The 112430-nt window shown below is 68.5% G+C and carries 104 protein-coding genes and 2 pseudogenes (1 of these 106 only partly in view); 47 read left to right on the top strand and 59 right to left on the bottom strand.

What is annotated here, in order from left to right; translation table 11 throughout:
- The 6 genes in view from ACIGII_RS00220 to ACIGII_RS00245 are tightly spaced (at most 49 nt apart) and all read left to right on the top strand, a layout consistent with a single transcriptional unit that may run on beyond the window.
- On the top strand, positions 1-934 hold the 3' portion of the coding sequence (locus ACIGII_RS00220) for an SIS domain-containing protein (protein WP_399637550.1). 224 nt of this gene lie to the left of the window's left edge; only the last 934 of its 1158 coding nucleotides appear in the window; its start codon lies off the left edge, out of view; the stop codon is at positions 932-934.
- Positions 935-947: 13 nt separating this feature from the next.
- The gene (locus tag ACIGII_RS00225; protein ID WP_399637552.1) at positions 948-1874 is read left to right on the top strand and encodes an ROK family protein; all 927 of its coding nucleotides are present in this window, start codon (positions 948-950) and stop codon (positions 1872-1874) included.
- Positions 1875-1910: 36 nt separating this feature from the next.
- On the top strand, positions 1911-3239 hold the full coding sequence (locus tag ACIGII_RS00230) for a D-tagatose-bisphosphate aldolase, class II, non-catalytic subunit (RefSeq protein WP_399637555.1): 1329 nt from the start codon (positions 1911-1913) through the stop codon (positions 3237-3239).
- A gap of 33 nt (positions 3240-3272) precedes the next feature.
- Positions 3273-4049, top strand: coding sequence for a DeoR family transcriptional regulator (locus tag ACIGII_RS00235; RefSeq protein WP_399637558.1), 777 nt, complete (start codon positions 3273-3275; stop codon positions 4047-4049).
- Complete coding sequence (gene nagA / locus ACIGII_RS00240; RefSeq protein WP_399637560.1) at positions 4046-5161, top strand: N-acetylglucosamine-6-phosphate deacetylase; 1116 nt, start codon at positions 4046-4048, stop codon at positions 5159-5161. Before ACIGII_RS00235 ends, nagA begins: the two co-directional genes overlap by 4 nt.
- Positions 5162-5210: 49 nt before the next feature.
- Positions 5211-7022 (top strand): MFS transporter, encoded by a 1812-nt coding sequence (locus ACIGII_RS00245; protein ID WP_399637563.1) that lies wholly within the window; start codon positions 5211-5213, stop codon positions 7020-7022.
- Positions 7023-7041: 19 nt separating this feature from the next.
- On the opposite strand, the gene ACIGII_RS00250 is transcribed toward ACIGII_RS00245, so the two are convergent.
- Positions 7042-7605: an HdeD family acid-resistance protein gene (locus ACIGII_RS00250; RefSeq protein WP_399637565.1), complete on the bottom strand. Its 564-nt coding sequence runs from the start codon at positions 7603-7605 to the stop codon at positions 7042-7044.
- Between the two features lie 275 nt (positions 7606-7880).
- Between ACIGII_RS00250 and ACIGII_RS00255 the strand changes: the two genes are divergently transcribed.
- Positions 7881-8864 carry an Abi family protein gene (locus ACIGII_RS00255; RefSeq protein ID WP_399637567.1) on the top strand — a complete coding sequence of 328 codons (984 nt, stop codon included), beginning with the start codon at positions 7881-7883 and terminating at the stop codon, positions 8862-8864.
- A 44-nt stretch (positions 8865-8908) separates the two neighbouring features.
- On the opposite strand, the gene ACIGII_RS00260 is transcribed toward ACIGII_RS00255, so the two are convergent.
- Positions 8909-9334, bottom strand: a complete 426-nt coding sequence (locus ACIGII_RS00260) for a ComF family protein (RefSeq protein WP_399637570.1) — start codon at positions 9332-9334, stop codon at positions 8909-8911.
- 344 nt (positions 9335-9678) lie between these two features.
- Between ACIGII_RS00260 and bioB the strand changes: the two genes are divergently transcribed.
- The 5 genes from bioB to bioC all read left to right on the top strand — a co-directional run bounded on the left by bioB (position 9679) and on the right by bioC (position 14585).
- Positions 9679-10725, top strand: coding sequence for a biotin synthase BioB (gene bioB / locus ACIGII_RS00265; protein WP_399637573.1), 1047 nt, complete (start codon positions 9679-9681; stop codon positions 10723-10725).
- Between the two features lie 81 nt (positions 10726-10806).
- Complete coding sequence (gene bioF, locus ACIGII_RS00270) at positions 10807-12018, top strand: 8-amino-7-oxononanoate synthase (RefSeq protein ID WP_399637576.1); 1212 nt, start codon at positions 10807-10809, stop codon at positions 12016-12018.
- 22 nt (positions 12019-12040) lie between these two features.
- Positions 12041-12802, top strand: coding sequence for a pimeloyl-ACP methyl ester esterase BioH (gene bioH / locus ACIGII_RS00275; protein WP_399637809.1), 762 nt, complete (start codon positions 12041-12043; stop codon positions 12800-12802).
- Positions 12803-12859: 57 nt separating this feature from the next.
- Entirely contained in the window at positions 12860-13642 is a 783-nt protein-coding gene (locus ACIGII_RS00280) for an SDR family oxidoreductase (RefSeq protein ID WP_399637578.1), read from the top strand.
- A 58-nt stretch (positions 13643-13700) separates the two neighbouring features.
- On the top strand, positions 13701-14585 hold the full coding sequence (gene bioC / locus ACIGII_RS00285) for a malonyl-ACP O-methyltransferase BioC (protein ID WP_399637581.1): 885 nt from the start codon (positions 13701-13703) through the stop codon (positions 14583-14585).
- Between the two features lie 89 nt (positions 14586-14674).
- On the opposite strand, the gene ACIGII_RS00290 is transcribed toward bioC, so the two are convergent.
- Both ACIGII_RS00290 and ACIGII_RS00295 read right to left on the bottom strand, forming a co-directional pair.
- Complete coding sequence (locus ACIGII_RS00290) at positions 14675-15298, bottom strand: YdcF family protein (protein ID WP_399637584.1); 624 nt, start codon at positions 15296-15298, stop codon at positions 14675-14677.
- Positions 15283-16242: a pyridoxal-phosphate dependent enzyme gene (locus ACIGII_RS00295; protein ID WP_399637587.1), complete on the bottom strand. Its 960-nt coding sequence runs from the start codon at positions 16240-16242 to the stop codon at positions 15283-15285. Before ACIGII_RS00295 ends, ACIGII_RS00290 begins: the two co-directional genes overlap by 16 nt.
- Before the next feature lie 147 nt (positions 16243-16389).
- On the opposite strand from ACIGII_RS00295, the gene ACIGII_RS00300 reads away from it, so the two are divergent.
- From ACIGII_RS00300 to ACIGII_RS00340, 9 genes are all read left to right on the top strand, one after another.
- Positions 16390-16926, top strand: coding sequence for a hypothetical protein (locus tag ACIGII_RS00300; protein WP_399637589.1), 537 nt, complete (start codon positions 16390-16392; stop codon positions 16924-16926).
- A gap of 503 nt (positions 16927-17429) precedes the next feature.
- Complete coding sequence (gene mnmG / locus ACIGII_RS00305; protein ID WP_399637591.1) at positions 17430-19319, top strand: tRNA uridine-5-carboxymethylaminomethyl(34) synthesis enzyme MnmG; 1890 nt, start codon at positions 17430-17432, stop codon at positions 19317-19319.
- 41 nt (positions 19320-19360) lie between these two features.
- Positions 19361-19894 (top strand): gamma carbonic anhydrase family protein, encoded by a 534-nt coding sequence (locus ACIGII_RS00310; protein ID WP_399637593.1) that lies wholly within the window; start codon positions 19361-19363, stop codon positions 19892-19894.
- A gap of 85 nt (positions 19895-19979) precedes the next feature.
- Positions 19980-20669 carry an RDD family protein gene (locus tag ACIGII_RS00315; RefSeq protein WP_399637596.1) on the top strand — a complete coding sequence of 230 codons (690 nt, stop codon included), beginning with the start codon at positions 19980-19982 and terminating at the stop codon, positions 20667-20669.
- The gene (locus tag ACIGII_RS00320; protein ID WP_399637598.1) at positions 20666-21658 is read left to right on the top strand and encodes a stage II sporulation protein M; all 993 of its coding nucleotides are present in this window, start codon (positions 20666-20668) and stop codon (positions 21656-21658) included. The genes ACIGII_RS00315 and ACIGII_RS00320 overlap by 4 nt, the downstream gene beginning before the upstream one ends.
- Positions 21648-23261: a DUF4129 domain-containing protein gene (locus ACIGII_RS00325; RefSeq protein WP_399637601.1), complete on the top strand. Its 1614-nt coding sequence runs from the start codon at positions 21648-21650 to the stop codon at positions 23259-23261. Before ACIGII_RS00320 ends, ACIGII_RS00325 begins: the two co-directional genes overlap by 11 nt.
- Entirely contained in the window at positions 23258-24433 is a 1176-nt protein-coding gene (locus ACIGII_RS00330; protein WP_399637604.1) for a DUF4350 domain-containing protein, read from the top strand. Before ACIGII_RS00325 ends, ACIGII_RS00330 begins: the two co-directional genes overlap by 4 nt.
- Entirely contained in the window at positions 24430-25431 is a 1002-nt protein-coding gene (locus tag ACIGII_RS00335; RefSeq protein WP_399637606.1) for an AAA family ATPase, read from the top strand. Before ACIGII_RS00330 ends, ACIGII_RS00335 begins: the two co-directional genes overlap by 4 nt.
- Positions 25428-26726 (top strand): DUF58 domain-containing protein, encoded by a 1299-nt coding sequence (locus ACIGII_RS00340; protein WP_399637609.1) that lies wholly within the window; start codon positions 25428-25430, stop codon positions 26724-26726. The genes ACIGII_RS00335 and ACIGII_RS00340 overlap by 4 nt, the downstream gene beginning before the upstream one ends.
- A 240-nt stretch (positions 26727-26966) precedes the next feature.
- Here ACIGII_RS00340 and ACIGII_RS00345 read toward each other — a convergent pair whose 3' ends face one another.
- Both ACIGII_RS00345 and ACIGII_RS00350 read right to left on the bottom strand, forming a co-directional pair.
- Positions 26967-28145 carry a glutathionylspermidine synthase family protein gene (locus tag ACIGII_RS00345; RefSeq protein ID WP_399637611.1) on the bottom strand — a complete coding sequence of 393 codons (1179 nt, stop codon included), beginning with the start codon at positions 28143-28145 and terminating at the stop codon, positions 26967-26969.
- A gap of 4 nt (positions 28146-28149) precedes the next feature.
- A complete protein-coding gene (locus tag ACIGII_RS00350; protein WP_399637614.1) occupies positions 28150-28713 on the bottom strand; it encodes a DUF1190 domain-containing protein in 564 nt (187 codons plus the stop codon).
- A gap of 192 nt (positions 28714-28905) precedes the next feature.
- Here ACIGII_RS00350 and ilvD point away from each other — a divergent pair, with 192 nt between their 5' ends.
- A complete protein-coding gene (gene ilvD / locus ACIGII_RS00355; protein WP_399637616.1) occupies positions 28906-30738 on the top strand; it encodes a dihydroxy-acid dehydratase in 1833 nt (610 codons plus the stop codon).
- A gap of 271 nt (positions 30739-31009) precedes the next feature.
- Here ilvD and dinG read toward each other — a convergent pair whose 3' ends face one another.
- The 3 genes from dinG to aroE form a co-directional block, all read right to left on the bottom strand.
- A complete protein-coding gene (gene dinG, locus ACIGII_RS00360; RefSeq protein WP_399637618.1) occupies positions 31010-33112 on the bottom strand; it encodes an ATP-dependent DNA helicase DinG in 2103 nt (700 codons plus the stop codon).
- A 107-nt stretch (positions 33113-33219) separates the two neighbouring features.
- The gene (locus ACIGII_RS00365) at positions 33220-33570 is read right to left on the bottom strand and encodes a hypothetical protein (protein WP_399637620.1); all 351 of its coding nucleotides are present in this window, start codon (positions 33568-33570) and stop codon (positions 33220-33222) included.
- Entirely contained in the window at positions 33567-34409 is an 843-nt protein-coding gene (gene aroE / locus ACIGII_RS00370) for a shikimate dehydrogenase (RefSeq protein ID WP_399637622.1), read from the bottom strand. The genes ACIGII_RS00365 and aroE overlap by 4 nt, the downstream gene beginning before the upstream one ends.
- 54 nt (positions 34410-34463) lie before the next feature.
- On the opposite strand from aroE, the gene ACIGII_RS00375 reads away from it, so the two are divergent.
- The gene (locus ACIGII_RS00375) at positions 34464-35330 is read left to right on the top strand and encodes a TolB family protein (protein ID WP_399637625.1); all 867 of its coding nucleotides are present in this window, start codon (positions 34464-34466) and stop codon (positions 35328-35330) included.
- A gap of 40 nt (positions 35331-35370) precedes the next feature.
- Here the strand turns inward: ACIGII_RS00375 and ACIGII_RS00380 are convergent, their stop codons facing one another.
- From ACIGII_RS00380 to ACIGII_RS00395, 4 genes are all read right to left on the bottom strand, one after another.
- On the bottom strand, positions 35371-35640 hold the full coding sequence (locus tag ACIGII_RS00380) for an SHOCT domain-containing protein (RefSeq protein WP_399637627.1): 270 nt from the start codon (positions 35638-35640) through the stop codon (positions 35371-35373).
- A 34-nt stretch (positions 35641-35674) separates the two neighbouring features.
- A complete protein-coding gene (hemB, locus tag ACIGII_RS00385; protein WP_399637629.1) occupies positions 35675-36664 on the bottom strand; it encodes a porphobilinogen synthase in 990 nt (329 codons plus the stop codon).
- 23 nt (positions 36665-36687) lie between these two features.
- Positions 36688-37605: a bestrophin family protein gene (locus tag ACIGII_RS00390; protein ID WP_399637630.1), complete on the bottom strand. Its 918-nt coding sequence runs from the start codon at positions 37603-37605 to the stop codon at positions 36688-36690.
- Positions 37606-37673: 68 nt separating this feature from the next.
- Positions 37674-37922 carry a hypothetical protein gene (locus ACIGII_RS00395; protein WP_145478760.1) on the bottom strand — a complete coding sequence of 83 codons (249 nt, stop codon included), beginning with the start codon at positions 37920-37922 and terminating at the stop codon, positions 37674-37676.
- 200 nt (positions 37923-38122) lie between these two features.
- Here ACIGII_RS00395 and ACIGII_RS00400 point away from each other — a divergent pair, with 200 nt between their 5' ends.
- The gene (locus tag ACIGII_RS00400) at positions 38123-38581 is read left to right on the top strand and encodes a hypothetical protein (protein ID WP_399637633.1); all 459 of its coding nucleotides are present in this window, start codon (positions 38123-38125) and stop codon (positions 38579-38581) included.
- A 135-nt stretch (positions 38582-38716) separates the two neighbouring features.
- On the opposite strand, the gene ACIGII_RS00405 is transcribed toward ACIGII_RS00400, so the two are convergent.
- From ACIGII_RS00405 to ACIGII_RS00415, 3 genes are all read right to left on the bottom strand, one after another.
- Positions 38717-40522, bottom strand: a complete 1806-nt coding sequence (locus tag ACIGII_RS00405; protein ID WP_399637636.1) for a DUF885 domain-containing protein — start codon at positions 40520-40522, stop codon at positions 38717-38719.
- Between the two features lie 147 nt (positions 40523-40669).
- Positions 40670-42898, bottom strand: a complete 2229-nt coding sequence (locus ACIGII_RS00410) for a DPP IV N-terminal domain-containing protein (protein WP_399637639.1) — start codon at positions 42896-42898, stop codon at positions 40670-40672.
- A 220-nt stretch (positions 42899-43118) separates the two neighbouring features.
- Positions 43119-43808 carry a glutathione S-transferase N-terminal domain-containing protein gene (locus tag ACIGII_RS00415; protein ID WP_399637642.1) on the bottom strand — a complete coding sequence of 230 codons (690 nt, stop codon included), beginning with the start codon at positions 43806-43808 and terminating at the stop codon, positions 43119-43121.
- Between the two features lie 107 nt (positions 43809-43915).
- Here ACIGII_RS00415 and ACIGII_RS00420 point away from each other — a divergent pair, with 107 nt between their 5' ends.
- Both ACIGII_RS00420 and ACIGII_RS00425 read left to right on the top strand, forming a co-directional pair.
- Positions 43916-44545, top strand: coding sequence for a TIGR00645 family protein (locus ACIGII_RS00420; protein ID WP_399637645.1), 630 nt, complete (start codon positions 43916-43918; stop codon positions 44543-44545).
- A 182-nt stretch (positions 44546-44727) separates the two neighbouring features.
- Positions 44728-45744 carry an energy transducer TonB gene (locus tag ACIGII_RS00425; RefSeq protein ID WP_399637648.1) on the top strand — a complete coding sequence of 339 codons (1017 nt, stop codon included), beginning with the start codon at positions 44728-44730 and terminating at the stop codon, positions 45742-45744.
- A 133-nt stretch (positions 45745-45877) separates the two neighbouring features.
- Here the strand turns inward: ACIGII_RS00425 and ACIGII_RS00430 are convergent, their stop codons facing one another.
- The 4 genes from ACIGII_RS00430 to ACIGII_RS00445 form a co-directional block, all read right to left on the bottom strand.
- Complete coding sequence (locus ACIGII_RS00430) at positions 45878-47062, bottom strand: ABC transporter permease (protein ID WP_399637650.1); 1185 nt, start codon at positions 47060-47062, stop codon at positions 45878-45880.
- On the bottom strand, positions 47059-47805 hold the full coding sequence (locus ACIGII_RS00435) for an ATP-binding cassette domain-containing protein (protein WP_399637653.1): 747 nt from the start codon (positions 47803-47805) through the stop codon (positions 47059-47061). Before ACIGII_RS00435 ends, ACIGII_RS00430 begins: the two co-directional genes overlap by 4 nt.
- Entirely contained in the window at positions 47802-49313 is a 1512-nt protein-coding gene (locus ACIGII_RS00440) for an alpha/beta hydrolase (RefSeq protein ID WP_399637655.1), read from the bottom strand. Before ACIGII_RS00440 ends, ACIGII_RS00435 begins: the two co-directional genes overlap by 4 nt.
- Positions 49314-49997: 684 nt before the next feature.
- Positions 49998-50747, bottom strand: a complete 750-nt coding sequence (locus ACIGII_RS00445) for a ferredoxin--NADP reductase (RefSeq protein WP_399637656.1) — start codon at positions 50745-50747, stop codon at positions 49998-50000.
- Positions 50748-50852: 105 nt separating this feature from the next.
- On the opposite strand from ACIGII_RS00445, the gene ACIGII_RS00450 reads away from it, so the two are divergent.
- The 5 genes from ACIGII_RS00450 to ACIGII_RS00470 all read left to right on the top strand — a co-directional run bounded on the left by ACIGII_RS00450 (position 50853) and on the right by ACIGII_RS00470 (position 55347).
- Positions 50853-51812 (top strand): ABC transporter ATP-binding protein, encoded by a 960-nt coding sequence (locus tag ACIGII_RS00450; RefSeq protein ID WP_399637659.1) that lies wholly within the window; start codon positions 50853-50855, stop codon positions 51810-51812.
- Positions 51809-52609 carry an ABC transporter permease gene (locus tag ACIGII_RS00455; protein ID WP_399637661.1) on the top strand — a complete coding sequence of 267 codons (801 nt, stop codon included), beginning with the start codon at positions 51809-51811 and terminating at the stop codon, positions 52607-52609. Before ACIGII_RS00450 ends, ACIGII_RS00455 begins: the two co-directional genes overlap by 4 nt.
- A 5-nt stretch (positions 52610-52614) precedes the next feature.
- Entirely contained in the window at positions 52615-53367 is a 753-nt protein-coding gene (locus ACIGII_RS00460) for a DUF3800 domain-containing protein (protein WP_399637664.1), read from the top strand.
- 142 nt (positions 53368-53509) lie between these two features.
- On the top strand, positions 53510-54448 hold the full coding sequence (gene panE, locus ACIGII_RS00465; RefSeq protein ID WP_399637665.1) for a 2-dehydropantoate 2-reductase: 939 nt from the start codon (positions 53510-53512) through the stop codon (positions 54446-54448).
- Between the two features lie 5 nt (positions 54449-54453).
- Positions 54454-55347 (top strand): epimerase, encoded by an 894-nt coding sequence (locus tag ACIGII_RS00470; protein WP_399637667.1) that lies wholly within the window; start codon positions 54454-54456, stop codon positions 55345-55347.
- 82 nt (positions 55348-55429) lie between these two features.
- Here ACIGII_RS00470 and ACIGII_RS00475 read toward each other — a convergent pair whose 3' ends face one another.
- Positions 55430-56242: a TatD family hydrolase gene (locus tag ACIGII_RS00475; protein ID WP_399637669.1), complete on the bottom strand. Its 813-nt coding sequence runs from the start codon at positions 56240-56242 to the stop codon at positions 55430-55432.
- A 93-nt stretch (positions 56243-56335) separates the two neighbouring features.
- Between ACIGII_RS00475 and hrpB the strand changes: the two genes are divergently transcribed.
- Positions 56336-58840 carry an ATP-dependent helicase HrpB gene (gene hrpB / locus ACIGII_RS00480; RefSeq protein WP_399637672.1) on the top strand — a complete coding sequence of 835 codons (2505 nt, stop codon included), beginning with the start codon at positions 56336-56338 and terminating at the stop codon, positions 58838-58840.
- A gap of 111 nt (positions 58841-58951) precedes the next feature.
- A complete protein-coding gene (locus ACIGII_RS00485) occupies positions 58952-59341 on the top strand; it encodes a hypothetical protein (RefSeq protein WP_399637675.1) in 390 nt (129 codons plus the stop codon).
- A 134-nt stretch (positions 59342-59475) separates the two neighbouring features.
- Here the strand turns inward: ACIGII_RS00485 and ACIGII_RS00490 are convergent, their stop codons facing one another.
- Positions 59476-60012: a pseudouridine synthase gene (locus ACIGII_RS00490; RefSeq protein ID WP_399637677.1), complete on the bottom strand. Its 537-nt coding sequence runs from the start codon at positions 60010-60012 to the stop codon at positions 59476-59478.
- A 192-nt stretch (positions 60013-60204) separates the two neighbouring features.
- Positions 60205-61056: a class I SAM-dependent methyltransferase gene (locus ACIGII_RS00495; protein ID WP_399637679.1), complete on the bottom strand. Its 852-nt coding sequence runs from the start codon at positions 61054-61056 to the stop codon at positions 60205-60207.
- A gap of 173 nt (positions 61057-61229) precedes the next feature.
- Here ACIGII_RS00495 and ACIGII_RS00500 point away from each other — a divergent pair, with 173 nt between their 5' ends.
- Positions 61230-62183 carry an aldo/keto reductase gene (locus ACIGII_RS00500; RefSeq protein WP_399637681.1) on the top strand — a complete coding sequence of 318 codons (954 nt, stop codon included), beginning with the start codon at positions 61230-61232 and terminating at the stop codon, positions 62181-62183.
- Between the two features lie 100 nt (positions 62184-62283).
- On the opposite strand, the gene ACIGII_RS00505 is transcribed toward ACIGII_RS00500, so the two are convergent.
- The 3 genes from ACIGII_RS00505 to ACIGII_RS00515 form a co-directional block, all read right to left on the bottom strand.
- Positions 62284-63180 carry an NAD(P)/FAD-dependent oxidoreductase gene (locus tag ACIGII_RS00505; RefSeq protein WP_399637684.1) on the bottom strand — a complete coding sequence of 299 codons (897 nt, stop codon included), beginning with the start codon at positions 63178-63180 and terminating at the stop codon, positions 62284-62286.
- Positions 63170-63622 carry an Rrf2 family transcriptional regulator gene (locus ACIGII_RS00510; RefSeq protein WP_399637686.1) on the bottom strand — a complete coding sequence of 151 codons (453 nt, stop codon included), beginning with the start codon at positions 63620-63622 and terminating at the stop codon, positions 63170-63172. The genes ACIGII_RS00505 and ACIGII_RS00510 overlap by 11 nt, the downstream gene beginning before the upstream one ends.
- A gap of 101 nt (positions 63623-63723) precedes the next feature.
- A complete protein-coding gene (locus ACIGII_RS00515; RefSeq protein WP_399637689.1) occupies positions 63724-64626 on the bottom strand; it encodes a LysR substrate-binding domain-containing protein in 903 nt (300 codons plus the stop codon).
- Between the two features lie 106 nt (positions 64627-64732).
- On the opposite strand from ACIGII_RS00515, the gene ACIGII_RS00520 reads away from it, so the two are divergent.
- The 3 genes and pseudogenes from ACIGII_RS00520 to ACIGII_RS00530 all read left to right on the top strand — a co-directional run.
- Positions 64733-65947 (top strand): MFS transporter, encoded by a 1215-nt coding sequence (locus ACIGII_RS00520; RefSeq protein ID WP_399637691.1) that lies wholly within the window; start codon positions 64733-64735, stop codon positions 65945-65947.
- A gap of 91 nt (positions 65948-66038) precedes the next feature.
- Positions 66039-66842, top strand: a complete 804-nt coding sequence (dkgB, locus tag ACIGII_RS00525; RefSeq protein WP_399637694.1) for a 2,5-didehydrogluconate reductase DkgB — start codon at positions 66039-66041, stop codon at positions 66840-66842.
- 110 nt (positions 66843-66952) lie between these two features.
- Positions 66953-67060 (top strand): annotated as a pseudogene (locus tag ACIGII_RS00530) (HipA domain-containing protein); the annotation flags it as partial.
- A gap of 59 nt (positions 67061-67119) precedes the next feature.
- Here the strand turns inward: ACIGII_RS00530 and ACIGII_RS00535 are convergent.
- Entirely contained in the window at positions 67120-67818 is a 699-nt protein-coding gene (locus ACIGII_RS00535; protein ID WP_399637698.1) for an alpha/beta fold hydrolase, read from the bottom strand.
- Positions 67819-67994: 176 nt separating this feature from the next.
- On the opposite strand from ACIGII_RS00535, the gene ACIGII_RS00540 reads away from it, so the two are divergent.
- Positions 67995-68528, top strand: a complete 534-nt coding sequence (locus tag ACIGII_RS00540; RefSeq protein ID WP_399637701.1) for a hypothetical protein — start codon at positions 67995-67997, stop codon at positions 68526-68528.
- Between the two features lie 10 nt (positions 68529-68538).
- On the opposite strand, the gene ACIGII_RS00545 is transcribed toward ACIGII_RS00540, so the two are convergent.
- Together ACIGII_RS00545 and mgtE are read right to left on the bottom strand one after the other, a co-directional pair.
- The gene (locus ACIGII_RS00545; RefSeq protein WP_399637704.1) at positions 68539-71268 is read right to left on the bottom strand and encodes a bifunctional acetate--CoA ligase family protein/GNAT family N-acetyltransferase; all 2730 of its coding nucleotides are present in this window, start codon (positions 71266-71268) and stop codon (positions 68539-68541) included.
- Between the two features lie 81 nt (positions 71269-71349).
- Positions 71350-72717: a magnesium transporter gene (mgtE, locus tag ACIGII_RS00550; protein WP_399637706.1), complete on the bottom strand. Its 1368-nt coding sequence runs from the start codon at positions 72715-72717 to the stop codon at positions 71350-71352.
- 309 nt (positions 72718-73026) lie between these two features.
- Here mgtE and ACIGII_RS00555 point away from each other — a divergent pair, with 309 nt between their 5' ends.
- Entirely contained in the window at positions 73027-74829 is a 1803-nt protein-coding gene (locus ACIGII_RS00555) for a monovalent cation:proton antiporter-2 (CPA2) family protein (RefSeq protein WP_399637709.1), read from the top strand.
- Positions 74830-75723: 894 nt separating this feature from the next.
- Here ACIGII_RS00555 and ACIGII_RS00560 read toward each other — a convergent pair.
- The 24 genes from ACIGII_RS00560 to ACIGII_RS00675 form a co-directional block, all read right to left on the bottom strand.
- On the bottom strand, positions 75724-76215 hold the full coding sequence (locus tag ACIGII_RS00560) for a DUF2247 family protein (protein ID WP_399637710.1): 492 nt from the start codon (positions 76213-76215) through the stop codon (positions 75724-75726).
- A gap of 162 nt (positions 76216-76377) precedes the next feature.
- A complete protein-coding gene (locus ACIGII_RS00565; protein WP_399637713.1) occupies positions 76378-76593 on the bottom strand; it encodes a hypothetical protein in 216 nt (71 codons plus the stop codon).
- Between the two features lie 38 nt (positions 76594-76631).
- Positions 76632-76895, bottom strand: coding sequence for a hypothetical protein (locus ACIGII_RS00570; RefSeq protein WP_399637715.1), 264 nt, complete (start codon positions 76893-76895; stop codon positions 76632-76634).
- A gap of 396 nt (positions 76896-77291) precedes the next feature.
- Positions 77292-80633, bottom strand: coding sequence for an ankyrin repeat domain-containing protein (locus ACIGII_RS00575; protein WP_399637718.1), 3342 nt, complete (start codon positions 80631-80633; stop codon positions 77292-77294).
- Positions 80630-80902, bottom strand: coding sequence for a YcgL domain-containing protein (locus ACIGII_RS00580; RefSeq protein ID WP_399637811.1), 273 nt, complete (start codon positions 80900-80902; stop codon positions 80630-80632). Before ACIGII_RS00580 ends, ACIGII_RS00575 begins: the two co-directional genes overlap by 4 nt.
- 228 nt (positions 80903-81130) lie before the next feature.
- The gene (locus ACIGII_RS00585) at positions 81131-81568 is read right to left on the bottom strand and encodes an excinuclease ATPase subunit (protein ID WP_399637720.1); all 438 of its coding nucleotides are present in this window, start codon (positions 81566-81568) and stop codon (positions 81131-81133) included.
- 82 nt (positions 81569-81650) lie between these two features.
- The gene (locus tag ACIGII_RS00590; RefSeq protein ID WP_399637722.1) at positions 81651-82892 is read right to left on the bottom strand and encodes a beta-ketoacyl-ACP synthase; all 1242 of its coding nucleotides are present in this window, start codon (positions 82890-82892) and stop codon (positions 81651-81653) included.
- Positions 82892-83623, bottom strand: coding sequence for a 3-oxoacyl-ACP reductase FabG (gene fabG / locus ACIGII_RS00595; RefSeq protein WP_399637724.1), 732 nt, complete (start codon positions 83621-83623; stop codon positions 82892-82894). The genes ACIGII_RS00590 and fabG overlap by 1 nt, the downstream gene beginning before the upstream one ends.
- A complete protein-coding gene (locus ACIGII_RS00600) occupies positions 83620-84075 on the bottom strand; it encodes a hypothetical protein (RefSeq protein ID WP_399637727.1) in 456 nt (151 codons plus the stop codon). The genes fabG and ACIGII_RS00600 overlap by 4 nt, the downstream gene beginning before the upstream one ends.
- Positions 84076-84077: 2 nt before the next feature.
- Positions 84078-85265: a beta-ketoacyl-[acyl-carrier-protein] synthase family protein gene (locus ACIGII_RS00605; RefSeq protein WP_399637729.1), complete on the bottom strand. Its 1188-nt coding sequence runs from the start codon at positions 85263-85265 to the stop codon at positions 84078-84080.
- Positions 85262-85813: a DUF3261 domain-containing protein gene (locus tag ACIGII_RS00610; protein ID WP_399637732.1), complete on the bottom strand. Its 552-nt coding sequence runs from the start codon at positions 85811-85813 to the stop codon at positions 85262-85264. Before ACIGII_RS00610 ends, ACIGII_RS00605 begins: the two co-directional genes overlap by 4 nt.
- The gene (locus ACIGII_RS00615) at positions 85801-87042 is read right to left on the bottom strand and encodes an NAD(P)/FAD-dependent oxidoreductase (protein WP_399637735.1); all 1242 of its coding nucleotides are present in this window, start codon (positions 87040-87042) and stop codon (positions 85801-85803) included. Before ACIGII_RS00615 ends, ACIGII_RS00610 begins: the two co-directional genes overlap by 13 nt.
- A 41-nt stretch (positions 87043-87083) precedes the next feature.
- A complete protein-coding gene (locus tag ACIGII_RS00620; RefSeq protein WP_399637738.1) occupies positions 87084-89498 on the bottom strand; it encodes an MMPL family transporter in 2415 nt (804 codons plus the stop codon).
- Positions 89491-90117, bottom strand: a complete 627-nt coding sequence (locus tag ACIGII_RS00625) for an outer membrane lipoprotein carrier protein LolA (protein WP_399637739.1) — start codon at positions 90115-90117, stop codon at positions 89491-89493. Before ACIGII_RS00625 ends, ACIGII_RS00620 begins: the two co-directional genes overlap by 8 nt.
- Positions 90114-90536 carry an acyl-CoA thioesterase gene (locus ACIGII_RS00630; protein ID WP_399637741.1) on the bottom strand — a complete coding sequence of 141 codons (423 nt, stop codon included), beginning with the start codon at positions 90534-90536 and terminating at the stop codon, positions 90114-90116. Before ACIGII_RS00630 ends, ACIGII_RS00625 begins: the two co-directional genes overlap by 4 nt.
- Positions 90523-92085, bottom strand: a complete 1563-nt coding sequence (gene hutH / locus ACIGII_RS00635; RefSeq protein WP_399637743.1) for a histidine ammonia-lyase — start codon at positions 92083-92085, stop codon at positions 90523-90525. Before hutH ends, ACIGII_RS00630 begins: the two co-directional genes overlap by 14 nt.
- Positions 92075-93022 (bottom strand): acyltransferase, encoded by a 948-nt coding sequence (locus ACIGII_RS00640; protein WP_399637746.1) that lies wholly within the window; start codon positions 93020-93022, stop codon positions 92075-92077. The genes hutH and ACIGII_RS00640 overlap by 11 nt, the downstream gene beginning before the upstream one ends.
- Positions 93019-93795 carry a glycosyltransferase family 2 protein gene (locus ACIGII_RS00645; protein ID WP_399637748.1) on the bottom strand — a complete coding sequence of 259 codons (777 nt, stop codon included), beginning with the start codon at positions 93793-93795 and terminating at the stop codon, positions 93019-93021. The genes ACIGII_RS00640 and ACIGII_RS00645 overlap by 4 nt, the downstream gene beginning before the upstream one ends.
- The gene (locus ACIGII_RS00650; RefSeq protein WP_399637750.1) at positions 93788-95476 is read right to left on the bottom strand and encodes an AMP-binding protein; all 1689 of its coding nucleotides are present in this window, start codon (positions 95474-95476) and stop codon (positions 93788-93790) included. Before ACIGII_RS00650 ends, ACIGII_RS00645 begins: the two co-directional genes overlap by 8 nt.
- Entirely contained in the window at positions 95469-96020 is a 552-nt protein-coding gene (locus tag ACIGII_RS00655) for a hypothetical protein (RefSeq protein WP_399637753.1), read from the bottom strand. The genes ACIGII_RS00650 and ACIGII_RS00655 overlap by 8 nt, the downstream gene beginning before the upstream one ends.
- 22 nt (positions 96021-96042) lie before the next feature.
- On the bottom strand, positions 96043-96300 hold the full coding sequence (locus ACIGII_RS00660) for an acyl carrier protein (protein ID WP_102946213.1): 258 nt from the start codon (positions 96298-96300) through the stop codon (positions 96043-96045).
- A gap of 17 nt (positions 96301-96317) precedes the next feature.
- Positions 96318-96578, bottom strand: coding sequence for a phosphopantetheine-binding protein (locus tag ACIGII_RS00665; protein WP_399637755.1), 261 nt, complete (start codon positions 96576-96578; stop codon positions 96318-96320).
- Positions 96565-97368 carry a lysophospholipid acyltransferase family protein gene (locus tag ACIGII_RS00670; protein WP_399637757.1) on the bottom strand — a complete coding sequence of 268 codons (804 nt, stop codon included), beginning with the start codon at positions 97366-97368 and terminating at the stop codon, positions 96565-96567. Before ACIGII_RS00670 ends, ACIGII_RS00665 begins: the two co-directional genes overlap by 14 nt.
- Positions 97361-98095 carry a beta-ketoacyl synthase chain length factor gene (locus ACIGII_RS00675; RefSeq protein ID WP_399637760.1) on the bottom strand — a complete coding sequence of 245 codons (735 nt, stop codon included), beginning with the start codon at positions 98093-98095 and terminating at the stop codon, positions 97361-97363. Before ACIGII_RS00675 ends, ACIGII_RS00670 begins: the two co-directional genes overlap by 8 nt.
- 179 nt (positions 98096-98274) lie before the next feature.
- Here ACIGII_RS00675 and ACIGII_RS00680 point away from each other — a divergent pair, with 179 nt between their 5' ends.
- Positions 98275-99297 carry a pteridine-dependent deoxygenase gene (locus ACIGII_RS00680; RefSeq protein ID WP_399637763.1) on the top strand — a complete coding sequence of 341 codons (1023 nt, stop codon included), beginning with the start codon at positions 98275-98277 and terminating at the stop codon, positions 99295-99297.
- Positions 99298-99423: 126 nt separating this feature from the next.
- Positions 99424-99774, top strand: a pseudogene (locus tag ACIGII_RS00685) (DUF4573 domain-containing protein); the annotation flags it as partial.
- Positions 99775-99801: 27 nt separating this feature from the next.
- Here the strand turns inward: ACIGII_RS00685 and cydB are convergent.
- Positions 99802-100815 (bottom strand): cytochrome d ubiquinol oxidase subunit II, encoded by a 1014-nt coding sequence (gene cydB / locus ACIGII_RS00690; protein ID WP_399637765.1) that lies wholly within the window; start codon positions 100813-100815, stop codon positions 99802-99804.
- 1 nt (position 100816) lies between these two features.
- The gene (locus ACIGII_RS00695; RefSeq protein WP_399637767.1) at positions 100817-102214 is read right to left on the bottom strand and encodes a cytochrome ubiquinol oxidase subunit I; all 1398 of its coding nucleotides are present in this window, start codon (positions 102212-102214) and stop codon (positions 100817-100819) included.
- A 295-nt stretch (positions 102215-102509) separates the two neighbouring features.
- Here ACIGII_RS00695 and ACIGII_RS00700 point away from each other — a divergent pair, with 295 nt between their 5' ends.
- Genes ACIGII_RS00700 through hemF form a run of 4 tightly spaced genes read left to right on the top strand, consistent with a single transcriptional unit; the run spans position 102510 to position 106866 of the window.
- A complete protein-coding gene (locus ACIGII_RS00700) occupies positions 102510-104876 on the top strand; it encodes a S9 family peptidase (RefSeq protein ID WP_399637770.1) in 2367 nt (788 codons plus the stop codon).
- A complete protein-coding gene (locus tag ACIGII_RS00705) occupies positions 104873-105292 on the top strand; it encodes an NUDIX domain-containing protein (protein WP_399637772.1) in 420 nt (139 codons plus the stop codon). Before ACIGII_RS00700 ends, ACIGII_RS00705 begins: the two co-directional genes overlap by 4 nt.
- A 31-nt stretch (positions 105293-105323) precedes the next feature.
- Entirely contained in the window at positions 105324-105923 is a 600-nt protein-coding gene (locus tag ACIGII_RS00710; protein WP_399637775.1) for a hypothetical protein, read from the top strand.
- 37 nt (positions 105924-105960) lie between these two features.
- Positions 105961-106866 (top strand): oxygen-dependent coproporphyrinogen oxidase, encoded by a 906-nt coding sequence (hemF, locus tag ACIGII_RS00715; protein ID WP_399637776.1) that lies wholly within the window; start codon positions 105961-105963, stop codon positions 106864-106866.
- A 42-nt stretch (positions 106867-106908) separates the two neighbouring features.
- Here hemF and ACIGII_RS00720 read toward each other — a convergent pair whose 3' ends face one another.
- From ACIGII_RS00720 to polA, 3 genes are all read right to left on the bottom strand, one after another.
- Entirely contained in the window at positions 106909-107370 is a 462-nt protein-coding gene (locus tag ACIGII_RS00720; protein ID WP_399637779.1) for a hypothetical protein, read from the bottom strand.
- A gap of 268 nt (positions 107371-107638) precedes the next feature.
- Complete coding sequence (locus tag ACIGII_RS00725) at positions 107639-108115, bottom strand: DUF421 domain-containing protein (RefSeq protein ID WP_399637781.1); 477 nt, start codon at positions 108113-108115, stop codon at positions 107639-107641.
- 382 nt (positions 108116-108497) lie between these two features.
- Positions 108498-111269, bottom strand: coding sequence for a DNA polymerase I (gene polA / locus ACIGII_RS00730; RefSeq protein ID WP_399637783.1), 2772 nt, complete (start codon positions 111267-111269; stop codon positions 108498-108500).
- 97 nt (positions 111270-111366) lie between these two features.
- Here polA and ACIGII_RS00735 point away from each other — a divergent pair, with 97 nt between their 5' ends.
- Complete coding sequence (locus ACIGII_RS00735; RefSeq protein WP_399637786.1) at positions 111367-111651, top strand: DUF2782 domain-containing protein; 285 nt, start codon at positions 111367-111369, stop codon at positions 111649-111651.
- Between the two features lie 25 nt (positions 111652-111676).
- The gene (locus ACIGII_RS00740; RefSeq protein WP_399637789.1) at positions 111677-111916 is read left to right on the top strand and encodes a hypothetical protein; all 240 of its coding nucleotides are present in this window, start codon (positions 111677-111679) and stop codon (positions 111914-111916) included.
- 46 nt (positions 111917-111962) lie between these two features.
- Here the strand turns inward: ACIGII_RS00740 and ACIGII_RS00745 are convergent, their stop codons facing one another.
- On the bottom strand, positions 111963-112409 hold the full coding sequence (locus ACIGII_RS00745; protein ID WP_399637791.1) for a universal stress protein: 447 nt from the start codon (positions 112407-112409) through the stop codon (positions 111963-111965).
- Between the last annotated feature and the right edge of the window lie 21 nt (positions 112410-112430).

Below are 112430 nucleotides of genomic sequence, written 5' to 3' on the forward strand. Positions count from 1 at the left end.
CGCCGACCAGATCAATGCACAGTGGCCGGCCGACGTACGCGCGGTCCACACCACCAGCCTGCTGACCCACCCGGCGCTGTACCTGCAGCGCGACCGTCCGACCCTGCTGGTGTCGTTCGGGCGCAGCGGCTCCAGTCCGGAAAGCGTGGCGGCGGTCGATCTGGTACGCGCGCAGGTGGACGACGCGCGCTTCCTGGACATCACCTGCAATGCCGAGGGCGCGTTGGCCCAGCGTGGCCAGGGCCGCAGCGACACCCTGTCGCTGCTGATGCCGCCGGCCAGCTGCGACCGCGCCTTTGCCATGACCAGCAGCCTGAGCTGCATGCTGCTGGCCGCCCTGTGCGTGTTCGAGAAGGCGCCCTGGGCTGCGCGTGTCGAGCGCATGCGCCGCCTTGCCGACAGCGGCACGCGCGCAGTGCAGGCGTGGGATGCGCCGGTCGCCGCACTGGCGCAGGCCGACATCAGCCGCGTCATCTACCTGGGCAGCGGGCCGCTGGAAGCCACCGCACGCGAAGCCGCGCTGAAGGTGCTGGAGCTCACCGCCGGTCGCGTGCTCGCCCTGGCCAACACGCCGCTCGGTTTCCGCCACGGGCCCAAGTCCACGCTCAACGGCACCACCCTGGTGGTGATGCTGCGCAGCGCGCAGCCGCTGGCACGCCGCTACGAACAGGACCTGCTGGACGAGCTGCGCCGCGACGGCATCGCCAACCGGATCCTGTCGGTGGGGCCGGCCGGCGCAGACAGTGCCGAAGGCGACTTTGTGCTGGACATTCCCGACCTGCCCGATGCATGGCTGTCGCCGCTGTGGCTGCTGGTGGCGCAGTGCTTCGCGCTGCAGCGATCGGCGGCACTGGGCCTGACCCCGGACAACCCCTTCCCCGACGGCACGGTCAACCGCGTGGTACAGGGTGTGACCATCCACGACCATGGCTGAGCCGGGTACGCCCATGCAGAGCTGGTACGGCATCGACATCGGTGGCACCAAGATCGAACTGGTGGCCTGCGACGCGACGCTGGCGGTGCATCACCGCCAGCGCGTCGCCACGCCCAGCCTGGATTACGCAGCCTTCATCGACGCCATCGGCCAGCTGGTGGACGCCGCCGATGCGGCGCTGGGCACGCGCGCCAGTGCCGTGGGCATCGGCCTGCCCGGCGTGCGCGACCGCGACAGCGGCCGCCAGCTCAGCGCCAACGTGCCCGCGCTCAGCGGGCGCCAGGTGGGGCAGGACCTGGAAGCCAGGCTGCAACGCCCGCTCGCGCTCGGCAACGACCTGCAATGCTTCGCCCTGTCCGAAGCGCACGACGGTGCGGCCGCCGGCTACCCCAGCATGTTCGGGGTGATCCTGGGCACCGGTGCCGGCGGCGGCTACTGTCTGCATGGCCAGCTGGTGGCCGGCAACAACGGCATTGCCGGCGAGTGGGGCCACTGGAGCCTGCCGGCCGCCCTGCAGCTGCGCCACGACCTGCCGCTGCTGGACTGCGGCTGCGGCCTGCGGGGTTGCCTGGAGCGCTACGTGTCCGGTAGTGGCCTGGCCATGATCCATGAACGCCACGGCGGCCAGGCCCGCGACGGCAGCGCCGTGGTGGAGCAGGCGCACGCCGGCGACCCCATCGCGCTGCGGGCGCTGGCCATCCACCGCGACCTGCTCGGCTACAGCTTCGCCAGCCTGATCCTGGCCCTGGACCCGCACGTGATCGTGCTGGGGGGCGGGCTGTCCAAGCTGGAGCAGCTGTACCGCGACCTGCCCGCTGCGATTGCCCCGTATCTGTTCCATGGCGTGCGCGTGCCGCCGATCCTGCCGCCGGCGTTCGGCGATGCCGGCGGCGCACGCGGCGCGGCGTTGCTGGCGCGCCAGCTGCACCGCGCGCCCTGATCCCGCCTTTCGTTCCGCTGCACCTGGAGTGTTGCCATGTCTGCCGTTCAGTCCGTAATCGCCGCCCATCGCCAAGGCCAGCCCGTAGGCCTGTACAGCGTGTGCTGCAGCAATGAACAGGTGCTGCTGGCGGCGATGCAGGTGGCGCGCACGTACGACACCGTGCTGCTGGTCGAGGCCACCTCCAACCAGGTCGACCAGTTCGGCGGCTACACCGGCATGACCCCGCCGCAGTACCGCGATTACGTGCTGCAGCTTGCGCGCCGCCAGGCGTTCCCGGTCGAACGGCTGATCCTGGGCGGCGACCACCTGGGTCCCAATGCCTGGCAGAAGGGCCCGGCTGCGGTCGCCATGGCCAATGCGCGTACCCTGATCGCCGCGTACGTGGCCGCCGGGTTCCACAAGATCCACCTGGACTGCAGCATGTCCTGCGCCGACGACCCTACGCCGCTGCCGGATGCGATCGTGGCCGAGCGCTCGGCCGAACTGGCGCGTATCGCCGAACGCACCGCCGCCGAGCATGGGCTGCCGGCACCGGTATACGTGATCGGTACCGAGGTGCCGGTACCCGGTGGCGAAGCCTCGCTGGAAGGTGGGCTGGCAGTGACCACGCCCGACGCCGCGGCGCTGACCCTGGCGATCCACCGTGAAGCGTTCTCCGCCCCGGACCTGCTGCCGGCGTGGTCACGGGTGATCGCCATGGTGGTGCAGCCCGGCGTGGATTTCGACCACAGCAGCGTGCACTACTACGACCCGGCCGCCGCGCAGGCGCTGTCCGCGTTCGTGGACACCCAGCCCGGCATCGTCTTCGAGGCGCATTCCACCGATTACCAGACCGAAGCCGGGCTGCACGCACTGGTGCGCGACCACTTCGCCATCCTCAAGGTCGGCCCGGCCGCCACCCTGGCCTTTCGCGAAGCGGTGTTCGCGCTGGCGATGATCGAGCGCGAACTGCTGCCGGCGCCGCAGTGCTCACAGCTGATCGAGGTGCTGGAGCGCTGCATGCTGGAAAAGCCAGGCAACTGGGCCAGCTATTACCAGGGGACGCCGCACCAGCAGCGCCTGCTGCGTGCGTATTCGCTCAGCGACCGCAGTCGCTATTACTGGGGCGAGCCGCCGGTGCAGGCCGCGCTGGCCACGCTGGTGGACAACCTCACCCGGCAGCCGCCGCCGTTGATGCTGCTCAGCCAGTACCTGCCCGAACAGCTGCGCGCGGTGCAGGCCGGCGAGCTGGCCGCCGAACCGCTGGCCCTGATTCGGCACAAGGTGGGCCTGCGCCTGGCCGAGTACGGCCGCGCTTGCGCTCGCAACCGCTTTGATAACGCGAACGAAAGTTTTCCTGCTGCGGAGGTTTCGGAACGGTAAGCTTCGGCTTTACTTCCGAACGGAATCGCCTCCATGCGAAACACACGGCAACGCCGCCAGCAGATCCTGCAGTTGCTGGTCGACCACGGCAACGTGCAGGTCAGCGAACTGGTGGAACGCTTTGGCGTCTCTGCGGTGACCATTCGTGCCGACCTCAGCCACATCGAGGCGCAGGGCCTGGCCACGCGCACCCATGGCGGCGCCACGCTGGTGCGCACGCCGCCGCTGGAACAGGACATCCACCAGAAGGACACCCTGAACCTGCCGCTGAAGGACAGCATCGGCGCGCATGCCGCGCGGCTGGTCCGGGCCGGCGACAACATCATCATCGATTCCGGCTCCACCACGATGACCCTGGCCCGCCACCTGCGCGAGCACCGCGATGTGACGGTGATGACCAACGGGCTGAACATCGCCTGGGAACTGGCCAATGCGCCGGGCGTGGAGCTGCTGCTCACCGGTGGCCTGCTGCGCAAGCAGTCGCTGTCGCTGCAGGGCAGCCAGGCCGAGGCCAGCCTCAACACCTACAGCTTCGACACGCTGTTCCTGGGCGTGGACGGGCTGGACCTGCAGTTCGGGCTCACCACCCACCATGAAGCCGAAGCCAGCCTCAACCACCGCATGGTGGAGCGCGCACGCCGCGTGGTGGTGCTGACCGACGCCTCCAAGTTCGGCCACGTCAGCCTGCACCGCATCGCCCGCCTGGACCAGGTCCACACCATCATCACCGACGCCAGCATCGACCCCCAGTATCTGGAGGGGCTGCAGAAGCGCGGCATCGAAGTGATCATTGCCGAGTCGCCGCCTTGAACCCCGTTTCCACCCTGCATGGCCGCATCCTGACCCCGTTCGGGTGGGTGCGCGGTGACATCGCCTTTGACCAGCGCATCGTGTCGATCAACAGCGACCACGCTGACCCGCGTGGCGATGACGAGGTGCCGCTGATCCTGCCCGGTTTCATCGACCTGCATGTGCATGGCGGTGCCGGGGTGGACATCATGCAGGGCGGAAATACCGCGCAGACGGTGGCGCGCGCGCACGCGCTGCATGGCACCACCGCGCTGCTGGGCACCACCATGACCGCTGAGGCGGACGACATCGTGCGTGCGCTGCAGGGCCTGTCCACTGCGATCGCACAGCGCGCGCCGGGCACGGCCAGAGTGCTGGGCGTGCACCTGGAGGGTCCGTTCATCAGCGCCGAGCGGCTGGGCGCGCAGCCGCCGCTGGTGGTGGAAGCCACGCTTCGGGACGTGCAGCGCCTGCATGCCATCGCGCCGATCAAGGTGCTCACCCTGGCGCCGGAGGTCGGCCAGCACCTGGCCCTGATTCCCGCATTGAACGCGCTCGGCATCCGCGTGCAGCTCGGCCACAGCGCCGGCAGCTATGAGGACGGCGTGGCCGCGCTGCAGGCGGGTGCGGCCGGCTTCACCCACCTGTTCAACGGGATGACCGGCGTGGACCATTACCACCCGGGCATCGCCACGGCGGCGCTGGCGCATGCCCGATACGCCGAGCTGATCCCCGACCTGCAGCACGTGCACCCCGGCGCGATCCGCACCGCACTGCGCGCGATTCCGCGCCTGTACTGCGTGACCGACGCCACCGCCGCCACCGGCATGCCCGACGGCGAGTACGCGCTGGGTGTGCAGCGGGTGCACAAGTGCCTGGGCTGCGTGCGCCTGGAAAGCGGTTCGCTGGCCGGCAGTGCGCTGACCATGGACCAGGCGCTGCGCAACCTGGTGGCGCTGGGGCTGGCACTGGATGACGCATCCGACCGGGTTTCACGCTTCCCTGCCGACTATCTGGGGCTCGACGACCGTGGCCGCCTGCAGCCGGGCGCCTGGGCCGACCTGGTGGTGCTCGACCACGACCTGCGCGTGCAGCAGGTCGTGGTGGAAGGCGAACACATCGCGCTCGACTGACTGATTCCGCGCCGCGTGCGGCGCGTTCCCGCGTAGACAGGACCGCACCATGAACGACGTTTCCGCCGCCATGCCCGCCGCCGCCAATGCACCGCGCTGGCCCGTGCGCTATCTGTTGTTCATCGGTGGCATGGGCGGCCTGCTCTACGGCATCGACATCGGCATCATCGCCGGCGCCCTGCCCTACCTGGAGGCCACGGCCACGGCCAGCTGGCACCTCACCACCCAGCAGCTGGGCTTCGTGGTGGCGGCGGTGCTGCTGGGCAGCGTGTTGTCCTCGCTGTTTGCCGGCGCCATTGCCGACCTGATCGGTCGGCGCGGCGCGATGGTGCTGGCCGGCCTGCTGTTCACCGCCAGCATTCCGGTGATGGCACTGTCCGAAGGCTATGGGCCACTGTTGATGGGTCGGCTGCTGCAGGGCATCAGCGGCGGCCTGATCGGCGTGGTGGTGCCGCTGTACCTGGCCGAGGTGCTCAGTCCGGAGCGCCGTGGACGCGGCGCGGCGATGTTCCATCTGCTGCTCACCATCGGGCTGGTGCTGGCCGCCGTGATCGGGTTGTACCAGGCGCACAGCGTGGACACCGCTGCGGCGGCGGTGGCCCATCTGCCGGGCGAGGAACAGCAGCGCCTGCTGTTCGCAGTGAAGGACCACGCGTGGCGCACGATTTTCTGGAGCTGCCTGCTGCCGGGCCTGGTGTTCACCGGCGGCGCGCTGCTGATCAGCGAATCGCCGCGCTGGCTGGTGCGGCGCGGGCGCATCGCACAGGCACGCAGCGCGCTGCAGCGCACCGTGGCGGCGGCCGAAGTGGAACCCACGCTTGCCCGCATGCAGGCCCCGGACGCGCCCACCGCCGATGGCACCCCGGCCCCGCGCGACCCGCTGCTCAGCCGCCGCTATGTCTGGCCGTTCGTTCTGGCCTGTCTGGTGCTGGCCTTCACCCAGGCCACCGGCATCAACTCGGTGCTGGCGTATGCGGTAAACATCCTGCACCAGGCCGGCCTGCCGGGCGCGGTGGCCAACTGGGCCGATGTCGCGATCAAACTGCTCAACGCGCTGATGACCGTGGTGGCGCTGGTGCTGGTGGATCGCAAGGGCCGCAAATTCCTGTTGATGCTGGGCACCGGCGGCATCACCATCGCCCTGCTCGGGGCGGCGCTGCTGTTCCTGCGCAGCGAGCACGGCCGCAGCGATGTCCACCCCCTGCTGCAACAGCAGTTGATCGGTGACACCCTGTCGCTGCCGATGGATGCGGCGCAGTGGCGCCGCCTGGATGCCAGTGCCGGCGAACAGCCGCTGCAGCTGACCGTGTCCTATGCCTACGGCGGCTTCAGCAACGTGCGCGCGCTGCGCAGCGACAACCCGATCGACACCTCGCTGCAGATCCGCCGCGAAGACGCGGTGTCTGCCGACAGTGTCATCGGTGCATTCTTCCGCCGTCTCCACCTCAACCCGTTCCCGGACCCGGCCGACGCCGCGAGTGCGCCGCTGGTGATAGAACGCGCTGCGATCGGACCGGTGCCCTCCCCCACCCATGGCTGGATGGTGGCGGGCTGCATCCTGCTGTTCGTGGCCTTCTTCGCAGTGGGCCCGGGAGTGTGCGTGTGGTTGGCGTTGTCCGAGCTGATGCCCACCCGCATCCGCTCCAACGGGATGAGCATCGCGCTGTTGATCAACCAGTTCGTGTCGACCGTGATCGCCGCGATCTTCCTGCCCACGGTGGGCCACCACGGCTACGCCAGCATGTTCTTCTTCTGGGCCGGCTGCACCCTGCTGTACTTCCTGGTCGCCGCGTTCTGGCTGCCCGAAACCAAGGGCAGGACGCTGGAGGAGATCGAAGCGCGGTTCCAGCGCCACGGGTGACGTGGCGCCGGAGGCGGTTTCAGCGCATCGTTCGCAGCCGGAACGCCACCACGATCTGCAGGATGCCGTAGAGCAGGCTGCCGATCCCGATCCACAGCGTGGTTACCGCTACCCCGCCCAGCGGGTTGGCGAACATCATCACGCCCAGCACGATGGCCAGCAGGCCGCTGACGATGAGCAGCCATTCGCCTTCGATCTGCCTGCGCACGCGGATCGCGAACACGATACGGTAGACGCCGGCCAGGATCAGCCAGATCGACAGCAACAGCACCAGCACCTTGGCAGTGGCCAGCGGGTTGATCACTGCCAGCGCGCCGAAGGCGATCGAGGCCAGCGCATAGACCAGCGCCCACCCACGTGGGGCACCGCTGCTGCCACCGAACACCGCGAACAGGCTGATCAGGCCCTCGACCAGCGCCATTACGCCGATGGCCCACGCCAGCCCGGCGGCGGCCGACAACGGCCGCAGCACCGCGATCAGGCCGAAGCCGATGGCCACCAGGCCATACAACAGAAGTACCCACCAGCTACGCCCCACCAGCGACAACAGCGAGGTACCACGTAGATCCGAGGCCTGGCTCATGACGCTGCTCCTGTGAGGAAGGTCAAGCGCGATGCTAGGCGCGGAGCCCCTTCTCGACAAGGCCCGCTTACCGACGCCGAACCGGTGAGGCACGCACCGAGTTCACGTAAGTGAACGAACCGGCGCACCCATCAAGCCGTTGCCGACACCATTCCTTGCGGCTCGGATACCCCTTCACTAAACTGCACCCAACACACCCGCCACGCCTCTGACGCGAGATTCGCGCCACGCTCAAATTGGCGGGTTTTTTTTTGTCCGCTTTCTGGTATCCCAGGATGACCCGGTACTGCAAACCACCCCTTTCCATTCCTGGCCAACTGGCTCAGCTCCAGGCACGGGGTCTGGCGGTGGGTAACGCAGGAGAAGCGGAGCACTACCTGCAACGCGTGGGCTACTACAGGCTGATGGGGTATCTATATCCGCAACGCGTGGCTGGCAGCGACTACTTCGAGAGCGGAGCGACCTTCGAGGAAGCAGTAAGCCTCTACGAATTCGACCGCCTGCTGAGGGATCTGGTCATGGAAGCCGTTGGCCACATTGAAGTCGCCACGCGGACGCTGCTCACCTATCACTTCTCGCACGCCCATGGCGCGTTTGGTCACCTGGATCCATGCAACATGGCGTTCTCTGAGTCACAGCATCGCGATTGGCTTGACGCGGTCTGCAAGGAAGTGGAGCGCTCCAGGGAAACCTTCATTCGTCACTACAGGGAGAAGTACACCAGCCCTGCATTCCCGAATGTGCCGATCTGGATGGCTACCGAAGTAATGTCGATGGGTTCCCTTTCGCGGTTCTACAAAGCACTTCGGGGCCCTGAAAAGAAGGCAATTTCCCGCGAGATCGGGTTGGCTCCGCCGATTTTCGAGAACTGGCTTCACGTTACCAGCGTTGCACGCAATGTGGTGGCCCACCACGGCCGCCTCTGGAACAAGGAGCTGGGTGTCACCGCCGTCCGTCCACGGATTGCGGGGTGGTCCGAGAGTGAGGCGCCATTTCCCGCAAACAGGTCGTTCTACCTTGTCCTCATGCTTCGCAGACTGCTCTCGATAAGCACGGCGGATGTGGGCAACTGGCGTGATCGGGTTGACGGCCATCTACACGAAGGCATGATCAGCTCATCGCGCGTCGTTGGCCTCGGGGCAACTGAAGGATGGCGCTCGCACAGCCTGTGGCGCGCCGCCCCCCTTGCACGGCAGGTAGGTGTTGCCGAGCGACGCGACTCCATCGTGGCGAGTCTGGCGCCAGGAGACATTGCGTAGGACACCTGACAGCCTGTTGGCGCTGCACGCAAGCCGGTGACGATTCACGGCGCCCGTGCACACACCCACAGCGTGGCCTGCTGCAGTCCCGACCGGCGCAGCGCGCGCACCGCTGCGTCCAGCGTGGCACCGGTCGTCATCACATCGTCCACCAGGGTCAGCCGCGGCGGTGGGATCGCCCGCACCGCGAAGGCACCCCGCAGGTTCTGGCGGCGTGCCTCGGCGTCCAGCGTGGACTGCGCCACGGTGGCCCGGCTGCGGCACAGACCCGTCCACAGCGGCACCCCGAGTTCCTTAGCCAGCGGCCGGGCCAGTTCCCGGGCCTGGTCGTAACCGCGCTCGCGCAGCCGTCGGCCATGCAGCGGCATGGGCAGCAGGGGGGCCTGCGCGACGTCCGGCACTGCCTGCAGCATCAACTGCGACAACAGCCGGCCGGCGGCCAGGTCCTGGTGGAATTTGAAGCGCAGCAACAGCCGATCAATCGGCGGCGCGTATACGAACGTGGCTGCCGCCCCCGCTTGACGCGGTGGATGACGCAGGCATGCACCGCAGGCAGCGGCGGGCTCGTCGGGTGGCAGGGGCAGCGCACACAGCGGGCAGGCGTGGTCGTTCCAGGGCAACGCGGCATGGCAGGCCGCACACAGGTCCAGCCCATCGTCCAGGATCGTCGCAGACCAGGCAGCGCAACGGCAGGCACTGCTGCCCCAACCAGCGCAGCCCTTCGTAAACTTTTGCTAATACCATGTGGTTGACAGCCTCCCTCAACCTCCCCAGACTGCCGCCCCTCGGTTACCTAATCTGTCAGGACACTCCCATGGCTACTGTCATCCGCCACGACTGGCACGCCGAGGAACTGCTGGCGCTGTTCGACCTGCCCTTCCCGGAACTGCTGCACCGGGCGGCAGGCGTGCACCGGGAGCACTTCGACCCCAGCGAGGTCCAGGTGTCCACACTGCTCTCGGTCAAGACCGGGGGCTGTCCGGAGGACTGCGCGTACTGCCCCCAGGCGCAGCGCTATGACACCGGGGTGAGCGCGCAGAAACTGATGGGCACCGACGAGGTGGTCGCCAAGGCCCGCCAGGCCAAGGCGGCCGGTGCGTCCCGGTTCTGCATGGGCGCGGCCTGGCGCTCGCCCAAGGACCGCGACATTCCCAAGGTGGCGGCCATGATCCGCGAGGTGAAAGCACTGGGCCTGGAAACCTGCGCCACCCTGGGCATGCTCGACGGCACGCAGGCCGCAGCGCTGCGCGAGGCCGGGCTGGATTACTACAACCACAACCTGGACACCGCGCCGGACTACTACGACGCCATCATCCACACCCGCCAGTACCAGGACCGCCTGGATACGCTGGAACACGTTCGCCAGGCCGGGCTGAAAACCTGCTGCGGCGGCATCGTGGGCATGGGCGAAACGCGCGCCCACCGCGCCGGACTGCTGCGGGCGCTGGCCAACCTGCCGGCGCACCCCGATTCGGTGCCGATCAACCAGCTGGTGCAGGTGCCCGGCACCCCCCTGCACGGCAGCGCCGCGCTGGACCCGTTCGAGTTCGTGCGCATGATCGCGGTGGCGCGCATCTGCATGCCCAAGGCGATGGTGCGGCTGTCGGCCGGACGCGAGGCGATGAGCGATGAGCTGCAGGCGCTGTGCTTCCTGGCCGGCGCCAACTCCATCTTCTATGGAGAGAAGCTGCTGACTACCGGCAACCCGGACACCGAGCGCGACCTGGCCCTGTTCAGCCGCCTGGGCCTGCGCCCGATGGCGGTGCAGGTCGACGCGCCCGGGCATGACCATCCCGGCACCGTGCATGCCGCGATCACCCGCGACGACCAACGGTCGCCTACCGGCGGACTAGCGGCCTGAGCGCTGCGCCGGGCGGTACAGCGCAGCGCCCGGCAACCGGGTACGCTAGCTCCCCTGTCCGCCCATGAGACATTGACGACCATGGCCCGTCCTGACCTGCACGACCGCATCCACTCCCAGCGCAAGCTCCGCGACGCGCAAGGGCGGATCCGCGTGCGCCGCACCGTGACCCGCCGGGATGGCGTGCGTCTGGAACTCAACGGCCAGTGGCTCACTGGCTTCTGCAGCAACGACTACCTGGGCCTGTCCCAGCAGTTCGGTGTGGTCAGCGCCCTGCAGGACGCCGCCGCACGCGAAGGCGCCGGGGCCACCGGCTCGCACCTGATCTGTGGCCACCATGCGCTGCATGACGCGCTGGAACAGGAAGTGGCCGATTGGCTGGGGTACCCGCGCGCGCTGCTGTTCGGCAGCGGCTTTGCCGCCAACCTGGCGGTGCAGCAGGCGCTGCTCAGCGAAGAAGACGATGTGTGCGTGCAGGACCGGCTCAACCACGCCAGCCTGCTCGATGCCACCCGCCTGGCCGGCTGCCGCCTGCGCCGCTATCCGCACCTGGACACCGAAGGCGCGCTGCGCCAGCTCAAGCATGCCGCCGAAGGCGCGGCGATGCTGGCCACCGACGGGGTCTTCAGCATGGACGGCGACATTGCCCCGCTGCGCTCGCTGTCGCTGGTGGCGCGCATGCAGGAAGCGCTGCTGTATGTGGACGACGCGCATGGCGTGGGGGTGATTGGCGAGCATGGCCGTGGCTGCGTGGCCGAGGCCGGGCTGGGCGTGGCCGATGTGCCGCTGCAGCTGGTCACGCTGGGCAAGGCCCTGGGCGGCACCGGTGCGGTGGTGGTTGGCGATGAAGCGCTGATCCAGCACCTGGCTGAAACCGCGCGCCCGTACATCTACACCACGGCCCTGCCACCGGCACAGGCCGCCGCGGCCCTGGCGGCAGTGAAGCTGGCCCGCCGCGACGATTGGCGCCGTGAAAAGCTGGCCGAACTGGTGGGGGTGTTCCGTGCCGGTGCGCGCGGGCATGGGCTGGAGCTGATGCCGTCGGATACGCCGATCCAGCCCCTGTTGTGCGGCACCGAATCGACCGTGATGGCGCTGTCGGCCGCCCTGGAAGCGGCCGGCTTCCTGGTCAGTGCGATCCGCCCACCGACCGTACCCGAAGGCAAGGCGCGCCTGCGCGTGACCCTGTCGGCCCTGCATACGGTGCCCGAAGTGCGCGCACTGACCGACGCGATCGCGCACGCGCGTGACCAGGTGGCGCGGCAGCAGAGCCTGGATGCGCTGAGCGCGTGATTGCCGGGCGCTGCGGGTGAGCATGCATATCGAGGTGATCGGCCGCGGCCCGGCGCTGGTCCTGATCCACGGCTGGGCCCTGCATGGCGGCGTGTTCGCGCCGCTGGTGGACCGCCTGGCCGGGCACGTCGAGCTGCACCTGGTGGACCTGCCGGGGCATGGCCACAGCCGCGACGATGCCACGCCATTGCGCCTGCCGTTCGTGGTCAACGCGATTGCCGCTGCTACCCCACCCGCGGTCTGGTGCGGCTGGTCGCTGGGCGGCCTGTTCGCGCTGCATGCGGCCGCCACGCTGCCCAAGGTGCGCGGGCTGGCGATGATCGCGGCCACGCCGCGCTTCGTGCGCGGGGAGGACTGGCCGCACGCAGTGGAGCCGTCGGTGTTCGCGCAGTTCGGCCAGGACCTGGCGCTGGACTACCGGGGCACCCTGGAGCGATTCCTGGCGCTGGATGCAATGGGCTCGGAGCACGCGCGGCAGGAACTGCGCAGCCTGCGCGCGACGCTGGTGGAACGCGGCGAACCGGCAGCGCGCGCACTGCAGGAAGGCCTTGGCCTGCTGGAAAGCACCGACCTGCGCGGCGCCCTGCCGCACCTGCCCATCCCCAGCCTGTGGCTGGCCGGGCAGCGCGACCGGCTGGTGTCGGCGCGTGGCATGCAGGCCGCTGCCGCGCTGGCTCCCCGTTCCATGGTGCATGTGGTTGCCCACGGCGGACACGCCCCGTTCCTGGGCCATACCGACGAGGTGGCGGCGCAGCTGCAACAGTTTGTTGCCGCCCTGCCTTGACCCGTCACGCCCGTCCTTCGCCGATCATGTACGCCTGCATCTCACGGAACTGACCCCATGGACCTTGGAATCGCCGGCCGCTGGGCCCTTGTCTGCGCTGCCAGCAAAGGGCTGGGGCTGGGATGCGCCCGCGCGCTGGCGCGCGAGGGCGTGAACGTGGTGATCGCCGCGCGTGGCGAACAGGCGCTGGCCCAGGCCGGGCGGGACCTGCAGGCGCTGCCCGGCGCGGGCAAGGTGGTCACCGTGGTGGCCGACGTCACCACCGACGCCGGCCGCGCCGCCGCGCTGGCCGCCTGCCCGCAGGTGGACATCCTGGTCAACAACGCGGGCGGCCCGCCGGCCGGCGACTTCCGCCAGTTCGAGCGCGAGGACTGGATCGCCGCGCTGGACGCGAACATGCTGGCGCCGATCGCGCTGATCCGCGCCACCGTGGACGGCATGATCGGGCGCGGCTTCGGCCGCGTGGTCAACATCACCTCCTCGTCGGTGAAGGCGCCCATCGACATCCTCGGCCTGTCCAATGGCGCGCGCTCGGGACTGACCGGCTTCGTGGCCGGGCTGGCGCGCCGCACCGTGGCCAGCAACGTCACCATCAACAACCTGCTGCCCGGACAGTTCGATACCGACCGCCTGCGTGGCAATTTCGCCTACATGGCCCAGCAGCAGGGCGTGGACGCCGGGCAGATCGCCGAACGCAAACGCACGCATATTCCCGCCGGTCGCTTCGGCACGGCCGATGAGTTCGGCGCGGCCTGCGCGTTCCTGTGCAGCGCGCACGCCGGCTACATCACCGGGCAGAACCTGCTGATCGATGGCGGGGCCTATCCGGGCACCTTCTGAGTTCCGCCGCACGACCCACGGTCGTGCGCTACCGTTTGTTGGACGTAGTGAGCCCTGCATGACCACCGATTTCGATCCCCAGCATGTCCGTCGCGCGTTCTCGCGTGCCGCCCGCAGTTACGACGCCGCCGCGGCCCTGCAGCGCGAGGTAGAAAAGCGCCTGCTTGAATCGCTGGATTACCTGGAGGCGCGGCAGCCGGAGGTGGTGCTGGACGTGGGCAGCGGCACCGGGCATGCCAGCGCGGCGATGAAGAAGCGCTGGCCGAAGGCGCAGGTGATTGCGCTGGACATGGCCGAACCGATGCTGCGGGAGTCGAAGAAGCAGGCCGGCTGGTGGAAGCCGTTCGCGCGCGTGTGTGGCGATGCGCGCGCGCTGCCGCTGCTGGACCAGAGCGTGGACGTGATCTACAGCAACCTGTGCCTGCAATGGGTGGACGACCTGCCGGCGGTGTTCGCCGGCTTCCGCCGCGCGCTCAGGCCGGGCGGGCTGCTGGTCTGCTCCACGTTCGGGCCGGAGACGCTGATCGAACTGCGCGATGCCTTCGCCAGTGCCGACGACACGCCGCATGTGAGCCGCTTCCCGCCCATCGCCCAGTTCGGCGACGCGCTGATGATGTCCGGCTTCCGCGATCCGGTGCTGGACCGCGACCTGTTCACCCTGACCTACCGCGACATGGATGCGCTGATGCGCGAGCTGCGCGCGATCGGCGCCACCAATGCACGCCAGGACCGCCGCCACACCCTCACCGGGCGTGGGCGGTTTGCCGCCGCGCGCGCGGCCTATGAGCCGTTGCGCCGCGAGGACGGCACCCTGCCCAGCAGCTGGGAAGTGATCTACGCGCACGCCTGGGCACCGGAGGCCGGTGCGCCGGTGCGCGAACACGGCCACGACGTGGCCACGGTGCCGGTGTCGGCGATTCCGATCCGACGCAGGACCCCCTGACAGGCTGACGTCCTGGCAGGGTTTCCGTGGGACACGCATGGCGTGTCGCTACGATGGCGCAGGGCCACGCCCTGCGTGGCTGCGCCGGATCAGGAACCGTTCGCGGACGGGAACATGTCCCGGTGGAAGAAATAGATTTCCTGCGCCAGGAATTTCCAGCTGGTGTGGAAGCTGCGGAAGCGCGTACTCGGCGTTGACGATGCCAGCGCATCGATGCCCAGTTCGCGCGACAGGCGCAGCGCGCGCGCCATGTGCAGCGGGTCGCTGACGATGATCACCCGGTGCAGCTTGCGCTGGTCCATCAGCCGGCGCGCTTCCACCAGGTTCTGGCGCGTGGTGCGCGAGGCGGTTTCGATCAGGATCGCGCTTTCCGGCACGCCCTGCTTCACCGCATAGCGGCGCGCCACCTGGGATTCCGAGAAACGTGCGCCGCTGCCGCCATAGCCACCGGTGAAGATCAGCAGCGGTGCGTAGCCCCGGTGGTACAGGTCCAAGCCATGGCGGATGCGCTCTTCGAACACCGGCGACGGCTTGGCGTCGTAGGCAGCCGCACCGAGCACGATGATCGCGTCGGCCTGCGCCGCCTGGTCACGTTCGCCAACCCAGACGATCCACGCGGTCACGCACAGCAACCACGCCGCCAGCAGCAGGCACAGCCGCCACAACCACCCCGCCAGCCCGACCCGGTGGCGCGCGCTCATGCCACCGCCCAAGGCAGCGCGTCCAGGTCCACGTTGCCCCCCGACAGCAGTACCCCGACCCGCTGCCCGGCGAACCGCGCCGGCTGCGCCAGGATCGCGGCCAGCGCGATGGCCGAGGACGGCTCCACCACCTGCTTGAGCACCTGCCAGAGCAGGCGCATGGCCGCCATGGTGGCGGCATCATCCACCACGATCACTTCGGCCGCGCCGTGCAGCAAGGCGAAGTTGGGCGCGCCCAGTGTGCCGCGCAGGCCGTCGCAGATCGTGTCCGGGGTGAAATCCAGGCGCAGCGCGCCGGCCGCCAGCGAACGCGCGGTATCGGCCGCGCCCGCCGGTTCGGCCAGCACCAGCGCGGTGTCCGGGGCGGCCGCCTGCAAGGCCAGCCGGGTCCCGGCCGCCAGCCCGCCACCGCCCACCGGCACCACCAGGGTGTCGAAGCGGCCGTGGCTGCCGATCAGCTCAAGCGCAGCGGTACCCTGGCCGGCGATGACCCGCGCATCGGCATACGGATGCACCAGGGCAGCGCCGGTGTCCGCCTCGACCTGGGCGCACATCGCCTCACGCGCGGCAATGGTCGGCGCACAGCGCCACAGGGTGGCCCCGTGACGCTGGATGTTGGCCAGCTTGGCCGCCACCGCGCCATCGGGCACCACCACATGGCAGGCAATGCCGCGGGTACGCGCGGCCAGCGCCAGCGCGGCGCCGTGGTTGCCGGAGGAATGGGTGACCACACCGCGTGCGGCCACCGCTTCGGGCAGTGCCCAGACCGCGTTGCAGGCACCGCGGAACTTGAAGGCGCCCCCGCGCTGCAGGTGCTCGGCCTTGAAGGCAAGTCGAGCCCCGCTGACTGCATCCAGGGTGCCGGACTGCAGCACCGGGGTCACGCTTGCATGCGGCGCGATCCGCGCAGCCGCGGCCAGCAGGTCATCGACGCAGGGCAAGGATGAATCGGTCATGACACAAGATTAACGTAAGCCTCCAATGTGTACCGCCGGCAACGTAGTGCACACGACGGCAACCGTTCATCCGGATGGCGCGGAGTTAAGGGCCGATTCAATGCGTCGGCCTGAAGCTGGCATCCTACCCTTGGGGGGACCCTGACCATGAAAACGCGCCTGATCTTCGCCAGTGGGCTGCTGTTGGCCCTGTCTGGCTGCGCGACTTACGACTACGTCGGCGGTGGCGGCGGTGGCAGCGGCTACTACCACGGTGCGCCGTCGGTGGAGTATCGCTACCCGGCTGGCTACCCCTACGGCTACGGCAGCGGCTATTACGGTGGCGGCTATTACGGTTACGGCGGTTACGGCGGCTATCCGGTCTATCGCCCGTATCCCAACTATCGCCCGTACCCGAACCACCGCCCGCCGCACAACCATCGCCCACCGCCGCGCCCCGGCAATGGCAACGGTGGGCAGGTGCGTCCGCCGGACCGTCCGCGCCCGCCGTACAACGGCGGCTCGCCGTGGCGGAACATGGACTCGCTGGGTCGTCCGCCGCGTGCGGACCGCCCGCCGCAGCAGGCCCGGCCGCCCCGGCCGGCCAGTGCGCCGCAGTCCCGGCCCAGTCCGCCCCCGCAGCGCACCACCGGTTCGCCCTGGCGGAACATGAATAAGTTGAACCAGCGCACAAATGAGAATTGAGACCGCTTGATTTTCACCCGCTCGCCGGTTCAATCTACGCAGGCAGTGACGGCCTCGGTCGAAAAGTGACAAAAACGACAACGGGCGTCACATTGAGCTCTACGTCGATATCCGACAGGAACATCTGGATCCCCCCTGTTCCGGCCCTGTCGGATGTCGGCACCTCTGAAGCAGAAGGCCCCGCCAATGGCGGGGCCTTTTGTTTGCGGGCGCAGGCGCGGCCAAAAAAACAGGGCCGGCAGTCCCCCGACTGCCGGCCCCTCTGCTTCCCCGGGATGCACATGGATCGGCCCCTGTTCCAATTCCGATCCGTAGCGCCTGACGGCGCCTGCCATCCTGGGTGCTATTGGGTTATCTGCAGATAACGTGCCAACTTGAGGGTTCGTTGCACTTTTTTTTTGCAGGCCCCCATTCAGGGAATCGGGGCGAACAGCGCTAAAATTATCCCCCGCGCCCTGCCCCAGGGCGGATCCGGGCCGCCGCGGCCCTGCCCAGAGCCCTCCATGACCGATTCTTTCTACGGCTACGACGTCATCGTGATCGGCGGCGGCCATGCCGGTACCGAAGCCGCGCTGGCGGCCGCCCGCAGTGGGGTGCGCACCCTGCTGCTGACCCACAACGTGGAAACCATTGGCGCGATGAGCTGCAACCCGGCCATCGGCGGGATCGGCAAGGGCCACCTGGTCAAGGAGATCGACGCGCTGGGCGGTGCCATGGCGCATGCCGCCGACCGCGCCGGCATCCAATGGCGCACGCTCAATGCCTCCAAGGGTCCGGCGGTGCGCGCGACCCGCTGCCAGGCCGACCGCAACCTGTACCGGATGGCGATCCGCGGCATGGTCGAAGCGCAGCCGAACCTGACCGTGTTCCAGGCCGCCGTGGATGATCTGGTCATCGAAGGTGACGCCGTGCGTGGCGTGATCACCCAGACCGGGCTGCAGTTCAACGCCCCGGCCGTGGTGCTTACCGCCGGCACCTTCCTGGCCGGCAAGATCCACGTCGGCCAGACCCAGTACGCCGCCGGCCGCATGGGCGACCCGCCGGCCACCACGCTGGCCGCGCGCCTGCGCGAACGCCCGTTCGCGATCGACCGGCTCAAGACCGGCACCCCGCCGCGCATCGACGGCCGTTCGCTGGATTACAGCGTGATGGAGGAGCAGCCCGGCGACGACCCGCGCCCGGTGATGTCCTTCCTGGGCAGCGTGGACGAGCACCCGCAGCAGGTGAGCTGCTGGATCACCCACACCAGCGAACACACCCACGAGATCATCCGCAGCGCCCTGCACCGCTCGCCGCTGTACAGCGGCCAGATCGAAGGCATTGGTCCGCGTTACTGCCCGTCCATCGAAGACAAGGTCGTGCGCTTCGCCGAGAAGGCCAGCCACCAGATCTTCGTCGAGCCCGAAGGGCTGGACGTGGTGGAGATCTACCCCAACGGCATTTCCACCTCGCTGCCGTTCGATGTGCAGCTGGCGCTGGTGCGCAGCATCCGGGGTTTCGAGAACGCGCATATCACCCGGCCGGGCTACGCCATCGAATACGACTTCTTCGACCCGCGCGGCCTGAACAACACGTTGGAAACCAAGGCCGTATCGGGTCTGTTCTTCGCCGGGCAGATCAATGGCACCACCGGCTATGAAGAGGCCGCCGCGCAGGGCCTGCTGGCCGGCCTCAACGCCGCCCGCCGCGTGCGCGACGAGGCGGGCTGGTGCCCGCGCCGCGACGAGGCCTACCTGGGCGTGCTGGTGGACGACCTGATCACCCACGGCACCACCGAGCCGTACCGCATGTTCACCAGCCGCGCCGAGTACCGGCTGCAGCTGCGCGAAGACAATGCCGACGTGCGCCTGACCGCCGTCGGCCGCACGCTGGGCGTGGTCGACGACCGCCGCTGGGCCGCGTTCCAGGCCAAGCAGGAGGCGGTGGCGCAGGAGTCGGCGCGCCTGCGTGCGCTGTGGGCCACCCCGGCCAATGCGCTGGGCCGCGAAGTGGACGCCACGCTGGGCGTGGCGGTCAGCCGCGAAACCAACGTGCTGGACCTGATCAAGCGCCCGGAGCTGGACTACGCCAAGCTCATGCAGGTGCCGTCGCTGGGCCCGGGCGTGGCGGATGCGAAGGTGGCCGAGCAGGTCGAGATCGGGGTGAAGTACGCCGGCTACCTGGACCGCCAGCGCGAGGAGATCGAACGCCAGCAGCGCCATGAGAACACCGCCATCGATGCGGCGTTCGATTACGCCAGCGTGCGCGGGCTGTCGGCCGAAGTGCAGCAGAAGCTGGAGCGGGTGCGCCCGCAGACCATCGGCCAGGCCCAGCGCATTCCGGGCATGACCCCGGCGGCGATCTCGCTGCTGCTGGTGCACCTGGAACGCGCCCGGCGCAGCCGGGTGGCGTAACCACGGCGGTATCATGGTGGCCTGCCTTGTGGAGCGCCACCATGTCCCCCCTTCGTCCTTTCCTCGATACCTTTCCCGTCGTTGGCGAGCGCGCCTGGATCGACCCGGCCTGCACCATCATCGGTGACGTGGTGCTGGGCGATGACGTCTCGGTGTGGCCCGGCACGGTGATCCGTGGCGACGTCAACCATGTGCGGATCGGTGCGCGGAGCAACATCCAGGACGGCACCATCATCCATGTCAGCCACCACAGCCCCTACAACAAGGGCGGCTACCCGACCCTGATCGGCGAAGGCGTCACCGTGGGCCACGGCACCATCATCCATGCCTGCGCGATCGGCGAGTACAGCCTGATCGGCATGGGGGCCTGCATCCTGGACGGCGCCACCGTCAGCCGGAACAGCTTCGTCGGGGCCGGTGCGGTGGTCGGGCCGGGCAAGGTGGTCGGCGAGGGCGAACTGTGGGTGGGCAACCCCGCGCGACCGGTGCGCAGCCTGAGCGCACAGGAGATCGAATCGCTGCACTATTCGGCCGACCACTATGTGCGGTTGAAGGACAAGTATTTGGGAATGTGATCGGCACGCGGTACAGTCGACACCCGACCCAGGAAGCAGTCGAGAACCGCATGCCGTTGGCAGCCGTCCGGAGCGACGTGCGCGCATGAGCGCACCCATGCTGGATACCTACCGTGAAGTGATCACGCCCGAAGGCGTGCCACTGCACCTGCCCGCCGCCGGGCCGGTGCCACGGGCACTGGCCTGGGTGATCGATTTCGTCATCCGCGTGGCGGCCCTGATGCTGCTCAGCATTCCTCTGGCCGTGCTGGGCCAGTTCGGCCAGGGCCTGTACCTGGGTCTGATGTTCCTGTCGATGTGGGCCTACACCATCGTGCAGGAAGCGTGCTGGGGACGCACCTTGGGCAAGCGCGCGCTGGGCCTGCGCGTGGTGGCCCAGGACGGCGCGCCGATCGGGTGGATGGCGGCCATCACCCGCAACCTGCTGCGCACCGTGGACATGTTGCCGTTCGCCTATGCGCTGGGCCTGCTCTCGAGCCTGTTCGACCGCAACGGCCGCCGCCTGGGCGATCTGGTGGCCGGCACCGTGGTGGTCCACGACCGGGCGCGTCCGCACGCGGCCAGCGTGGCCATCGACACCGTGCTGGCCCCGCCGCAGCCGCTGCAGCCAGCCGAACAGGCGGCCATCATCGCCTTCGCCGAACGCGCACCGCGCCTGTCCGGCCCGCGCCAGCAGGAGCTGGCCGCGGTGGCCGCGCCGATCAGCGGCGGCCACGGCCAGGTCGGGGTGCTGCGCTTGTATGCCATGGCCAACTGGCTGCTGGGACGTCGATGAGGCAGGAGCAGTTCGTCGCCCGCTACCAGGCGGAATGGCAGGCACTGGAGCGCTGGTTCGCGCTGCGCGGCGACCGTGCGCGGCAGGCACGGCAGCGCCCGGACCCGGACACGCTCAACGATGAGGATTTTCCGCAGCGCTACCGGCGGCTGTGCCAGCAGCTGGCGCTGGCGCGCAGGCGCGGCTACAGCCCGCAGCTGGTGGCGCACCTGCAACAGCTGATGCAGCGGGGCCATGGCCTGCTGTACCGCACCGCGCCGCCGCGCTGGCGCCGCGCACTGGAATTCCTGCTGGCCGACTTTCCGTCGCTGGTGCGTGGCCAGGCGCGCAGCATGTGGGTGGCGACTGCCCTGTTCGTCATTCCGCTGGTGGGCAGCTTCGCGCTGATCCAGTGGCGGCCGGAGCTGGTCCACCTGCTGATGGACAACGCGCAGATCGCGTCGATGGAGCGCATGTACGACCCGGCCGCGCCCCACCTCGGACGCGACAGCGGCACCGACTGGATGATGTTCGGCTACTACATCATGAACAACATCAGCATCGGCCTGCGCACCTTCGCCAGCGGCCTGCTGGCCGGGCTGGGCACCGTGCTGGTGCTGTTGTTCAACGGGCTCACCATCGGCGCGGCGGCCGGACACCTGCAGCACATCGGCCACGGCGACCCGTTCTGGCGCTTCGTGGCCGGGCATGGCGCGTTCGAGCTGACCGCGATCGTCATCGCCGGTGGCGCCGGGTTGCAACTGGGGATGAAACTGCTGGCGCCCGGCCGGCGGCGGCGCATCGATGCGCTGGTCGAAGGCGGGGTGATCGGCGCAAAGCTCTGCGTGGGCATTGCCGCCATGCTGCTGATCGCCGCCTTCATTGAAGCCTTCTGGTCCTCCATCGCCGCCGTGCCGGCCTGGGGCAAATACAGCGTGGCTGCGGTGCTGTGGACAACGGTATTCGTGTGGCTGTGGCGCGGCGGGCGCGGGAGCGGTCATGCGGATTGACCAGCTCAACGTCACCCTGCGCGCCCGCTCGGAATGGGAAGCCATGGAACTGGGCACCGCCCTGGTGCGCCGCCATGCGCGCGCCATCTGGCTGCCGGTCATCGCCGTGTCGCTGCCGCTGTTCGTGGTCATCAATGCGGCCGCGTGGTGGGCCGATGCGTTCGGCTGGGCCTGGCTGCTGATGTGGTGGCTCAAGCCGGTCAGCGACCGGATCGCGCTGTATGTGATATCGCGCGGCGTGTTCGGCGACGAACCGCGCCCGCTGCATACCCTGCGCGCACAGCGTCAGTGGGGCTGGAGCGGCTTCTGGGGTTACCTGGGCTGGCGCCGCTTCAGTCCCTTCCGCTCGCTGCTGCTGCCGGTGAACCTGCTTGAGGGCAGCGATGCCGCGCAACGCAGCGTGCGCCGCCGCGCCGTGCTCGGTGGCACGTTCGGCCACGCAGTGCTGCTGACGTTCACGTGCCTGATGTTCGAACTGGTGATCGTCAGCGGGTGCATCGCCGCGGTCTTCCTGTTCTTGCCGCTGGAACTGCTCTCCGATTCCTGGCGCGCGGCGTGGGAGATGGTGCGCCAGGACATGCCGGCGTGGGCACGGCTGGGCGTCAATGCGCTGTTCTGGCTGGCCGCGACGCTGATCGGACCGTTCCATGCCGGTGCCGGGTTCGCGCTGTACCTCAACCGCCGCACCGAGATGGAAGCCTGGGACGTGGAGATCGCCTTCCGTCGCCTGCGCGACCGCCTGCAGCAGGCGGCACCGCTGCTGGTGATGGCGCTGGTGCTGTGCTGGCCGATGGGCACCGTGCACGCGCAGGCACCGGCCGCGGCGCCGCAGTCCGTGGCACCGGACGACGTGGATGCAGACACCAGCGACGCAGACGAGGACGAGGACGACGGCGAGGACGTGGTACCGGCCGACGATCCGTCCAACACCGGCGCCGTGATCTTTGGCGGAACACCGGACACCGCAGGTTTCCGCCAGGCCGTGCAGCGCGCCTATGAGGATCCGCTGGTGACGCCCACGCGCCAGGTGAGTCGTTGGGAGCGTACGCAGGACGAGGCGGAAAAAAAACGGAAGGAGCGCGCCAGGGACGACGACGCCACCCCGTTCGCGAAGGGGCCGCGGCTGCCCGCGCAGATCGCCGAGTGGCTGCTGTGGGGCCTGGTCGGCCTGTTGGTGCTGCTGTTGGCGGTGACCGCGCCGTGGTGGCTGCGCTGGCTGCGTGGCGGCGGCACCCGCAGGCGCGAGACGCCCGGAACGGTGCTGGAAGAGACCGTCACGCTGCCCGAGGTGATCCCGCCGGACCCGGCCGCGCGCGCGCGTGCACTGTGGCAGGAGGGTCGGCCGCGACAGGCGCTGGCCCTGCTGTACCGCGCCAGCGTGGAGTCGATGAGCGAGCGCGCCGAGGTGGTGCTGCCCCCGGGCGCGACCGAGGCGCAGTGCCTGCGCGCGTCGCGGCGCATGCCCGAGGAGGCCGACCGCCGCCTGTTCGCGCGCGTGGTGCAGGTCTGGCAGTACGCGGCCTACGCCGGCCGACTGCCCGAACCGGCGGACTTCGAGGCGCTGGCGAGTACGTTGCAGTCGCAGTTCCGGTGGCGCGCATGAGCGCCCGGCTGCGCTGGCTGCTGGTGCTGGGCGTGATCCTGTTGCTCGGCGTGCCCGTGTCGATCATGTTCCTGCGCACGCACGAGAAAATCACCCGCACCGAACACCTCCCGGCGCAGGGCGAGGCCAGCTACAACCCGCTGTACGTACTGGGCCAGGCGCTGCGCGCCGATGGCATCACCGTGCATTCCAGCCCGCGCATCGACCTGCCGCGCATGCAGCTCACGCCACGCGACACCGTGGTGCTGCTGCAGGACAGCGCCGACGTACCCGCGCCCAGCGCGCGGGCCCTGCTCGAGTGGGTGGGCCAGGGTGGCCACCTGCTGGTGCGCACCCCGCCGGTGTCGCAGGACGAGGACGCGCCGCAGGGCCCGCTGCTGGACGCCCTGGGCGTGGACAGCGCGTACTACGACAGCGGCTGCAAGGGCTTCCACGTGGTCGATGACCCGGGCCACGTCGAGTTCTGCCGCAGCCGCCGCTTCGGCGTGGACGTGCCCGAGGGCGTCGTGCTGGCGCGCGAATGGGGCGATGACGATGGCCTGGTGTGGGCGAGGCTGCGCAAGGGCGACGGCAGCGTGGATGTGCTGGCGGACATGGAGTTCCTCAAAGGCACCCCGCGCGCGTTCGATGCCAGCGACCCCGAGGGCAGCCTGGCCGATGGCCTGCACGACATCGCCCACCGCGACCTCGCCCGCTACGTACTCGACCCGAACTACGGCGAGGGCGCCGTGTGGCTGGTCTACGGCTCGCGCCCGCCCACGCTGTGGTCGCGCATCTTCTACCAGGGCTGGCCGGTCTGGGTGCCGCTGCTGCTGGCGCTGCTGGGCTGGCTGTGGCTGCGCGCGCAGCGCCTGGGCAGCCTGCTGCCGGCGCCGGCGGTCGAGCGCCGCTCGCTGCTGGAACACGTGCGCGCCAGTGGCGAGCACCTGCTGCGCTTCGGCAAAGCGCCCCTGCTGTACGACGCCGTGCGCCGCGCGTTCCTGGCGCGCCTGCGGCGTCGTGCACCCACGGCCGCCGCACTCAGCGGCGACGCCCAGGTGCACGCCATCGCCACCTTGCTGCACTGGCCGCATTCGCGCGTCCAGACCGCCCTGCAGGTGCCGGCATCGAAGGATGTCGCGGCCCTGCGTGACCGCATCCGACTGCTGATCCAGATGAGAAACCTGCTATGACCGAGCCCACCGCTCCGCCGCCGTTGTCCCCGCCCGCGCTGACCGGCCAGCGCCTGGTCGAACGCGTCGATGCCGTGCGCGACGCAGTGGGACGCGCCTTCATCGGCCAGCCCGAGGTGCTGGACCAGATCCTGATCGCGCTGCTGGCCGGTGGCCATGTGCTGATCGAAGGCGTTCCCGGGCTGGGCAAGACCCTGCTGGTGCGCGCATTGGCACAGGCACTGGAGCTGGACTACGGGCGCGTGCAGTTCACCCCCGACCTGATGCCCAGCGACGTTAGCGGCCATGCGGTATACGACCCGAAATCGGAAAGCTTCAAGATCCGCAGGGGACCGGTCTTCACCAACCTGCTGTTGGCCGACGAAATCAACCGCGCCCCGGCCAAGACCCAATCGGCGCTGCTGGAAGTGATGCAGGAAGGCCAGGTCACCATCGAGGGCAAGGCCTTCGTGCTCAACCCGCCGTTCCTGGCCCTGGCCACGCAGAACCCGGTGGAACAGGAAGGCACCTACCCGTTGCCCGAAGCGCAGCTGGACCGCTTCCTGCTCAAGGTGATCATCGATTACCCGGCGCTGGAAGACGAGAAGCGCATGGTGGATGCGATCACCACCGGGCGCAGCGCGTCCGATTTCGACCTGTCGCAGGTGCCGCGCGTACTCAACGCCGCCGAGGTGATCGCGCTGCAGCAGGCCACCGCCGCGATTACGGTGGACCCGGAAGTGGTGGACTACGCGGTACGCATCGTCGCCGCCACACGTCATTTCCCCGGCATCGCGCTGGGCGCCGGGCCACGCGGCAGCATCGCGCTGGTGCGGGCCGCGCGCGCGCAGGCGGTGCTGGCCGGGCGCGACTTCGTCACGCCCGATGACGTGCGCGAGATCGCCCGCCCGGCATTGCGCCACCGCATCGCGCTGGCCCCGGAACTGCAGATCGAAGGCCAGTCGGCCGACGATGCATTGACGGCATTGCTGGCCAAGGTGGAGGCACCGCGCAAGTGAGGCCTGCCCCGCTGCTGCTGGCGTTGCTGGTCGGCTGGGGACTGCTGGGCCTGCCGGTGGCATTCGGCCTGCTGCCGCTGTGGGCCTGGCAGGCCACGGCGGCGTCCATTGCACTGCTGGCGCTGGTGGACCTGCTGCGGCTGCGCGCGCAGCCCTCGCCTACCGTGCAGCGCGAGCTGCCTGAAGCGCTGGCATTGAACGTGGAGCGGCGCACGACGCTGCGGCTGGAATCCAGCCGCCGCCAGCGCGTGGACGTGTTCGATCTCGTTCCGGGCGCCTGGGCGATGCAGGGCCTGCCGCGGGCGTTGACGCTCAAGCCGCTGGTGGCCAGCAGCATCGAGTACACGCTGACACCCACCGCGCGCGGGCGCTTTGCATTCGACGGCGTGCACCTGCGCGTGCACGCGCCGTGGCGGTTGTGGCGGCAGCGACGGCTGCTGCCGCCGGCGTTGACGGTGCGGGTGTATCCCAACTTCGCGCCGCTCACCCGCTTCGCGCTGTTCAGTGCCGAACAGGCCTCGCGCCTGGTCGGCGCTCACCTCAAGCGCCGCCGTGGCGAGGGCACCGATTTCCACCAGATGCGCGAATACCGTATCGGCGACAGCCTGCGCCAGATCGACTGGAAGGCCACCTCGCGCGCGCGCAAGCTGATCTCGCGTGAGTACCAGGATGAAAAGAACCAGCAGCTGGTGCTGATGATCGATACCGGCCGGCGCATGATGGCCAGCGAAGGCGGGCTGTCGCACTTCGACCACGTGCTCAATGCGGCGCTGGTGGTGTCCTACCTGGCGTTGCGCCAGGGCGACGGCGTCGGCCTGTTCGCCACCGGTGGCGAGAGCCGCTGGGTGGCGCCGCAGCGCGGCATGGGGACCATCGATGCGCTGCTGCGCACCAGCTACGACCTGCAGGCGCAACCGGTGGCTACCGATTACCTGGCCGCCGCCACCGAGCTGAGCCTGCGCCAGCGCCGGCGTTCGCTGGTGATGCTGGTCACCAACGTACGCGATGAGGATATCGAGGACCTGCTGGTGGCGGTGCGCCTGCTGCAGCGCCAGCATCTGGTGTGCGTGGCCAGCCTGCGCGAGCGGGAGCTGGACGTGGCATTGCAGCAGGAGGTGGAAACGCTGCAGGATGCGACCCAGGCCGGTGCCATCGCGCGCTACCTGCAGCAGCGCAATGACGCGCATGACGCGCTGCGCAGCCATCGGGTGATGGTGCTGGACGTGACGGCGGACGCGTTGCCCGGGGCGCTGGTGGAGCGTTACCTCGCCGTCAAGCGTGACGGGTTGCTGTAGGAACGTATCGACCAACGGTCGATACCTACCGGCCGGCAGACAGCCATGGCGGCCGCAGCCCCGGTCCGGTCGCCACACCGCCGATCCGGTCACCGCATCGCCGGTCCGGTCACCGCTTCGTCGGTCCGGTCACCGCATCGCCGGTCCGGTCGCCGCTTCGTCGGTCCGGTCACCGCTTCGTCGGTGCGGTCGCCGCTTCGCCGGTAGGTCACGACCGTTGGTCGTGACGCCGGTAACCCATCAGACGTAGATGCGCGTGGGCGCTTCGTCGATGATCGCGTGCGGCACGAAGCGGGCGCTGTCGCGGGTGATGCGGCTGTTGTCTTCGCGGATGCCCATGCCGCAGGCCTGGTCGCCCACCACCCAGCTGCCGATCAGCGGGTAGCCGCCATCGAACGCGGTGAGCGGGTGCGCGGCCTGGCGGATCGCCGGGCCGGTGTACGGGCCTTCGCTTTCCTGCCAGCTGCCATCGGCCAGGTGCATGGCCACGTTGGCGCCTTCGCGCGAGAACAGTGGCTTGCGCACCCAACCGGCCGGCAGCGCGCTGCCGTCATCGAACTCGGCCGCCAGCAGGTTCGGGTGCCCACGGTGGCGCTGCCACAGCAGCGGCAGCACGCCTTTGTTGCTCAGGATAGCCTTCCACGCCGGTTCCAGCAGCTGCACGCCCGAGCCGGGCAGCGCCTGCCCGAACGATTCGGTCATCAGGTCTTCCAGCGGGTAAAGCTTGAACAGGCTGCCGATCACCGTATCGTCCAGCGCGGTGAACCGCCCGTCCTCGGACAGACCGATGTCTTCGATCGCGATCGCTTCGCCCCGCAGCCCGGCCTGTGCCGCGCAGTCGCGCAGATAGTCCACGGTGCCCTGGTCTTCTTCCGAGGCGCCCACGGCGCTGAAATACATCGGCGGGGGCAATTGCGCGCTCAACGCCGCGAACCGCTCCACCAGCGCCTCGTGGATGGCGTTGAACTGGTCGGCGTGCGGCGGCAGGCGGTTCTGGTTGCGCTGGTCTTCCAGCCACTGCCATTGGAAGAACGACGCCTCGAACAACGACGTCGGGGTGTCGTAATTGAGCTCGTAAAGCTTGGCCGGACCCGTACCGTCATAAGCGAAATCCAGGCGGCCATACAAGTGCGGCTCGCGCCGGCGCCAGCTGTCGGCGATCCAGTCGCGGAACGCCGGCGGAATGGCCAGCTGGTCCATCAGCTGCTCGCTGCGCACCACCTCGTCAACCAGGTCCATGGCCATCGCATGCAGCTGCGCGCTGGGATCTTCGATGTCGTTTTCGATCTGGCGCAGAGTGAACGCGTAGTACGCGGTTTCATCCCAGTACGGCAGGCCGTCGATGGTGTGGAAGCGGAAGCCGGATGCGGCCGCACGAGCGCGCCATTGGCTGCGCTCGTCGATACGCACACGCTTCATTCGATCAGCCGCCGTAGCTGCTGCGGCTGCTGCTGGTGTTGCCGAAGCCGCCGCGGCTGGCGGTGACGGCGCGGTTCGGGGTGGCATTGACCGGGGCGAGGCCGGCCTTGCCGGCGCCGATGCCGCTGGCGGTGTTCAGGCCGCCGCTGCCGCCCGGGGCCGGGCGCGCCCATCCCTTGGCCTTGTCCTGGTAGGCCGGGCTGGCCGCCGGGGCCTGCGCCAGACCGGCGCCACGGTTGCCGAGCATCTGCGACATGAAGAAGCCCATCATCATCGGACCGATGAACGAATGGCCGGTAGAGGTCTTCTGTTCCACGCACTGCTCGGCGTTGTAGTCAGCTTCGCATTCGGCACGCGAGGCGTACTTCGGGGCCGCGTCGGCGGACTGCTTCTGCGCCTCGGCAAAGGCGGTACGGCAGCTGGAAGGGTCGCCGGTGGCTTCGGTACAGGCTTCCACCGAGGTGTACAGCCCCTCCTGCGTCTGTACGCCTTCCTGCTTCGAGCAGGCAGTAAACAGCAGCGGCGCAGCGCTCATCAGCAGCAGTGCGGTGGTCCTGGAACGTTTCATGGCGGCATGCCCCCCGTGTACGGTTATCGCCTCAATCATGCCTGATCCCCGCCAACAACCAAAACCGGCAACGTGAAAAAGATGAACGGCGTTTCAGGAACGTCGATCCCGACGGTTGCAACAGCAACCGGAATTTTTGGGCAGAATCGAGTGGCAACGCGCCCCCACGGCCCGCCAGATCCTGCCAGCCCCATGCCTGAATACCGCTCCCGTACCTCCACCGCCGGCCGCAACATGGCCGGCGCCCGCGCCCTGTGGCGCGCCACCGGCATGACCGATGCGGACTTCCACAAGCCGATCATCGCCATCGCCAATTCATTTACCCAGTTCGTGCCCGGCCACGTGCACCTCAAGGACCTGGGCCAACTGGTGGCGCGCGAGATCGAACAGGTCGGCGGGGTGGCCAAGGAGTTCAACACCATCGCGGTGGACGACGGCATCGCCATGGGCCACGACGGCATGCTGTATTCGCTGCCCAGCCGCGAGATCATCGCCGACTCGGTGGAGTACATGGTCAACGCGCACTGCGCCGATGCGCTGGTGTGCATTTCCAACTGCGACAAGATCACCCCCGGCATGCTGATGGCCGCGCTGCGGCTGAACATCCCGGTGGTATTCGTCTCCGGTGGACCGATGGAGGCGGGCAAGACCCGGCTGGCCGAGCACAAGCTGGACCTGGTGGATGCGATGGTGATCGCCGCCGATGCCAGCGCGTCCGATGAGAAGGTCGCCGAATACGAACGCAGTGCGTGCCCGACCTGCGGCTCGTGCTCGGGCATGTTCACCGCCAACTCGATGAACTGCCTGACCGAGGCGCTGGGGCTGTCGCTGCCGGGCAACGGGTCGACCCTGGCCACGCACGCCGACCGCGAGCAGCTGTTCCGCCGCGCCGGTCGGCTGGTGGTGGAGCTGTGCCACCGCTGGTACGGCGGCGAAGATGCCAGCGCGCTGCCGCGCGGGATCGCCACGCGTGCGGCATTCGAGAATGCGATGACGCTGGATATCGCCATGGGCGGTTCCACCAACACCATCCTGCATCTGCTGGCGGCCGCGCAGGAAGCGGAGGTGGACTTCGACCTGCATGCCATCGACGCACTGTCGCGACGGGTGCCGCAGCTGTGCAAGGTGGCGCCGAATACGCCGAAGTACCACATGGAGGATGTGCACCGCGCCGGTGGCGTGTTCGCGATCCTGGGATCGCTGGCACGCGGCGGGCTGCTGCATGTCGATGTGCCGACCGTGCACAGCCGAACCCTGGCCGATGCCATTGCGCGCTGGGATGTGGCGGTGACGGATGATGCGGGCGTGCATGAATTCTTCAGTGCCGGCCCGGCCGGCATTCCCACCCAGATAGCTTTCAGCCAGGCGACGCGTTGGCCCTCGTTGGACCTGGACCGGGCTGAAGGGTGCATCCGCGATGTAGCGAACGCGTACTCGGCCGAAGGTGGGCTGGCGGTGCTGCGCGGCAACCTGGCCGAGGATGGCTGTGTGGTGAAGACCGCCGGCGTGGATGAGTCCATCCATGTTTTCGAGGGCACCGCGCGGGTGTTCGAGAGCCAGGATGCGGCGGTGCAGGGCATCCTGGCCGATGAGGTGCGGGCCGGCGACGTGGTGGTGATCCGCTATGAAGGCCCACGCGGCGGGCCAGGCATGCAGGAGATGCTGTACCCGACCAGTTACCTGAAATCGAAGGGACTGGGCAAACAGTGTGCCCTGCTGACCGACGGGCGGTTCTCGGGTGGTACGTCCGGGCTGTCGATCGGGCATGCGTCACCGGAAGCGGCGGCGGGCGGCACGATTGGATTGGTGCGCGATGGGGACCGGATCCGGATCGACATTCCGGCGCGGCGGATCGATGTGCTGGTGGATGCCGCTACCTTGGCGACGCGGCGTGCGGAGCAGGATGCGTTGGGGTGGACGCCACGGGAGGCGCGTCCGCGCAAGGTGACCGGGGCGCTCAAGGCCTATGCGTTGTTGGCGACCAGTGCGGACAAGGGTGCGGTGCGGGATCTGGGCAAGCTGTAGCTGGACAGCCGGGCTGGGCCCGGCTCTACTGGGGCCTGTTGATACGCAGCCACGCATGGCGTGGCGCTACGCCATGGGGCCACCCCGCCATCGTTGGTCGATGCCCCGCCGCGTCCCCCCGCGCCAACCGCTGATCGATGCGCTGCCGAGTGCCGCGCTGGATCATGCGGTGCGCACCGGGAAGGGTGGCTGGTGGATATGAAGGCGGTGACGATCTTCTCGCTGCTGTTCGGCATGGGCTTTGCCATGCGTCGCGCGTCGAGCGTGCTCGTCAGCCGATGACCCGCTTGAAGGGCGGCAATGCATCGATGATGCGCTTGCCGTAACGGCGGCTGATCAGGCGCGAGTCGAGGATGATGACGCGGCCAGTGTCGGTGGAGGTGCGGATCAGGCGGCCAGCGAACTGGGTCAGCGTGCGCAGCGCGTGCGGGATGGCGATCAGGTTGAAGGCGTTCAACCCACGGCTTTCGAACCATTCGCTCAAGGTGGAGGTCTGCGGATCGGTCGGCACCGCGAACGGTACCTGGGTGATCACCACCGTGGTGCAGGCTTCACCGGGCAGGTCCAGGCCTTCACCGAACGAGTTCAGCCCGAACAACACCGAGCCCTCGCCTGCCGAGGTGCGCCGCAGGTGCTCGTCGATCATCTTCTGCTTGGCGGTCTCGCCCTGCACCAGCACCTGCTTGCGCTGCGCGGCCGGCATCAGCTCGGCCACCTTCTCCATCTTCCAGCGCGAGGTGAACAGCACGATGCTGCCCTTGCTCCAGTCCAGTTCCTTGACCAGATACTTGGCCACTTCCTTGGGATGCCGGTCGCGGTCGTCCGGGGTAACCGGGAAGTTGGGCACGATCAGCTCGGCCTGGTTGGGCAGGTCGAACGGGGACGCCAGCGAGACCATCTCGGCGTCGTTGGGAATGCCGTTGTCGATCGCCAGCGCCTGGAAATCGCCACCGCCGGTGAGCGTGGCCGAGGTCATCACCACCGAATCCACCTCGTCCCACAGCAGCTTGCGCAGCACGTTGGCGGCCGACACCGGCGAGCCATGCAGGATCAGGTCGCCATCGCGCGACAGGGTGACCCAGCGCGCGAACGGCGGCTGGCCTTCCTTGTCTTCGCGGCGCCAGGCGGTCCACAGGTTGTGCTGCTGTTCGATCATTTCCAGCGCCATGCCCAGCGTGCGCTGCAGCCGTTCGCGCGCGGCGTCTTCAGGCTTGCCCTTGGCCACCTGCGACAGTGCGGCGTGGGCCCAGTTGAACAGCGCGCGGGTGTCATCGGCCAAGGCCTCGATGTCGGCCATCCAGATGTCCGGCAGGCGGCCGTTCGGCGCGCGCCACATCGGCTCCTGCGCGGTCGGGTCCGGTTGCCAGCTGCGGTCGATCACGTCGCGGAACGCGCGCAGTTGCTTGCTGACCCGCGCGGCTACGTCGATGGCTTCGTTCGGCAGCAGGTTGCCCAGCTTGTCCTTGTCCACCGCGCGGTAGGCGGCGGCGATCAGGATCTGCAGGCGGCCGGTGCGCTTGGCCATCTCATCCAGGGCCAGGCTGGCCGCGCCCTGGTCGATGGCCACGTTGCCGATGTGGTGGCCTTCGTCGAGCACCAGCAGCATGTCCGAGGGCGGGGCGATCAGCGGCTGGCCGTTGTCGCTTTCGCCAATGGACAGGGCCGACAGCAGCAACGCGTGATTGGTGACCACGATCTGGGCGTCGCGCACGGTGTTGCGCGCGCGCAGCACGGCGCACTGGGCGGAGTAGGCGCACTTGCGCCCGGCACAGCCGGAGGCCGGGGTGGTGATGCGCGAGCGCAGCGAGGGGCTGATGGTGTCCGGCGCGTTGTCCAGGTCGCCGTTCCAGCGGCCTTCGACGAAGTCCTTGCTCAGCTTCTGCGCCAGGTCCATCTCGATCGGCGCCAGCGGGCGGTCGAACAGCGGCTGTTCGTCCTCGAACATGCCTTCCTGCGCGCCGTCGCCATGCGCCTCGGCGGCATTGCGCGTGCACAGGTAGCGGGTGCGGCCCTTGGCCAGCGCCACGGTCGCCTCCAGGCCGGTGGCCTTGAGGAAGTTCGGGATGTCGCGCTCGACCAGCTGCGACTGCAGCGCCACCGTGCCGGTGCTGATCACCAGCTTTTTCTTGGTGGCCAGCGCAATCGGCACGCCGGCGGTGAGGTAGCCCAGGCTCTTACCCACGCCGGTGGGCGCCTCGACCACCCCTACCCCGCCGCTCTGCGACAGCGCACGCGAGACCACGCCGATCATCTGGCTCTGCGAACGCCGCGTGCTGAAGCCGGGGGTGTTGGCCTGCAGCTTGGCGTAGGCATCGCGGATGACGGTCTTGAGCTCGTCGTTCAGCGCGCGCGGGGCTTCAACTTTTTCGGTCACGCCGGGGAGGTCCTGCCTGGATCAGGCGGGTATTTTCTCATGCCCGGGGCCTGCGGCCGGCGCGGATTTTGCCGCGCCGGTTCAGTTCCGTGACCGGGGTCGCCTGGTCAGGCCGCCGGGGCGGTGCGGTTGCGCAGCGCGCGGGTCATCGCCCAGACCAGCAGCACCGTGCCCAGCGCATCGACCAGGCCGATGAGGAAGTGGCCGCCGCGCAGCAGCCACGACAGCATCTGCACGTTGCCGTACTCGCCACGCTGGACCAGCCAGGTCGGCACGATGTTGAGCGCCAGCCCCGCCAGGCTGGCCAGCAGCAACAGCGCCAGCGACCACAGCGCCACGCTGCGGATGGTGCCGCGCGGGGCATCCACCACCCAGACCAGCGACACGGCCAGTGCGATCAGCACCGGCAGGCGCAGCGCGGCCATGCCCAGCAGGCTGAGCAGCAGGTCCGGGCTCACTCTTCACCCGCCAGCGCGTTCTTCGCGCGTAGCTCGGCGTAGACCGGATCGGTGTCCGGGCGCACTTCATGCCACTGCTGGAAGCTGGTGGCAGCCTGCTCGACCAGCATGCCCAGGCCGTCGACCATGTTGCGGCACTGTGCGGCGCGGGCCCAGGCCAGGAAGGCGATGGCGGCCTCGCCGTAGTTCAGGTCCACGGCGGTGGTCATGCTGTTGACCAGCGACAGTGGCAGTTCGAATTCCACGCTGCGGTCACGGCCGGCCGAGGTGGCGTTGACGATCAGTTCGAAGTCGCCCAGCTCGTGCATGTCTTCCCAGTAGCGGGTGAGCACGCGGCCGGGCTCGCCGATCGCGTCGCTCAGCTGGTCGGCACGCTCGGGGGTACGGTTGACCACCACCAGTTCGCGGATGCCGGCATCCAGCAACGCCGGGCCCACGCTGCGCGCCGAGCCGCCCGCGCCGAGCAGCAGCACGCGGCGGCCGCGCAGGTCCAGGCCGTGGCGGTCGGTAAGGTCACGCACCAGTCCCACGCCGTCGGTGGTGTCGCCGTGCCAGTAGTCGCCCTTGCGCAGCAGCGTGTTGACAGAGCCGGCCAGCTTGGCGCGCGAGGTGAACGTTCTGCACAAGCCGAAGGCGATTTCCTTCAGCGGCGCGGTGACGTTGGCGCCGACGCCACCGTCGGCGGCGAACGCCTCCAGCGCCGCCGGAAAATCGGCCGGCGCCGCTTCAATGGCGCGGTAGTCCAGCGCGATGCCCTCCTGGCGGGCGAACGCGGCATGGATGTGCGGCGACTGCGAGTGGGCGATGGGCTGGCCGAATACGGCGTAACGGGCGGTCATGGGTGTCTTAAACTCCGGGCCTGGATAGAAACGCAAACCCCAATGGAAGCGACTATGCGCACTCCCTTGTCTCTGCTCGCGCTGAGCCTGAGTTTACTCTCCGCACCGGGCGCGATGGCGCTTTCCGAGTTCGGCATCGAAGGCATGGGGGTGGTGTCGACCAGGGCCAATGACGCCCAGGCCACCCTTTCGCCGGACGGCCAGCGGATCGTGTGGGCCAGCGACCGGACCGGCGGCGCGGGCGGTTGGGACCTGTGGCAGGCCCGGCTGCGCGATGGGCGCTGGCAGGATCCGGCACCGCTGGCGCTCAACGGCGCCAGCGATGAAGTCGATCCGTTCTTCAGCCACGACGGTGCCTGGCTGTACTTTGCCTCCAACCGGGACGGCGGGCGCGGTGGGTACGACCTGTACCGGGTGATGGTCCAGGGGGATGGCAGCGTCGGTCCGGTGCAGGCACTGCCGGCGACGGTCAACACGGCGGCCGATGAGCGACGCCCGGCGCTGCGGCCGGATGGGCAGGTGCTGTTGTTCGCCCGCGATGGCAAGGGTACCCAGGGCGGGTTCGACCTGTTCGTGTCGACCGCAGAGGGACGAGGCTTCGCTACCGCTACGCCTCTGCCGGCGCCGCTCAACAGCGCCATGGATGAGCTGGGCGGCGACTGGCTGGGCAATCAGGGGGCGCTGGTACTGACCCGGGTGTCAGGCGGCCATTCGCAGGTGTGGGTCGTGGGCTGCGATTACCGCACGCCGGCCGAACCGCTGGGGTTGAGCTTCAATACCGCCGACGGACAAACCGGAGCGCCGGTGGTGGATGCGTCCAAGCCCAGCGAGCTGGTGGTGGCCGGGCAGGCAACGTCGCCGAAGGCCGGCGGGTTGGATCTGTACAGGTTGCGCACACCCGCGGTGGCTGGCTGCCGGTAAGGATGGCAGGTACCGACCGTTGGTCGGTACGCTTTTCCCTTCAGTGCGCGCGCAGCAGCGCGGCGCGCTGCTGTTCGTACTCGGCTTCGCTGATCTCGCCATTGTCCTTGCGCTGGTTCAGCGCGGCCAGTTGGGCCTGCACCGCAGGCGACAGGTTGGCTTCGCGGGCCAGACGCGCGGCGGCCGACGGCTGTTCCGGCGCGCGCCGGGCGGCGCGCACCGCGCTGCGGATGATCAGGCCGATCACCACCGCGAATACGGTGACCCCGGTGCCCCAGGTCAGCCACTGCACCCATCCCATCGTCTGCATCGTCTTTGCCCTGTCTGCGTGTTGACGCGTATTGTCAGCGTTCGCGCAGCCAACGCGCCACCTGCGGTGCGAAATAGGTCAGCACGCCATCGGCACCGGCCCGCTTGAAGCCGATCAGCGACTCCAGCACGCAGGCGCGTTCGTCCAGCCAGCCATTGGCGAAGGCCGCCTTCATCATCGCGTACTCGCCACTGACCTGATAGGCGAAGGTCGGCACGCCGAACTGCTGCTTCACCCGCCGCACCAGGTCCAGATAGGGCATGCCCGGCTTGACCATGACCATGTCCGCGCCCTCTTCCAGGTCCAGCGCGATCTCGCGCATGGCCTCGTCGCCGTTGGCCGGGTCCATCTGGTAGGTCTTCTTGTCGGCCTTGCCGAGGCTGGCCGAGCTGCCTACCGCGTCGCGGAACGGGCCGTAGAACGCCGAGGCGTACTTGGCCGAATAGGCCATGATGCGCACGTTGACGTGGTTCTGGGCGTCCAGCGCGCGGCGGATCGCGCCGATGCGGCCGTCCATCATGTCCGACGGCGAAATGATGTCCACGCCGGCTTCGGCGTGCGAGAGCGACTGCTTGACCAGCGCGGCCACGGTGATGTCGTTGAGCACGTAGCCCTTCTCGTCGATGATCCCGTCCTGGCCGTGGGTGGTGTACGGATCCAGCGCCACGTCGGTCATCACCCCCAGCTCGGGGAAGCGCGACTTCAGCGCGCGGATGGCCCGCTGCGCCAGGCCGTCCTCGTCCCACGCGGCGGCCGCATCCAGGCTCTTGCCGGCCGGGTCGATTACCGGGAACAGGTCGATCACCGGAATGCCCAGCTCCAGCGCTTCTTCGGCCACTTTCAGCAGTTCATCGATGGACAGGCGCTCCACGCCCGGCATCGAAGCGACCGGCGCGCGCCCGGCCAGGTCGTGCACGAACACCGGGTAGATCAGGTCGTCGGTGGTCAGCGTGTTCTCGCGCATCAGGCGACGCGAGAACTCGTCGTGGCGCATGCGGCGGGGGCGGTAGTCGGGGTGGGCCATGGGATGCTCCAGACGGTATTCGGTTACTGCAGCAGGTAGCGCTGCGGTTGCAGGGGTTCCGGCAGCGGGCGCACGCCCAGGCTGTCGAGCAGGTCGATTTCGATGGTGCGCACCATCGCATCCAGCGGCAGGTCGTTGGGCTCCAGCCCGAACGGTTCTTCCATTTCCTCGCCCAGCTGGTCCAGGCCGAAGAAGGCATAGGCCAGCACCGCCGACACCACAGGCGTGGCCCAGCCCAGCGAACTGGCCAGGCCGAACGGCAGCAGCACGCAGAACATCCACGCGCAGCGGTGCAGCAGCAGGGTGTAGGCAAACGGCAGCGGGGTCAGCAGGATGCGTTCGCAGCCGGCCTGGATGCTGGACAGCGCATGCAGGCGGGTCTCGAACTGGGCATACAGGATGCTGTCGATCTCGCCGGCGTGCAGCGCGGCGGTGGTTTCCACCGCGATCATCGCCAGCAGCTGGTCCGGCACGTTCTGGCGTTGCGCGTAGCGCGCGCGGTCGGTCTCGGGCACCCAGGGCAGTCCGGCCAGCGCGGCGTCCTGCCCGCGCAGCCGCGCAGCCAGTGCATGCGCGAAGGCGATGGCCAGGCGGCAGATGCGGTCGGCGCGCGCCGGCTGTCCGGCCAGCAGCGTGCTGCACAGCCGCGCCAGGCTGCGCGACTCATAGATGAGCTGGCCCCACAGCTTGCGCCCTTCCCACCAGCGGTCGAAGCAGGCGTTGTTGCGGAAGCTCAGGAAGATCGACAGCACCAGGCCCAGCAGCGTGAACGGCGCGACCGACACCCGTTCGATCCCCGGCGGGTGGGCCAGTTCGGTGAAGGCCGCCACGGCAAGGGCCAGCACGAAGATGGCGGCCACCTTGGGCGCGATGGCGGGCACGATGGAGCCGCGCAGGATGTACAGCAGCTGCCAGCCGTGGGGGCGGGGACGAATGATCATCGGGCGGCCATTCTACGCCCTTGGCTTCCCCCCCTCCGCCCCTGCGACCCTGCGTCGCACCGGGCCCGTCAGATGACCCCGCCGCCCAGCGACAGGCGCACGATCCCCACTACGACCACCACGGCGTTGAGCAGCAGCCCGGTCCAGGCGCGGCCGCGCTTGGTGGGGTGGGTGAACAGGATGCCCAGGGCGCCGATCACCGCGCCAACGGCAGCGAACGGGATCAGGAACCAGTTGCCCCAGCCCAGCAGCGGTATCAGCGCCAGGATCATCCACAACAGTGCCAGCACGCCCCATAGCAGACTGATCAATCCCATGCCCCGTTCCCCTTGCCTGAAAATGCTGGCCGCAGGGTAGCGACAGCGCCGCCTGCGGCGCGTGATGGTGGTGGCAAGAACGCGATGCGGCGGGCTCACCCCCCCGGTGTTACCGTGCGCCGGAACAGGTTGGCACCGATTCAGCGGCCAGCCCGGATGATCCAGGCGCAGGCCGACCAGGCCGTACAAGGGGTGGACCCATGAACATTCGAATCCTTCCGCTGCTCGGCGTGCTGCTGGTGATGACCGGCTGCGCGAACACGTCCCGGGTGATGCTGGGCCAGACCCGCCCGCCTACCGACCCGGCACTGGTGCAGATCTATTCGACCCCGCCGCCGGGCTCGATTGAAATCGCCCAGCTCGAATCGTCCAGCGCGGTGGGCTTTGGCACCCAGGGCCAGACCGATGCAGCCGTGGCGCGGTTGAAGAAGGAAGCGGCCGCACTGGGCGCCAACGGCGTGATCCTGATGGGCGTGGCCTCGAGCAGTTCCGGTGGCGGCCTGTCGGTGGGCGGCGGCAGTTACGGCTCGCACAGCGGCGGCGGCGTGGGGATCGGCATCCCGACCACGCAGCGGCGTGCGGCGGGGGTGGCAATCTGGGTTCCCAACCCGCCACCGGCGGACCGCCTGCCGGTGCAGACGATCACGCCGACCCGGTGAAAGCGGGTCACGACCAACGGTCGTGACCTACCAAAGCGTCCATGTTCCGCCGGAACGTACATGTGATTCGCCGGGGCGTACATACGACCACGGTCGGTAGGCCACGACCGTTGGTCGTGGCCCACGCGGAGGTGATTACTTTGCCTTGTACCGCGGAATGAAGACCTCGTTGACCGCCTTGGCCAGCTGGTCCGGCGGCAGCAGGCCCTGGTCGAGCAGGAAGTTGTTGAACGCCAGGCGGTCAAACTTCTCGCCGAGGGCCAGCTCGGTCTGCATGCGCAGTTCCAGGATCCGGGTGTAGCCGTAGAAGTAGCTGCCCGCCTGGCCCGGCGACCGCACCATGTAACGGTCCAGTTCCTGGGTGGCCATCGCCTGCGACAGGCCCACTTCGTCGATCAGCACGCGCTCGGCCTTGGCCCGGTCGATCAGGCCCAGGTTGAGCATCGGATCAAGCATCGCGCGCGCGGCGCGCAGCAGGCGGAACTGCAGGGCGATCAGCTGCCCGTCCAGCGGCTCATACGGCACCATTTCCGCTTCGGCATACAGCGCCCAGCCTTCCACGTTGACCGAATTGAACGCGAACATGGTGCGCGCCAGCGACACGCCGCGCTCCACCATCGCGGTGAACTGCAGCTCATGGCCCGGGCGGCCCTCGTGCGCGCTCAGCGTCCACGCGGCCGAACCGAAATTGAAGTCGTCGTACTGCGCGGCCGTGTCGCCGGCGGCCGGGTTGCCCAGCGGCAGCACGAAGGTGCCCTGCTGGCCGGTGTTGCCCACCAGCGGCGCCGGCAGGAAGTGCGGGGCCGGCGAGGCCGCGCTTTCGGCGGCCGAGCCCAGCCGCATCTGCATCGGGCGCTGTGGCACGTCCACGATCTTCTGGGCACGGATGATCGGGTCGATCGCATCGATCACGCCGCGGTAGTGGTGCTCCAGCTGGTCGTTGGCGATCTTGTCGCCCTTCAGCGCGCGGATCACCGCCACCGGGTCGGTCGGGTCGGCCACCTTCAGGCCCTTGGCCTTCACCACCAGCGGCGCCAGCTGGCGCATCGCCGAGCGGGTTTCCATGAATTCCAGCTGCGCCCGCTGCATCAGCAGCTTGGGGTCGATGTCGATGCCCACGCGCTTGAGCTGGAACGCATACAGCGGTTCGGGCAGGCGCGCATCGGCACGTGCCTTGGGCAGCACCTCGCTCTTCGTCCAGTCGCGGTACTCGCGCAGCTGGGTGGCGATGGCCTTCAGCGCTTCGTCGGCGCCGGCGACCTTGTACTTGTCGAACAGCTTTTCGATGCCGGTGATGTAGGTATCGACGTTGGCCAGCGACTGCTCGACTTCGATCTTCGTCGGCTGCAGCAGGGTCTTGTCGGCCAGGCGCTCTTCATAGCGCTGGCGCGACAGCGTGGTGATGGCGGTGCTGCCCGGGGCCAGGCCGGCATAGGCCTTCAGGCGATCCAGCGCCTTGGCGCGGCGCTCGGCCGGCACCTGGTCGGACAGCAGCAGATTGATGCCGCTGAACACCGTCTGCGGGGTATCGCTCCACGGCAGCAGGTACTTCTCGTTGAGTTCGCTGCCTTCGATGTTCTCGTCGGCGGCGGCGATCATGATCGCCAGGTCCTGGCGCACGTTCGGGTCGCGCTCGGTGGCCAGCTTGGCCTTGAGCTGGTCGCGCGCCTTGGCCATCGCGGCGCGGTAGCGCTTGGCGTTGTCCGGCCCGAAATCGGCCACCTTGTCGTCGTAGCCGGGCACGCCGAAGAAGCCGGTCTCTTCCGGCTGGAACGGGCCCTGCGCGTCGAGCAGGATCTGCGCCAGTTCGTTGCTGCGGGTCACCCAGGCCGCACTGGCCGGGGCCTTGGTGGCAGCAGGAGCGGCAGCGAAGGCCGGCGGCGCACTGAGCGCGGCGGGAACGGAAAGGGCCAACGCGACGGCAAGGGCAAGCGGCTTCATGCAGGACTCCAGTGGGCGGGTGCCTGCGACCCTACGCACTCGGGGAGGCAGCGGCAATCGGCCGGAGGTCATGGCCGCTGCCCGGTGGGGCCCCGCCCGCGCCCCACCGGCACGTACAGCGCCAGGTGGGGCTCCCGGAGGCGTGCGTTACGGCTTGAGGCAGCGGCCCAGGAAATCCTCGGCCAGGCGGTAGCGGTGCAGTGCGTTGCTGCCCGACAGGCCATGCTTGGCGCCCGGATAGGTCATCAGCTCAAAGGGCTGGCCGCGCTTCTGCAGCGCACTCATCAACTCGGTGGAATTGGTGAACAGCACGTTGTCGTCGGCCATGCCGTGGATCAGCAGCAGGCGCGAGCGCAGGCCGTCGATGTGGGCCAGCACCCGCGCTTCTTCATAGCCCTTGGCGTTGCGCGCCGGCAGGTCCATGTAGCGCTCGGTGTAATGGGTGTCGTACAGGCCCCAGTCGGTCACCGGCGCGCCGGCCACGCCGCAGGCGTACTGATCCGAGGCCTTGGCCAGCAGCATCAGGGTCATGTACCCCCCGTTGGACCAGCCCTGCACGCCGATGCGCGCCGGGTCCACCCACGGCTGCTGCTTGAGCCATGCCACGCCCTTGAGCTGGTCGGCCACTTCCACCGTACCCTGCACGCCGTACAGCGCGCCGCCGAAATCGCGGCCGCGGCGCGGGGTGCCGCGGTTATCCAGCGAGAACACCACATAGCCCTGCTGGGCCAGGTACTGGTTGAACAGGTGGTCGCCACGGCCGGGCCAGCTGTCGGTGACGGTCTGGCTGGCCGGGCCGCCATACACGTACACCGCTACCGGGTAGCGCTTGGCCGGGTCGAAGCCGGCGGGCTTGATCAGGCTGTAGTTCAGCGCGGTCCGGCCGTCGGCCGCGGTGAGGGTGCCGAACTCCACCGGACGCTGCGCATCCAGGTAGCGCGCGTACGGGTGGCTGGGATCGTCCAGGTTGTTTTCCACCAGCGTGGCGATCTTTTCGCCATTGGCACGGTGCAGCGCGATCTGCGGCGGCGTGGTGGTGTTGGACCAGCTGTCCACGTACACGCTGGCGTTCTTCGCGAAGCTGGCGCTGTGCATGCCCGGTGCCTGCGACAGCCGCTGCAGCGGCCCGCCCTGCAGCGGCACGGCGTAGATCTGGCTTTCGCGCGAAGACTCCACACCGGCACGGAAGTAGACCTTGCCGGCGGCTTCGTCCACCGCCAGCAGTTCGTCCACCGGCCAGTTGCCGCTGGTCAGCGCGGTCACGGTCTTGCCGTCATCGGACACGCGGTACAGGTGCTGGAAGCCGCTGCGCTCGGACGACCACAGGAAGCCGCCCTGGGTGAGGAAATGCAGGCTGTTGTGCAGCGGCACCCAGGTCGGCGAGGTTTCCGTCACCAGCGTGCGCTGTGTGCCGCTCTGCAGGTCGGCCTGGATGAGGTCCAGGGTTTTCTGGTCGCGCGACTGGCGCTGGAAGGTCAGCTGCCGCGGGTCGCGCCAGTCCACGCGGGCCAGGTAGATGTCCGGATTGCGGCCCAGATCGACCCAGCGCGGTGCGGCATCGGCACGCGGCGCGATCACCCCGAGCTTGACGGTGACGTTGTGGTCGCCGGCGGCCGGGTAGCGCTGCTCGATCATCTCGGTGCGGTCGGCGTACATCTCATAGCGCTTCTGCACCGGCACCGGCGACTCGTCGATGCGGGCGAAGGCGATGGCCGAATCGTCCGGCGCCCACCAGTAACCGGTGTGGCGGTCCATTTCCTCATCGGCGACGAATTCGGCCACGCCATTGCCGATGGTGTCGCTGCCGTCGCGGGTGAGCTGGACCTGCTTGCCGCTGGCCAGGTCGATCACCCACAGGTTGCGTTCGCGCACGAAGCTGACGAACCCGCCCTTCGGCGACAGCTTCGCGTCGGTGGCGAAGCCTTCGCCGTGGGTGAGCTGGCGCACGGCGGCCTTGCCCTGCTTGCCCAGGTCGTACAGGTACAGTTCGCCGCCCAGCGGGAACAGCAGGGTGTGGGCACCGGGCGACCACTGGTAATCGACGATGCCGGTCATGGCGGCAATGCGCTGGCGTTCACGGCGCGCCTTTTCGGCATCGCTCAGGGTTTCGTCGCCCGGCAGCACTACCTTGGAATCCACCAGCAGGCGGGTCTGGCCGCTGGCGATGTCATAGGCCCACAGGTCGAGCTGGTTGCGGTCGGCGTCCTTGCCGCGCAGGAAGCTCACGCGCGAGCCGTCCGGCGCCACCTTGGGCTTCATCAGGGTCGGGCCGGACAGCGGCAGCGGGCCGGTGATGGCATCCAGGGTGAGCTTTTCGGCGTGGGCGAGGGTGGTCGAGGCGAGCATGAGGGCGAGCGAGGCTACGAGGTGGCGCATGGAATCTTCCGGCGGCGGCTGGGCGTTCTCCCCCCGCTGGAAGCGGAGGGGAGCGGACCATCGTAACCAAAACCCGCGGATGGCGCGGATGGCCCGTGGTAGAGCCGACTGTCAGTCGGCTGCCGTTGGCGCGGGCGCTGCCGTTGTACGTGCTTCGGTGGGAAGCCGACTGACAGTCGGCTCTACCGTCGGGGAAGCCGACTGACAGTCGGCTCTACCGTCAACGCTGGCCGAACAGGTGCTTGCGCTCTTCGTCGCTCAGGGGCTTGCCGGCGTCCGGGTTCACTTTGTGCTTGAGGGCGTAGGCGCGCTGGGTCGCCGGGCGCGCGGCAATGGCGTCATGCCAGCGCTTCAGGTTGGGGAACGCGGCGAAATCGGGCGGCAGCTTGTCGTACGCGCCGATCCACGGGTAGCTGGCCATGTCGGCAATGCTGTAATCATCGCCGCCCAGATAGGCGCTGCTGGCCAGGCGCTTGTCCATCACCCCGTGCAGGCGGCGCACTTCATTGCCGTAGCGCTCGATGGCGTACGGAATCTGCTCCGGCGCATACACATTGAAATGGCCCATCTGGCCGCTCATCGGGCCCAGGCCGGCCATCTGCCAGAACAGCCATTCCAGCACCGCGACCCGGCCGCGGGTGTCGGCCGGCAGGAATTTCCCCGTCTTCTCGGCCAGGTACAGCAGGATCGCGCCGGATTCGAACACGCTCTGCGGCGCGCCCCCGTCGGTGGGCTGGTGGTCGACCAGCGCGGGCATCTTGTTGTTGGGGGAAATGGCGAGGAATTCAGGCTTGAACTGGTCGCCGCTGCCGATGTTCACCGGTTTGATGGTGTACGGCAGGCCCAGCTCTTCCAGCAACAGGGTGACTTTGTGGCCGTTCGGGGTAGGCCAGTAATACAGATCGATCATGACAGGACCCAGCGGGTCAGGAATCCCGAGTCTAGTGCGTCAGCTGGCTTGGCAGGGTCATGCCGGCCCGCTACTCTGCGGCGTCCCCCGCAACGCAGCATCCCAGCATGAGCTCGACCGAAAAGCCCATCAGCCCCCTGTCGTCCCTGATCTTCGCCTCGCGCTGGCTGCAGCTGCCGCTGTACCTGGGCCTGATCCTGGCCCAGTGCGTCTACGTGTTCCTGTTCGGCAAGGAGCTGTGGCACCTGCTGCACAAGGCCAACAGCATGGGCGAGCAGGAAATCATGCTGCTGGTGCTGGGCCTGATCGACGTGGTGATGATCTCCAACCTGCTGGTGATGGTCATCGTGGGCGGCTACGAAACCTTCGTTTCGCGCCTGCGCCTGGAAAACCACCCGGACCAGCCGGAGTGGCTGAGCCACGTCAATGCCAGCGTACTGAAGGTGAAGCTGGCCCTGTCGATCATCGGCATCTCCTCGATCCACCTGCTCAAGACCTTCATCGGCGCGGGCAACCTGGACGGCGTGCCGCTGTGCAGGACCGAGGCCTACTACGCCGCTGCTGCGGACATGGTGGCCAAGTACGGTCCGGACGCCACCCTGGTGTGCACCACCATGACCGGCACCGGCGTGATGTGGCAGACCATCATCCATGGCGCCTTCATCCTGTCGGCGATCGGCATCGCCTACACCGACAAGCTGATGTCCCACACCCCGAGCAAAGCCCTGGCCCACTGACCGGCCCGCGGGGCGGCGCCGCGGCTGGCGCCCCCCCTGCCCCACCGGCCGCCCCCAGCGGCGCGCGGGGATGCTAGATTTAGCACCTGCTGCACGGCCCGGACGCTGGGAATCGTCCCGGGCCCTCGGTCGGCCTGACCGCATCAGGCCTTACGTATCGTCGTTCTTCAAAGGGGAGTTGGATGTCGCACGTCAACACGAACGCCAAGGCGCGCCTGCTGGTGCCGCTGACCCTGGTGGTGGCTCTGGCCGCCTGCTCGGGCAAGGATGAATCCGCACCGGCCACGACCACGCCGGCCGCACCAACCGCTGCTGCGCCCGCTGCCACGCCGCCGGCCCCGGCCGTTTCGGCCGAGGTCCAGTCGAAGGGTCCGGAAGAACTGCGTGACCTGGCCAGCAAGGCGCTGCGCGAGAACCGCATGTACGCCCCGGCTGGCGACAACGCCATGGAGTACTACCTGGCGCTGCGCGAGAAGACCCCTGACGACGCCTCGATCAAGAGCGCGCTGACCGACCTGCAGCCGTACACCCTGATCGCCGCCGAACAGAGCCTGGCCCGCGAGGACTTCGCCGAAGGCCAGCGCCTGGTGGCGCTGATCGAGAAGGTGGACCCCACCGCACCGGCCCTGCCGCGCCTGAAGAGCGGCATCACCAAGGGCATGGAAACCGCGCTGACGCGGACCGAGGAAGAGACCGACAAGGTCAAGAAGGACGCCGAGAACAAGGCCAAGCAGCTGGCAGACCAGCAGCGCCAGCAGCAGGCCAGCGAGGCCGAAGCGGCCAAGCAGATCGCCGCGCAGCAGGATGCCGCACGCCGCGAAAGCGAGCGCCAGGACGGCGAACGCCAGGCCGCGGCGCGCCGCGAAGCCGAACAGCGCCAGCAGGCCGCTGCCGCCGCCCAGGCCGCCGCTGCCCGCCAGCCGGCCGCTGCGGCGACGGCCGCCGCCACCCTGCGCCCGATCAGCACCCCGGCCCCGCGCTACCCTCCTGACGCCCTGCGCGCCGGCACCTCGGGCGAAGTGCTGGTGGAAATCACCGTGGGCACCGACGGTTCGGTCACCAATGCGCGCGTGCTGCGCGCTACCCCGGCCCGCATCTTCGACCGCGAAGCACTGGGCGCGGTGAAGAAGTGGAAGTTCGAGCCGGTAGCGGCGCCGACCACCACCCGCCGCACGCTGGCGTTCGCGCCGGGCGGTTGATCGGTTTGCGTTGAAAAAAACCCCCGGAGCGATCCGGGGGTTTTTTTTTGCGTGCGTATCGACCAACGGTCGATACCTACCGGTTTGCGGCGGTAGGTACCGACCGTGGGTCGGTACATCGCCCCCGGGAACATCAGCCCGAAATCGCCAGCCGCTCCTGGTGGTACCGGCGTACGGCCGCGAACCACAACAGTGCCGCCAGGCCGAACCCCGCCCCCAGGTACACCGCCCACATCTGCGCGCTGATCGGTTCGTGGCGGATGATCTTCAGCAGCATCTGGTTCTGGGCCAGGAACGGCACCGCCAGCTGCCACAGCGCACTCTTCACCGGGTACACCATCAGGGCGTACCCGGGCAGCATCGGCAGCAGCATCAGCCAGGTCATGTGGCTCTGCGCCTCCTTCATGCTTTTGGCCGCTGCTGACAGGAAGGTCAGCAGCGAGGTGCCGATGAACAGGATCGGCGTCATCACGAACAGCATCTGCAGCATCGACAACAGCCCCATGTTGAGCTGCCGCGCCGCTGCGCCGGTGGAGAGCTGCGCACTGAGCTTGAACGCCAGCAGGGTCAGCAGCAGCGACACCACGCCCACCACGCAGGCAGCGGCGATCTTGCCGCTGACAATGGCGCTGCGCCTGGCCGGGGTGGCCAGCAACGGCTCCAGCGACTGCCGCTCACGTTCGCCAGCGGTGGTGTCCATCACCAGGTAGGCACCGCCCAGGAAGGACGTGATGGTGAGCAGCACCGGCAGCAGCAGCGACAGCATCACCCCGCGCTTGGCTTCGGCCGTGGCCAGGTCCTGGGTGGCCACGTCCAGCGGGCGCGCCACCTGCGCGTCGATGCCGCGCGCCAGCAGTCGCAGTGACCCGACCTGCTGGCTGTAACCGCCCAGTGCCGCCTTCAGGCGTGCGGTGGGAATGTCGGCATCGCGGCGGGTGCTGTCCTGCACGATCTCCACCAGGGCGGGCCGCCCTTCGGCCCAGTCCTTGCCGAAGTCCGGGCTGATGCGCAGGGCGATGTCGATCTTCTGGTCACGGATCTCCGCGGTCAGGTCCTCCGGCGGGTCCACCGCGTTGAGTCCCTGCGAGGCCAGGAAGCGCACCAAGTTGGGGGCGTGCTCGCGGCCGATGGTGGGAATCTCCAGCGGCTTGTCGATCTGGGTCTTGAACCGGCTTTCGGACAGCTTGCCCATGCCCAGGATCAGGATCGGGTACAGCAACGGCCCGAGCAGCAGGGTGAGCGCCAGGGTACGGCGGTCACGCGAGAGATCGCGCAGTTCCTTGCGCAACACGGTCAACATCGTGGCAAACGCGCTCATGCGTGCAGTCCTTCTTCATCGCCGATCGCTTTCACGAAGGCATCTTCCAGGTTTGCTTCGCCGGTCTGCGCACGCAGCTCATCGGCCGTTCCCGCCGCCATCACCGTGCCCTTGGCGATGACCACGATGCTGTCGCACAGCGCCGCCACCTCCTGCATGATGTGGCTGGAGAAGATCACGCAGCGGCCCTCGTTGCGCAGCTCGCGCAGGAAGCCGCGCAGCGCACGGGTGGTCATCACGTCCAGGCCGTTGGTGGGCTCGTCCAGGATCACGTTGCGCGGGTCGTGCACCAGCGCCCGCGCGATGGCGGTCTTGGTGCGCTGGCCCTGCGAGAAACCGTCGGTCTGGCGGTCCAGGATGTCGTCCATGTCCAGCGCCCTGGACAGCACCTTGGTGCGTTCGCGGATCTGCGCGGCCTTCATGCCGTGCAGTTCGCCGAAGTAGGCGATGTTCTCGCGCGCGGTCAGCCGCTTGTACACACCACGCGCGTCGGGCAGCACCGCCAGGCGGCGGCGCACGTCCACCGCGTGGGTGGCGGCGTCCAGGCGATCCACCAGCACCCGGCCCTGGTCCGGCGTCATCAGCGTGTAGAGCATCCGCATGGTGGTGGTCTTGCCGGCACCGTTGGGGCCCAGCAGGCCGGTGATGCGACCGTCGTCAGCCTGGAAGCTGACGTTGTCCACCGCCTTGATCAGGCCGGCCTTGGTCTTGAACGCTTTATGCAGGTTCTCGGCGACGATCATGGTGCCCATCCGTTGAACGAGGTGAAGGCCGGCACCGGGGCGAGGGTATCCAGGCAGGTGGCGTCGAGCGCCTTGGCATCGGTGCTGTCCATGAACTGCGCCAGCAGGCGCGGCATGCAGCCGGCGCCGAGGGTGCCATGGCCTTGGCCCCTCGCCACGATGTGGCGGCCATTGGGCAGGTGCTTGAGCACCTGTTCGGCGTAGCGCGGCGGGGTGACCGGGTCGAACTCGCCCGACAGCAGCAGCACCGGCACGTTGGTGCTCAACGGCGCGGTGAAGTTCTTCGGGCGCGAGCCCACGTTCCACACCGGGCACGCGGCGAAGAACATGCGTGCCACTTCCGGGCCGAGCAGGCGGTCGCCGGCCGGGGCTTCCTGGTAGCGGTCGGCGTCTTCGGCGCAGATTACCGACCACTGCATGCCCTGGTTCATCTGCCCGGCCATGTTGCGGGTGGCCAGGCTGTTGAGCGACATCAGCGGCGCATAACGGCCCTGCGCGGCTTCGTCCAGCACCACCGGCAGCAGCGAGGACAGTTCCGGCATGTACGAGAACATGAAGGCCAGGCTGGTCACCGTGTTGGCGCTGATCGGGTCGCGGCGCACCGCAGCGGTGCCCGGGTCACGGTACTCCACCTCCACCGGGGCCTTGGCCAGGGTGGTCATGACGTTGCGCAGCTGGGTGCGGGTATCGACCGGGAAGCGCTTGGCGCAGGCCGGGTCCTTGCGGCACTGGGCGGATTGCAGCTCGATCGCCGATTCGAAGGTGTTGGCGAAATCGCCGCCCACCGCCAGGTCGTTCGGCGCCACCCCGTCGATCACCACCGTACGGGTGTGCTCCGGGAAGCGCGCAGCGTACTGCTGGGCCACCCGGGTACCGTAGGAACCGCCGACCAGGTTGATCTTGTCCACGCCCAGCGCAGCACGCACCGCGTCCAGGTCACCAATGGCCTGGGTGGTGGTGTAGAAGCGGGTGTCGGCAGGGTCAGCCAGCGCAGCAGCGCAGCGGGTGGCGAACTCTGCGATCACCTCGGGCGTGGCCGCCGCGTTCTCGTCGAACGAAAGCTCCTTGCCGTCGGCATCCACGCAGCTGAGTGGGTTGGATTTTCCGGTGCCGCGCTGGTCCACCAGGATGATGTCGCGCTTCTTGCGTACGTCGCGCAGCGACTGGTTGATGATGGCCGCCACCTGCGTGGCCGACTGGCCCGGCCCGCCGGCCAGGAAGAACACCGGGTCGCGCTTGCCTTCGCCCTCGTTGACGGTATCCAGCAGCGCGATGTTCAGGCCGATCGTGCGTCCGCCGGGAGCGTCCGGGTTCTCCGGCACCTGCAACGTGGTGCATTCGGCTTCCACGTTGCTGCTGGCCTGGGCGCTGGTGAGGGTGCAGGGCTTGAAGGTCAGCTGGCCGTACTGGCGCTGCGCGCCCTCGGGCGGCGCTTCCGGGGTGGGCTGGCAGGCCGCCAGCAGCAGCAGGGCTGCGCCGGTGGCGATGGGTCGGATCGCACGTTGCATGCTCGGTCACGTCCTTGAGTGAAGGGTCTCAGCATGCCATGACGGACGGGCATGCTGGATGTGACCGAAGGGGGCCTGGGCAATCAGCTGTCGGATGCCACGAAGCTTGCAGGATTCAATCCTGATCATATTTACCGATGGGATGTGAGGCCTGGTGACCCGCGTGTGTTCTGCCCATTCCGTTGGGAACTGGGCAAGTCACTGCCTGAGCCCCTCCTCCATCTCGATGAACGCAGCTGCTATACAACCAGGCGCAGGAACCATTTCGCGGTGAGGAGGAGTCACCCCTCGGGCCACTACGTGATGTACTTTCGCGTTGAGCGAAAGGTCACGGGCGGTGCAGACGTCAGGCTTTTCGTGGAAAGCGCGTATCGCCGTGACAATGTTGAGGGGATCCTCGCAACAGCTGAGAGAACAAGCCTGCTGAGTCTTCTGCTGAAGGTGTGAAAAGCAAAATGCCCGCTTTTGGCGGGCATCTGCTGAAGCGTGAAGCGGGCCGGACTCTCTTGACCACTCTTGGTGGGACCACTTCCGTGGCGGCCAATGCCCCTTTAACCGGGTCGGGACATCCGTAGTGCAAAGTTTACACGCGCCCAGTATCGCGGCAAAAGATGGCCTTCACAGTTCCGGCGCTTGTGGGAACCGGACAGGTCGGGTCGGTCGGTTACCGGGCAAAGCCCTTCACTATTTGCTGCTGACGTACTTCTCGCGGCGCACCTGGGGGGTCGGCAGGCCGGCCTCCTTCAGCGCCTCGAAGGTGGCGTCGACCATGTCCGGGTTGCCGCACAGGTAGGCGATGTCGGTAGCCGGGTTCGGGGCGAATTCGGCCAGGTGCTGCTGCACGTAGCCGTGGCGGACGTCCGGGTGCGGGTTGGCGGGCAGCTCGCGGGACAGGCACGGCACGTAGCGGAAGCCCGGGTGGGCCGCGGCGAAGGCGTAGAAGTCGTCGCTGTAGAGCAGCTCGTCCGGGGTCCGGGCGCCCTGCAGCAGCACCACGTCCACCCCGCGCCCGGCCATGGCGGTGGCCAGCAGCGGCAGCATGGAGCGGTACGGGGTGACCCCGGTGCCGGTGGCGATGAGCAGGTAGCGGGCGTTGTGGTCGCCCGGCATCAGGCAGAACCGGCCGAACGGGCCGCTGGCGGTCACGTGGCCGCCGATGTCCAGACCCTCGAACAGGGCGGTGGCGGCCCCGCCGGGCACGAAACTGACTGCAATATCAACGGCTTCGCCGGGGGCCATGGCGTGGTCGTGGATCGTGGCCAGGGAGTAGCTGCGCTTGGTGGCAGTGCCGTCGGCGTACTCGAAATGGACCTGGATGAACTGTCCGGGCTGGAAATCCAGCGGTTGGCCGTCATCACGCAGGAACTGGTAGTGGCCGACGGTGGGGGCCAGCATGCGCCGGTCGATCAGCTTGAGGGGGAATTGAACAGGCACGAATTTGGGAAACAGTGTGTAGCCGGGGCAAACCCTCGGGGCCTTCTATAATAGCCGCTCCCCCGCCCCTATCCAGCGCCGACCCTTGGGCGCGAAGGCAAGAGCTTGGCATCCCAGAACACTCCCGCGACCAGTACCGCCCCCGCCCTGCGGGTGCGCGACCTCCGCAAGACCTATGACAACGGCACCCAGGCCCTGAAAGGGGTTTCGCTGGACGTTGCCCCGGGCGACTTCTTCGCGCTGCTGGGCCCCAACGGGGCCGGCAAGTCCACCCTGATCGGCATCATCAGCTCGCTGGTGAACCTGAGCGAGGGCCAGGTGGAGGTGTTCGGCAGCGACCTGGTGCGCAGCCGCAGCGCCACCATGCGCCTGATCGGCCTGGTTCCCCAGGAGATCAACTTCAACCTGTTCGAGAAGCCCTTCGACATCCTGGTGAACTACGCCGGCTTCTATGGCGTGGCGCGCGAGGAGGCCGAAAAGATGGCCGAAGTGGAGCTCAAGCGCGCCCACCTGTGGGAAAAGGCGCAGGTGATGAGCCGCACGCTGTCCGGCGGCATGAAGCGCCGGCTGATGATCGCCCGGGCGATGATGACCCGCCCGCGCCTGCTGATCCTGGACGAGCCCACCGCCGGCGTGGACATCGAGATCCGCCGCGACATGTGGCGGGTACTCAAGGAGATCAACGCGGCCGGCACCACGATCATCCTGACCACGCACTACCTGGAAGAGGCCGAGCACCTGTGCCGGAACCTGGCCATCATCAACCACGGCCAGATCGTGACCCAGGGGCCGATGCGCGAGCTGCTGGCCAAGCTGGACGTGGAGGGCTTCCTGTTCGATATCGACGGTGAGCTGCCGGCGCAGCTGCCGGTGATCGAAGGCACCACCATCACCGCCATCGACGGGCACACGCTGGACGTGGACATGCCGCGCGCGATGGACCTCAACCGGGTGTTCGCGGCGCTGAACGCGGCCGGGATCCGGGTGCGTTCGATGCGGACCAAGAGCAACCGCCTGGAGGAGCTGTTCGTGCGCCTCACCGGCAACCAGGAGAATGCGGCATGAGCAGCACCCCGACCCCGGTCATCACCGACGGCCAACGCAACCGGATCGCGCTGATGACCATCGTGCGCCGCGAAGTGGCGCGCATCCTGCGCATCTGGGGCCAGACGCTGGTGCCGCCGGCGATCACGATGACGCTGTACTTCCTGATCTTCGGCGGGCTGATCGGCTCGCGCGTGGGCGAGATGGGCGGCTACAGCTACATGCAGTTCATCGTGCCCGGCCTGGTGATGATGAGCGTGATCCAGAACAGCTACGGCAACATCAGTTCCTCGTTCTTCGGCGCGAAGTTTGGCCGCCATGTGGAAGAGCTGCTGGTGAGCCCGATGCCGAACTGGGTGATCCTGTGGGGCTACGTGGCCGGTGCGGTGCTGCGCGGGCTGATGGTGGGCATCATCGTGCTGATCATCGCGATGTTCTTCACCCCGGTGCGCATTCCGCACCCGCTGGTGACGCTGACCACGGTGCTGCTGGGCGCGACGATCTTCTCGCTGGCCGGTTTCATCAATGCGGTGTACGCCAAGAAGTTCGACGACGTGGCGATCGTGCCGACCTTCATCCTGACCCCGCTGACCTACCTGGGCGGCGTGTTCTATTCGGTGAAGCTGCTGCCGACCTGGGCCGAAGCGGCCACGCACGCGAACCCGATCTTCTACATGGTCAACGCCTTCCGCTACGGCCTGCTGGGCACCAGCGACGTGCCGCTGTGGGTAGCGTATGCGCTGATGATCGGCTTCGTGGTGGTACTGACCGCGCTGGCGCTGTGGCTGCTCAAGCGTGGCGTTGGAATGCGGAGCTGAGTCCGATGCGGTTCAGCGACTACATCGTCTTTGTAGACGAGAGTGGCGACCATGGCATGGACAGCATTGACGACGGGTATCCGTTGTTCGTGCTGTCCTGCTGTCTGATCAGCAAGCGGGACTACATGAGCACTGTAGTGCCAGCGATGCAGCAGCTCAAATTCTCAACGTTTGGCCATGATGCGGTCATCCTGCATGAGCGCGAGATCCGCAAGGATCTTGGTCCTTGCTCGGTTCTGCGTGATCGCATTCGTAAACAGGCGTTTCTCCAGGCTTTGACTGACGTGCTGGAGCGGACACCCATGACAATCTTCTCGGCTGTTATCGACAAGCGCAGACTGGCAGAGCATCGTCGCCGCAATGAGAGCCCGTATGAGCTTTCGCTTCGTTTCTGCCTTGAGAGGGTCTTCCACTCACTTCGCCGACTCGGTCAGACGTCGGACGATGCTGGTCCGCTGTTGACCCACGTTCTTTGCGAATCACGCGGTCGTAACGAAGATGCGGACCTGGAGCTGGCTTTCAGGAGAATTTGTGGCGGTGACAACTTCGGCAACATCCAGCTGCCGTTCGAACCAGTTCTCACCGACAAGAAGAACAACTCCATCGGCCTGCAATTGGCCGACCTGATCGCCCGGCCGATTGGTTTGCAGCAGTTGCGTCCAGAACAGGCAAACCGAGCCTGGGACGTCATCGAGGCCAAACTCGATCGCGATGGTTCGGGTCGCTACCTGGGCTACGGCCTCAAACGCTTTCCCTAGAAAACAAAAGGCCCCGGCGAATCCGCCGAGGCCCTATGCCGACCGGGAATCCCCGATCCAGCCTGAATGATAGCAGGGTTTTACGCCCAAGTACTTAAAAATCCCCCTTGCCTGTTCAGCGTGAAATGACCTGGAGCTTGAAATGCGCATTCTGATCCTCGGCGCCGGTGGCACCGGCGGTTACTTCGGCGGCCGCCTGGCCCAGGCGGGCGTGGACGTCACCTTCCTGGTCCGCCCTGCCCGCGCCGCGCAGCTGGATCGCGATGGGCTGGTCATCCGCAGCCCGTTGGGCGATGCAACCTTCCCGGCAGCCCACGTCACCGCCGATGCGCTGCCGGCGCTGGCGGCGGAGCAGCCGTTCGACCTGGTGATCCTCAGCTGCAAGGCGTACGACCTGGACAGCTCGATCGAGGCGATTGCGCCGGCGGTGTCGTCACGCACGACCGTGCTGCCGATCCTCAACGGCCTGCACCATTACGCGGCGCTGGACGCGCGCTTCGGCCGCGATGCGGTGCTGGGCGGGCTGTGCTTCATCAGTGCCACCAAGGCCGATGACGGTGCGGTACTGCACCTGGCGCCTGCCGCCAAGCTGACCTTCGGCGAGCGCGACACGCCCGGCAACAGCGCGCGGGTGCTGGCATTGGCGGCGGCGTGCGTGCAGGCCGGGGTCGACCATGTGGCCAGCGATGCGATCGGGCAGGAGCAGTGGATCAAGTACACGTTCCTGACCGCACTGGCCGCCGCGACCTGCCTGATGCGCGCTGATGTGGGCACGATCGTGGCCACCGATGAGGGGGCAGCGGTGGTGCGCGGGCTGTACGACGAATGCCTGGCGGTGGCCGAGGCCGCGGGTGAGCCGATTCCAGAAAAGGCACGCGGGATTGCGCTGGGCGCCCTCACCCAGGAAGGTTCGGCGCTGAAAGCCTCGATGCTTCGCGATCTGGAAGCCGGCCAGCAGGTGGAGGCCGAGCAGATCGTCGGCGACATGCTGGCAAGGGCGCGGGCGGCGGGCCAGGCGGCGCCGCTGCTGGCGGTGGCATACGCGCACCTGCAGGCTTACCAGCGCCAGCGCGCGGGATGAGCGGGATGACCGGCGCGCTTCCGGCACGCGTGCTCGTCTTGGGATTGGGATACAGCGGCCGGCACGTTGCCCGGTTGCTGCAGTCGCACGGCGTAGCGTGCAGCGGGACGGTTCGCGATCCTGCGGCAGCGCCGGAGGATGGGGTGATCCGCCATCGGTGGGTGGCGGGTGCGGCGCAGGGCGGTGAGGGGCTTTGCCAAGTAGAGCCCGGCACCATGCTGCGGGACGCGATTGTTGGCGCGGAGGCGGTGCTGTGTACGATCCCGCCCGATGATGCCGGTGATCCTGCGCTGCGGCTGCTGGGCACGGCGCTGCGCGAGAGCCCTGCCCTGCGCTGGGTCGGCTATCTCTCTTCCACCGCCGTGTACGCCGACCGCGATGGCGGCTGGATCGACGAGACATCGGTGCCCGATGCGGTGGATGACACGGCCCGGCGGCGCTTGCTGGCCGAGGCGCAGTGGCGTGGGCTCGCGCGTGACAAGGGCGTGGCGTCTGCCGTGTTCCGGCTGCCCGCGATCTATGGGCCCGGGCGCAATGCGCTGGTCCAGCTGGCGGAAGGGCGGGCGCGGCATGTGGTGAGGCCGGGGTTGGTGTTCAACCGCCTGCACGTGGAGGACCTGGCGGCGGTGGTTGTCGCGGCGATGGGTCATCGGGGCGAGGCGTTGTATCTGCCCGCCGATGATGAGCCGGCCCCGCCGCAGGAGGTACTGGCGTTCGCGGCGAAGCTGGGCGGGTTTGCGATGCCGCCGGCGGTGGCGTGGGACGATCCGTCGGTAAGCCCGGCGCTGCGGCGGTTCTACGCCAGCAACAAGCGCATCGACAGCCGCGGCACGCGCGATGCGTTGGGGTGGACGCCGACGTTCGCCACATACCGCGAAGGGCTGCAGGACGCGTCGTAGAGCCACGCCCGGCGTGGCTGGGAACGCCGGCGAAAGCCGGATGGGTCGGCGGTCCGGACACGCATGGCGTGCCCCTACGCGATCAGGCCGGCGGCAGGCGGAAGAACGTGCGCGTCGCTGCGGTGGCGTTCGCTGCAGTCAGCTCCACATCCTCGCCGCGATCCCGCGCCAGCTCTTCCACGATATGGGCCAGGAACATCGGTTCATTGCGCCGATCCTTCGGCATCGGCTTCAAACTGCGCGGCAGCAGGTAGGGGGCATCGGTTTCGATCATCAACCGCTCGGCCGGAATGTGCTTCACCAGCTCGCGCAGGTGGGCGCCACGGCGCTCGTCGCACAGCCAGCCGGTGATGCCGATGTACCAGTCCTGGTCCAGGTAATCGAACAACTCCTGGCGCTCACCGGTAAAGCAATGCACGACGGCTGCGCCGATGCGGCCGTCGAAGTTCTTCATCTGCGCCATGAAATCGGCATGCGCGTCGCGCTGGTGCAGGAACAGCGGCTTGCGCTGGCCATCGGCGGCGCGCACCTCGCTGGCCAGCTGCAGCTGGCGCTCGAAGGCGCGGTGCTGGGCCGGGCGCGGAGCGAAGTCGCGGAAGTAATCCAGCCCGCACTCGCCCACCGCCACCACTTCGGCGTGGGCGTGCAGCGCGCGCATTTCGGCGTCGCATTCGTCGGTGTATTCCACCGCGTGGTGCGGATGCACGCCGGCGGTGGCGTACAGGAAACCCGGATGCTGGCGCGCCAGTTCCAGTGCCAGCGGCGAATGCTCGCGGCTGGCGCCGGTCAGCACCATCTGCACCACGCCGGCGTCGCGCGCGCGCGCGAGCACGGCGTCGCGGTCGCGGTCGAAGGAGTCGTGGGTGAGGTTGGCGCCGATATCGATCAGATGCATGGGGCAGCTAAAGGGCAGTTAACCCGTCCATTGTAACGTGCCGCCCGCGCGCGGCCGCTCGCTGCGGCTGGCCGTGGCCCGTATCCTTGCCGCATGAGCACGCCGAGTTTCCCCATTTCCCCACTGCTGCCGCAGATCGCCGCACACCTGGCCACGCATCCGCGGCTGGTGCTGGAAGCACCGCCCGGCGCCGGCAAGACCACCCAGGTGCCGCTGGCGCTGCTGGACGCGCCATGGCTGCAGGGCCGAAAGATCCTGATGCTGGAACCGCGTCGCGTGGCCGCACGCAGCGCCGCGCAGTTCATGGCCCGGCAGCTGGGCGAGGACGTTGGTGACACGGTCGGCTACCGGATCCGCTTCGAAAACAAGGTATCCGCGCGGACCCGGGTGGAGGTGGTGACCGAAGGCATCCTGACCCGGATGCTGCAGGACGACCCGATGCTGGAAGGGGTGGGCGCGCTGCTGTTCGACGAGTTCCACGAACGCCACCTGTCCGCCGACCTGGGCCTGGCGCTGGCGCTGGACGTGCAGGCGCAGCTGCGCGAGGACCTGCGTATCGTGGTGATGTCGGCCACGCTGGACGGGGAGCGGCTGGCGCAGTTCCTGGACGCGCCACGGCTGAGCAGCGAAGGCCGCGGTTTCCCGGTGACCATCAGCCACTTCCCGGCGCGCCGCGAGGAGTCGCTGGAAGCGCAGGCGCGGCGCGCGGTGGAGCAGGCCCTGGCCGAGCACCCGGGCGATATCCTGATATTCCTGCCCGGCCAGCGTGAAATCAACCGCACCCAGGCGGCGCTGGAACAGGCGCTGCCGGCCGATGTGCAGGTGCTGCCGCTGCACGGCGAACTGCCGGTGGAGCAGCAGTCGCGCGTGCTGCAGCCCGACCCGCAGGGCAAGCGCCGGGTGGTGCTGGCCACCAACGTGGCCGAGTCCTCGGTCACCCTGCCCGGCGTGCGCGTGGTGATCGACGCGGGGCTGGCGCGCGAACCGCGTTACGACCCCAACAGCGGCTTTGCGCGGCTGGACGTAGTGAGCATCGCGCAGGCCTCGGCCGACCAGCGTGCCGGCCGTGCCGGGCGCGTGGCCGACGGCTGGGCGTGGCGGCTGTGGCCGCAGTCGCAGCGGCTGGAGGCGCAGCGCCGGCCGGAGATGGCGCAGGTGGAGCTGGCCTCGCTGGCGCTGGAACTGGCGGCCTGGGGCAGCGACGACCTGCGCTTCGTGGACGCGCCGCCGGTGGGCGCGCTGGCCGCGGCGCGCGAGCTGCTGCAGCGGCTGGGCGCGCTGAGCGACAGCGGTGCCTTGACTGCGCTGGGCCGACGCATGCTCACCCTGGGCACGCATCCACGCCTGGCGGCCATGCTGCTGGCCGCACAGGGCGGCACCGAGCAGGCGTTGGCCTGCGACCTGGCAGCCCTGGTGGAGGCCCGTGACCCCCTGCGCCACGGCGGCGATGCACTGGCCGCGCGCTGGCGTGCGTTGGCGGCGTTCCGGCAGGGCCGCGCCCCGCACGATGCCAATCGTGGGGCACTGGCGGCCATCGATGCAGCCAGCAAGCAGTGGCGGCGGCGCCTGCGCTGCGACGCGACGCCGCCGTCGTCGGTGGACGCGCACCAGCTGGGCGACCTGCTGGCACATGCCTTCCCCGACCGGATCGCCGCGCGCCATCCCAGCGATCCGCTGCGCTACCTGCTGGCCAATGGCCGCAGCGCGCGGTTGTTCGACCCCAGCGATCTGCGCGGCGAGCCGTGGCTGGTAGCGGTTGAACTGCGCTACGAAGCGCGCGACGCGTTGCTGCTGCGCGCTGCGCCGGTCGACGAGGACCGGCTGCGGCGCGATTTCCCGCAGCGTTTCCAGCAGCAGGACGTGGTGCGCTGGGATGCGGACAAACGCGCGCTGGTGGCGCGCCGCGAGAGCCGGTTTGACCGCATCGTGCTGGACAGCCGCTCCGCCGGCCGGGTGGATCCCGCACACGCCGCGCAGGCACTGACCGAGGCCGTGCGCGAACTGGGACTGGAGGCCTTGCCGTGGACCGACGGGCTGCGCCAGTGGCAGGCGCGGGCACTGGCCGTGCGCGCGTGGATGCCGGAGCTGGAACTGCCGGACGTGTCCGATGCGGCGCTGATGGCGTCATTGTCGACCTGGCTGACCCCGGCGTTCAGCGGCAGGACCCGGTTGGATGCGCTGGACGAGTCGGCGCTGGGCGAGGCGCTGAAGTCTCCGCTGCCATGGGCGCAGCGACAGCTGATCGACCGTCATGCGCCGGTGCGGATGGCGGTGCCGTCCGGCATGGAGCGGGCGATCCACTATGCGATCGATGCCGACGGCAGCACGCCGCAGCCACCGGTGCTGGCGGTGAAGCTGCAGGAACTGTTCGGGCTGGCCGATACGCCGCGCATCGCCGATGGCCGGGTACCGCTCACCCTGCACCTGCTGTCACCCGGCGGTCGCCCACTGCAGGTCACCCAGGACCTGCGCAACTTCTGGGCCAGCACCTATGCAGAGGTCAAAAAGGAAATGAAGGGACGCTACCCCAGGCACCCATGGCCGGACGATCCATGGACGGCCAACGCCACGCACCGCGCCAAGCCCCGCGGTACCTGAATCAATCCTGCAGACGGGTCAGGTGCATGAGCTGCACGTGGCCGCTGGATAACACGCCCTACACGGCCCCCGCGCGACACTGACCATCGAACCGAGGCAAAGGATCCCCCAATGAGCAGACTGACCGTGATTACCGACCGCGCCCTGGAGCGTGCACTGGACCTGGCAAGCAGCGCGGGCGATGGCCTGAAGCATGCGGGCAGCAACCTGCGCCATCTGGGCCCGCAGGCGACGGACTGGATCAAGACCGGTGCGGCGCTCGGTGCGGTGAAGACCGGCAGCAAGGTGGCGGCCAAGGCCGTGCGCCGCAATCCGGCGGCCACCATCGCGGTGGCGGCGGTGGGCGTGGGCCTGCTGGGCTACGCGCTGTACCGCAAGCAGCAGAAGAAGAAGCTGGCCAACGGCAGCGTGGTGAATGGGCAGGCCGAGCGCATCAGCGCGCGCAATCGCCGCACCAGCACGGTGGTGGATGAGCATAGCGACATCGGCAGCGATGCCTGATCCATCTTGTGTTCGTTGGAACGAAGCCGCCGGCAAGCCCGGCGGTTTTTCGTTGGGCGCGCAGACCGTAGCGCCACGCCATGCGCGGCTGAGCCTGCCATCAGGCGGTGTGGGCAGACGCCCATGGGGTGTCTCTACGGGATCTGGCGCCACTCGCCCGGCTGCAACCGCTCCAGGGTATGCGGGCCCATCGCCACGCGGACCAGCCGCAGCGTAGGCAGACCCACTGCCGCCGTCATCCGCCGCACCTGGCGGTTGCGCCCTTCGCGCAGGGTGATCGCCAGCCATGCATCGGGCACGGTCTTGCGGAAGCGCACCGGCGGCGTACGCTCCCACAACGTTGGGGGTTCCAGGTACTCCACGCGTGCGGGCAGGGTGGGGCCGTCGTTCAACTGCACCCCCCTGCGCAACGCCTGTACCTGCTCGTCGGTCGGCGTGCCTTCCACCTGCACCCAGTAGGTCTTGTCTTCCTTGTGGCGCGGGTCGGTCAGCCGGTGCGCCAGCCTGCCATCGTCGGTAAGCAGCAGCAGGCCTTCGCTGTCGTAGTCCAGCCGTCCGGCCGCGTACACGTCGGGCGGCAGGCCGAACCCGGCCAGGGTCGCGCGCGGCGGCTGGCTGCTGTCGGTGAACTGGCACAGGACGTTGAAGGGCTTGTTGAACGCGATGAGCATGGGCGGGACGTGGGTGGCGAGGTGGCATTGTCCCATTCCGTGGCGTCGGTTGCGTTGGTACCGACCAACGGTCGGTACCTACCAGGCTCGCGCCACCGGACCCGCGACCCCCGCCGGTAGCGCACGACCGTTGGTCGTGCGCCGGCGTCACCGTTGCCGGGCAGAGCCCGGCACTACGTCATGGACGCGGTATTACTTCACGAAGCGCAGGGTCATGCGGTCGCTTTCGCCAATGTCCTTGTACTTGGCGGCATCGGCGGGGTCGTGATTGTTGGTCGGCGGCAGGGTCCACACGCCGTTCGGGTAGTCCTTGGTGTCACGCGGGTTGGCGTTGATCTCGCTGCTGCCCGCCAGCTTGAAACCGGCCGCTTCGGCCATCGCGATCACCTGCGCCTGGCCGACGTAGCCGCTCTTGTCATCGGCCGCCACGTCGGCCTTGGCACGGTGTTCGACCACGCCGAGCACGCCACCGGGCTTGAGGACCTTGTAGAAGCCCTTGAACATGCCTTCGGCCTGGTTGGCACTGCGCCAGTTGTGCACGTTGCGGAAGGTCAACACCACATCGGCGGAATTGTCGGCGCCGAAGGTCGGGGCCTTGGGGTCGTAGCCCACGATCTTGGCCTTGTCGTAGAGCGCCGGGGCGGCGGCGAACTTCTTCTCCAGCCCATCGCGTCCGCGCTGCTGGTAATCGCGCGCCTTGCCTTCAGCCACCGCCATCGGGTCGACCACCGCGGCGACATAGGTGCCCTTGTCGCGCAGCAGCGGGGCGAGGATTTCCGAGTACCAGCCGCCGCCGGGGGTAATTTCCACCACGGTCTTGCCGGGTTCCACGCCGAAGAACGACAGCGTCTGCGCCGGGTGGCGGTAGGCGTCGCGCTTCACGTTGTCCGGGGTGCGGCCCTTGCCGTCGACGGCAGCCTGCACCGCGGCAGTGATGGCCGGCTGGGCATTGGGTCCTGCCGGCTTGATCGCCATGGCAGGGGCGGCAAGCAGCAGCGTGGAAACGGTGAACAGGCAGGCACAGCTGAGCGAACGGGCTTTCATCGGATCACCTACGGTGGCGGGATGCGGCGAGACTAGCAGTCGCGATGTCAAAGGTGTTCACAAAGCGTTAGTGCAGTGCAGCGAAGCAGAACACTGTTTTGTGGTCGGTGCCGCAGCGATGTCATGGGCAGGCACTTATGCTGTGGCATTGGATTGTGATTGGAGGATTGCCCATGACTGCACCGCGCGAACTCGGCCGTTCCGGCCTGAACGTGCTTCCCATCGCGTTCGGTGGCAACGTGTTCGGCTGGGGCGCGGACGAGAAGACCTCGTTCGCCCTGCTCGATGCGTTTGTCGATGCCGGCTACAACCTGGTCGATACCGCCGATGTGTATTCGGCCTGGGTGCCGGGCAACCAGGGCGGGGAATCGGAAGCGATCCTGGGCCGCTGGTTCCAGCGCAGTGGCAAGCGCGACAAGGTGGTGCTGGCCACCAAGGTCGCCAAATGGGCCGAGCGCCCGGGGCTGTCGGCCGACAACATCAGTGCGGCGGTGGAAGATTCGCTGCGTCGCCTGCAGACCGATGTGATCGATCTGTACCAGGCCCATGAGGATGACGAGTCCACGCCGCTGGAGACCACGCTGGCGGCGTTCGGGCGGCTGATTGAACAGGGCAAGGTGCGTGCGATTGGTGCGTCCAATTACAGCGCCGAACGCCTGCGCGATGCACTGAAGGTATCGGCTGATTACAAACTGCCCCGCTACGAGACGCTGCAGCCGGAGTACAACCTGTACGACCGTGCGGGGTACGAGAGCGGGCTGGAGGCGGTGGCGCGCGAGCACGGGCTCGGCGTGATCAGCTACTACTCCCTGGCCAGTGGCTTCCTCAGCGGCAAGTACCGCAGTGCGGAGGATGCGGCCAAGAGCCGTTCGCGCGGCAGCAGCGTGGTGGCGAAATACGTCAACCCGCGTGGCCTGCGCATCCTGCAGGCACTGGATGACGTGGCGGGCAGCCACAACGCCACTGCCGCGCAGGTTGCGATCGCGTGGTTGATCGCGCGGCCGGGGATCACCGCCCCCATCGTCAGCGCGACCAGTGTGGCGCAGCTGCAGGATGTGTTGGCCGCAGCGCAGGTGGCGCTGTCGGCCAAGGACATCGCGCAGCTGGACGCCGCCAGCGCCGAGTGACATCGCCCGGCCTGTAGCGCCGCGCCCTGCGTGGCTGCGCAGTGCCGGACACCACAGCCGGGCACAGCCCGGCTCTACGGTGGGTGGGGTTCCGGATGGGTCAGGCGTCTTCTGCTACCAGCGCGTGGTGGATGCTGACTCCAGCGCGCACGCCTTCGGCGCTGGCCAGGGTGATGTTGCCCATGGCGGTGGCATCGCCCGCGGCGTACACGCCGGGCACGGTGGTCTGCTTCTGCGCGTCCACGCGCACCAGCACGCCCACCGGGCTTTCGTCCAAGGCGCATCCCAGCTGTTCGACCAGGGGTGAGCCCATCTCCTGGCGTGCGGTGACGAACAGTGCGCGCAGGTCGATGTGGCGACCGTCGGCCAGGCGTGCACCGCTCAGTTGCGGTGCCTCACCGTCAAGCGCCACCACCGCTTCGGATTCGATCTGCACACCGCGCCGTTGCAGGGTGGCGATCTCGTCGGGCTCCAGCGTCATGCCATGCGCAAACAGCGTCACCTGGCCCCAATCGGCCAGCAGGCCGGCCATGAACGCGGACATCGCGTGGCCGCCCAGCAGACCGATCGCGCCGCCGCCGATTTCGTAACCGTGGCAGTACGGGCAGTGCAGCACGCTCTGGCCCCAGCGCGCGGCGAGCCCGGGCAGGTCCGGCAGTGCATCGCGTATCCCGGTGGCCAGCAGCAGCTTGCGCGCGGACCAGGTCTCGCCGCTGGCGGTGGTCACGGCGAAGCCATCCACCGTTGCCTGGGCATCCACCGCGGTGTCGGTGGCCCAGCGCACGCTGGGGTACTCCAGCAGCTGCGCCTTGGCCTGGCGCAGCAGGTCGCTGCCGCTGATGCCGTCCAGCCCCAGCACGCCGTGCGAATGCGCCGCGTACCGGTTGCGCGGCAGTCCGCTGTCGATGACCAGCACGCTGCGGCGGCCACGCGCCAGCATCGTGGCGGCGGAGAGGCCAGCGAAACTGCCTCCGACGATTACGGCATCAACGGTCATGCGGAACTCCCTTGCTGTGCTGGGCCAGGTGCTGGGCAAAAGCGTCGCCCAGGGTCGCCAGCGTGGTGGCATGCAGGCGCTGTTCGAGCAGCGCCTGCGCCTGTTGGTAGCTCTCATCCAGCGCGGCATTCACCACCTGCTGCACCGGGCAGCCGCGACCGGTTTCGCGCGCGCCGGTGTGCAGCAGGGCGGGCGACCCGATGGCGAGATACACGTCGTGCAGGGTGATCGTCGCCGGGTCGCGCGCCAGGTGGCTGCCGCCACCGTGCCCGCGCGCGGTATGCACCAGGCCCCCCTTGTGCAGGGCGGCCAGCAGCCGGCGGATCACCACCGGATGGGTGGGCAGGCAGGCGGCGAGCTGCTCGGAGGTGCGCGGGCCGGCCTGCCCGACCAGGTGGGCCATGATGTGGAGTGCGTCGGAAAACTGGTTGCTGGATTTCATGTAACGTCAATAGTTACATATTTAGCGTCGATCCGGTAGCGCCGGCCGTTGGCCGGCCCCATGAACGGTGAACCCCTGTGTAGGCCGGCCAACGGCCGGCGCTACCGCAGAAAGGCCTGGCCGGTCATCGCGTCGGCGAGGTAATCCAGGAAGCTGCTGATCCGCGCCGAGACGGCAGTGTTGCGGTAGTACACGGCGTGGATGGGCTGGCGTACTTCCACGGTCAACGTCGGCAAGAGCTGCACCAGCGTGCCGGCGTCGCGGTCACGGTGGGTCATGAAGTCGGACAGACAGACCACGCCGGCGCCTTCGAGGGCCAAGCGGCGCAGGGTTTCGCCGCTGGAAACCGCCACCGCCGGGCGGATGTGCAGCAGCGCGTCGGTACGCCCGGGCAGCGGCCAGTGGTTGAGCGAATCCGGTTCGTTGAAGCCGAGCAGCGCGTGGGCGTCCAGGTCTTCCACGGTCGTGGGCGTGCCGTGCGCGGCCAGATACGCCGGGCTGGCCAGCACGCGCAGGCGGCTGTGGGCGAGCGGTCGCGCATGCAGGGTGGAGTCGGCCAGCGGGCCGATCCGGATGGCGACATCGGTGCGGCGTTCCAGCAGGTCGATGTAGCGCTCGCTGCTGTTGAGCTCCAGCTGCACGTCCGGGTACAGCGCCCGGTACCCGGCCACCACCGGCGCGATCACGTGGAGCACGAACGGGGTGGCCGCATCCACGCGCAGGCGGCCGGCCGGGCGCTGTCGCCGCGCCGTCATCTGCTCCTCGGCGGCTTCCACTGATGCCACGATGGCGCGGGCCTGGGCCAGGAACGCATCGCCTTCCTCGGTGAGCTGCAGCCGGCGGGTGGTGCGGGTCAGCAGGGTGGTGCCCAGCTTTTCCTCCAGCCGGCCCAGCGCGCGGCTGACCCCGGAGGTGGTCTGCCCCAGTGCCTCGGCGGCGGCGGTGATGGAGCCGCTGTCGATGACGGCGATGAATGCCTGCATTTCGTCCAGAGTGGTCTTCATGGACCCATTATTGACCATGAAGCAAGAGTCATTGGCGTGAAGGCCGGTTTTTCCGCAAGAGTCCCGCGCGCAGACTGCGCAGCCTCTCCTTCCACCGGTAACCCTCATGTCCCGTGGCATTCCCTTGGCCTTGTTGGCGTTGACGCTGGGTGCGTACGCCATCGGCACCACTGAATTCGTCATCGTCGGGCTGATCCCGACCATCGCCGCCGATCTCGGCGTCTCCCTGCCCTCGGCCGGCCTGCTGGTCTCGCTGTACGCCCTGGGCGTGGCGGTCGGCGCACCGGTGCTGACCGCGCTGACCGGCCGGGTGCCACGAAAGACCCTGCTGGTGGCCCTGATGGTGCTGTTCACCGTGGGCAACGTGATCGCCTGGATGGCGCCCAGCTACGGCTCGCTGATCGTGGCGCGGGTGCTGACCGGGTTGGCGCACGGGGTGTTCTTCTCGATCGGGTCGATCATCGCCACCTCGGTGGTGCCGAAGGAAAAGGCGGCCAGCGCGATTGCGATCATGTTCACCGGCCTGACCGTGGCACTGGTCACCGGCGTGCCGCTGGGCACCTTCATCGGCCAGCACCTGGGCTGGCGCGCGACCTTCCTGGCGGTGGCCGCGCTGGGCGTAGTGGCGCTGCTGGGCAGCCTGCTGTTCGTGCCGCGCAACCTGCAGCGCAGCGAGCCGGCCACGTTCGGCCAGCAGCTGGCGGTGCTGGCGCAGCCGCGCCTGCTGCTGGTGTATGCGATCACCGCGCTGGGCTATGGCGGCACGTTCCTGTCGTTCACTTATCTGGCGTCGATCCTGCAGGACGTCACCGGCTTCTCGGCCAATGCGGTCAGCGGCGTCCTGCTGGTGTACGGCGTGTCGGTGGCCATCGGCAACCTGTGGGGCGGCCGCCTGGCCGACCGCCGTGGGCCGATTCCGGCGTTGAAGCTGATCTTCGGGCTGCTGGCGCTGGTGCTGTTCGCCCTGACCTTCACCGCCTACAACACGTGGCTGGTGCTGCTGACGGTGCTGGCGCTGGGCGCGGTGGCGTTCGGCAACGTGCCGGGCCTGCAGGTCTACGTGGTGAAGCAGGCGCAGCGTTTCGCACCGCAGGCGGCGGACGTGGCGTCCGGGTTGAACATCGCCGCGTTCAACGTCGGCATCGCGATGGGCGCGTCGCTGGGCGGCCTGGTAGTGGACCACCTGGGCCTGATGCACACGCCGTGGCTGGGCGCGCTGGTGGTGCTGGGCGCGCTGGGGCTGACCGTGCTGAGCGGTCGGCTGGACCGTCGCGACGGTGTTGAAGACCGCGCCGACGGCGTGGTGGTCGCCGCGCATTGAGGTGAGAGCAGCCGACCCACGGTCGGCTCTACATCGGGTTGGCTGTGCCAGGCGTAGTCTTTGTTGTTTCCCCCATTGAAGGAGTTTCTCCATGAGCATTCCCGCATTCGGCCTGGGCACGTTCCGCCTGAAGGGCCAGACCGTCATCGATTCGGTCCGCAACGCATTGGACGTGGGTTACCGCGCCATCGATACCGCGCAGATCTACGGCAACGAGGCCGAGGTCGGGCAGGCCATTGCCGAGTCCGGCGTTGCCCGCGATGAGCTGTTCATCACCACCAAGGTGTGGATTGCCAGCTTCGAACACGATGCTCTGCGTGAGAGCCTGCGCGAAAGCCTGCGCAAGCTGCGTACCGACCATGTCGACCTGACCCTGATTCATTGGCCGTCGCCGAACGACGCGGTGCCGATGGCCGAATACCTGGGCGCGCTGGCGCAGGCCAAGGCCGAAGGCCTGACCCGGCAGATCGGCATTTCCAATTTCACCATCGACCTCACCCGCCAGGCGATCGCGATCCTCGGTGCCGATGCGATCGCGACCAACCAGATCGAGGTGCATCCGTACCTGCAGAACCGGGCGCTGATTGCGTTCCTGCGCGAGCAGGGCATCCATGTGACGGCCTACATGAGCCTGGCCTATGGCGAAGTGTTGAAGGATCCGGTGATCCAGGCCATTGCCGAACGCCACGACGCCACCCCGGCGCAGGTCGCACTGGCCTGGGCCCTGCAGCAGGGCTTTGCGGTGATTCCGTCCTCGACCAAGCGTGAGAACCTGGCCAGCAACCTGCTCGCTGCGGACCTGCGGTTGAGCGATGAGGACATGGCGCAGATTGCCACGCTGGATCGCGGGCAGCGGCTGGCCAATCCGGAAGGCATTGCGCCAGCGTGGGATTAACGGGGGTTTTGTTCAGCATTCGATACGTAACGCCGCATACCGTATCGGATCCTGAACATTCCTGCCGCTGTGCACGCAGACAAACACCGGAGGGGTGTCGGCAGATTGGCGTGCCCGACGCCGGTCCCGTTCTTTACCGGAACATGCTGCTGAATGTTCTGATCGGCAATAGCGACGACCATCTGCGTAACCACGGACTGCTGTTCGATGGTCGCTGGCGTCACGCGCCCAGTGATGTGGGCGGGGGCGTTGCAGCGCATGCGCCTGCCTGGCTGGATCAGCGCTGCAGCCATTCCCGCATGGCGGCGTTGACAGCGTCGGGCTGTTCCATCGGCGCGAGGTGGCCGCAGTCGGGAATGACCACCAGCGTCGAGCCCGGCACCAGTGCGTGCATCTCCTCGCTGATCGGCAGCGGGGTGATGCGGTCGTTGGCACCGCAGATGATCAGCAGCGGGTCGCGGTAGCCGGCCAGCACGTCATGGCCATCGATGCGGTCCAGCGCGCTCTGCCGCAGGAACACCTCGGCACCGAGCCGGGCGGTCATGTCGCGTACGCGCTGCACCAGGACGTAGTCGTCCAGGCGCGAGGCATGGATGTAGCTGCGCATGAGCTTGTCGCCGAAACCGTGGAAGGTGCCGGGTAGGCGCACGCTGGCACGCTGCGACTGGCGCTGCGCGGCGCGTTCCGGAGAGTCGGCGTGGAGGGAGGTGTCGATCAGCGCCAGCCGCAGCACGCGTTCGGGGGCCACGCGCAGGATCTGCTGGGCGACGAAGCCGCCGAGCGAGAAACCGGCCAGCGCAAACCGGTCCGGCGCCTGCGCCAGCACATCGTCCACCACCGCCTGCAGGGTCTCGCCACGGGTCTGGTCCCCCACGCGGCAGTCGGCGATGTCGGACAGGGCGGCGATCTGCCCGCGCCAGAGTTCGGCATCGTTGAGCAGGCCGGGTAGCAAGAGCACGGGAATGCGTTCGGTCATGCCGGTATTGTCGGCGATCCCGACCTCGCCGGCGTGTCGTCTGCGGCCCGGTGTGTTGCATGGAGCGGCTGCAGCCAGGCTTTGGAAACAGGCACTTGCCGTTGCCGCGTGATGCAGTACCAACGGCTGAAGCTGCGCTGCCTAGGCTGATGCGCCGTCCACTCCAGGAACCCTGCATGCACTCCATTCCAGCCAACAACGCCGCCACGCCGCCCGCCAACGCGCGCGTTCCTGTCCCCCCTGCCTCTCCTGGTTCTGCTGGCACGGTGCAACGTGCGGGCAGTGGGGAGTTGGCCGTCGCACCTCCGCCCGCGCCCGCGCGCCAGCTGCGGCTGGAGTCGATCCGGCAGGAAATGGCGTACTTCGGCGCCATTGCCGAGCCCCTGAAAAATGCGCTGACCGACGCGGAGCTGCAGACCAGCGAGGGCCGGGCCGCCGCATTGGGCCGGCAGCTGATGTTCATCACCAATCCCTGCAGGGTTGGCGCGCAGACGTTGTCGGCCTTCCGTTCGCAGTTCGTGGATGCCGAGGAGCGCGGCTATGCACTGGTCGATGCCCTGCCCGCGCCGGGCGCGCCGCTGTTCGGGGTGGGCTCGCTGGCCTACCAGACGCTGTTGAGCAATCACTGCGCGCCCGGCAACGATGGCATGGCGCAGCTGCCGTTGCTGCACGCCGCCCGCTTCCTGACCCTCGCCACCGAGCCGAAGTAACCTGCCAGGCTCAGTGGGCCAGACCCTCCGGCGGCTCGGGCACCTGCACGCTCTGCACCGGCAGGGTCACCACCATCACGGTGGGGTCGTCGGGGTCCAGCCGGGTCTTGAAGCCCAGGCTCTGGCACATCGCCAGCATGGTGCTGTTCTCGCGCAGCACCTGGCCTTCGACGATGTTCAGCCCGAGCCACTGGGCGTATTCGATCATGATGGTCATCAGCCGCCAGCCGATGCCGTGGCCCTTGAGATCGGAACGGATCAGGATGCCGTATTCGCCGCGATCGTAATCGGCATCGGCATGCAGGCGCACCGCGCCGAGCATGTCGCCGCTGCGCGGGTCGATCGCGACCAGGGCAATGGAGCGGGCGTAGTCGAGCTGGGTCAGGCGGGCGATGAACTCGTGGCTGAAATGCTTGACCGACTGGAAGAAGCGCAGGCGCAGGTCGTCGTCGGTCACCCGGGCGAAGAAGGCGCGGAACAACGCGTCGTCCTCCGGTCGCACCGGGCGCACGAATGCCGGCGCGCCATCGGACAGGGTCAGGGTGCGCTCCCACTCCTTCGGGTACGGGAACACGGCGAAACGCGGATGACCGCGGCCTTTGTGCAGCTTGCGCGAGGGCGCGATCGCCACGCGCGCATCCAGCGCGATGACCCCATCGCGGTCGGCCAGCAACGGGTTGATGTCCAGCGTCCGTACTTCGGGAATGTCGGCAGCCAGCTGGGCCAGCTTGACCAGGATCAGTGCAACGGCGCGCTCATCGGCGGCCGGCACGTCGCGGTAGGCTTTGAGGATGCGTGAGACGCGGGTGCGACCGATCAGCTCATGGGCCAGGCGCAGGTCCAGCGGCGGCAGCGCCAATGCCTTGTCGTCGATCACTTCGACGGCGGTGCCGCCGCGGCCGAACACCACCACCGGACCGAAGGTCGGGTCGTCGGCGATGCCGGCGATCAGTTCGCGCGCCTTGGGCCGCACGATGGTGGGCTGCACCAGAACCCCATCGATGCGCGCGTGCGGGCGCAGCTCATGGGCGCGCGCAAGGATGGAGCTGGCCGCAGCCTGCACCGACTGCAGGGTGCCCAGGTTCAGGCGCACGCCGTCCACGTCGGACTTGTGCGGGATGTCGGCGGAAAACACCTTCACCGCGACGGTGGCGCCCCGTTCCAGCAGCGGCTGGGCCAGGTCCATGGCCTCATGCGCGTCGCGCGCCTGCATCACCGGCGCCGACGGAATGCCGTAGGCCGACAGGAGCTGGTGGATGGCGATCGGATCCAGCCACTGCTGGCCCGCCGCGAGCGCGGCCTCGACAATGGCGCGCGCCGCGGCCGTGTCCACGACGAAGTCTTCCGGCAGGCTGGGCGGGGTTTCCATCAGCGCGGCCTGCGCGTCGCGGTAGCGCACCAGGTGCTGGAAGCCGCGTACCGCTTCGGCCTCGGTCGGATAGGTCGGCACGCGCGCGGCGTTGAGGGTGGCGGTGGCGCGGTCGTCGTTGCCCAGCCAGACCGCGAACACCGGTTTGTCGCGGTGGTGGCGCGGGCGCAGGCCCAGCGTGCGGGTCAGCGCCTGCGCGGCATCGGCCGAGGAAGTGAACGCGGTGGGGACGTTGACCACCAGCACGGCGTCATTGCCGGTGTCGGACATGAGTGCGTCGATGGCGGCTGCGTAGCGGTCACCATCGGCGTCGACGACGATGTCGACCGGGTTGCTGCGCGACCAGCCTTCCGGCAGCACGGCGTCCAGCGCGGCAATGGTGCCGGGCGAAAGTTCGGCCAGGGTGCCGCGCAGGGCCAGCAGCTGGTCGACCGCCAGCCGCCCTACCCCGCCGCCGTTGCTGAGGATGGCCAGGCGCCGGCCCGGGAAGGTGCCCAGCCGCCCGAGTGTTTCGGCGGCGGTGAACAGTTCGTCCAGCGCGCTCACGCGCAGCAGGCCGGCGCGGTTGAACGCGGCACCGTACACGGCATCGGAACTGGCCAGCGCCTGCACGTGGGTGTCGCCATCGGGCTCGATACGGAGGTGGCGACCGGACTTGACCACCACCACCGGCTTGGCGCGGGCGGCGGCGCGGGCCGCGGACATGAACTTGCGCGCGTCGCCGATGTGCTCGACGTAGAGCAGGATGGCGCGGGTGCGGTAATCGGTGGCGAAGTAGTCCAGCAGGTCGCCGAAGTCGACATCCAGTGCGTCGCCGAGCGAAACCACGGCGGAGAAGCCGACCGAACGGGCCACGCCCCACTCCACCAGCGCTGCGGCAATCGCACTGGATTCGGAAATCAGCGCGAGGTCGCCGGCCTGCGGGACATGCGCGGCGATGCTGGCGTTGAGGCGCGCATGCGGGGCGATCACGCCCAGGCAGTGCGGGCCAAGGATGCGCAGGCCCTTCGGGCGCGCGGCGGCTTCAACCTGCTCGGTAAGCGAACCCGGGCCGTGGCCCAGGTTGGCGGTGAGGATGATGGCGGCGGCCACGCCGCGTTCGGCGGCGGTGGCCACCACCTGCGGCACGATGCTGGCCGGGGCCGTGATGACCACCAGCTCCGGCACCCAGTCCAGGTCCTTGAGCCGCTTCACCGTGCGGATGCCGTCAATCTCGCTGTAGCGGGGGTTGATCCACGCGACCTTGCCGGGGAAGCCGGCCGCGCGCAGATTGCGCATCACCGCGCGGCCGGCGGAACGCTCGCGCGGACTGCCGCCGACGACGGCCACCGATTGCGGGCGGAACACGGATTGCAGGTGGTAGGTGCTCATGGGGTCGAACAGGTACCGGGACACGTAGTGACACGGTACACGGGTGCGGGCGGTGGTGGGATGATCGCAGGCGGGGTCGGGTTACAGCAGGGTGCCGCGCAGGATCATCGCGGCGATGCTGAAATAGATCACCAGCCCGGTCACGTCCACCAGGGTGGCCACGAACGGCGCCGAGGCACTGGCCGGGTCGAAGCCCAGGCGCTTGAGGATGAAGGGCAGCATCGACCCGGACAACGAGCCGAAGGTGACGATGCCCACCAGCGCCGCACCGATGGTCAGCGCCAGCAGCTGCCAGTGCTCGCCATAGTCGTGCAGGCCCAGCAGCTGCCAGGACACGATGCGGATGATGGCCAGCACACCGAGGATGGCGCCGAGGGTGATGCCGGTGGGCACTTCGCGCAGGGCGACGCGCCACCAGTCACGCAGGCGCAGCTCGCGCAGGGCCAGGCTGCGGATCAACAGCGAGGTGGCCTGCGAACCGGAATTGCCGCCGGAACTCATGATCAGCGGGATGAACAGGGTCAGCACCACGGCGCGGGCCAGTTCGTCTTCGTAATGCTGCATGGCGCTGGCAGTGAGCATTTCGCCGAGGAACAGCACGCTGAGCCAGCCGGCGCGCTTGCGCAGCATCTCGAAGAAACCGATCTGCATGTACGGCTTTTCCAGCGCTTCCATGCCGCCGAACTTGTGCGCGTCTTCGGTGGATTCTTCGATCAGCGCGTCCAGGATGTCATCCACGGTGACGATGCCGAGCACCTGCTGGCGCGCGTCCACCACCGGAATGGCCAGCAGGTCGTGGCGGCGGATCAGCTGCGCCACTTCTTCCTGGTCGAGCAGGGCGTCGACGGTGACCGGCGGATTGACCTGGGCGACCTCCAGGATCGGCTCGTCGGGCAGGCCGGTGATCAGGCGGCGCATGGTCACCACCTGCTGCAGGGCCTGGCTGTGCGGGTCGAGCACGTAGATGGCGTACACGGTTTCGCGGGTGCGTTCGACCTCGCGGATGTGCTGCAGGGTGCGGCCCACGGTCCAGTCGGCCGGCACGCTGACGAACTCGGTGGTCATCAACGCGCCGGCGGTGTGCGCGGGGTAGCTGAGCAGCTGCTGGATGGCCTGGCGCGATTCGGCGCTGAGCAGCGGGATCAACCGGGCGCGCTCGTCTTCGTCCAGCTCATGGACGATGTCGGTGGCGCGGTCGTCGGCCATCAGGCCAAGCAGTGCGGCCGCCTTGGTTTCCGGCAGCGCGGCCACCAGGTCGCCACTGCGGGTCAGCTCGGGCTGTTCGAGCATTTTCACCGCACGCGGCAGCGGCAGCGCGGCCAGCGTGGCGGCGGCGCGCGCGAGCTCGAGCGTGTTGAGGTACTCCACCGCGTCGGCGGTGTTGAAGTCCTGCAGGGGTGCGCCCAGGGCGGCATCGGCTGCCGGGCGCAAAAGGTCTTTCTGGTTCATCGGGTTCGCCTTGTGGATCGCGTATGCGCGACGCCAACGCCTGGCGAACCGTCCCGTGTCAGGCGGTGGCCATCGCTGGCGTCGAGCAAGGTCGACTTCTACTGTCGCTGGACATGGGTGTGGACTCCGGAAGGGTTTCGCTGGGCGCGCCGAGGCGGCGCGGTCAGCGGGCGGCAGTCTGGACCCGCGCGCGGACCGGGTCAACCCCTTGCGGGCCCACCGTTCGTCCCCGGTTGAAGGTCGTTGACGCGGCGGGCCGCATAATGGGCCGCCGGCGACGGGCCGGTGATGCAATGCGCAGGTTTCCCCATGCATAGCGGTGCGCTGGTCCTGGCCCTGGTGTTGCTGCTGGCCGCGGTGATCGCGGTGCCGGTGTTCAAGAAGCTCGGGTTGGGTGCCGTGCTCGGCTACCTGGCCGCGGGGGTGGTGCTGGGTCCGGACGGGCTGGGGTTCGTGCAGGACGCCGACCGGATCCTTGGCGCGGCCGAGATCGGCGTGGTGATGCTGTTGTTCGTGATCGGCCTGGAGCTGTCGCCCACCCGGCTGAAGGTGATGCGGCGCTCGGTGTTCGGTGCCGGTACCGCGCAGGTGGCGGTGAGCGCACTGGTGCTGGGCAGCCTGCTCATGCTCGACCACTTCCACTGGAAGGGGGCGCTGATCGTGGGCATCGCGCTGGCGCTGTCGTCCACCGCCGTCGGCCTGCAGCTGCTGTCCGAGCACAAGGGACTCAACACCGATTACGGCCGGCTGGGCTTTGCCATCCTGCTGTTCCAGGACCTGATCGCGATTCCGCTGCTGGCGGCGATTCCGTTGCTGGGCGGCGCCCGCAACGACACCCTGCAGTGGAACGATGTGGCAGTGGCGCTGGGGGCGCTGGCGGTGGTGATCCTGTGCGGACGCCCGGTGCTGCGCTGGCTGTTCAACACCGTGGCGCGCACGCGCAGCCCGGAAGTATTCACTGCAATGGCCCTGCTGGTGGTGCTGGGCACGGCGTGGTTCATGCAGGAGGTGGGCCTGAGCCCCAGCCTGGGCGCGTTCCTGGCCGGGGTATTGCTGTCCGATTCGGAGTTCCGGCATGAGTTGGAATCCCAGATCGAACCGTTCAAGGGCCTGCTGCTGGGCCTGTTCTTCATCGCCGTGGGCATGGGCATCGACCTGGACCGGATCATCGCCGAGCCATGGGCGATCGCCATGGGCGTGGCGGTGCTGCTGGTGGTGAAGTTCAGCCTGCTGTTCGGCATCGGCAAGCTGGCCCGGCTGAGCACGCGGCACGCGCTGCTGCTGGGCAGCGTGCTGTGGCTGGGCGGTGAGTTCGCGTTCGTGGTGTTCAACGAAGCGCAGCGCGCGAACCTGCTGGGCAACGCCAACCACGACCGGCTGGTGGCGATCGTCGGCCTGTCGATGGCGCTCACGCCGCTGCTGCTGATCGCCCTCCTACGCCTGCTGGGTCGCGAACACGAGGTGGCCGGCGACAGGCCGGCCGCCGACACCATCGACCCGGGCGGCACGCAGCCCAGCGTGATGATTGCCGGCATGGGCCGCTTCGGCCAGGTGGTGGCGCGCCTGCTGACCGCGCAGAAGATTCCGTTCATTGCACTGGAAGCGAACCCGGACACGGTGTCGGACCTGCGCCGCTTCGGCAACAAGCTGTACTACGGCGACCCGACCCGCCCGGAGATGTTGCGCGCGGCCGGCGGCGAGAACGTGCGGGTGTTCGTGATCACGCTGGACGATCCGGACGCGAACATGCACGCGACGCGGTTGATCCGGCGCATGTATCCGAATGCGGTGGTGCTGGCCCGGGCGCGCAACCGCCAGCATGCCTGGCGGTTGATGGACATGTCGGCCGAACCGTTCCGTGAGGTGTTCGGCTCCAGCCTGGACATGAGCGAGCGGGTGCTGACGGCGCTGGGCTTTTCCACGGAGACGGCGCGCAACCACGTGGAGCGCTTCCGCGAGCACGATGAAAAACTGCTGCGCGACCAGTACCTGGTCTACGACGACGAGGCCGCGGTGATGCAGACCTCGCGCGACGCGAGAGCGGACCTGATGCGCCTGTTCGAAGCCGATGCGGAACGCGATGAAAAGGCAGGCAACCAACGCGACAATTGAACGGCCCGGCCGGACGTGTCCAATTACCCCAACGTTCGAAATTCGTAGCGCCGACTGTCAGTCGGCGACCGCGCGCAGCGCGGCCGGAAAATCCGCAGACACGCACCCAACGTCTGCGACGCACCGACCGCGGTTGAAAACCGTCCGAAGCCGCGTGTCACGGTTCATGGCGTCGGAACGTAGAGCAGCCGACTGACAGTCGGCTCTACCTATCGGGATTGCCTGTCGGTGTTGCTCGTTGTCCCGGATGCAACGGCCCACTAATTTCCTGAAATTGATACAACGAGCGTCCAAGCATGCTGCTCGACGATCTCCACCTCGAGGCGGAAGCTTGCGTTGGCTGCGTAGTTCAACCTATCAGCGACTACCAAGGGCAGGGATTGCCGATACGGATCGTCCTCGACTAAGTCTCTACGTACATCAATGTCGGAACGAAACGCGTGAGAACTTCAATACAGACATCATCCGAGATGACTGCGTAGTGCGCCGTCTGATCCAACGCATGAACTCCACCGCTCGAATTTTCCAACCAGATGGCCTTTCTCCATATCTGAACTCGTCAGTCGCTCGACCATCCTGACGCTGAATCTCCAGCGTTGACCTTCCGTCTTTCGAGTAGCTTCTATCAATCACTCGACTTTCGTCCTCCAACTGACCCACGCGGGTTCCGTCAGCCTTTGTGTCTACGTCTTTGGGTCCAACGGCGTCAAAATCTTTTGCTTTCTGATCTGCTTCAGCTCCTCGACGCCACACCCAGGCATTTGGATGGTGACACTTTCAATGGTCTACTGGTGTTCCGCCCGACCCCTCTCCTCCCTCAAGTTAAAAAAGCTCCGACAGCCTCATGCGAACTTCCAAATCGCGAGAGGAAACCCCTTTCGAGATTTGCAAACCCTACAGCACTCGCCTCGCTTCCGAAACAAATGCCTGCCAATTCGTAAACAGTCTCGCGATATTCTGATCATGGGAATGACTCTCGGGAACATACCCATCGGCAGGAGGCATATACCTGACAAAGGATTCCATGCACTCAGGGTAATCAAAATCGGCGTAGATCCTCTCAACCTCGCCAAGAGGATCTGCGAGCGTATCGCGCTTCTCATAAAGATTCCCGAGCATAGCGACCAACCATTTTCTGGCCACCGCCTCCTCGTCGACACCTTCTACAAGGCGTACAAGCTGCTTTGCCAAGACCGCCTGTTCGTACGAGTCAGCGCCATCCAGCTGCCTAAGTAGATCTTCTATATCGGGATCGCCCGCTTGATCTTCTCTCTCCTCGGCGTAGTCTTTCAGTACATTGATGTCAATCAAATTTCGTTCCATTGCCCAAGCCAACTCCCCCCAGCTCCAGGGACCGTAGCGCCGAATGCAATCGTAAGTAGTCATATTGCGGATCAGTTCTTGTTAGGGAGCCCATTGATGCTGCCTCCCTCAACAAACCGTTGGTGCGTGAGGTCGCCAGTCTTCTCCACAATGTACTCGAATCGTTCGGCCTTTCCGTTGAGCTGGCCCGGCACTTGAGTCGGCGTTCCAGCGCCAAGTAGAACATCAGCCGGTCACCCTAACCCGGAAGATGCAGGTAGTTTCCTGCCATATTTCGTCGATCTCGTAGTAGTTGGAAATTTTCGGGCACCAGGGCTCGCTGCACCTCCCTACCGAACCATTGCCGGCTTCGTTCCACTTCCACGTTGCGGTGAACACTCCGTACAGATAGGGGACCTCAATGTCCCACTCGCCAAACCCGCCGAAGTACTCCATCTCCATCTTCGACCCCACCCGCAGACGCCGGCGCAGCTGGACGGTTAGCTGCTGTTCCCTGGAAGGTCTACGTCAACCACAAAGAATTCGGCACTATTGTCGTAGAGACTGATCTGGTCGCCGAACAGTTCGGACTTCAAAGGCGCAACGAGTTCGGTAGCCCTGATGCGCTCGTTGTATTCCTGCCAAGGGTAGCGACCGCCGGCACTTTGCGCCGAAACGTCGCCGCAACTCAGAAGAACAGCCAGAAGGACAAACGCAAGGCGCGCCCGCGACACACGGCGTGCGGGCACTGGATGATGATCCACGCTGTAACTCCATTTACGTATTGAGATGCGCATATACGTTGATACGCTCGGCGCCGGGACTGCCTTGCATCAGCGTCATTGCGATGGAACAGCGGTGGATTCTGCACGATCGCAGAGAGATGGCAATCGGACAATTCTTACGTCGGTCAGAAGCGTCTACATGTAGCGGCCCGAAATTCTGCGGACACGCGATCCGCGTTCGTGACTCACCCGTCGCGGTTGGTGAGCGTCCGAAGCGGCGCGTCGAGGGTTCATGGCGTCGGAACGGAGAGCAGCCGACTGACAGTCGGCTCTACCGGTCGGTCACACCGGTCGGTCACACCGGTCGGTTATGCCGGTCGGTTATGCCGATCGGTTATGCCGGTCAGTTATGCCGGTCGAGATAGCGCGCCGCGGTTACCCGTTATCGCGCAGGAATCTTGCCATCGACGACACGCCCGGTACGCGCGGCTCGAACTCGCCGGCGACGTCGATGAAGCCGCGCATCACCGCGATCTCGCGCGGGCTGCGGTTGAGCGCATCGCGCACGTCGGGGTCGGCGCCGGCACGCAGCAGGCGCTGTACCAGCAGCGGCAGCCCGTGCAGCGCCGCCAGGTGCAGCGGGCCGAAGCCGCGCGGGTCGCGCGCGTCCAGCGATACGTCTTCGTCCAGCAGGCGCTCCACCGCCGCCAGCACCACCTGTTCGTCGCAGGCGGTACCCGGTTCGGCGCGCGCCCCCAGCAACAGCAGCAGCGGGGTGACCGACCCGGCCGCGGCCTGGTCGGGCTCGGCGCCGGCCAGCAGCAGCGTGTCCAGCAGCGCCAGCAGGCGCGAACGGTCGCGCGCACCGAAGCCGTACAGCGCGGCACAGTGCAGCGGCCCCAGTTGCTGCGCATCACCGGCGTGGACGTTGGCGCCGGCGGTAAGCAGGCGCGCGGCGATGTCGGGCAGTCCCAGCGCCGAGGCCAGCATCAGTACGGTTACCCCGCCCGGCAGGCGGTATTCCAGTTCGGCGCCGGCATCGAGCAGGGCCGAGACAATGTCGATCTGGCGCATGCTGACGGCCGCCGACAACGGCGTGGCCCCGCTGGCGGCCGCATGTTGCGGGTTGGCACCCCGGGCCAGCAGCAGGTCGACCACGGCCAGGTGACCGCCACCGGCGGCACGCAGCAAGGCGGTGCAGCCCTGCGCGTCGACCACGTCGATGGCAAAGCCCAGGTCATTCAAACGGCGCACCGCGTCGGCGTCGCCGGCCATGGCCGCGGCCGGCAGGTCGGAGGCACGCAGCGCGCGGCGCGGCAACGGCCACACCCGCCAGTCCAGCCAGTCGGCCAGGTCGCGGCGGCCGATCGACAGCGCCACGCCCAGCGGGGTCTGGCCGTCGGCGGCACGCGCTTCGGGCGAGGCACCCTGCTGCACCAGCAGTTTCAGCGAGCCCTCGCGGGCCAGTGCGGTCGCTAGGTGCAGCGCCGTCATGCCGTGGCTGTCGCGGGCTTCGCGATCCACGCCCAGGGTGAGCAGGGCCTGCTGCAGGCGCAGCCAGCCCAGGCGCACGGCCAGCGACAGCGGCGGGTCGCCCGCCGGCGAGGCGGCGAACGGGTCGGCGCCGCGCTCAAGCAGTTCCAGCGCCAGCTGTTCCAGCCCGCGCGCGGCCTGGTCATGCTGCGCGCAGGCGGCCAGCAGGCGCGCCAGGCCGCCGGCACCGGCGGGCGACACGCCACGGCGCAGCAGCACCTGCAACGCCGGGACGGCGTCGATCCCGCGCGCCAGCAGCGCGAACATCGGGGTGTCGCCGCAGGCATCCAGGACTTCCGGCGCGGCGCCGTGCGCGAGCAGCCAGTCCACCGCGTGCGGATCCAGCGCGAGTTCGGCGTCGTGCAGCAGCCCGCCCAGCTCGTCCGGGCTGCACAGGCGGGCCAGCGTGGCCAGGCCATCGACGTTGCCGAACCCCAAAGCTTCGCGCAGCAGGTCCAGCGGCGGGCGGTCCGGCAGGGTGGGCGTGCCCGGTTCGCTCTCGGCATCGCCGGCACCGGTCAGGCCGTCGGTCACCGCGACCGGCAGCGGGTAACTGCGGTCCAGCAACGAGACAATGGTCCAGCGCCCGGCGGCGGCGGCGATGTCCACGGCGCGGCGACCCTGCGGGTCGGGCACGTCGGCGGCAATGCCCAGGTCGAGCAGGCGACGCACCAGCAGCGGCGACACGCTGTCGGCCATGCATGCCAGCAGCACCGCATTGCGCCCTTCCACGTCCACCGCATGCAGGTCGGGCTTGTGCGGCAACAGGTGTTCGACCACGGCGGCGCGACCGGCGCGGGCCGCTTCCAGCCACGGCGTGCGCGACAGCGCGTCGCGCGCTTCCAGGTTGGCGCCGGCGGCCAGCAGCACGTCGATGATGTCCACGTGCCCGGCCAGGGCGGCTTCGTGCAGGGCGCTGCGCCGCTGGCGGTCGCGCGCGTCGGCGCGGGCCTTGTGCTTGAGCAGCAGCTGCACGCCGGCGGGATCGTCTTCTTCGGTGCCGGCCGCCGCCAGCAGCACGGGGGTGCCCTCGGCCGGTTCGGTGCGCGCGCCACGCTCGAGCAGGAACCGGGCCAGGCGCCAGTTGCCGACCTGGCAGGCCACCGCCAGCGGCGACCAGCCGTCCTGGTTCAGGGCGTCCACTTCAGCGGCGGCGTCGCGCAGCAATGCCGCCACGCCCGGGTCGGAACTGCGGGCGGCGTGGTGCAGCGGCGTATTGCCGTCGCTGTCGACGGCACGCGAGTCGGCGCCGTTGGCGAGCAGGGTCATCACCGCTTCCGGGCGGCCATGCCAGCTGTCGCGGGTGGCCGCCAGCAGCGGGGTCATGCCGCGGTGCGGGGTATTCACGCCCACGCCGCGCGCGATGAGTTCGCGCAGCAGGCGCAGGTCCGGCAGCACCGCCGCCAGCACGACCAGGCTGCGCTGGTCGCGCCAACCGGGATCGGGCAGGCCATGCGGATCGGCACCGGCCGCCAGCAGCTGCAGTGCCCGATCGACCCGGCCACTGCGGGCGGCCTCGTACAGGGCAGGCAGGCGTTCGTGCTGGCCGAGCGGCTCCAGCGGCTGCGCCACATCGTCGGGGTGGGTGGCGGCGTCGAACAGGGCGCTGGGCGGCGCCAGGACGCTGCGTGCGGGCAGCGGGTCGGCGGGCGCGATGCGCTGCAGGGCGAGGTGGGCCAGCGGCGAACCGATCAGCACCAGCAGGGCGAACGGCCAGCGCAGGCTGTCCGGGAGCAGCCCCGGCCAGGCCGGCACCACCACCAGCGCGCACACCGCCACCACCAGCGCCGCGACGATCAGGCCACGCCATGCGCTGAGGTCGCGCGTGGCCAGGCTGCGCCAATGCCGCACCAGACTGCCGTCGCCGCGTTCGATCTCGTTCCACAGCGGCCAGGTGCGCCACACCCCGAGCAGGCCGGCGCTCACCGCCACGCTCAGCCCGAGTGCCGCGGCCAGGCTGCCGCTGTCGTGCAGCGCGCCCAACGGCCAGGACACCAGCAGGGCGAACGCGGCCGGGCCCAATGACCACAGCGCGGCCAGCGCGGGCAGGTCCTGCCGGCCAAGCTGGGCCAGCGCGGGTACCGCGCGGCTGCGCCGCCACCACGACACGCCCAGCGCGAAGGCCGGTTGCGCCAGCGCCACGCCCAGTGCCGCAGGCACTCCGCCCAGCACCACGGCCAGCGACAGCAGGCCGCCGAGGGCGACGGCACCGGTGGCGGCGCGGGTGCGCGGCAGCTCAGTCATCGCGGGTCATCGCGGCGCGGTACCCGCACCGGCGCCACCGGCGGGGGCGGCATCTGCAGGTGGAAACCGCGTTCGGCGAGATTGGCGCGCACCTGATCGACGTCGGCCAGGGCGAGGCGACGGTCGGGGGTCAGAGCGACTTCCAGCACGAATGCGAACGGCGCCAGGGTGGCTTTCAATGCATCGGGGATGGCATCGAAGGCGTCGCGGGCGGCGAGGTAGACGTAGGTGTCCTGCTTGCGTTGGCTTTTGTAGACGTAGGCTTGCATTGCCCGCGGGGCGACAGCCCTGGGAATAGATACGTCGATTGTGTCGGAAACCACGCGTGTCCGATAGCCATCTGCCGGGGAAGGCGCCGGTTTCATGGCGCGAGGCAGATTCAGGTTCATCAATGTGGTGGGGTTGTTCAGGTAGAGCGGGGGCCGTCGTTCCGGGGAACGACGGCGGGAAGCCAGCCGACCAACGGTCGGCTGCTACCGGCGAAATCACGCTGCGCGTTATTTCACCTTGGCGTAGGTGCCCTTCAGGGCAACGCCGGCGAGGATGGCGCCTGCGTAGCATTCGTAGTTGGTGGTGCTCTTGAACTCGTTCTTCTTGTAGTAGCTGACGATGTCGACCACCGCGTTGGCGCCGCGCGACTTGGCGCCATCCTGCAGCGCCTTCAGCGCCGACAGGGCGACCCAGTTGCAGGCCACGGCATCGCTCTTGTTGGCGGCGTTGGTCTTCTTGTTGGTGACGTCTTCGCTAAACCGCTGCTGGACGTTGACCTTTTCACCGGCCAGGAAGAAGCGGACGCTGCCGTCGATGCCGGCCGCCTTGGCTTCCGGGGAATTGATCAGGTCGTGGAGCGACTGCTCGACACGGGTTTCACGGGCGTGGGCGGTGCTGGCGACGGCGAGCAGTGCGGCAGCGGCAATCAGGGCAAAACGACGCATTCAACTTTCTCCTTGTTGGTAAGCAGGGGTGTTGCACGGGGGAAGCCGGCCCTGCGAGGGGCCGGGTGTCGGACGGTATGGCTCAATCCTGCCAGCGGCGGAAGATCAACGAGGTGTTGATGCCGCCAAAGGCGAAGTTGTTGCTCATCACGTAGTCGGGCTGCATCTGGCGGCCTTGGCCGCGGATGAAGTCGAGTTCGCCGCAGCGGGGGTCGACCCGGTGCAGGTTCAGGGTGGGCGCGAACCAGCCTTCGCGCATCATTTCGATGGTCACCCACGCTTCGAATGCGCCGCACGCGCCCAGCATGTGGCCGACATAGCTTTTCAGCGAGCTGATTGGCATGCCGGCGCCGAACACCTGCGCGGTGGCCTGGGTCTCGGCGATGTCGCCATGTTCGGTGGCGGTACCGTGCGCGTTGACGTAACCGATCTGGCCCGGTTCCAGGCCGGCATCTTCCAGCGCCAGGCGCATGGCCTGGGCCATGGTCTCGGCGGTGGGCTGGGTGACGTGCTGGCCATCGCTGTTGGTGCCGTAGCCGACCACTTCGGCCAGGATGGTGGCGCCGCGCGCCTGGGCGTGTTCCAGTTCTTCCAGGATCAGCGTACCGGCACCCTCGCCCAGCACCAGGCCGTCGCGGTTGGCGTCGAACGGGCTGGGGGTGGTCTGCGGTGCGTCGTTGCGCACGCTGGTGGCGAACAGCGTGTCGAACACCGCCGCGGCGGTGGCATCGAGCTGTTCGGCGCCGCCGGTCACCATCACCGTCTGCTTGCCGCTGCGGATCGCCTCGTAACCGGAGCCCACGCCCTGGCTGCCCGAGGTGCAGGCGCTGGAGGTGGTGTACACCCGACCGGACAGGCCGAAGAACACGCCGATGTTCACCGGCGAGGTGTGGCTCATCATCTTCAGGTAGGTGGTGGCACTGATGCCTTCGGTGGTGTGGTCGTGCAGCATGCGGCCGAACTCGGCGGTGGCTTCATGGCTGCCCGAGGACGATCCGTAGGCCACGCCAGCCCGGCCGCTGCGCAGCACCGGGTGGCCGAGCAGGCCCGCCGCGTCCAGCGCCAGTTCGGTGGCGCGCACCGACATCACCGCGACCTTGCCCATGCTGCGGGTGGTCTTGCGGTTGTAGTGGGACGGCAGTTCGTAGTCTTCGGCCGGCGCGGCCAGCCGCGTGTTGAGGCCGTCGAAGACTTCCCAGCCGGGGATGTAGCGCACCGCATTCTGCTGCGCATGCAGGCGTGCGCGGATGCTGGGCCAGTCATTGCCCAGCGGGCTGATGGCGGCCGCGCCGGTCACCACTACACGACGTTCGGGCGCGCGCATCAGACCATGCCTCCGTTGACCGAAATGACCTGGCGGGTGATGTACCCGGCCGCTTCGGAAAGCAGGAACGACACCGCGTGCGCGACTTCCTCAGGCTGGCCCATGCGGCCGGCCGGAATCAGCTTCAGCGCATGATCGAGGATTTCGTCGTTGACCATCTCGGTTTCGATCAGCCCAGGCGCCACGCAGTTGACGGTGATCGCACGGCTGGCCAGTTCCAGCGCCAGCGCCTTGGTGGCACCGATGATGCCGGCCTTGGCCGCGCTGTAGTTGGTCTGGCCACGGTTGCCGACCAGCCCCGATACCGAGGACAGGGTGACGATGCGGCCCGGCTTGCGCCGCCGCACCATCGGCATCACCAGCGGGTGCAGTACGTTGTAGAAGCTGTCCAGGTTGGTGTGCACCACCGCGTCCCAGTCCTGGGCGGGCATTGCCGGGAAGGCGCCGTCACGGGCGATGCCGGCGTTGCAGACCACGCCGTAATAGGCGTCGTGCGCCTCGACATCGGCGTCCAGGGCGGTACGCGCGGCCTCACGGTCGGACACGTCGAACACCAGCACGCGGGCCTGGCGGCCCAGTGCCTGGATCTCGGCGACCACCTGCTGCGCTTCGTCGATCCTGCTGCGGCAATGCACCACTACGTCGAAGCCATCGCGCGCGATACGCAGCGCCACGGCGCGGCCGATGCCCCGGCTGGCGCCGGTCACCAGCACGGTGAGATTCCCTGTCATGCCTCTCCACTCTCCAGATAAGCCATCGCATCGCGTGGTTCGAACACCGATACGTTGGCGACCGCCAATTCAACCTCGCCTGCCAGGATCCGGCAGGCGAACATGCCCAGTCCATTTTCGCCCATCAGCTCGCACTGTGCCTCCACCCGCAGGCAGGTCCCGGGGGTGAAGGCCGGCTGGTGGGCGGTGTAGCGCCGGGTGCCAAGCAGGAACCCGATCGACGGTTCCCGCCCTTCGGCACGCGCGCGGCACCCGGCCCAGGCGGCAATGGCCTGCGCCATGTATTCCACCCCGACCCAGGCCGGCACGCCGGCGGGGCCGGAGAACAGGCCCTGTTCGGGCACATCCACCTCCACCACGATGGATTCGGGCTGCCAGTCGAGCACCCGGTCGATCAGCCGCATGCTGTCGCGGTGCGGCAGCACGGCGTCGATGTTGCTGGGCAGTGGCATGCTCATCCCCGTGCCAGCGCCAGCACGGCATTGCTGCCGCCGAAGGCGAACGAGTGGCTGAGCACATGCTGCAGCGGCCGCAGCGCGCGCGCCCGCGGGCCGACCAGGGCCAGCGCCGGCAGGGCGTCGTCGGCCTGGCCGTCCCACCAGTGCGTGGGCAGCTGCTGGTCGGGGTTGTCGACCAGGGTCAGCCAGCACAGCGCGGCTTCGATCGCGCCGGATGCCCCGAGGGTGTGGCCGGTCAGCGGCTTGGTCGAGCTGGCCGGCACCTGCGTGCCCAGCACGCTGGCCACCGCCAGGCTTTCCATGGCGTCGTTGTGGCCCGTGGCGGTGCCGTGCAGGTTCACGTAGTCCACCTGCGCGGGTGCCAGCTCCGCGCGCGCCAGCGCCTGCTGCATGGCGTCGATCGCGCCACGCGCCTGCGGGTCGGGTGCGGACATGTGGTGGGCGTCGGACGACTCGCCCCAGCCGGACAGGCGTACCGGCCCGGGCTCCCGGGTCATCAGGAACAGCGCCGCACCCTCGCCGATGTTGATGCCGTTGCGGTGCCGCGAGAACGGATTGCAGCGCGCCGCCGACACCGACTCGAGCGCACTGAAACCGGCCACGGTGAAGCGGCACAACGAATCGGCGCCGCCGGCGACCACCGCGTCGACGACCCCGCTGCGCAGCAGGCGGGCGGCGGACATCAGCGCCTTGGCGCTGGACGAACACGCCGTGGAGATCGTCCAGGTCGGGCCCAGGCTGCCGATGCGTTCGCGCACGAAACGCGCCGAGGTCCCCATTTCCTGCTGGGCGTAATCGAAGTCGTCCGGCCAGCGGCCTTCGTCGGCCTGCAGGCGCAGCGCTCCCTCGGATTCCCCGATGCCGGAGGTACTGGTGCCGATGATCACCGCCACGCGCTCGGCGCCGTGGCGGACCACGGCGGCGTCCACTGCCGGGCGGATCTGCTGCAGCGCCGCTTCCAGCAGCGCGTTGTTGCGCCCGCGCAGGGCCACCGGCAGCGCCGACAGGTCCGGCAGGGGGTCGGCCACCTCGCCCAGCGCCAGGGTGCGCCCGGCGAGGATCGTGTCGTTGTCGCGCAGGCCACCAGGCTGGTCGGCGAACAGGCCGTCGCGCACCTGCGCGCGGCCGTTGCCCAGTGCGCAGACCACGCCCAGCTCGTTCAGGAATACCGCAGTACTGCTCACTGTTGTGCCTGTCCCATGTCCATCGATTCGATCACCAGCTCGTAGCCTTCGGCCAGGTTGCGCAGGCGCAGGCGGCCGTCAGCCAGCGGTTCCAGCACCAGCCACGCCTTGCCGCCCTGCTCCAGGCGGCGGGCGCCGCCGGCCTCCACCAGGCGCCAGCCCTCTGGAAGCTTCGCCTGTATGGCATCGGCTGGCCACAGCGCGAACTGAAGGTCGTCCAGCACGCGCTCGCCGCGCACCTGGGGCGGCAGCCAGGGCGCGCGGGTCTGTTCCAGGGTCCGCCCGTCCCAGACCATGCGCACGCCGGTCTGGCCCATGGCCTGCACCGCCAGCCGCACCTGTTCGCCATCGGCTTCGAGCAGCGCATCCAGCTCGCGCTCGTGGCTGCCGAAGCGGAACTGCAGGCGCTGCTGCAGCTGCAGCGGTTCGGCCAGCGCCGAGGGCGCCAGCTGCAGGGTCGGCAGCTGCACCAGGGGGGCGGGCATGCGGGTGCTGGCGCACGCGCCCAGCAGCACGCTCACCAGCAGGACAAGCATCAGCCGCTGCACAGTTCCTCCAGTACCCGCAGGCGTCGGCCGCTGGCGTCGGCCACGTACGGGTTGTCGGTATCCCAGGCGTAACCAGCCAGGATCGAGGAAATCATGCGGCGGATCTCGGGCTGCTGTTCGGGGTGGTAGATGATCTTCTGGAAGCCACCGGCGTACCAGGCTTCGACGAAGCGTCGGAAGGTCTTCACGCCGGCGCGCAGCGGAACGGCGAACTCGCGCTCCCAGTCGACCTGCTCGCCGGCATGGCGCCGCGCCAGGCAGTCGCTGGCCAGCTGCGCCGACTTGAAGGCGATGGTCACGCCCGAGGAGAACACCGGGTCGAGGAACTCGCCGGCGTTGCCCAGCAGCGCGTAGCCCTCCCCCCACAGCGAACTGACATTGGCCGAATAGCCGGTGATGGTGCGCACCGGCAGCACCGCCCATTCGGCGTTCTCCAGCAGGCGGGTCAGGTTGGGGTCCTCGCCGACGATGGCCTGCAGCTTCTCCAGGTCGGTGCCTGGGTACGTCTCGAAGAAGCTGGGTTCGGCGACCACGCCCAGCGAACAGCAGCCGTTGGAGAACGGAATGGTCCAGTACCACACGTCCACGTGTTCGGGATGGGTGGTGATCAGGATCTTGTTGCGGTCGAACCCGGCGTGGGCCGGGATGTGGTCGCGCACGTGGCAGAAGATCGCCCCGCGCACCGGGAAGTTCGACGGCGATTCCAGCTTCAGCAGGCGCGGCAGCAGGCGCGCGAAACCGCTGGCGTCGAGGATGAAGCCGGCTTCGATGGTGTACTCGCTGCCGTCCGGGCGGCGCACCCGCACGCGCGCCGGGGTGCCCGGCTCGACCGACAGCACCTCATCGCCAAAGCGCAGGGTGGTCCCCATGCGTTCGGCGCCGCGCGCCAGCACGTTGTCGAAGTCGGCGCGCTGCACCTGGTAGGTGGTGCCCCAGCCCGGCGAGAACTTGTCGCGGAAGTCGAACTCGGTGGTGCGTTCGCCACGCACGAAGGCGGCGCCGTTCTTGTACTGGAAACCGGCCTGGACCACGTCCTGGAGCAGGCCCGCCGCTTCGATGTATTCCATGCTCTGCGGCAGGAGGCTCTCGCCGATGGAGAAGCGCGGGAACTGCTGGCGCTCGAGCATCAGCACCTGGCGACCCTGCTTGCGCAGCATCGCCGCGGCCACGGAGCCGGCCGGGCCGGCACCGATCACCAGGATTTCGGTTGTTTCCAGTGCAGCAGTCATCGATGCATCCTTGATCAGTAATGAAGGTACGGCGCCTGCGCTCAGTGCGGTGCGTCGTGAGGTGGGGGTCGGAACAGCGGCGAGATCAGCCAGACCAGGCCGATACCGAACAGCAGGGTGAGGCCGAACGCGCGCAGGGCCGGGGTGGCCGACAGCCCGAGCAGGCCGAACGACAGCCAGGTACTGGCCGCGCCTACGCACACTGCCAGCCAGGCGCTGGCATCGCCGCGGTGCTCGATCAGGAAGATGCCGTAGTCGATGCCCATGCCCAGCAGCAGCATCAGCGCCAGCACGTTGAACAGCTGCAGCGGCTGGCCGAACAGGCCAAGCAGGCCCAGGGTGAGGGCCCCGGCCGCCAGCGTGGGCGCGAACACCCGCCAGGCCTGCGCGCGGTAGCGCCAGTACAGCACCGCGAACACCAGCACGATGCCGACCAGCAGCAGCGCGCTCATCAGCTTGCGGTAGTGCTTGAGCAGGGCGGAGAAATCGGCGGTGCGGTCGACCCAGCGGACGCCGTCGATGCCCTTGGCCTGCGCCTCGAGCAGGGTCAGCGCGTCGGCGCGGGAGAGGTCATCGACCATCACCACCGAGGCCATGCCCCGCCCCACTTCACCCAGCCACAGGTGGCGGAACGGCATGGCCGCGGGGGACGCGAGGAACGCCTCGGCCTGCAGGTCCTGCGCGGCGAAGTCCGGTCGCTGCAGCGCTTCGCCCACCGTCTCCCCAACAGCGGCCAGCACCTGCGGTTCGACGCGCGCGGTCAGCGCGGCATCGGCGCGTTGGCGCTGCACCGACGGCAACCAGTCGCTGATGGCGCGGTAGCCGCCGATCTGCTTGTTCGCGGACAGTACGCGCAGGTGCGCGATCAAGGCTTCCTCGCGTTCGAGCACCTGCTCGGCGTTGTCGCCCTGCACCAGGTAGAACTGCGCCGGGCTGGGCATGCCCAGCATCTGGCTGATGCGGATCTGCTGGTTGATCAGCGACATCGGCGAGGACTGCAGGCTGCGCAGGTTGTCATCGGCCTGCAACCGCCACATGCCCGCCGCCGAGAGCACCACCACCACGCCCAGGAACAGGCCAACCGGGCGCCGGCCCTGCAGGCGCGGCCAGCGCTCCAGGCTGGCACCCAGCCAGCGCGCGAAGCGGGTGCTGCGGATCTCACCGCCATCCAGCCACGGGAACCAGCAGATCACGGTCAGGAACGCAGCGGCCAGGCCGACCACCGAGAACAGTGCCATCTGGCGCAGGCCGGGGAACGGGGCCAGGCCGAGCGCGAGGTAGGCCAGCGCGCTGGTCAGCAACGCCAGCCACAGGCCGGGCAGCAGGTGCCGCAGCAGTTTCCAGCGCCGGTCGGCCGGTTCGGCCTGGCGCGAGGCAAACCAGTGGATGCCGTAGTCCTCGGCGACACCCACCAGGGACGCGCCGAACACCAGGGTGAGCACGTGCACCTTGCCAAACACCAGTACGGTCACCGCCAGCGCCACGCCGCAGCCGATCAGCAGCGAGGCGCCGACCAGCAGGATCGGCCGCAGCGACCGGAACGCCAGCCAGACCAGCAGCAGCACGGCGGCCAGCGAACCCCAGCCGATGGTGTTGATTTCGCGGTTGGCCTGCACGGCGGCGGCTTCGGCATGCAGCGGGACGCCGGCGCGCAGCACTTCCAGCCCGGGCGCATGTTTCGCGGCGGCGGCGGTGGCGGCATCGAGCAGCAGGTCGATATGGCGTTCGCCATCGAGCTGGAACGCCGAGCCGGTGGTTTCGTACTGGATCACCGACCAGTGCTTGCCGTCGGCTTCCAGCAGGCCGTCGTCGCCCATGCGCAGGCCGGAGCCGAGGGCGCGTTCCTGCCACCACTGCGGCCACAGAGACAGCGGGTCCTGGCGCCAGTCGGTGAGGCGCGGGGCGCCCATCGGGCCGTACAGCGCGGCGAGCGCGGATTCGGAGAGGCTGTCGGGAGACTCCTGCTGCAGGCGCTGGCGCTGCTGGTCGGTGAGGAGGCGATCGCGGTAGGGGGCGTAGAAGGCACGCGCCTGGTCGAACCAGCCTTCGATGGAGCCGCTCTCCTGCAGCGCGGGGCTCTGCCCCGCCGGGCGGTCGGGGCGTGCGGGCAGCGCGCCAGAGCCCGGTTCTACGGTGGTGCGTGGTGGGGTGATGGTGGCGCGGAAGGCGGCTTCGGCGGCCTTGGTCTGCGCCGCGTCGGTGCTGCCGAGCAGCACCACGACCTGACGCGAATTCGCGTCGGCGATGCGCCGGGTGACATCGGACAACAGCCGATCGTGCGCGTCCTGCGGCAGCAGCGCCAGGATGTCGGTGTCGATCCGTGCTTCGGTCGACCACAGCCGCCACTGCTGCAGGCCCAGCCCGACCAGCACCAGCAGCCAGGCCACCGCCAGCCAGCGCCAGGCGCGCTGCAGCCGGCCGTTTTCGCGCCAGGCCGAATTCAACGACTCATTCAAACCGGCGGCCCTCGTCGGCGCTGAGCTGCGCCGGGGCTTCGCTCAGGGCGGCGAAGTGGATGCGGGTGACGTCCTGGTTGGCTTCGGTGATCTGCACCTCGCGCACGTAGCGGTCACCGCTCAGTTCGAGGGCACTGAAGACCTTGGCCAGCATCGGCGAACGCGGGGTGAGGTGCATGCGCCAGCCGTTGTCGGGCAGTGCCTCGACCTTGACCGTGAACTGCGCCGACAGCGCCTGCGCGTCGCCGCTCATCAGCGCGAACATGATCGCATTGACCGAGCGCATCGCCGGCTGCTGGCGGCCATCCAGCTCGACCCGGCTGCTGCCGTCGCGCTGGCGGCTGAGGATGCGGTCACGGGTGACCACCACTTCGGAAGGGAACGGCTTGAGCGTGGTCCAGATCACGCCACGGTCCTGGGCCAGCACGAAGCGGCCCTGCGAGCGCAGCGGGTTCTTGAACCCTGCCACCTGCTTGTCCTGGCTGAACTCGCCGCGCAGCACGTTGACCTTGGCCACGCGCTGCTTGACCAGGTCTACGTCCGCCGCCGGTACGGCAAGCGCGGAGCCGGCCACGGCCAGCAGCATCAGCACGCCCAGCGTGCGCAGGAAACGGGTCATGGTGCCGCTACTCCCAGCCGTTCCCACAGCACCGAAGGGCAGAGGTACAGCATTTCGTTGGTGGCCGCGTCGACCGCGACCTGGATGGTGTGGGCGCGGGTGAGCACCTTGCCGCTGTCGGCATCGAGAATCTCGTAGGCGATCTTCAAGCGGTTTTCCCACTCGGTGATGGTGGCGCGCACGCGCAGCGCCTGGCCGTACAGCAGCGGGCGGATGTACTTCACGCGTGCATCGACCACCGGCCAGATGTAGCCGGAATCGCGCATCTGCGGGTAGTCGTAGTCATACCGCTGCAGCAGCGCGCAGCGCGCCACTTCAAAGTACTTGAAGTAGTTGCCGTGCCAGACCACGTGCATCGGGTCGCAGTCGTGGAAGGTCGGCGACAGTGCGACCTCGACGCTCAGGTCAGGCACGGTCATACAGGCTCCAGCGCTGGCCACGGATATCGTCGATCAGGCCGCGCAGCTCGCCGTCCAGCGCGCGGTCTTCCTCCACCAGGTCGATGCGTCCGCACAGGTCCTGGTACATGGCGGCCAGGTCGCCGTGCAGGGTGGCATTCATGCCGACGCGCTCGCGCAGGGCCACGCCTTGGCGTGCCGCGATCAGCATGCCGGCCACCACCTGTTCGGTCAGCTCGATCACACGCAGGCAGTCGCGCGCGGCGATGGTGCCCATGCTGACCTTGTCCTGGTTGTGGCACTCGGTCGAGCGCGAGAACACCGACGCCGGCATGGTCTGCTTGAGCGCTTCGGCGGTCCACGCCGAGACGCTGATCTGCAGCGCCTTCAGGCCGTGGTTGATCGCCGCGCGCTCACCGGTGGATGCCGACAGGTTGGCCGGCAGGCCATGGTTGAACCGCGCATCCACCACCAGCGCCAGCTGGCGGTCGAGCAGGTCGGCCAGGTTGGCGATGGCGTTCTTCAGCGCATCCATCGCGAAGGCGATATGGCCACCGTAGAAATGGCCGCCGTGCAGGATGCGTTCGCCGTCGGCGTCGATCAGCGGGTTGTCGTTGGCGCTGTTGAGTTCGGTTTCGATGAACTGGCGCAGGAATGGCAGCGCGTCCTGGACCACGCCGATCACGTGCGGGGCGCAGCGCAGCGAGTAGCGGTCCTGCAGGCGCTGTTCGTTGCGCGGCGGGCGGTCGCTGTGCAGGTCCTCGCGCAGGCGCGCGGCGATCTGCATCTGGCCGGGGTGCGGCTTGGCCGCGAACAGCATCTCGTCGAAGTGGTGCGCGTTGCCGTCGCTGGCCAGCACGTTGAATGCGGTCAGGCGGGTGGCGAGCTTTGTCAGGTAATCGGCGCGGTCATAGGCCAGGCAGGCCAGCGCCGTCATCACCGCGGTGCCGTTCATGATCGCCAGGCCTTCCTTGGGGCGCAGCCGCAACGGCGCCATGCCGATCTCGGCCAGCACCTCGGCGGCCGCGCGGCGCGCGCCCCGGTACATCACCTCGCGCTCGCCGCACAGCACCGCGGCCACGTAGGACAGCGGGGTGAGGTCACCGCTGGCGCCGACCGAGCCTTCGGCCGGAATCAGCGGCAGCACGTCATGGCGCAGCAGGGTGGCCAGCCCCTGCAGCAGCGGGTGGCTGACCCCGGACATGCCGCGCACCAGCGACGCCAGGCGTGCGGCGATCACCGCGCGGGTTTCCTGCTCGTCCAGGAAACGGCCCAGGCCGCAGCCGTGGTAGGTGAACAGGTGGTGGGTCAGTTCGGCCACCAGCGCCGGCGGAATGTTGACCGTGCACGAGTCGCCATAGCCGGTGGTCACGCCGTAGATCACGCCGTCTTCGCGCAGCAGGCGGTCGAGGAAGTCGGCACCGCGCTGGATGCGCGCGGTGAACGCCGGGTCGTCGCTGACCACGGCGTCGGCCTGGCGCTGCGACAGCGCGACCACGTCTTCGATGGTCAGCGGCGCATCGCCGAAGCGGAGGGTCCGGGCCGGGGTGGAGCCTGCATTACGTGCCATGAGATGCCTGATCCCAGAAGGGGAAGAAGTTGAACCAGTCCAAGGGGGCTTCGGTGACCTGGCGTTCCAGCCACCGGGCGAAATGTGCGGCCTGCGCGGTCAGCGCGGCATCGCGCGAGCCACGCGGCAGGGTGATGCGGTCGCTGAAGTGCTCGAAGCGCACGCGGTAGCCGTTGCCTTCGTGCAGGCAGGCCATGGTGTACACCGGGCAGGCCAGCGCCGAGGCGAGGACATAGGCGCCGATCGGGAACTGCGCGGTGTGGCCCAGGAACGGCGCCGGCACGGTGCGCCCGCCGCGCAGCGGCACGCGGTCGCCGACGATGGCCACGAAGCCGCCGGCCTGCACACGGCGCTGCAGTTCCACCGCGGTGGCCGGCCCCATGTCGGTGACCTGCATCAGCTCGACCGAAGCGAGCGGGTCGAGCCGTTGCATCAGGCGGTTGAAGCGCTGCGCGTGGGCGGTGTGCACCAGCACGGTGATGTGGAAGCCGGGCACCTGCTCGGCCAGCACCTGGCACAGTTCCAGGCAACCGATGTGCGCGGTCAGGATCAATCCACCCTCGCGCTGCGCGATCTTCTCCAGCATCAGGTCGCGCTGCAGGTGGATGCGCTCGGGCGGATAGCGCCCGCCCAACCCGAGCAGCTTGTCCAGCAGCGTATCGGCGAACAGCGCGAAGTGCTTCAGGCTGGTCCAGCGTCCCGGGGTGGCGCCGAGCACGCCGGTGTGCGCCTGCAGCCGCTGCAGGTACTGCAGCGAGGCGCGGCGCGCCACGCGGTTGCCCAGCCAGTGGCACAGCACCACCGGGTACACGCACAGGCGGAACGGCCAGCGCCCGAACCAGCGGTGCACCCAGCACAGGAACAGCACCCCGGCTGCCGAGGTGGATTCGCCCAGGTCGGCCCAGTGCGGGGCCGTGGCCGGTGCCGGCGCGGTCATGCTGCCGGGGCTCCGGCGCAGCGGCGCCACAGCAGCCGCGGCGCGCGCCGCAGCATGCCGAAGAACAGCCGGGTGTGCATGCGGCTGATGCGCACGTTGTCGCGCCAGACATCGAAATGCGACACGCCGTCGCTGGGATAGGTCACCTTGGTGGGCACGCTGATCACCGGCACGTCGCGCCAGAACAGCCGCACCAGGATCTCGCTGTCGAAATCCATGCGCCGGCCGATGGTTTCCTCGCCCACCAGCCGGGTGACCGGGGCCAGCGGGTACAGGCGGAAGCCGCACATCGAATCGCGGATGCGCAGCGACAGCGTGTTGATCCAGACCCAGATGTGGGTGGCGTAGCGGCCATACAGACGCGCCTTGGGCACGCTCTCGTCGTACGCCGGAATGCCGCAGATCACCGCGTGCGGGTGCTGCAGGGCCAGCGCGACGAAACGCGGGATGTCGCCCGGATCGTGCTGGCCGTCCGCATCGATCTGCAGCACGTGCGATGCGCCACGGCGTGCGGCTTCGGCGAACCCGGCCAGCATGGCGCCGCCCTTGCCCTGGTTCACCTCCAGCCGCAGCAGGGCGACCCGGTCCGGCTGCGCGCTGGCCAGCGCCTGCAGCGCGGCGGCGCAGGCCGGGTGCGAACCGTCGTCGACCAGCAGGCACGGCAGCCCGCTGGCGAGCACGCCCTGCACCACCGCACCGATGGCGTGCTCGTGGTCGTAGACCGGAATCACCACCAGCGTGGACACCGCCGGGGTGCGCTGCGGCTCATGCATCGCCGAACACCACCCGGCCGCTGGCATGCACGCCGTGGTCGGACACGTAGCGGAAGCTCAGCACCGACTTCAGCGCATCCCAGCCCAGCGTGAGCTGCAGGCGGTCGCCGGGCCGTGCCACGTGCTGGAACTTCAGCGCGTCCATGCGCTCGAACCGCGGCGGCATGGCGAAGGCCTCGCGCGCGTAATGGATGGCCCAGTCCAGCTGGACCACGCCCGGCAGGATCTTCGCCTGCGGGAAGTGGCCGTCGAAGGCCACCAGCGCCGGATCCAGCGGCAGCACCAGCAGCGCGGCGTCGGCATCGCGCTGCTGCCACTGCGCCACGGGCAGCAGCGGCCGGAACAACGCCTCGAGCGACGCGGCGGTGATCTTTCCCTGCGCGTTGAACGGCAGCTCGTCGATGAAGCGCCAGCGGCGCGGGCGGGTCACCGCGTCATGGCTCCGGGCCAGGTGCGCGCCCAGCGCCTGCGCCTGCTGGCGGCGCTGCGCGTCGGTCCACTGCGCGACCCCGGCGGCCTGCGGGACCACCACGGCAGCCAGCTGTTCGCGCGCGCCCGGCAGCACCAGCACGCGCACGTCCTGCACCTGCGGATGTGCGCGCAGGTGCTGTTCCAGTGCGTCGAGCGACACCCGGCGCTCTTCGATCTTGACGATGCGGTCGGCGCGCCCGAGCAGGCGGAAACTGCGCCCGGCGTCGGCTTCCACGCGGTCCTGGGTCTGCCACCAGGCCGCATCGGCCAGGTGGGGCGACGATACCGACAGGCACCCGCCCTCGATGCGCCAGGACACGCCGGGCAGCGGATGCCACTGCGGCTGTTCAGCGCTCCAGCGGCGCCAGGCGATGCCGCCGGTCTCGCTGCTGCCGAACACTTCGGTCGGCGCCACGCCGAGCAGCGCGCGTGCCTGCAGGGCGGCTTCACCGGGCAGCGGGCCGCCGGAGGAAAACACCGCGCGCAGCTGGCCGTTCAGCGACGACCAGTCCAGCTGTTCGGGCAGGCGCTTGAGATGGGCCGGCGTGGCGACCAGCACCGACGGCTGTTGCGCCAGCGCGCTGACCAGGTCTTCGTGGAAAAAGCGGCGCGGCTGGATGGCGCGGCCCGCGGCCAGCGGCCACAGCACGCGGAACAGCAGGCCGTAGATGTGCTGGTGGGAGACGGTGCCGTGGACCTGCGCGCCGTCCAGCTGGTCGCCGAAGGCGGCCTGCAGCGCGTCGACCTCGCGGGTCAGCTGGCGCATGCGCTTGCTGATCGCACTCGGCGCGCCGGTGCTGCCGGAGGTGAACACCACCAGCTCCAGCGCCTCCTCGTCCAGCGCCGCCAGCGCGGCGTCCGGGTCGGTGGCGTCGACCGGCGGCAAGGGGGCATACCGGGCCGGCACGTCGCCGGCAAACCCGGCCACGCGCGGGCCCAGCCCTTCCAGGGTGGCCGGCAGGTTGTCGCCGCCCAGGAACACCCGCTTGCCGGCGTGCCAGGCGCCGAACAGCGCGGCGGCGAAGGCCAGGGTATCGTCGAAGTACAGCGCCCAGTCGCGGCCGGGCGCGGCGGCGAACGCCTGCTGCCAGCCCAGTACCTGGGCGCGGAACTGCGGGTGCGACACGGCGCGGCCGCCTGCATCGATGCCGACGATACGTTGCGGCTGCGGCAGCTGCGCCAGCCGATCGAGCGCGATCCACTCACCCATGCGCGTGCGCCGCCTTCACCCGCCGCCGCACCAGCCATTCACCGCCAAACAGGACACCCATCATCACGTACGCCAACAATCCGTTGTAGAGCGCCCAGACCTGGTTGGAGGCCCAGAACGCCGTGAGCAGGGCCAGGGCCCCGTTGAGCACAAAGAAGCCGCACCACACCTGGGTGACACGACGGGTGTAGACCACGGCGAACGGGGGCAGGTCCGGCTCGGTCAGCCGCGCCAGCCGCTCCACCGCGCTGGGCGGGAAGCGCAGGCTGGTGGCGAAGATCACCAGCATCACCGCGTTGACCAGGGCCGGGTACAGCTTCAACGGCAACGCCTGGTTGAACGCAGTGGCCAACAGGGCCAGCAGGCCGGCACCGACGGCAGCCGCCCACCACACCGGCTGGCGGGTGGTCAGCGCGCGCAGCGCGGCCAGGGCGAACAGCAGCAGGGCCATCCAGCGGGGTTCGAAGCGGCCGAGGGACAGGTACACCACCAGCGGGTACGCCAGCGACAGTACCGCGAACGCAGCGACCCGCACCCGGACCATGGTCGATGCTCAGCGGCGGCCGTCAGGCGGCCGCTTGCCCGGGCAGCAGCCCATGCACTACATCGACGATGTCCTGCACGGTGCGTACCGACTTGAAGGCTTCCGGCTGCAGGTTGCGGCCGAGCAGCGGCTTGAGCTGCACGATCAGGTCCACGGCATCGATGCTGTCGATGTCCAGGTCGTCGTACAGGCGGGCCTGCGGCGTGATGCGTACCGGCTCGATCTCAAAGCTGTCCTTGAGGATCTTGACGATGCGATCGAAAAGTTCGTTCTTGGTCATGGCAAATCCTGGCGCCGTTACGACGGCTGGCGTGCGGCGACAAACTCGCTCAACGCACGCACGCTGGAAAAATGGCGACGGGTCTCTTCCGAATCCGCAGACAGGCTGACACCGTACTTTTTCTGCAGGGCCAATCCAAGTTCAAGCGCATCGATCGAGTCCAGGCCCAGGCCCTCGACGAACAGGGGCGCTTGGGCGTCGATGTCGTCTGGAGTGATGTCTTCCAATGAAAGCGATGAAATGATCAATTCCTTGATCTCGTGCTCAAGTGCCTGCACGGCTTGGTTCTCCAGCGAAGTCAAAGTAGTGGGCAAGGTGATCGGTCACGCGCCGGGCCGCCAAGGCATCCCCCCTGAGCGTGTCGTCTGCCCCGGTCAGAAACGGGGCGATCGGGAGATCTTCCCCGACTTCCAGCTGAACGTGAAAACGACGTGAGGGGACACGATACCATTTCTCGCCCTTGGTCAACGTGAGCGGGGTGCAGGTGATCCGCACCGGGGTGATGTCCAGCCGCCCCCGCACCGCGATGTTGGCCGCCCCCCGCTGCAGGCGCAGCGGCTGGCCCGGCTCGGTCCGGGTGCCCTCGGGGAAGATCACCAGGTTGCCCCCGGCATGGACGGCGGCGATGCAGTCGTCGATCAGTCCCGCGCCGTCGCTGTTGGCCACATAGCCGGCCGCGCGGACCGGGCCGCGCATGAACGGGTTGCGCGCGACGGCTTGCTTGACCACGCAATCGGCGTTGGGCAGCAGCGACACCAGCAGCACCACGTCGATCAGGGTGGGGTGGTTGGCCAGGATCAGCAGCCCGTTGCGCTGCAGGCGCTCGCGGCCACGAATCTCGTAGGTCATCAACCCCAGCCGACGCATGAGGGCGACATGGCTGGCGAAACTGAATTGGACCAGCCGGCGCGCCATCACCCGGCGCCGGGCAGCGTCGGGGACCAGCAGCAGCAGCGGAAACAGCAGCCCGCCCAGCAACAATCCGCCGATCCCGAAGGCGGCGAAGCTGATGCCGGTGCCCAGCACGCGCCAGGCGCGGTCGAGGCGGGCGGGCCAGCGCTCAGTCACGGCGCTGCCAGGACCACTGCTGGCCGTCCGCCCGGAACTGCATGGCCCGTTCGCCGGACAGCAGGAAGCGCAGCGCCTCCAGGCTGTGCGGCAGCGCACCGGGCGCGCTGTCCGGGTCGCCGGCACCCCAGCCTAGCGACAGCCGGGTACCGGGCACGTCGGCCCGGGCCAGGCGCCAGCACCAGGCGAAGAACGGGTCGGGCTCGTCGGCGAAGCCGGCATAGACCGTGGGCAAGGGCGACTCATACGTCACCACGCGCACTTCCGGGGCGCCGTCGGCGAGCAGGCCGAAGGCTTCCACGCAGGCCGCTTCCACGGTTCCGCGCCCGCCGGCCAGCGCGAGGTAGTTGCCACGCTGCCCGCGCGCGATCGAGTACAACGCGGCCACCGCATTGTGCACCGACAGCCCGAACGCGGTGGGCGACATCGCGGTGTCCTGGCGCAGGGTGTCGAGCAGTTCCATCGACCGCGCCACATCGCCGTGGCGCGAGGCGAACACCAGCGGTACCTGCCCCGCATCATCGGGCTGCTCGCACCAGCAGGCCGCCTGGATGGCCATCCGGCCCAGGCGCTCGATGCGGCGGCGCTGCATCGCCGGCACTTCCGGCAACGCGGGCGTGTCGTCGCCTGCGGGCAGGGTCGGCGCCTGCGCCCAGGCCTGCCACTCCGATTTCGTGGTCAGTCCCGGTGCCCAGGCCGACCAATCCACAACTGAGAACTCGATCATTCACGCCAACATAGTGATGGGCACCTGGACAGCACGAGCCTTGGCGGCAACGCGGATCGGCTCCCCCATACCAGCCGGTCCGCGTCTGTCTTCGACATCGTCCGGCGTGTCTGGGCACGCCGCGAAAGGAGCGCACGCTATCATGCCACCTTCGGTACTGGCAGCTTTCACAATCTGAAATGAGTAGCACGAACCACAGCGTAGCGGCCGCGCAGGTCCATTCGCCCTCGGCAGACTCCGCGCTGTTCCGTGCGTTTTATGCCCCGGCGACTGAACGCGATGCCGCCCTCGCCGACCCGCGCACGCTGGCGGTTTTCGAATTCCAGGCCGATGCGGCGCCCTGCGCCGACCCGCGCTGGGTGCAGGTGCCCCTGGTTGAACAGGGCCCTGCGCGGATCGAGATCTGGCACGGCGCCGCCCCGGTCCAGCGCGGTGTGCGGGAGGGGGTACGCTGGTCGGCCAACGACACGCTGCTGTTCGGCGCGATCGAGATCGACGAGATCGACGACGACATCGAGACCGCTGCGGCCGATGCCTACGCTCGAATGAGCGGTTTTCTGACCGACTGTGGCTTCCCGCACCTGTTGCGCACCTGGAACTACCTGGATGCGGTGACCGAGGGCGACGGCGACCAGGAACGCTACCGGCGCTTCTGCGTGGGCCGGGTCCGCGGGCTGCGCGAGCTGGATGAGGCGGCGCTGCCGGCGGCCACCTGCATCGGCCGTTTCGATGGCGTGCGCCGGTTGCAGGTGTACTGGCTGGCCGCGCGTGAGCCGGGCCTGCCGCTGGAAAACCCGCGCCAGGTCAGCGCCTTCCGGTATCCGCGGCAGTACGGGCCGCAGTCGCCGAGCTTCTCGCGGGCATTGCTGCCGCCGCCTGCGACCGGCCTGCCGCTGCTGCAGTCAGGTACGGCAGCCATCGTCGGGCATGTCTCGCAGCACACCGGATCGGTGGCCGAGCAGCTGGAAGAGACCCTGACCAACCTGCAGAGCCTGGTGGATGCCGCGCGCCTGCAGCGGCCGGATCTGTCGGCGACGCTGGGGGCGGGGTCGCTGTTGAAGGTGTACGTGCGCCGGGCCGAAGACATGCCGGCAGTCTCGGCGCGGATGGCCGCACTGCCCGGCCGCCCTTCCTTCGTGGTACTGCACGCCGAGGTGTGCCGGGCCGAGTTGCTGGTGGAGATCGAAGGCCTGCACGGGTGACGCGCGTGACGACCAACGGTCGTCACCTACCACGCATCGCCTGCCGGAGGATGTGCCGCGCATCGCCCAGACCGAAGATGTGCCCCGCATCGCGCGGGCCGGGGATGTGCCCCGCATCGCGCGGGCCGGAGATGTGCCCCGCGTCGCGCGGGCCGGGGATGTGCCCCGTATCGCCCGGTCCGGGGATGTGCCCCGCATCGCGCGGGCCGAAGATTTGCCCCGCATCGCCCGGGCCGGAGATGTGCCCCGCGTCGCGCGGGCCGGGGATGTGCCCCGCATCGCGCGGGCCGAAGATGTGCCCCGTATCGCCCGGTCCGGGGATGTGCCCCGCATCGCGCGAGCCGAAGATGTGCCCCGCATCGCGCGGGCCGAAGATATGACCCGTATCGCCCGGTCCGGGGATGTGCCGCGTTTCGCGCGGGCCGGGGATGTGCCCCGTATCGCCCGTCACGGGATGTACCGCACACCGGTAGGTGACGACCGTTGGTCGTCACCCGGACCCGGTCAATGGTATCCGGCGTCCGCGCGGACCTTGCCGCGGAATACGCGGTACGACCACGCCGTGTAGCCCAGGATCACCGGCAGCAGCACCACCAGGCCGACCAGGCTGAAGCCCATCGACGCGGCCGGGGCGGCCGCCTGCCACAGGGTCATGCTCGGCGGCAGCAGGTACGGCCACATGCCCAGCACCAGCCCGATGAACCCAAGCACGAACAGCGCCAGGGTCAGCAGGAACGGCGGCAGGTCGCGGCGCGGGTGCATGGCACTACGCCACAGCGCCACCGCCACGCCCAGGGTCAGCAACGGCACCGGCGACAGCCACCAGAAGTTGCCGTCGCTGAACCAGCGCGCCATCAAGCGGGAATCCAGGAACGGCAGCCAGGCACTGACCAGCCCCATGAACACGATCACCGCCACCACCAGCGGCCGGGTCAGCGTGCGCGCGAAGGTCTGCTCGCGGCCCTCGGTCTTCAGGATCAGCCAGGTGCTGCCCAGCAGCGCGTAGCCGAACACCACCGCCGCCCCGGTCAGCATCGAGAACGGGCTGAACCAGCCGAACGCCCCGCCCACGTACTGCCCGTCCACCACCTGCAGGCCCTGCACCAGCGCGCCGAGGATCACGCCCTGGGCAAACGCGGCCAGCAGCGAGCCCAGCCCGAACGCCACGCTCCACAACCGCCGCGAGCGGTGCGCCTTGAAGCGGAATTCGAAGGCCACCCCGCGGAACACCAGCGCCACCACCAGCAGCAGCACCGGCAGGTAAAGTGCCGACAGCAGCGCCGCGTAGGCCTTGGGGAAGGCCGCCATCAGCCCTGCCCCGCCCAGCACCAGCCAGGTTTCATTGCCGTCCCAGATCGGCGCGGCGGTGTTCATCATCACGTCGAGCTGTTCTTCATCCTCGGCCATCGGCGCCAGGATGCCGATACCCAGCACGAAGCCGTCCAGCACCACGTACATCAGCACGCCAAAACCGATCACCGCGAACCATGCCACCGGCAGCCAGGTCGTCATCTCCATGTCAGCGCTCCTCCAGCGGTTCGTCGGCACCGGACAGGGGGCGCGCCGGGGTGTGGCTGCCGTCTTCGATCGGCGGCTGCTGGTCGTGCGGCTTCGGCCCGGTGCGGATGATCTTCACCAAGTACCAGATGCCCCAGCCGAACACGAACGCGTAGCCGACGACGTACACGCCCAGCGACACCGCGGTCATCCACGCGCTCTGCGGACCGACCGCATCGGCGGTGCGCAGCACCCCGTACACCACCCACGGCTGGCGGCCCATTTCGGTGACGAACCAGCCCGACACCAGCGCGATGAAGCCGCTGGGCAACATCCAGTTCCAGCCGCGCACCAGCCAGCGCGATTCCAGCAGGCGGCCACGCCACCACTGGAAGGCCGAGGCCCAGGCCAGCAGCAGCATCAGCGTGCCCAGCCCGACCATGATGCGGAAGGCGTAGAACACCGGCACCACCGGCGGCCGTTCGCTGGCCGGCACCGAGGTAAGCGGGTCGAAGGTGCCGTCGAAGGAATGGGTCAGGATCAGGCTGCCCAGGCGCGGGATCGCGATCTCGAAGTCGTTGCGCTCGGCCTTCTCGTTGGGCACCGCGAACACTACCAGCGGCACGCCTTCGCCCTCGCCTTCGGCATGCCAGTGCGCTTCCACCGCTGCGATCTTCATCGGCTGGTGCTTGAGGGTGTTCAGGCCGTGCATGTCGCCGACGAAGATCTGCACCGGCACCGTGAGCGCGGCGAACGCCACTGCGGCCAGCAGCATGGTGCGTCCGGCCTCCACGTGGGTGCCCTTGCGGAGGTACCACGCCCCCACCCCGCCGATCACGAAACAGGTGGTGATGAACGAGCCCAGCGCCATGTGCGCCAGCCGGTACGGGAAGGAGGGATTGAACACGACCTGCCACCAGTCCTGCGGCACCACGATGCCATCGATGATGGCGTGCCCGGCCGGAGTCTGCAGCCAGCTGTTGGACGAGAGGATCCAGAACGTGGACACCAGCGTGCCCAGCGCCACCATGCAGGTGGAGAGGAAATGCAGGCGCGGCGAGACCTTGCCCCAGCCGAACATCATCACGCCCAGGAAGCTGGCTTCCAGGAAGAACGCGGTGAGCACTTCATAGGTGAGCAGCGGGCCGATCACGCTGCCAGCCACCTGGCTCAGGCGCGGCCAGTTGGTGCCGAACTGGAAGGCCATGACGATGCCGCTGACCACGCCCATGCCGAAGGACACCGCGAAGATCTTCTGCCAGAAGAAATACAGCTCGCGCCAGATGGGCTTTTTGGTGCGCAGCCACTGGCCCTCGACGAAGGCGAGCCAACTCGCCGTGCCGATGGTGAAGGCCGGGAACAGCACATGGAAACTGATGACGAACCCGAACTGGATCCGCGACAACAACAACGCGTCCAAGCGACGCCTCCGCAGCATTCTCTGGAATCCGCACCAGTCTGGGCCGGTTTCCGTGAAGAGGGCATGCGACCCGGTGACGCGCTGCTTCACTTTGTCGCAGCCACGGTAGGTATCGACCGTTGGTCGATACGGCGTGTCCGGCGCCAGGAGCCCGGCGCGGTGCGCCGACGCACGACCAACGGTCGTGCGCTACCGGGGGCCGATCATGGCGCGCATGGCCCATGACCTGTGGCCCCCTCGCCGAAGGTCCGGCGCTGCTACGCTTGGCGGGTTTTCCTTTACGGTGCTGCCCGCGATGCCCAGAACGCTGCCCTTGTCCCTGCTGCTGCTTGCCGCCCTTGGTGGCGCGGCCCACGCGGCACCGACGCCGATCACCATCGAACAGGCCATGGCCGACCCGGACTGGATCGGTCCGCCGGTCGAGAGCGCCTGGTGGTCGTGGAACAGCCAGCAGGTCGAGTACCAGCTCAAGCGCACCGGCAGCCCGGTCCGCGACACCTTCCGCCAGCCGGTCACCGGCGGCACCGCCAGCCAGGTCGCCGATGACCAGCGCGGCAGCCTGGACGTGGAAAACCCGGTGTACGACAGCGCCCGCCAGCGCGCCGCGTTCGTGCGCAACGGCGACGTGTTCCTGCGCGACCTGCGCAGCGGCGCGCTGACCCAGCTCACCCGCAGCACCGAGAAGGCCAGCGCGGTCAACTTCGCCCGCGACGGCGGGGTGATCTGGCGCACGGGCCAGAACTGGTTCCACTGGACCGCCGCCGGCGGCGTGCAGCAGGTGGCCAGCCTGAAGGCCGAAAAGAACCCCGACGACGCCCCGAAGGCCGACGTGCTGCGCGACCAGCAGATGCGTACCCTGGCCACCCTGCGCAACGACCGCGCCCAGCGCGACGCGCTCAAGGAGCAGGAAGCCAGCTGGCGCCGCGCCGACAGCACCCGCGCGCCGGGCCCGGTGTACCTGGGCGCCGAGGTGGAGATCGTGGACAGCGCGCTGTCGCCCGACACCCGCAGCCTGATCGTGGTGACCAAGCCGAAGAGCTTCGATGAAGGCCGCGGCGGCAAGATGCCCAAGTACGTGACCGAATCGGGCTATGAGGAGTTCGAGGACACCCGCACCCGGGTGGGCCGCAACGACCCGGAACCGAACGCGCTGTGGCTGGTCGACGCCGTCACCGGCACGGTCAAGCCGCTGTCGCTGGACAGCCTGCCGGGCATCGGCACCGACCCGCTGGCCGCGCTGCGCAAGGCTGCCGGCAAGGACGCGCTGAAGGGCAGCCGCCCGGTGCAGGTGCTGGGTGGCCCCGGCGCGCCCGGCGTGCGCTGGAGCGCCGATGGCCAGCAGGCCGCGATCCTGCTGCGCGCCAATGACAACAAGGACCGCTGGATCGTCAGCGTCAGCCCGGCCGAGGCCAGGCTGCAGACCCGCCACCGCCTCACCGACGCGGCCTGGATCAACTGGAGCTTCAACGACTTCGGCTGGTCCAACGACAACCGCACGCTGTGGCTGCTGTCGGAAGAATCGGGCTATTCGCACCTGTACACCCAGCAGGGCACGGCCAAGCCGCAGGCGATCACCAGCGGCAAGTGGGAAACCTCGATGCCGGTGCCCAGCGCCGACGGCCGTGGCTTCTACGTGCTGTGCAACCAGCAGGCGCCGGGCGACTACGAAGTGTGCGCGGTGGATACCGCCTCGCGCCAGGTGCGTGAGCTGACCTCGCTCAACGGCGTGGAAGACTTCTCGCTGTCCCCGGACGGCCAGCAGCTGCTGGTGCGCTACTCCGGCGCCTACCTGCCGGCGCAGCTGGCGGTGGTGCCCATCGCGGGCGGCCAGGCCAAGGTGCTGACCGACACCCGCAGCGCGGCCTTCAAGGCCCGCCAGTGGATCCAGCCCAGGCTGGTGCAGGTGCCTTCGAAGCATGGCGCCGGCGTGGTCTGGGCCAAGTACTACGGCCCAGAGAACCTGGAGCCGGGTAAAAAGTACCCGATCGCCATGTTCGTGCACGGCGCCGGTTACCTGCAGAACGTGCACCAGCGCTACCCGGCCTACTTCCGCGAGCAGATGTTCCACAACCTGCTGGTGCAGCAGGGCTACGTGGTGCTGGACATGGATTACCGCGGCAGCGAGGGCTACGGCCGCGACTGGCGCACGGCGATCTACCGCAACATGGGCCACCCGGAACTGGAAGACTACAAGGACGGCCTGGACTGGCTGGTGGCCACCCAGCAGGGTGACCGCGACCACGCCGGCATCTATGGCGGCTCCTACGGCGGCTTCATGACCTTCATGGCGCTGTTCCGTTCGCCGGGCACGTTCAAGGCCGGCGCCGCGCTGCGCCCGGTGGTGGACTGGCACCAGTACAACCACGGCTACACCGCCAACATCCTCAACACCCCGGACATCGACCCGGAGGCGTACCGCGTCTCCTCGCCGATCGAATACGCCGAGGGCCTGCAGGACCACCTGCTGATCGCGCACGGGATGATGGACGACAACGTGTTCTTCCAGGACTCGGTCAACCTCACCCAGAAGCTGATCGAGCTGCACAAGGACAACTGGAGCATCGCGCCCTACCCGCTGGAACGCCACGGCTACGTGCGTGCCGATTCCTGGCTGGACCAGTACAAGCGCATCCTCAAGCTGTTCGAAGAGAACCTAAAGTGAGCCACGACGCGGCGACGATACGGATCGTCGCCGCGGTCATCACCGATGCCGCCCAGCGCGCGCTGGTGGTGCGCAAGCACGGCTCGGCGGTGTTCATCCAGCCGGGCGGCAAGCCCGAGCCGGGCGAGGCACCGCTGGCCGCGCTGGCGCGCGAGCTGGACGAGGAACTGGGCGTGCAGCTGGACCCCGCCACGGCGGTGCCGCTGGGCGCCTACAGCGACTGGGCGGTGCACGAAACCGGCTGCCGGGTGCACGCCGAGGCCTGGTGGGTACAGGTGCTGGGCACCCCACAGGCACGGGCGGAGATCGCCGAACTGGCCTGGGTGCCGTTGCAGCCACCGCATGGCCGCTGCTTGGCACCGTTGAGCGAAGACCATATCCTGCCGGCGGCCGCCCGCGTGATCGCGCGCGGCTGATCCCCCACCGCCACCTGCTACAGGACACCGGATGTCGTCGACGCTTCCCCCGCTGCTGCCTACCGCCGCCGCCGCCCCGACCGGCGACGCCGCGCCGCGCTTCCTGGCGCCACTGGCCAAATCGGTCCTGGTGGTGTGCATCGTCTCCGCGCTGTCCTGGGCCGGCTGCGCCGTACTGGCCGTGCTGCTGGGCAACTCGGCGTGGCTGCACGACCTGCTGCAGGGCGCCGACCTGTCCTGGGTGCCGCCGTCGCTGCGCTGGTTCGGCCGGCACGCGGTGGCGGTGAACCTGGCGCTGTTCGCCCTGTGCGTGGCCGGTGCCGTGGCCTGCTGGGGCATCCTGCGCCGCCAGCGCTGGGCCCTGTGGACCTTCATCGTGCTGCTGGTGCTGACCGCCCTGCTCAACTTCGTCGGGGCCTGGGTCATCGATGAGATCTTCCGCTACCTGATCGTGCACCTGCCGCAGCATGTGGATGCCGAGGATGCCAGCCAGCTCCGCCACGACCTGCGCATCAACCGGGCGCTGTACACCGGCATCACCACGCTGACCGCGTTGTCGTTCGCTGCCCTGCACGGCTGGCTGCTGGTGCGCGTGCTGCGCCCCGACGTGCAGCGGTGGTTCAAGCGCTGACCACGGACCCGGCGCGGCCGTGCGGTACATTACCGGCATGAACGATTTCGACCGCGTCCGCGCCTACCTCACCGACCTGCAGGACCGCATCTGCACCTCCATTGAAACCGCCGATGGCCAGGCGCGCTTTGCCGAAGACCGCTGGCAGCGTGCCGAGGGCGGTGGCGGGCGCACCCGCATCCTGCGCGACGGCGCGGTGTTCGAGCAGGCCGGCATCGGTTTCTCGGACGTGAGCGGCACCCGCCTGCCGCCGTCGGCGTCGGCCAACCGGCCGGAACTGGCCGGCGCGTCGTGGCGCGCCACCGGCGTGTCGCTGGTCTTCCACCCGCGCAATCCCTACCTGCCCACCACCCACGCCAACGTGCGCTACTTCAGCGCCGAGCGGGAGGGTGAGCAGGTGGCATCCTGGTTCGGCGGCGGGTTCGACCTGACCCCGTTCTATCCCTTCGACGAGGACGTGCAGCACTGGCACCAGGTCGCGCACGACCTGTGCGCGCCGTTCGGGGAAGCGCGCTATGCGGCGCACAAACGCTGGTGCGACGAGTACTTCTTCCTGCGTCACCGCAATGAGACGCGCGGCGTGGGCGGGCTGTTCTTCGATGATCTGCACGGCGACTTCGAGCGTGATTTTGCCTACCTGCGCGCGGTGGGCGATGGCTTCCTGGACGCCTACCTGCCGATCGTGGAGCGTCGCAAGGATGCCGCGTACGGGGAGCGCGAGCGGGAGTTCCAGCTGTACCGCCGGGGCCGCTATGTGGAATTCAACCTGGTCTACGACCGCGGCACGCTGTTCGGCCTGCAGAGCGGCGGGCGCAGCGAAAGCATCCTGATGAGCCTGCCGCCGCGCGTGCGCTGGGAGTATGGTTTCACGCCCGAACCCGGCAGCGCCGAAGCGCGGCTGGGCGATTACCTGGTGCCGCGCGACTGGGTGACGGGGGCATAGCGCGGGCCGGTTGCGAGGGGCGCTGCCACGCCGGGCGCGGCACTACGGGCGGTGGAGCATGGCCGCGTATTCGGCGCGCAACTTCGGCAGCTTTTTCGCGTAGTGCAGGTAATTGCGTTCGGCCATGGATTTGTCTTCGCTGGCGCTGTCATCGAACAATCCGCCACCGCAGAAGGTGCGGAGCACCTGGTGGCGAACGAAGCGGTCCACGGCATCCTCGAGCATGATCTCGTGGGCCTTGTCCAGCTTGATTTCATTGCGCGCGATGCGTTTCAGCAGCTTGTCCAGCTCGCGGGCCTGGGCCTGCGGGTGGTCGGGGACGGTGGACGCATGCGCGTACGACGGCGAGAACGATGCGCCCGGCTCGTTGGCGACGTTCTGTGGAATGGCGCGCGAGTCCGGCAGTCGTCTGCAGGCGGCGTCCTGCCCCGCCGCCTGGGCGTAAGTGGGCAGTCCCGCGCTCTGCCCGAAGACCTGGTCATACGTCGGAGGCGTATCGTCCATATGCGGCGTAGCGTTCCCGTGCAGGACAGCACCCGGGCGTTCCAGATAGACGGAGACCCAGCGCCGGGTCGTGGAGCTCGATGAGAGAGGAGCGGTAACGGCATCAAGGGGCATCGCAGGCATCTCCATTGCGCGGGCCGACCGGACGGCGGCCGCTGATACCGGCGATTCCAGCAGCAGGCTTCCGGCTGCGCTTCCAGGTTTCGATCGTCGGCGGCCGACGGTATCCGGGCGCGGAGGGCCAGCCCGGGCCGGCCAACGGCCGGCGCTACCGCTTCTGCGTCACGATGGTGATGTGGCCGTTGATTTCCAGCAGCGCCATGGAGACCTCGCTGATGTGCGCGCAGCCCTGCTGGCGCATGGCCGCTTCCACGTCGGCACGGGTGACCAGTTCACGCCGCAGCACCGAGTCCAGCAGCTTGCCGTCGCGGGCGATCAGCACCGGTTCGCCTTCCACCAGCGCTTCAACGCGGCGGCTGCGCTGGCTCAGCCAGCCCACGGCGTAGTTGAGGGCGATCAGCGTGGCCGCCAGCAGCAGGCCGCCGCCGAGCGAGGTGTCCTTGCCGAGCAGCGCGTTCTGCACCGCGTTGCCCAGCAGCACGATCAGCAGCACGTCGAACGGGGTGATCTGGCCCAGGGCGCGCTTGCCCGACAGCCGCACCATGCCCAGTACCACCACGTACACCACGACCGCGCGCAGGATGAATTCCCACCAGGGCATGGCCAGGTCGAACAGATCGCTCATCGGTGCTTTCCTTGGATACTGCCGGCAGCATGGGCGCGTGGCGTGCAGGAGGCAATCGGCGTCGCCTGGGCCGGCCAACGGCCGGCGCTACCGGGCGGCGCCCTGCGGGAGCCCAAAATAAAAAGCCCCGCCGACCAGGGGGAGGTCAGCGGGGCCGGGGAACGGGCGCTTGGGGAGGAGCCCCCGTTCCGAGATCTGCTCCAGGGGATGGGAGAGATCCACAACAGGCGTTGCGCCTGTCGAGGTCTATAAAAGCACCTTGAACATTGATGATTCGTGAAGGGGGCCAATTAATACTCGGTTGAATCTTGAAACATTCATCCAAGAGTCAGTTTCTCGCCTCAACGCCGGCCAATTCAGCTTTTATAACGTGATTCGGGTCTCAATGCGCCTCATCCCAGTTATCGCCGACCCCTGCGTCCACCACGAGTGGGACGCGCAATTGCGCCGAAGACGACATTAGTTCCACCACCTGCGAACGCAAGGTCTCCAGAAACTCGCTTTCGGTTTCGAATACCAGTTCGTCGTGCACCTGCAGAATCATCCGCGCCCGCCCGCCCTGCCCCTGCAGCCAGTCGTCCACCTTCACCATGGCGCGCTTGATGATGTCCGCGGCGGTGCCCTGCATGGGCGCATTGATCGCCGCCCGCTCGGCACCGGCGCGCAGGCCCTGGTTGCGCGCGTGAATGTCGTTCAGGTACAGACGCCGTCCCTCCAGGGTCTCCACGTAGCCGTGCTCGCGCGCCTGCTGGCGCATGCCTTCCATGAAGTCGCGCACGCCGGGGTAGCGGCTGAAATACAGCGCCACGTAGTCCTGCGCCTGGCCGCGGTCGATGCCCAGGTTGCGCGCCAGCCCGAACGCGCTCATGCCGTACATCAGGCCGAAGTTGATCGCCTTGGCGGCACGCCGCTCGTTCGGGGTGACCTCGTCCAGCGCGCGGCTGAACACCTCGGCGGCGGTGGCGCGATGCACGTCCACCCCCTGCTCGAAGGCGCGCACCAGGCCCGGGTCCCCGGACAGGTGGGCCATGATCCGCAGCTCGATCTGCGAGTAGTCGCAGGCCAGCAGCTTGTGCCCGGGCGGCGCCACGAAGGCACGGCGGATGCGGCGGCCGTCCTCGGTGCGGATCGGGATGTTCTGCAGGTTCGGGTCCGACGACGACAGCCGGCCGGTGGCCGCCCCGGACTGGTGGTAGCTGGTGTGGACCCGGCCGGTGTCCGGGTTGACCATCTCCGGCAGCTTGTCGGTGTAGGTGCTGCGCAGCTTGGCCAGGCCGCGGTACTCCAGGATCACCCGCGGCAGCTCATGCTGCTCGGCAATCGCCTCCAGCGCCTCTTCATTGGTGCTGGGTTGACCCTTGGGGGTCTTCACCAGCGCCGGCAGCTTCAACTCGTCGAACAGCACCGCCTGCAGCTGCTTGGGCGAGTCCAGGCTGAAGGTGCGCCCGGCCAGCTCGGTGGCCTTCTGCTGGGCCGCCAGCATGCGCGCGCCCAGGTCCTGGCTCTGCCGGCGCAGCTCGGCGCTGTCGATGTAGACGCCATTGGCCTCGATCCGGGCCAGCACCGGCACCAGCGGCATTTCGATGCTGCGGTACACGTTGTCCAGCGAGGCCGATTCCACCAGCTGCGGGTGCAGCACGCGGTGCAGGCGCAGGGTGATGTCGGCGTCCTCGGCGGCATAGCGGCTGGCTTCGTCCAGCCCCACCTGCGAGAACGGGATCTGCTTGGCGCCCTTGCCGGCCACGTCCTCGAACTTGATCGTGGTGTAGCCCAGGTAGCGCAACGCCAGCGAATCCATGTCGTGGCGGGTGGCGGTGGAATTGAGCACGAAGCTCTCGAGCATGGTGTCGTCGTGGTAGCCCTGGACATTCACGCCATGGCGGCGCAGTACGTGCAGGTCGTACTTGCCATGCTGTCCCAGCTTCTTCTTTTCCGGGTTCTCGAGCAGCGGCCGCAGCGCATCGAGTACCTGCTGCCGGGGCAGCTGCGCGGGCGCGCCGGGGTAGTCATGCCCGACGGGAATGTAGGCCGCCTTGCCCGGCTCCACGGCCAGGCTGATGCCGACCAGGTTGGCGCGCATCGCGTCCAGCGCATCGGTTTCGGTATCGAAGGCCACCAGCTCGGCCGCTTCGGCGCGGGCCACCCAGGCTTGCAGCTGTTCAATGGTGAGCACGGTCTCGTAGTCGCCCGGCGCGGACAGGGCCGCATCCAGGGCCGGGGCCGGCTCGCTGGCCGCGCCGCGCGCATAGCCGGCGGCAGTGCCGCGCAGGCTGACCGGCGCGTCGCTGGCCGTCGCCGGGGCCGGGACCGGTCCTCCCAGCTCCTTCAGCGCCTGGGTGAAGCCGTAGCGCAGGTAGAGCTCGCCCAGCGTCGGCACGTCCGGGTCGCGCAGGGCCAGGGTCTGCGGGGAGGCCTCCAGCGCCACGTCGGTGCGGATGGTGACCAGCTCCCGGTTCAGCGGCAGGCGCTCCAGCGCCGCACGCAGGTTTTCGCCGATCTTGCCCTTCATGGCGGGGGCGGCCGCCATCACCCCGTCCAGGGTCTGGTACTCGGCCAGCCATTTGGCGGCGGTCTTGGGCCCGCACTTCTCCACGCCCGGGACGTTGTCCACGGCATCGCCCATCAGCGCCAGCAGGTCGACGATCTGGTCGGCGCGCACGCCGAACTTGTCCATCACCGTGGCATCCGAATCCATGCGGCTGCCGGTCATGGTGTTGACCAGTTCGATCCCCGGCCGGACCAGCTGGGCAAAGTCCTTGTCGCCGGTGGAAATGGTGACCGTCATGCCGTCGCGGTGGCCCTGCAGGGCCAGCGTGCCGATCACATCGTCGGCTTCCACGCCGGGGACGCGCAGGATGGTCAGGCCGAGCGCCTCGACGATCCGGCACATCGGCTCGATCTGCGGGCGCAGGTCGTCGGGCATCGGCGGGCGGTTGGCCTTGTAGTCGGCGTACAGGTCGTCACGGAAGGTCTTGCCGGGCGCATCGACCACGAAGGCGACGTACTCCGGGCGCTCCTTCAGCGTGGCGCGCAGCATGTTGACCACGCCGAACAGCGCGCCGGTGGGTTCACCGGCCGCGTTGGTCAGCGGCGGAAGCGCGTGGAACGCGCGATACAGGTAACTGGACCCGTCAATCAGGACTAATCGGCTCATGCGACGATTCTACGCGCCCCGCCGCGGTCGATTACGGCACCGGCATCACGGGGCATGGGGCATAATCCAGGCTCCCCCGCTCCAGGAACCTTGGTCCATGAAGACTCTGATGCTGGCAGGTCTGCTTGTGTTGGCTGGCTGTGCGACCACTGGCGGCAGCGCCGGCGCGCCCCCGGTCGATGTCACGGGCGCCGATATCGCCAAGCGCGTCATGGACAACGGCGACACCATCGAGGAGTACCGGGTGGCCGGCCAGTTGCGCATGGTCAAGGTGACCCCGTCGCGTGGTGCCCCGTACTACATGTACGAGGGTGGCCAGACCGGGGGCGACCGCAGCAGGGACGGGGTGTCGCCGGTGTACTGGAAGCTCTACAGCTGGTGAGCCACGCACGACCCTGCCGTAGCCGATGACCACGCCCGAACGCCGCAAGCCCATCGACCCCGCCGCCCTGCGCGAAGGGCTGACCGCCGAGCAGCGCCAGGCGGTGGACACCCTGGAGCACTTCGGGTGGCAGCTGCGCTTCGTGCGCCGCCCGTTGTTCCGCGATCCGGTCCCGGTGCTGTTCGACCGCAGCGGCGAGCGCTACGTGGTGCTGCAGCCCGATGGCAGCCTGGACGAATCGCAGACGCTGAAGCTGAGGCCGTAGAGCGGGGCGCTGCCCCGCTGGCGCGGTAGCGCAGCCGGGCCACGCGTTATCGGATGACCAGCACCGGTACGCTGCTGCGTGCCAGCACTTCGGCGGTCTGGCTGCCCAGCAGCACCCGGGTCACGCCGCGGCGGCCGTGCGAGGTCATCACGATCAGGTCGCTGCTGCGCTCGGTGGCGGTATCGATGATGCCGTCGGCGGCGTAGCGGTCCAGCACATGCACGGTGGTCGCGCGCAGCCCCTGCGCCTCGCAGGCGGCCTTGGCCGGGGCCAGGACCTTCTGCGCGGCTTCTTCGCGGTCGGCCTTGTATTCGGGGCTGTTGGTATACCCCACGCTCCAGCCCATGGCGTCGTACATGCCCACCGCCCACGGTTCGGACACGGTGACGATATCGACCTCGGCGTTGAGGTCCCGGGCCAGTTCCAGGCCCTTGAGCAGGCCCTTTTCGGACAGCTCGGAGCCATCGGTGGCAATCAGGATCCGCTTGTACATGGCACGCTCCTTGGCGAAGGC

The organism is Stenotrophomonas sp. NPDC077420 (genome assembly GCF_044543385.1).
GTDB lineage: Bacteria > Pseudomonadota > Gammaproteobacteria > Xanthomonadales > Xanthomonadaceae > Stenotrophomonas.

Bases quoted from the DNA above. Each gene is read 5' to 3' on its own strand.
- ACIGII_RS00505 (WP_399637684.1), bottom strand. From the start codon at position 63,180: ATGACCGTTGATGCCGTAATCGTCGGAGGCAGTTTCGCTGGCCTCTCC.
- bioH (WP_399637809.1), top strand. From the start codon at position 12,041: ATGCATATCGAGGTGATCGGCCGCGGCCCGGCGCTGGTCCTGATCCAC.
- ACIGII_RS00580 (WP_399637811.1), bottom strand. From the start codon at position 80,902: ATGCAAGCCTACGTCTACAAAAGCCAACGCAAGCAGGACACCTACGTC.
- ACIGII_RS00460 (WP_399637664.1), top strand. From the start codon at position 52,615: ATGCGGTTCAGCGACTACATCGTCTTTGTAGACGAGAGTGGCGACCAT.
- ACIGII_RS00520 (WP_399637691.1), top strand. From the start codon at position 64,733: ATGTCCCGTGGCATTCCCTTGGCCTTGTTGGCGTTGACGCTGGGTGCG.
- dkgB (WP_399637694.1), top strand. From the start codon at position 66,039: ATGAGCATTCCCGCATTCGGCCTGGGCACGTTCCGCCTGAAGGGCCAG.
- mgtE (WP_399637706.1), bottom strand. From the start codon at position 72,717: ATGAACCAGAAAGACCTTTTGCGCCCGGCAGCCGATGCCGCCCTGGGC.
- ACIGII_RS00440 (WP_399637655.1), bottom strand. From the start codon at position 49,313: ATGCAACGTGCGATCCGACCCATCGCCACCGGCGCAGCCCTGCTGCTG.
- ACIGII_RS00375 (WP_399637625.1), top strand. From the start codon at position 34,464: ATGCGCACTCCCTTGTCTCTGCTCGCGCTGAGCCTGAGTTTACTCTCC.
- ACIGII_RS00410 (WP_399637639.1), bottom strand. From the start codon at position 42,898: ATGCGCCACCTCGTAGCCTCGCTCGCCCTCATGCTCGCCTCGACCACC.
- ACIGII_RS00380 (WP_399637627.1), bottom strand. From the start codon at position 35,640: ATGCAGACGATGGGATGGGTGCAGTGGCTGACCTGGGGCACCGGGGTC.
- ACIGII_RS00420 (WP_399637645.1), top strand. From the start codon at position 43,916: ATGAGCTCGACCGAAAAGCCCATCAGCCCCCTGTCGTCCCTGATCTTC.
- ACIGII_RS00320 (WP_399637598.1), top strand. From the start codon at position 20,666: ATGAGGCAGGAGCAGTTCGTCGCCCGCTACCAGGCGGAATGGCAGGCA.
- hrpB (WP_399637672.1), top strand. From the start codon at position 56,336: ATGAGCACGCCGAGTTTCCCCATTTCCCCACTGCTGCCGCAGATCGCC.
- ACIGII_RS00490 (WP_399637677.1), bottom strand. From the start codon at position 60,012: ATGCTCATCGCGTTCAACAAGCCCTTCAACGTCCTGTGCCAGTTCACC.
- panE (WP_399637665.1), top strand. From the start codon at position 53,510: ATGCGCATTCTGATCCTCGGCGCCGGTGGCACCGGCGGTTACTTCGGC.
- ACIGII_RS00400 (WP_399637633.1), top strand. From the start codon at position 38,123: ATGAACATTCGAATCCTTCCGCTGCTCGGCGTGCTGCTGGTGATGACC.
- ACIGII_RS00600 (WP_399637727.1), bottom strand. From the start codon at position 84,075: ATGCCACTGCCCAGCAACATCGACGCCGTGCTGCCGCACCGCGACAGC.
- ACIGII_RS00515 (WP_399637689.1), bottom strand. From the start codon at position 64,626: ATGAAGACCACTCTGGACGAAATGCAGGCATTCATCGCCGTCATCGAC.
- ACIGII_RS00535 (WP_399637698.1), bottom strand. From the start codon at position 67,818: ATGACCGAACGCATTCCCGTGCTCTTGCTACCCGGCCTGCTCAACGAT.
- ilvD (WP_399637616.1), top strand. From the start codon at position 28,906: ATGCCTGAATACCGCTCCCGTACCTCCACCGCCGGCCGCAACATGGCC.
- ACIGII_RS00495 (WP_399637679.1), bottom strand. From the start codon at position 61,056: ATGAAAGCCCGTTCGCTCAGCTGTGCCTGCCTGTTCACCGTTTCCACG.
- ACIGII_RS00640 (WP_399637746.1), bottom strand. From the start codon at position 93,022: ATGACCGCGCCGGCACCGGCCACGGCCCCGCACTGGGCCGACCTGGGC.
- ACIGII_RS00255 (WP_399637567.1), top strand. From the start codon at position 7,881: ATGACCCGGTACTGCAAACCACCCCTTTCCATTCCTGGCCAACTGGCT.
- ACIGII_RS00585 (WP_399637720.1), bottom strand. From the start codon at position 81,568: ATGCGTCGTTTTGCCCTGATTGCCGCTGCCGCACTGCTCGCCGTCGCC.
- ACIGII_RS00280 (WP_399637578.1), top strand. From the start codon at position 12,860: ATGGACCTTGGAATCGCCGGCCGCTGGGCCCTTGTCTGCGCTGCCAGC.
- bioF (WP_399637576.1), top strand. From the start codon at position 10,807: ATGGCCCGTCCTGACCTGCACGACCGCATCCACTCCCAGCGCAAGCTC.
- polA (WP_399637783.1), bottom strand. From the start codon at position 111,269: ATGAGCCGATTAGTCCTGATTGACGGGTCCAGTTACCTGTATCGCGCG.
- ACIGII_RS00660 (WP_102946213.1), bottom strand. From the start codon at position 96,300: ATGACCAAGAACGAACTTTTCGATCGCATCGTCAAGATCCTCAAGGAC.
- ACIGII_RS00625 (WP_399637739.1), bottom strand. From the start codon at position 90,117: ATGACCCGTTTCCTGCGCACGCTGGGCGTGCTGATGCTGCTGGCCGTG.
- ACIGII_RS00330 (WP_399637604.1), top strand. From the start codon at position 23,258: ATGAGCGCCCGGCTGCGCTGGCTGCTGGTGCTGGGCGTGATCCTGTTG.
- ACIGII_RS00720 (WP_399637779.1), bottom strand. From the start codon at position 107,370: ATGGACGATACGCCTCCGACGTATGACCAGGTCTTCGGGCAGAGCGCG.
- ACIGII_RS00415 (WP_399637642.1), bottom strand. From the start codon at position 43,808: ATGATCGATCTGTATTACTGGCCTACCCCGAACGGCCACAAAGTCACC.
- ACIGII_RS00565 (WP_399637713.1), bottom strand. From the start codon at position 76,593: ATGGAGATGGAGTACTTCGGCGGGTTTGGCGAGTGGGACATTGAGGTC.
- hutH (WP_399637743.1), bottom strand. From the start codon at position 92,085: ATGGCACGTAATGCAGGCTCCACCCCGGCCCGGACCCTCCGCTTCGGC.
- ACIGII_RS00395 (WP_145478760.1), bottom strand. From the start codon at position 37,922: ATGGGATTGATCAGTCTGCTATGGGGCGTGCTGGCACTGTTGTGGATG.
- cydB (WP_399637765.1), bottom strand. From the start codon at position 100,815: ATGGAGATGACGACCTGGCTGCCGGTGGCATGGTTCGCGGTGATCGGT.
- aroE (WP_399637622.1), bottom strand. From the start codon at position 34,409: ATGACCGCCCGTTACGCCGTATTCGGCCAGCCCATCGCCCACTCGCAG.
- ACIGII_RS00700 (WP_399637770.1), top strand. From the start codon at position 102,510: ATGCCCAGAACGCTGCCCTTGTCCCTGCTGCTGCTTGCCGCCCTTGGT.
- ACIGII_RS00680 (WP_399637763.1), top strand. From the start codon at position 98,275: ATGAGTAGCACGAACCACAGCGTAGCGGCCGCGCAGGTCCATTCGCCC.
- hemB (WP_399637629.1), bottom strand. From the start codon at position 36,664: ATGGCCCACCCCGACTACCGCCCCCGCCGCATGCGCCACGACGAGTTC.
- ACIGII_RS00345 (WP_399637611.1), bottom strand. From the start codon at position 28,145: ATGAAGCGTGTGCGTATCGACGAGCGCAGCCAATGGCGCGCTCGTGCG.
- ACIGII_RS00485 (WP_399637675.1), top strand. From the start codon at position 58,952: ATGAGCAGACTGACCGTGATTACCGACCGCGCCCTGGAGCGTGCACTG.
- ACIGII_RS00650 (WP_399637750.1), bottom strand. From the start codon at position 95,476: ATGGGTGAGTGGATCGCGCTCGATCGGCTGGCGCAGCTGCCGCAGCCG.
- ACIGII_RS00500 (WP_399637681.1), top strand. From the start codon at position 61,230: ATGACTGCACCGCGCGAACTCGGCCGTTCCGGCCTGAACGTGCTTCCC.
- ACIGII_RS00655 (WP_399637753.1), bottom strand. From the start codon at position 96,020: ATGGTCCGGGTGCGGGTCGCTGCGTTCGCGGTACTGTCGCTGGCGTAC.
- mnmG (WP_399637591.1), top strand. From the start codon at position 17,430: ATGACCGATTCTTTCTACGGCTACGACGTCATCGTGATCGGCGGCGGC.
- ACIGII_RS00245 (WP_399637563.1), top strand. From the start codon at position 5,211: ATGAACGACGTTTCCGCCGCCATGCCCGCCGCCGCCAATGCACCGCGC.
- ACIGII_RS00315 (WP_399637596.1), top strand. From the start codon at position 19,980: ATGAGCGCACCCATGCTGGATACCTACCGTGAAGTGATCACGCCCGAA.
- ACIGII_RS00295 (WP_399637587.1), bottom strand. From the start codon at position 16,242: ATGACCGATTCATCCTTGCCCTGCGTCGATGACCTGCTGGCCGCGGCT.
- ACIGII_RS00250 (WP_399637565.1), bottom strand. From the start codon at position 7,605: ATGAGCCAGGCCTCGGATCTACGTGGTACCTCGCTGTTGTCGCTGGTG.
- ACIGII_RS00325 (WP_399637601.1), top strand. From the start codon at position 21,648: ATGCGGATTGACCAGCTCAACGTCACCCTGCGCGCCCGCTCGGAATGG.
- ACIGII_RS00435 (WP_399637653.1), bottom strand. From the start codon at position 47,805: ATGATCGTCGCCGAGAACCTGCATAAAGCGTTCAAGACCAAGGCCGGC.
- hemF (WP_399637776.1), top strand. From the start codon at position 105,961: ATGAACGATTTCGACCGCGTCCGCGCCTACCTCACCGACCTGCAGGAC.
- ACIGII_RS00425 (WP_399637648.1), top strand. From the start codon at position 44,728: ATGTCGCACGTCAACACGAACGCCAAGGCGCGCCTGCTGGTGCCGCTG.
- ACIGII_RS00350 (WP_399637614.1), bottom strand. From the start codon at position 28,713: ATGAAACGTTCCAGGACCACCGCACTGCTGCTGATGAGCGCTGCGCCG.
- ACIGII_RS00225 (WP_399637552.1), top strand. From the start codon at position 948: ATGCAGAGCTGGTACGGCATCGACATCGGTGGCACCAAGATCGAACTG.
- ACIGII_RS00590 (WP_399637722.1), bottom strand. From the start codon at position 82,892: ATGCGCGCGCCCGAACGTCGTGTAGTGGTGACCGGCGCGGCCGCCATC.
- ACIGII_RS00475 (WP_399637669.1), bottom strand. From the start codon at position 56,242: ATGCATCTGATCGATATCGGCGCCAACCTCACCCACGACTCCTTCGAC.
- fabG (WP_399637724.1), bottom strand. From the start codon at position 83,623: ATGACAGGGAATCTCACCGTGCTGGTGACCGGCGCCAGCCGGGGCATC.
- ACIGII_RS00735 (WP_399637786.1), top strand. From the start codon at position 111,367: ATGAAGACTCTGATGCTGGCAGGTCTGCTTGTGTTGGCTGGCTGTGCG.
- ACIGII_RS00230 (WP_399637555.1), top strand. From the start codon at position 1,911: ATGTCTGCCGTTCAGTCCGTAATCGCCGCCCATCGCCAAGGCCAGCCC.
- ACIGII_RS00300 (WP_399637589.1), top strand. From the start codon at position 16,390: ATGAAAACGCGCCTGATCTTCGCCAGTGGGCTGCTGTTGGCCCTGTCT.
- ACIGII_RS00575 (WP_399637718.1), bottom strand. From the start codon at position 80,633: ATGACTGAGCTGCCGCGCACCCGCGCCGCCACCGGTGCCGTCGCCCTC.
- ACIGII_RS00390 (WP_399637630.1), bottom strand. From the start codon at position 37,605: ATGATCATTCGTCCCCGCCCCCACGGCTGGCAGCTGCTGTACATCCTG.
- ACIGII_RS00630 (WP_399637741.1), bottom strand. From the start codon at position 90,536: ATGACCGTGCCTGACCTGAGCGTCGAGGTCGCACTGTCGCCGACCTTC.
- ACIGII_RS00545 (WP_399637704.1), bottom strand. From the start codon at position 71,268: ATGAGCACCTACCACCTGCAATCCGTGTTCCGCCCGCAATCGGTGGCC.
- ACIGII_RS00740 (WP_399637789.1), top strand. From the start codon at position 111,677: ATGACCACGCCCGAACGCCGCAAGCCCATCGACCCCGCCGCCCTGCGC.
- ACIGII_RS00560 (WP_399637710.1), bottom strand. From the start codon at position 76,215: ATGACTACTTACGATTGCATTCGGCGCTACGGTCCCTGGAGCTGGGGG.
- ACIGII_RS00725 (WP_399637781.1), bottom strand. From the start codon at position 108,115: ATGAGCGATCTGTTCGACCTGGCCATGCCCTGGTGGGAATTCATCCTG.
- ACIGII_RS00310 (WP_399637593.1), top strand. From the start codon at position 19,361: ATGTCCCCCCTTCGTCCTTTCCTCGATACCTTTCCCGTCGTTGGCGAG.
- ACIGII_RS00540 (WP_399637701.1), top strand. From the start codon at position 67,995: ATGCACTCCATTCCAGCCAACAACGCCGCCACGCCGCCCGCCAACGCG.
- ACIGII_RS00710 (WP_399637775.1), top strand. From the start codon at position 105,324: ATGTCGTCGACGCTTCCCCCGCTGCTGCCTACCGCCGCCGCCGCCCCG.
- ACIGII_RS00335 (WP_399637606.1), top strand. From the start codon at position 24,430: ATGACCGAGCCCACCGCTCCGCCGCCGTTGTCCCCGCCCGCGCTGACC.
- ACIGII_RS00555 (WP_399637709.1), top strand. From the start codon at position 73,027: ATGCATAGCGGTGCGCTGGTCCTGGCCCTGGTGTTGCTGCTGGCCGCG.
- ACIGII_RS00405 (WP_399637636.1), bottom strand. From the start codon at position 40,522: ATGAAGCCGCTTGCCCTTGCCGTCGCGTTGGCCCTTTCCGTTCCCGCC.
- ACIGII_RS00645 (WP_399637748.1), bottom strand. From the start codon at position 93,795: ATGCATGAGCCGCAGCGCACCCCGGCGGTGTCCACGCTGGTGGTGATT.
- ACIGII_RS00470 (WP_399637667.1), top strand. From the start codon at position 54,454: ATGACCGGCGCGCTTCCGGCACGCGTGCTCGTCTTGGGATTGGGATAC.
- ACIGII_RS00615 (WP_399637735.1), bottom strand. From the start codon at position 87,042: ATGACTGCTGCACTGGAAACAACCGAAATCCTGGTGATCGGTGCCGGC.
- ACIGII_RS00235 (WP_399637558.1), top strand. From the start codon at position 3,273: ATGCGAAACACACGGCAACGCCGCCAGCAGATCCTGCAGTTGCTGGTC.
- bioC (WP_399637581.1), top strand. From the start codon at position 13,701: ATGACCACCGATTTCGATCCCCAGCATGTCCGTCGCGCGTTCTCGCGT.
- ACIGII_RS00510 (WP_399637686.1), bottom strand. From the start codon at position 63,622: ATGAAATCCAGCAACCAGTTTTCCGACGCACTCCACATCATGGCCCAC.
- ACIGII_RS00745 (WP_399637791.1), bottom strand. From the start codon at position 112,409: ATGTACAAGCGGATCCTGATTGCCACCGATGGCTCCGAGCTGTCCGAA.
- bioB (WP_399637573.1), top strand. From the start codon at position 9,679: ATGGCTACTGTCATCCGCCACGACTGGCACGCCGAGGAACTGCTGGCG.
- ACIGII_RS00430 (WP_399637650.1), bottom strand. From the start codon at position 47,062: ATGAGCGCGTTTGCCACGATGTTGACCGTGTTGCGCAAGGAACTGCGC.
- ACIGII_RS00675 (WP_399637760.1), bottom strand. From the start codon at position 98,095: ATGATCGAGTTCTCAGTTGTGGATTGGTCGGCCTGGGCACCGGGACTG.
- ACIGII_RS00455 (WP_399637661.1), top strand. From the start codon at position 51,809: ATGAGCAGCACCCCGACCCCGGTCATCACCGACGGCCAACGCAACCGG.